The organism is Phyllobacterium calauticae, from assembly GCF_019991125.1.
Taxonomy (GTDB): Bacteria; Pseudomonadota; Alphaproteobacteria; order Rhizobiales; family Rhizobiaceae; genus Phyllobacterium; species Phyllobacterium calauticae.
In genome coordinates this window covers 617,617-720,379 of the sequence record NZ_JAGENB010000003.1, presented here as the reverse complement: position 1 = coordinate 720,379, position 102,763 = coordinate 617,617, and the positions used below count along the sequence as shown (strand labels likewise).

General features: G+C 60.5%; 99 protein-coding genes, 1 tRNA gene and 1 riboswitch (1 of these 101 cut by a window edge). Of the genes, 55 read left to right on the top strand and 45 right to left on the bottom strand.

What is annotated here, in order from left to right; genetic code table 11:
* The 3 genes from J1W56_RS15395 to J1W56_RS15385 all read right to left on the bottom strand — a co-directional run.
* Window positions 1-331: FAD-dependent oxidoreductase (locus tag J1W56_RS15395; RefSeq protein ID WP_223614115.1), on the bottom strand; the 331-nt coding region annotated here is incomplete at its 3' end.
* A gap of 122 nt (window positions 332-453) precedes the next feature.
* Window positions 454-1,218, bottom strand: coding sequence for a DeoR/GlpR family DNA-binding transcription regulator (locus J1W56_RS15390; RefSeq protein WP_223614114.1), 765 nt, complete (start codon window positions 1,216-1,218; stop codon window positions 454-456).
* Between the two features lie 313 nt (window positions 1,219-1,531).
* A complete protein-coding gene (locus tag J1W56_RS15385; protein ID WP_223614113.1) occupies window positions 1,532-2,047 on the bottom strand; it encodes a DUF992 domain-containing protein in 516 nt (171 codons plus the stop codon).
* A 213-nt stretch (window positions 2,048-2,260) separates the two neighbouring features.
* Between J1W56_RS15385 and J1W56_RS15380 the strand changes: the two genes are divergently transcribed.
* Window positions 2,261-2,659 carry a GNAT family N-acetyltransferase gene (locus tag J1W56_RS15380; RefSeq protein WP_223614112.1) on the top strand — a complete coding sequence of 133 codons (399 nt, stop codon included), beginning with the start codon at window positions 2,261-2,263 and terminating at the stop codon, window positions 2,657-2,659.
* 57 nt (window positions 2,660-2,716) lie between these two features.
* On the opposite strand, the gene J1W56_RS15375 is transcribed toward J1W56_RS15380, so the two are convergent.
* The gene (locus tag J1W56_RS15375; protein ID WP_223614111.1) at window positions 2,717-3,790 is read right to left on the bottom strand and encodes an NAD(P)/FAD-dependent oxidoreductase; all 1,074 of its coding nucleotides are present in this window, start codon (window positions 3,788-3,790) and stop codon (window positions 2,717-2,719) included.
* 124 nt (window positions 3,791-3,914) lie between these two features.
* Between J1W56_RS15375 and J1W56_RS15370 the strand changes: the two genes are divergently transcribed.
* Window positions 3,915-4,724, top strand: coding sequence for an AraC family transcriptional regulator (locus tag J1W56_RS15370; RefSeq protein ID WP_223614110.1), 810 nt, complete (start codon window positions 3,915-3,917; stop codon window positions 4,722-4,724).
* 80 nt (window positions 4,725-4,804) lie between these two features.
* Window positions 4,805-5,695, top strand: coding sequence for a DMT family transporter (locus J1W56_RS15365; RefSeq protein ID WP_223614109.1), 891 nt, complete (start codon window positions 4,805-4,807; stop codon window positions 5,693-5,695).
* 30 nt (window positions 5,696-5,725) lie between these two features.
* On the opposite strand, the gene J1W56_RS15360 is transcribed toward J1W56_RS15365, so the two are convergent.
* Complete coding sequence (locus J1W56_RS15360; protein ID WP_223614108.1) at window positions 5,726-6,751, bottom strand: LacI family DNA-binding transcriptional regulator; 1,026 nt, start codon at window positions 6,749-6,751, stop codon at window positions 5,726-5,728.
* A 309-nt stretch (window positions 6,752-7,060) separates the two neighbouring features.
* Between J1W56_RS15360 and denD the strand changes: the two genes are divergently transcribed.
* The 10 genes from denD (at window position 7,061) to J1W56_RS15310 (ending at window position 18,371) form a co-directional block, all read left to right on the top strand.
* A complete protein-coding gene (gene denD / locus J1W56_RS15355; protein WP_223614107.1) occupies window positions 7,061-8,044 on the top strand; it encodes a D-erythronate dehydrogenase in 984 nt (327 codons plus the stop codon).
* Window positions 8,041-8,817 carry an SDR family oxidoreductase gene (locus J1W56_RS15350; RefSeq protein WP_223614106.1) on the top strand — a complete coding sequence of 259 codons (777 nt, stop codon included), beginning with the start codon at window positions 8,041-8,043 and terminating at the stop codon, window positions 8,815-8,817. The genes denD and J1W56_RS15350 overlap by 4 nt, the downstream gene beginning before the upstream one ends.
* A 59-nt stretch (window positions 8,818-8,876) precedes the next feature.
* Window positions 8,877-9,941: an ABC transporter ATP-binding protein gene (locus J1W56_RS15345; protein ID WP_223614105.1), complete on the top strand. Its 1,065-nt coding sequence runs from the start codon at window positions 8,877-8,879 to the stop codon at window positions 9,939-9,941.
* Between the two features lie 121 nt (window positions 9,942-10,062).
* Window positions 10,063-11,376, top strand: coding sequence for an ABC transporter substrate-binding protein (locus tag J1W56_RS15340; RefSeq protein ID WP_223614104.1), 1,314 nt, complete (start codon window positions 10,063-10,065; stop codon window positions 11,374-11,376).
* A 237-nt stretch (window positions 11,377-11,613) separates the two neighbouring features.
* Complete coding sequence (locus tag J1W56_RS15335) at window positions 11,614-12,540, top strand: carbohydrate ABC transporter permease (RefSeq protein ID WP_223614103.1); 927 nt, start codon at window positions 11,614-11,616, stop codon at window positions 12,538-12,540.
* Between the two features lie 16 nt (window positions 12,541-12,556).
* Window positions 12,557-13,456, top strand: a complete 900-nt coding sequence (locus J1W56_RS15330) for a carbohydrate ABC transporter permease (protein ID WP_223614102.1) — start codon at window positions 12,557-12,559, stop codon at window positions 13,454-13,456.
* Window positions 13,457-13,488: 32 nt separating this feature from the next.
* A complete protein-coding gene (locus J1W56_RS15325; protein WP_223614101.1) occupies window positions 13,489-15,291 on the top strand; it encodes an IlvD/Edd family dehydratase in 1,803 nt (600 codons plus the stop codon).
* Between the two features lie 22 nt (window positions 15,292-15,313).
* On the top strand, window positions 15,314-16,066 hold the full coding sequence (locus J1W56_RS15320) for an SDR family NAD(P)-dependent oxidoreductase (protein WP_223614100.1): 753 nt from the start codon (window positions 15,314-15,316) through the stop codon (window positions 16,064-16,066).
* Between the two features lie 27 nt (window positions 16,067-16,093).
* Window positions 16,094-16,933 carry a fumarylacetoacetate hydrolase family protein gene (locus J1W56_RS15315; protein ID WP_223614099.1) on the top strand — a complete coding sequence of 280 codons (840 nt, stop codon included), beginning with the start codon at window positions 16,094-16,096 and terminating at the stop codon, window positions 16,931-16,933.
* Between the two features lie 100 nt (window positions 16,934-17,033).
* Window positions 17,034-18,371, top strand: a complete 1,338-nt coding sequence (locus J1W56_RS15310; protein WP_223614098.1) for an MFS transporter — start codon at window positions 17,034-17,036, stop codon at window positions 18,369-18,371.
* A 39-nt stretch (window positions 18,372-18,410) separates the two neighbouring features.
* Here J1W56_RS15310 and J1W56_RS15305 read toward each other — a convergent pair whose 3' ends face one another.
* Together J1W56_RS15305 and J1W56_RS15300 are read right to left on the bottom strand one after the other, a co-directional pair.
* Complete coding sequence (locus J1W56_RS15305) at window positions 18,411-23,015, bottom strand: translocation/assembly module TamB domain-containing protein (protein WP_223614097.1); 4,605 nt, start codon at window positions 23,013-23,015, stop codon at window positions 18,411-18,413.
* Window positions 23,012-24,940: an autotransporter assembly complex protein TamA gene (locus tag J1W56_RS15300; protein ID WP_223614096.1), complete on the bottom strand. Its 1,929-nt coding sequence runs from the start codon at window positions 24,938-24,940 to the stop codon at window positions 23,012-23,014. Before J1W56_RS15300 ends, J1W56_RS15305 begins: the two co-directional genes overlap by 4 nt.
* 392 nt (window positions 24,941-25,332) lie before the next feature.
* Here J1W56_RS15300 and J1W56_RS15295 point away from each other — a divergent pair, with 392 nt between their 5' ends.
* Window positions 25,333-25,563, top strand: a complete 231-nt coding sequence (locus tag J1W56_RS15295) for a DUF4160 domain-containing protein (RefSeq protein WP_223614095.1) — start codon at window positions 25,333-25,335, stop codon at window positions 25,561-25,563.
* A complete protein-coding gene (locus tag J1W56_RS15290) occupies window positions 25,535-26,008 on the top strand; it encodes a DUF2442 domain-containing protein (protein WP_223614094.1) in 474 nt (157 codons plus the stop codon). The genes J1W56_RS15295 and J1W56_RS15290 overlap by 29 nt, the downstream gene beginning before the upstream one ends.
* A 33-nt stretch (window positions 26,009-26,041) precedes the next feature.
* Here the strand turns inward: J1W56_RS15290 and J1W56_RS15285 are convergent, their stop codons facing one another.
* The gene (locus J1W56_RS15285) at window positions 26,042-27,316 is read right to left on the bottom strand and encodes a D-amino acid dehydrogenase (protein ID WP_223614093.1); all 1,275 of its coding nucleotides are present in this window, start codon (window positions 27,314-27,316) and stop codon (window positions 26,042-26,044) included.
* Window positions 27,317-27,531: 215 nt separating this feature from the next.
* A riboswitch (glycine riboswitch) is annotated at window positions 27,532-27,618 on the bottom strand.
* Window positions 27,619-27,722: 104 nt separating this feature from the next.
* Here J1W56_RS15285 and J1W56_RS15280 point away from each other — a divergent pair.
* Both J1W56_RS15280 and ilvD read left to right on the top strand, forming a co-directional pair.
* The gene (locus J1W56_RS15280; RefSeq protein WP_105733984.1) at window positions 27,723-27,959 is read left to right on the top strand and encodes an Lrp/AsnC ligand binding domain-containing protein; all 237 of its coding nucleotides are present in this window, start codon (window positions 27,723-27,725) and stop codon (window positions 27,957-27,959) included.
* Window positions 27,960-28,134: 175 nt separating this feature from the next.
* The gene (gene ilvD / locus J1W56_RS15275) at window positions 28,135-29,988 is read left to right on the top strand and encodes a dihydroxy-acid dehydratase (protein ID WP_223614092.1); all 1,854 of its coding nucleotides are present in this window, start codon (window positions 28,135-28,137) and stop codon (window positions 29,986-29,988) included.
* Window positions 29,989-30,006: 18 nt separating this feature from the next.
* Here the strand turns inward: ilvD and J1W56_RS15270 are convergent, their stop codons facing one another.
* Window positions 30,007-31,638, bottom strand: coding sequence for a Na+/H+ antiporter (locus tag J1W56_RS15270; RefSeq protein ID WP_223614091.1), 1,632 nt, complete (start codon window positions 31,636-31,638; stop codon window positions 30,007-30,009).
* 592 nt (window positions 31,639-32,230) lie between these two features.
* Here J1W56_RS15270 and J1W56_RS15265 point away from each other — a divergent pair.
* Complete coding sequence (locus tag J1W56_RS15265; protein ID WP_319025554.1) at window positions 32,231-33,919, top strand: long-chain-fatty-acid--CoA ligase; 1,689 nt, start codon at window positions 32,231-32,233, stop codon at window positions 33,917-33,919.
* A 36-nt stretch (window positions 33,920-33,955) separates the two neighbouring features.
* On the opposite strand, the gene J1W56_RS15260 is transcribed toward J1W56_RS15265, so the two are convergent.
* The 6 genes from J1W56_RS15260 to J1W56_RS15235 form a co-directional block, all read right to left on the bottom strand.
* Window positions 33,956-34,591, bottom strand: coding sequence for a LysE family translocator (locus tag J1W56_RS15260; RefSeq protein ID WP_223614090.1), 636 nt, complete (start codon window positions 34,589-34,591; stop codon window positions 33,956-33,958).
* A 120-nt stretch (window positions 34,592-34,711) separates the two neighbouring features.
* The gene (locus J1W56_RS15255) at window positions 34,712-35,089 is read right to left on the bottom strand and encodes a glyoxalase superfamily protein (protein ID WP_223614089.1); all 378 of its coding nucleotides are present in this window, start codon (window positions 35,087-35,089) and stop codon (window positions 34,712-34,714) included.
* A 128-nt stretch (window positions 35,090-35,217) separates the two neighbouring features.
* Window positions 35,218-35,958, bottom strand: coding sequence for an HAD family hydrolase (locus tag J1W56_RS15250; protein ID WP_223614088.1), 741 nt, complete (start codon window positions 35,956-35,958; stop codon window positions 35,218-35,220).
* Complete coding sequence (locus J1W56_RS15245; protein ID WP_223614087.1) at window positions 35,958-37,016, bottom strand: M14 family metallopeptidase; 1,059 nt, start codon at window positions 37,014-37,016, stop codon at window positions 35,958-35,960. The genes J1W56_RS15250 and J1W56_RS15245 overlap by 1 nt, the downstream gene beginning before the upstream one ends.
* Window positions 37,017-37,096: 80 nt before the next feature.
* Window positions 37,097-38,725, bottom strand: coding sequence for a glucose-6-phosphate isomerase (gene pgi / locus J1W56_RS15240; protein ID WP_404928151.1), 1,629 nt, complete (start codon window positions 38,723-38,725; stop codon window positions 37,097-37,099).
* 173 nt (window positions 38,726-38,898) lie between these two features.
* Window positions 38,899-39,168, bottom strand: a complete 270-nt coding sequence (locus tag J1W56_RS15235; RefSeq protein ID WP_223614085.1) for a hypothetical protein — start codon at window positions 39,166-39,168, stop codon at window positions 38,899-38,901.
* A gap of 254 nt (window positions 39,169-39,422) precedes the next feature.
* Between J1W56_RS15235 and J1W56_RS15230 the strand changes: the two genes are divergently transcribed.
* The 4 genes from J1W56_RS15230 (at window position 39,423) to preA (ending at window position 44,610) form a co-directional block, all read left to right on the top strand.
* A complete protein-coding gene (locus J1W56_RS15230; RefSeq protein ID WP_223614084.1) occupies window positions 39,423-39,866 on the top strand; it encodes an SRPBCC family protein in 444 nt (147 codons plus the stop codon).
* A 124-nt stretch (window positions 39,867-39,990) separates the two neighbouring features.
* Window positions 39,991-41,604: a GMC family oxidoreductase gene (locus tag J1W56_RS15225; protein ID WP_223614083.1), complete on the top strand. Its 1,614-nt coding sequence runs from the start codon at window positions 39,991-39,993 to the stop codon at window positions 41,602-41,604.
* A gap of 226 nt (window positions 41,605-41,830) precedes the next feature.
* Complete coding sequence (locus tag J1W56_RS15220; RefSeq protein WP_223614082.1) at window positions 41,831-43,288, top strand: NAD(P)-dependent oxidoreductase; 1,458 nt, start codon at window positions 41,831-41,833, stop codon at window positions 43,286-43,288.
* An 11-nt stretch (window positions 43,289-43,299) separates the two neighbouring features.
* Window positions 43,300-44,610 (top strand): NAD-dependent dihydropyrimidine dehydrogenase subunit PreA, encoded by a 1,311-nt coding sequence (gene preA / locus J1W56_RS15215; protein WP_223614081.1) that lies wholly within the window; start codon window positions 43,300-43,302, stop codon window positions 44,608-44,610.
* Window positions 44,611-44,669: 59 nt separating this feature from the next.
* Here preA and J1W56_RS15210 read toward each other — a convergent pair whose 3' ends face one another.
* A complete protein-coding gene (locus tag J1W56_RS15210; RefSeq protein WP_223614080.1) occupies window positions 44,670-45,407 on the bottom strand; it encodes an acetoacetate decarboxylase in 738 nt (245 codons plus the stop codon).
* A gap of 292 nt (window positions 45,408-45,699) precedes the next feature.
* Window positions 45,700-46,353 carry an HTH-type transcriptional regulator RutR gene (gene rutR / locus J1W56_RS15205; protein ID WP_223614079.1) on the bottom strand — a complete coding sequence of 218 codons (654 nt, stop codon included), beginning with the start codon at window positions 46,351-46,353 and terminating at the stop codon, window positions 45,700-45,702.
* 210 nt (window positions 46,354-46,563) lie between these two features.
* Between rutR and J1W56_RS15200 the strand changes: the two genes are divergently transcribed.
* The 8 genes from J1W56_RS15200 to J1W56_RS15165 all read left to right on the top strand — a co-directional run bounded on the left by J1W56_RS15200 (window position 46,564) and on the right by J1W56_RS15165 (window position 54,969).
* Window positions 46,564-47,895 carry an aspartate aminotransferase family protein gene (locus J1W56_RS15200; RefSeq protein ID WP_223614078.1) on the top strand — a complete coding sequence of 444 codons (1,332 nt, stop codon included), beginning with the start codon at window positions 46,564-46,566 and terminating at the stop codon, window positions 47,893-47,895.
* A gap of 15 nt (window positions 47,896-47,910) precedes the next feature.
* The gene (locus tag J1W56_RS15195; RefSeq protein WP_223614077.1) at window positions 47,911-49,158 is read left to right on the top strand and encodes a Zn-dependent hydrolase; all 1,248 of its coding nucleotides are present in this window, start codon (window positions 47,911-47,913) and stop codon (window positions 49,156-49,158) included.
* A 63-nt stretch (window positions 49,159-49,221) separates the two neighbouring features.
* Window positions 49,222-50,676 (top strand): dihydropyrimidinase, encoded by a 1,455-nt coding sequence (gene hydA / locus J1W56_RS15190; protein ID WP_223614076.1) that lies wholly within the window; start codon window positions 49,222-49,224, stop codon window positions 50,674-50,676.
* A 35-nt stretch (window positions 50,677-50,711) separates the two neighbouring features.
* Entirely contained in the window at window positions 50,712-51,506 is a 795-nt protein-coding gene (locus tag J1W56_RS15185) for an ABC transporter ATP-binding protein (RefSeq protein WP_374042731.1), read from the top strand.
* Window positions 51,507-51,518: 12 nt separating this feature from the next.
* Window positions 51,519-51,977 carry a GNAT family N-acetyltransferase gene (locus J1W56_RS15180; protein WP_223614074.1) on the top strand — a complete coding sequence of 153 codons (459 nt, stop codon included), beginning with the start codon at window positions 51,519-51,521 and terminating at the stop codon, window positions 51,975-51,977.
* Complete coding sequence (locus J1W56_RS15175) at window positions 51,974-52,849, top strand: ABC transporter permease (protein ID WP_223614073.1); 876 nt, start codon at window positions 51,974-51,976, stop codon at window positions 52,847-52,849. The genes J1W56_RS15180 and J1W56_RS15175 overlap by 4 nt, the downstream gene beginning before the upstream one ends.
* Window positions 52,846-53,955, top strand: a complete 1,110-nt coding sequence (locus J1W56_RS15170; RefSeq protein ID WP_223614072.1) for an ABC transporter permease — start codon at window positions 52,846-52,848, stop codon at window positions 53,953-53,955. The genes J1W56_RS15175 and J1W56_RS15170 overlap by 4 nt, the downstream gene beginning before the upstream one ends.
* A gap of 27 nt (window positions 53,956-53,982) precedes the next feature.
* On the top strand, window positions 53,983-54,969 hold the full coding sequence (locus J1W56_RS15165) for an ABC transporter substrate-binding protein (RefSeq protein ID WP_223614071.1): 987 nt from the start codon (window positions 53,983-53,985) through the stop codon (window positions 54,967-54,969).
* A gap of 59 nt (window positions 54,970-55,028) precedes the next feature.
* Here the strand turns inward: J1W56_RS15165 and J1W56_RS15160 are convergent, their stop codons facing one another.
* Both J1W56_RS15160 and J1W56_RS15155 read right to left on the bottom strand, forming a co-directional pair.
* Window positions 55,029-58,166: an efflux RND transporter permease subunit gene (locus J1W56_RS15160; protein WP_223614070.1), complete on the bottom strand. Its 3,138-nt coding sequence runs from the start codon at window positions 58,164-58,166 to the stop codon at window positions 55,029-55,031.
* A gap of 8 nt (window positions 58,167-58,174) precedes the next feature.
* Entirely contained in the window at window positions 58,175-59,344 is a 1,170-nt protein-coding gene (locus tag J1W56_RS15155; protein WP_223614069.1) for an efflux RND transporter periplasmic adaptor subunit, read from the bottom strand.
* Window positions 59,345-59,623: 279 nt separating this feature from the next.
* Between J1W56_RS15155 and pncB the strand changes: the two genes are divergently transcribed.
* Window positions 59,624-60,931 carry a nicotinate phosphoribosyltransferase gene (gene pncB, locus J1W56_RS15150; RefSeq protein ID WP_223614068.1) on the top strand — a complete coding sequence of 436 codons (1,308 nt, stop codon included), beginning with the start codon at window positions 59,624-59,626 and terminating at the stop codon, window positions 60,929-60,931.
* Window positions 60,932-61,058: 127 nt separating this feature from the next.
* Here pncB and J1W56_RS15145 read toward each other — a convergent pair whose 3' ends face one another.
* Window positions 61,059-61,328, bottom strand: coding sequence for a BQ00720 family protein (locus tag J1W56_RS15145; protein WP_105734008.1), 270 nt, complete (start codon window positions 61,326-61,328; stop codon window positions 61,059-61,061).
* A 44-nt stretch (window positions 61,329-61,372) separates the two neighbouring features.
* Window positions 61,373-61,795, bottom strand: coding sequence for an Hsp20 family protein (locus J1W56_RS15140; protein WP_223614066.1), 423 nt, complete (start codon window positions 61,793-61,795; stop codon window positions 61,373-61,375).
* A gap of 112 nt (window positions 61,796-61,907) precedes the next feature.
* Between J1W56_RS15140 and J1W56_RS15135 the strand changes: the two genes are divergently transcribed.
* A complete protein-coding gene (locus J1W56_RS15135) occupies window positions 61,908-62,846 on the top strand; it encodes a nucleoside hydrolase (RefSeq protein WP_223614065.1) in 939 nt (312 codons plus the stop codon).
* Window positions 62,847-63,001: 155 nt separating this feature from the next.
* On the top strand, window positions 63,002-63,562 hold the full coding sequence (locus J1W56_RS15130) for a L,D-transpeptidase (RefSeq protein WP_223614064.1): 561 nt from the start codon (window positions 63,002-63,004) through the stop codon (window positions 63,560-63,562).
* A gap of 3 nt (window positions 63,563-63,565) precedes the next feature.
* On the opposite strand, the gene J1W56_RS15125 is transcribed toward J1W56_RS15130, so the two are convergent.
* The 7 genes from J1W56_RS15125 to J1W56_RS15095 all read right to left on the bottom strand — a co-directional run bounded on the left by J1W56_RS15125 (window position 63,566) and on the right by J1W56_RS15095 (window position 69,842).
* Window positions 63,566-64,099 carry a DUF934 domain-containing protein gene (locus J1W56_RS15125; protein ID WP_223614155.1) on the bottom strand — a complete coding sequence of 178 codons (534 nt, stop codon included), beginning with the start codon at window positions 64,097-64,099 and terminating at the stop codon, window positions 63,566-63,568.
* Window positions 64,100-64,104: 5 nt separating this feature from the next.
* Window positions 64,105-64,857: a phosphoadenylyl-sulfate reductase gene (locus J1W56_RS15120; protein ID WP_404928149.1), complete on the bottom strand. Its 753-nt coding sequence runs from the start codon at window positions 64,855-64,857 to the stop codon at window positions 64,105-64,107.
* Complete coding sequence (locus J1W56_RS15115; RefSeq protein WP_223614063.1) at window positions 64,850-66,520, bottom strand: nitrite/sulfite reductase; 1,671 nt, start codon at window positions 66,518-66,520, stop codon at window positions 64,850-64,852. Before J1W56_RS15115 ends, J1W56_RS15120 begins: the two co-directional genes overlap by 8 nt.
* A gap of 23 nt (window positions 66,521-66,543) precedes the next feature.
* Window positions 66,544-66,858: a DUF2849 domain-containing protein gene (locus J1W56_RS15110; protein ID WP_223614062.1), complete on the bottom strand. Its 315-nt coding sequence runs from the start codon at window positions 66,856-66,858 to the stop codon at window positions 66,544-66,546.
* Window positions 66,859-66,876: 18 nt separating this feature from the next.
* A complete protein-coding gene (gene cysG, locus J1W56_RS15105) occupies window positions 66,877-68,331 on the bottom strand; it encodes a siroheme synthase CysG (protein WP_223614061.1) in 1,455 nt (484 codons plus the stop codon).
* A gap of 294 nt (window positions 68,332-68,625) precedes the next feature.
* Entirely contained in the window at window positions 68,626-69,321 is a 696-nt protein-coding gene (locus J1W56_RS15100; RefSeq protein WP_223614060.1) for a methyltransferase family protein, read from the bottom strand.
* 122 nt (window positions 69,322-69,443) lie between these two features.
* Window positions 69,444-69,842, bottom strand: a complete 399-nt coding sequence (locus J1W56_RS15095; RefSeq protein ID WP_223614059.1) for a chlorophyllide reductase — start codon at window positions 69,840-69,842, stop codon at window positions 69,444-69,446.
* A gap of 105 nt (window positions 69,843-69,947) precedes the next feature.
* Here J1W56_RS15095 and J1W56_RS15090 point away from each other — a divergent pair, with 105 nt between their 5' ends.
* Together J1W56_RS15090 and J1W56_RS15085 are read left to right on the top strand one after the other, a co-directional pair.
* A complete protein-coding gene (locus tag J1W56_RS15090) occupies window positions 69,948-70,529 on the top strand; it encodes a DUF2975 domain-containing protein (protein ID WP_223614058.1) in 582 nt (193 codons plus the stop codon).
* Window positions 70,530-70,539: 10 nt separating this feature from the next.
* Window positions 70,540-70,752 (top strand): helix-turn-helix domain-containing protein, encoded by a 213-nt coding sequence (locus J1W56_RS15085; protein WP_105734015.1) that lies wholly within the window; start codon window positions 70,540-70,542, stop codon window positions 70,750-70,752.
* Here the strand turns inward: J1W56_RS15085 and J1W56_RS15080 are convergent.
* The 6 genes from J1W56_RS15080 to rph are packed head-to-tail and all read right to left on the bottom strand — an operon-like array spanning window position 70,749 to window position 74,969.
* Window positions 70,749-71,114, bottom strand: coding sequence for a YraN family protein (locus J1W56_RS15080; RefSeq protein WP_223614057.1), 366 nt, complete (start codon window positions 71,112-71,114; stop codon window positions 70,749-70,751). The two genes, J1W56_RS15085 and J1W56_RS15080, sit on opposite strands and share 4 nt — an antisense overlap.
* The gene (rsmI, locus tag J1W56_RS15075; protein ID WP_223614056.1) at window positions 71,111-72,010 is read right to left on the bottom strand and encodes a 16S rRNA (cytidine(1402)-2'-O)-methyltransferase; all 900 of its coding nucleotides are present in this window, start codon (window positions 72,008-72,010) and stop codon (window positions 71,111-71,113) included. Before rsmI ends, J1W56_RS15080 begins: the two co-directional genes overlap by 4 nt.
* 9 nt (window positions 72,011-72,019) lie before the next feature.
* Window positions 72,020-73,192 (bottom strand): radical SAM family heme chaperone HemW, encoded by a 1,173-nt coding sequence (gene hemW / locus J1W56_RS15070; RefSeq protein WP_223614055.1) that lies wholly within the window; start codon window positions 73,190-73,192, stop codon window positions 72,020-72,022.
* Complete coding sequence (rdgB, locus tag J1W56_RS15065; RefSeq protein WP_223614054.1) at window positions 73,192-73,836, bottom strand: RdgB/HAM1 family non-canonical purine NTP pyrophosphatase; 645 nt, start codon at window positions 73,834-73,836, stop codon at window positions 73,192-73,194. Before rdgB ends, hemW begins: the two co-directional genes overlap by 1 nt.
* The gene (locus tag J1W56_RS15060) at window positions 73,833-74,240 is read right to left on the bottom strand and encodes a VOC family protein (protein WP_223614053.1); all 408 of its coding nucleotides are present in this window, start codon (window positions 74,238-74,240) and stop codon (window positions 73,833-73,835) included. The genes rdgB and J1W56_RS15060 overlap by 4 nt, the downstream gene beginning before the upstream one ends.
* Before the next feature lie 12 nt (window positions 74,241-74,252).
* On the bottom strand, window positions 74,253-74,969 hold the full coding sequence (gene rph / locus J1W56_RS15055; protein WP_223614052.1) for a ribonuclease PH: 717 nt from the start codon (window positions 74,967-74,969) through the stop codon (window positions 74,253-74,255).
* A 137-nt stretch (window positions 74,970-75,106) separates the two neighbouring features.
* Between rph and hrcA the strand changes: the two genes are divergently transcribed.
* The 3 genes from hrcA (at window position 75,107) to J1W56_RS15040 (ending at window position 77,791) form a co-directional block, all read left to right on the top strand.
* On the top strand, window positions 75,107-76,177 hold the full coding sequence (gene hrcA, locus J1W56_RS15050; protein WP_223614051.1) for a heat-inducible transcriptional repressor HrcA: 1,071 nt from the start codon (window positions 75,107-75,109) through the stop codon (window positions 76,175-76,177).
* 127 nt (window positions 76,178-76,304) lie between these two features.
* On the top strand, window positions 76,305-77,018 hold the full coding sequence (gene grpE, locus J1W56_RS15045; RefSeq protein ID WP_223614050.1) for a nucleotide exchange factor GrpE: 714 nt from the start codon (window positions 76,305-76,307) through the stop codon (window positions 77,016-77,018).
* A 119-nt stretch (window positions 77,019-77,137) separates the two neighbouring features.
* The gene (locus J1W56_RS15040; RefSeq protein WP_223614049.1) at window positions 77,138-77,791 is read left to right on the top strand and encodes a trimeric intracellular cation channel family protein; all 654 of its coding nucleotides are present in this window, start codon (window positions 77,138-77,140) and stop codon (window positions 77,789-77,791) included.
* On the opposite strand, the gene J1W56_RS15035 is transcribed toward J1W56_RS15040, so the two are convergent.
* Window positions 77,783-78,775 (bottom strand): adenosine kinase, encoded by a 993-nt coding sequence (locus tag J1W56_RS15035; protein WP_223614048.1) that lies wholly within the window; start codon window positions 78,773-78,775, stop codon window positions 77,783-77,785. The two genes, J1W56_RS15040 and J1W56_RS15035, sit on opposite strands and share 9 nt — an antisense overlap.
* A gap of 166 nt (window positions 78,776-78,941) precedes the next feature.
* Here J1W56_RS15035 and J1W56_RS15030 point away from each other — a divergent pair, with 166 nt between their 5' ends.
* Complete coding sequence (locus J1W56_RS15030; protein WP_223614047.1) at window positions 78,942-79,658, top strand: sulfate transporter family protein; 717 nt, start codon at window positions 78,942-78,944, stop codon at window positions 79,656-79,658.
* Here the strand turns inward: J1W56_RS15030 and nth are convergent.
* On the bottom strand, window positions 79,655-80,422 hold the full coding sequence (gene nth / locus J1W56_RS15025) for an endonuclease III (protein WP_223614046.1): 768 nt from the start codon (window positions 80,420-80,422) through the stop codon (window positions 79,655-79,657). The genes J1W56_RS15030 and nth overlap by 4 nt on opposite strands.
* Before the next feature lie 34 nt (window positions 80,423-80,456).
* Here nth and J1W56_RS15020 point away from each other — a divergent pair, with 34 nt between their 5' ends.
* Together J1W56_RS15020 and J1W56_RS15015 are read left to right on the top strand one after the other, a co-directional pair.
* Entirely contained in the window at window positions 80,457-80,951 is a 495-nt protein-coding gene (locus J1W56_RS15020) for a DUF2244 domain-containing protein (protein WP_223614045.1), read from the top strand.
* 131 nt (window positions 80,952-81,082) lie between these two features.
* On the top strand, window positions 81,083-81,988 hold the full coding sequence (locus J1W56_RS15015) for a methylated-DNA--[protein]-cysteine S-methyltransferase (protein ID WP_223614044.1): 906 nt from the start codon (window positions 81,083-81,085) through the stop codon (window positions 81,986-81,988).
* Between the two features lie 52 nt (window positions 81,989-82,040).
* Here J1W56_RS15015 and hisC read toward each other — a convergent pair whose 3' ends face one another.
* Entirely contained in the window at window positions 82,041-83,111 is a 1,071-nt protein-coding gene (gene hisC, locus J1W56_RS15010) for a histidinol-phosphate transaminase (RefSeq protein WP_223614043.1), read from the bottom strand.
* Between the two features lie 215 nt (window positions 83,112-83,326).
* Here hisC and J1W56_RS15005 point away from each other — a divergent pair, with 215 nt between their 5' ends.
* Both J1W56_RS15005 and cueR read left to right on the top strand, forming a co-directional pair.
* A complete protein-coding gene (locus J1W56_RS15005; RefSeq protein ID WP_223614042.1) occupies window positions 83,327-85,837 on the top strand; it encodes a heavy metal translocating P-type ATPase in 2,511 nt (836 codons plus the stop codon).
* A 7-nt stretch (window positions 85,838-85,844) separates the two neighbouring features.
* Window positions 85,845-86,240, top strand: a complete 396-nt coding sequence (gene cueR / locus J1W56_RS15000; RefSeq protein ID WP_223614041.1) for a Cu(I)-responsive transcriptional regulator — start codon at window positions 85,845-85,847, stop codon at window positions 86,238-86,240.
* Here cueR and J1W56_RS14995 read toward each other — a convergent pair.
* On the bottom strand, window positions 86,237-86,530 hold the full coding sequence (locus J1W56_RS14995; protein ID WP_223614040.1) for a Dabb family protein: 294 nt from the start codon (window positions 86,528-86,530) through the stop codon (window positions 86,237-86,239). The two genes, cueR and J1W56_RS14995, sit on opposite strands and share 4 nt — an antisense overlap.
* A 237-nt stretch (window positions 86,531-86,767) precedes the next feature.
* Here J1W56_RS14995 and J1W56_RS14990 point away from each other — a divergent pair, with 237 nt between their 5' ends.
* The 6 genes from J1W56_RS14990 (at window position 86,768) to J1W56_RS14965 (ending at window position 91,741) form a co-directional block, all read left to right on the top strand.
* A complete protein-coding gene (locus J1W56_RS14990) occupies window positions 86,768-89,464 on the top strand; it encodes a sensor histidine kinase (protein WP_223614039.1) in 2,697 nt (898 codons plus the stop codon).
* Window positions 89,461-90,147 (top strand): response regulator, encoded by a 687-nt coding sequence (locus tag J1W56_RS14985; RefSeq protein ID WP_223614038.1) that lies wholly within the window; start codon window positions 89,461-89,463, stop codon window positions 90,145-90,147. Before J1W56_RS14990 ends, J1W56_RS14985 begins: the two co-directional genes overlap by 4 nt.
* 89 nt (window positions 90,148-90,236) lie before the next feature.
* A complete protein-coding gene (locus J1W56_RS14980) occupies window positions 90,237-90,698 on the top strand; it encodes an OsmC family protein (RefSeq protein WP_223614037.1) in 462 nt (153 codons plus the stop codon).
* A gap of 12 nt (window positions 90,699-90,710) precedes the next feature.
* Entirely contained in the window at window positions 90,711-90,917 is a 207-nt protein-coding gene (locus J1W56_RS14975; RefSeq protein ID WP_223614036.1) for an eL24 family ribosomal protein, read from the top strand.
* 4 nt (window positions 90,918-90,921) lie between these two features.
* Window positions 90,922-91,254, top strand: coding sequence for an ArsR/SmtB family transcription factor (locus J1W56_RS14970; RefSeq protein ID WP_223614035.1), 333 nt, complete (start codon window positions 90,922-90,924; stop codon window positions 91,252-91,254).
* A 13-nt stretch (window positions 91,255-91,267) separates the two neighbouring features.
* A complete protein-coding gene (locus J1W56_RS14965; protein ID WP_223614034.1) occupies window positions 91,268-91,741 on the top strand; it encodes an SRPBCC family protein in 474 nt (157 codons plus the stop codon).
* Between the two features lie 16 nt (window positions 91,742-91,757).
* On the opposite strand, the gene J1W56_RS14960 is transcribed toward J1W56_RS14965, so the two are convergent.
* Entirely contained in the window at window positions 91,758-92,711 is a 954-nt protein-coding gene (locus J1W56_RS14960; protein WP_223614033.1) for a DMT family transporter, read from the bottom strand.
* Between the two features lie 36 nt (window positions 92,712-92,747).
* Here J1W56_RS14960 and J1W56_RS14955 point away from each other — a divergent pair, with 36 nt between their 5' ends.
* A complete protein-coding gene (locus J1W56_RS14955; protein ID WP_319025551.1) occupies window positions 92,748-93,299 on the top strand; it encodes a heme-copper oxidase family protein in 552 nt (183 codons plus the stop codon).
* 22 nt (window positions 93,300-93,321) lie between these two features.
* Here the strand turns inward: J1W56_RS14955 and J1W56_RS14950 are convergent, their stop codons facing one another.
* Entirely contained in the window at window positions 93,322-93,927 is a 606-nt protein-coding gene (locus J1W56_RS14950; RefSeq protein ID WP_223614032.1) for a TetR/AcrR family transcriptional regulator, read from the bottom strand.
* A 113-nt stretch (window positions 93,928-94,040) separates the two neighbouring features.
* Here J1W56_RS14950 and J1W56_RS14945 point away from each other — a divergent pair, with 113 nt between their 5' ends.
* A complete protein-coding gene (locus J1W56_RS14945; RefSeq protein ID WP_223614031.1) occupies window positions 94,041-94,814 on the top strand; it encodes an NIPSNAP family protein in 774 nt (257 codons plus the stop codon).
* Window positions 94,815-94,861: 47 nt separating this feature from the next.
* On the opposite strand, the gene J1W56_RS14940 is transcribed toward J1W56_RS14945, so the two are convergent.
* Window positions 94,862-94,937 (bottom strand) — tRNA-Ala (locus J1W56_RS14940).
* Between the two features lie 164 nt (window positions 94,938-95,101).
* On the bottom strand, window positions 95,102-95,491 hold the full coding sequence (locus J1W56_RS14935; protein WP_105734052.1) for a TIGR02300 family protein: 390 nt from the start codon (window positions 95,489-95,491) through the stop codon (window positions 95,102-95,104).
* Between the two features lie 252 nt (window positions 95,492-95,743).
* Between J1W56_RS14935 and aroA the strand changes: the two genes are divergently transcribed.
* The 4 genes from aroA (at window position 95,744) to rpsA (ending at window position 100,330) form a co-directional block, all read left to right on the top strand.
* Window positions 95,744-97,099: a 3-phosphoshikimate 1-carboxyvinyltransferase gene (gene aroA / locus J1W56_RS14930; RefSeq protein ID WP_223614030.1), complete on the top strand. Its 1,356-nt coding sequence runs from the start codon at window positions 95,744-95,746 to the stop codon at window positions 97,097-97,099.
* Between the two features lie 5 nt (window positions 97,100-97,104).
* Window positions 97,105-97,461: a hypothetical protein gene (locus J1W56_RS14925; RefSeq protein ID WP_223614029.1), complete on the top strand. Its 357-nt coding sequence runs from the start codon at window positions 97,105-97,107 to the stop codon at window positions 97,459-97,461.
* Window positions 97,462-97,846: 385 nt separating this feature from the next.
* A complete protein-coding gene (gene cmk / locus J1W56_RS14920; protein WP_223614152.1) occupies window positions 97,847-98,503 on the top strand; it encodes a (d)CMP kinase in 657 nt (218 codons plus the stop codon).
* 126 nt (window positions 98,504-98,629) lie between these two features.
* Complete coding sequence (gene rpsA / locus J1W56_RS14915; RefSeq protein WP_091879198.1) at window positions 98,630-100,330, top strand: 30S ribosomal protein S1; 1,701 nt, start codon at window positions 98,630-98,632, stop codon at window positions 100,328-100,330.
* Between the two features lie 70 nt (window positions 100,331-100,400).
* Here the strand turns inward: rpsA and J1W56_RS14910 are convergent, their stop codons facing one another.
* The 3 genes from J1W56_RS14910 to J1W56_RS14900 form a co-directional block, all read right to left on the bottom strand.
* Window positions 100,401-100,988, bottom strand: a complete 588-nt coding sequence (locus J1W56_RS14910) for a hypothetical protein (RefSeq protein ID WP_223614028.1) — start codon at window positions 100,986-100,988, stop codon at window positions 100,401-100,403.
* Window positions 100,989-101,073: 85 nt separating this feature from the next.
* Window positions 101,074-102,072: a zinc-dependent alcohol dehydrogenase family protein gene (locus tag J1W56_RS14905; protein WP_223614027.1), complete on the bottom strand. Its 999-nt coding sequence runs from the start codon at window positions 102,070-102,072 to the stop codon at window positions 101,074-101,076.
* Between the two features lie 80 nt (window positions 102,073-102,152).
* Window positions 102,153-102,763, bottom strand: the end of a protein-coding gene (locus J1W56_RS14900; protein WP_223614151.1) for an ABC transporter substrate-binding protein. Its footprint extends 673 nt past the window's final position; the window shows 611 of its 1,284 coding nt (coding positions 674-1,284); its start codon lies beyond the right edge, outside the window; the stop codon is at window positions 102,153-102,155.

Genomic DNA, 102,763 nt, shown 5'->3' with positions numbered 1-102,763 from the left:
AGAGGAACAGCCCCAGCCGCAGCAGCCAGGCCGGGCGCAGCCCCGCATGGTGCGGCAGCACGAAGCGCAGCGGCCAGATGATGTGCGGCGCCGCCGCCCACAGCACCTCGCGCTCCATCAGCGCCTCGCGCACCAGGCGGAACTCGTAATATTCCAGATAGCGCAGCCCGCCATGGATCAGCTTGGTGGAGGCCGACGAGGTGCCGCTGGCCAGGTCGTTCATCTCGGCCAGACACACGCTGTAGCCGCGCCCCACCGCATCGCGGGCAATGCCGCAGCCATTGATGCCGCCGCCAATCACGAAAATGTCGTAGATCCCGTCCTGTGCCACCGCTCATCTCCCTGTTCGCAACCGTCCTGCCCGCCAGCGCCAGCCAATATAGCACCACTGCGAACCAAATACGAAACCAAAAGAAAATATAACGCGCATCAACGCGCCCGGCAAGCCGGGATTCAACGGGATGTTTCGACCAGCCGCACATCCGCGTCCGCACAAATCGTGCGGATGATCTCGCTGTCGCAGCGGTCGGTAATGAATGTATTGACCTGTGACAGATGACCGATGCGCACCGGTGCCGTCCGCTCGAACTTGGTTGAATCGGACACCAGGATCACGTGCCGGGCATTGGCCATGATGGCCTGCGCCACCTTGACCTCGCGGAAATCGAAGTCGAGCAACGCGCCGTCATGGTCGATTGCCGACGTGCCGATGACGGCGAAATCCACCTTGAACTGACGAATGAAGTCCACGGCGGCCTCGCCGACAATACCGCCATCGGAACCGCGTACCACCCCGCCGGCAATGACCACCTCAATGTCGGGGTAAACCCGCAAATTGTTGGCGACATTGATATTATTTGTGATCACCATCAGGCCTTTCCGGCCCAGCAATGCCTGACCGACCGCTTCCGTGGTCGTGCCGATATTGACGAAGAGCGAGGCATTGTCGGGAATGAGCGCGGCGGCGGCCTGACCGATCGCCTCCTTTTCGGTTGCAGCGATCAAACGTCGTGCTTCATATTCCAGGTTCTGGATACCCGACGGGAACAGCGCTCCGCCATGGATCCGGTTCAGCAGCCGCTGATCGCACAGATCGTTCAAATCCTTGCGGATGGTCTGTGGCGTCACGCTGAAATGCGCAGCGAGATCATCCACAAGCACGCGGCCATGGAGTTTGGCCATTTCGAGAATTTCAGCGTGCCGGGGCGGCAGGAACATGAGGTATACTTTCGTTTTCGTTTTTCTGAATACTATACGAAAATGAAAATGAGCGCATGTCAATTAGCAATAAAGCGAAGTTGGCAGGCGAATGCGCTTTCCAACGGGCCAAACCATGCGGCGGCCATCGTCGCGGTTTGAAGATGCCCGAAGCAAATTTTGTTTATTCGGCGTCTGTCTCGGACTTATGATCCGAGGCGGGCTTTATCTGCGCGATCCGCGCCTGCATACCGTTCCGGGCGGCGGATGGCCAAGTGTGAGCCAACGCACCGATCCGGCCGCCGGCAAACGGCGGCCGGATCGTGGCTTGGTTCTATCGGGTTGCGCGCAGTGTCAGCTGCGTTGCGCCTGCAGCGACATTGAGTCCCTGGGTGGCTTCCGCGCTGAACGGCTGCAGGCCGAAGTTCTTCGATGTGCCGCCAACCAGTGCGTTTGCACCGAGACCGAGGCCAACCGAGGCACCCGCCGTCACGCCGACATAATTGCCGGCAAGGGCGCCTTCGCCTGCCCGGTTTCCGGCGGCGGTATAAACAACCCACTGCAGATAGGATTTCCTGGTCACCCCGATATCGACGCCAAGTTTGCCGATGCGTCCGGCATATCGTTCGACGGAACCATTGGTCCGCATGAACCTGCATTGAACAGCCTTGCTCGACCCGATCAACATGCCAACGCCGCCATCGACCGCGCAGGACAGCGTGCCGAGACGGGTCTTGGGCCCGTTCGCCGCATGGGCCTGGTGTTTGGTCTTCTGATGAAGGGGAGCGGCACCTGCGCCCGAAGCCAGAGCCATGGAAACAGCGGCAGCCATTACGATCATTGTTTTCATCATCTATCCTTATTCCGTTGCGGCCCGGCGGTTTGAATGCGCCGTCGAAACCAGAAAACAAACGTGTGCGGGCCGGTTTGGTTCCGGAAACCGGCTATTGCCGCCTGCAACCGGCCTTGGCGCAACCGGCACAGCGGCATGGGGCGCGAAAACCGGCATTGAAATTTCCGTGCAATCTGCAAGGTTTGCACAACAGGAATGCCTGGGGAGGACATGGATTTGGCTATCACGTTCCGTATTGATCCTTTCCCGTCCAATGACGAGATGAACGCGCTTTGGGAATGGGCCTGGGATGACTTCGTCTGGAAGGATTTCTCCGTCATTCTGGCCCGCAGCCTTGCCCATGTGGGGGCCTATGACGGGCAGCGGCTCATTGGCTTTGTCAACGTGGCATGGGATGGCGGTGTTCATGCTTTTCTTCTTGATACCTGCGTGCACCCCAAATTCCGCCGGCAGGGCATAGCCACGCAATTGGTCAAGGAGGCTGAAAACCTCGCGCGCGATCGCGGAGCTTTCTGGCTGCACGTGGATTTTGAAGCCCGGCTGACTGGGTTCTACCGGGGCTGCGGATTCAGGATGACAGGAGCCGGACTGATCAAGCTGCAACCTTGATCCGGCGCATCGATGTTTTCCCGGACAGGAGGGTTGACGCCCTGAAGCTGCGTGCGCTCACTCGTCAAACCGCGAAAGCCGGAACGGCGACAATCGCTCCTCCGGCCTGTCGGATAAGATTTCCCGGCTCAGCAGCAGGCCGACAGCAGGCGCAAGGGTCACGCCGGAATGCATGACGGCGATGGAAAGGCCATCGAGATGTCCGGCCGGCCCGACAATCGGGAACCCGTCGGCGGGGGTCGGCCGGTAGCCGATGGTGAAAAAATCCAGTGCCAGAGCATCCACATCGTCGAGGTTTGCTTTCAGGCGGGAGAACAGCGCATCCGCGGTTGCCTGCTGATCCTCACCGGGATCGCTGCCGCCAAAATCCGCGCCCGCAATGATCCGCCCTTCCGCCGTCTGGCGCATGTGCAGATCAGGGGTGATCACGATGCCGTTGAGCCGCTTCTCCATTGGCTTTGAATGAACGATCAGACCCGGCGGCGTCTCCATGGGCAGGGTCACCCCCGCAGTCTGCGCCAGGGCAACGGCCCCCGCGCCCGCCGCGAGCACCACATGGTCGGCCTTCACTTCGCCGAACGACGTAACGACGCCGGCAATGCACCCGCCCTCCTGGACGAGCCGTGTAACGTTTGCACCAACCAGCAGCCGCGCGCCGCGCGCCTGCGCCCCGGCCAGCATGCGCTGCGCCGCGGCAACGGGCTCAACGGCGCCCTCTTCTGCAATATGCACGGCCGCATCCGGCAGTCGCGCCAGATAAGGCTCGCGCGCGGCCACGGCTTGCCGGTCGATGCGCCTGATTCCATAGCCCCAGTGCCCATGCTGCGTGACGTAGGCCTCAAGTTCATCCGGCGATAAATCCCAGCTGATGCCGCCGCACCAGTTCACCCCGATGCCGGGCAGCTCATCGTGCAGGCGCTGCCAGCCTTCCATGGCATAGCGGCGGAAGCGGAAATAGAATTCGGGATTGCCCCAGCTGGCATTGATCCATGCAAAGGACGCAGGCGTGGCGACCCCGCCGCTTTGTTCGGCAACCACCGTGACAGCCGCCCCCTGCCGCGCCAGATGCCAGGCAATCGACGCACCGATAATTCCGGCACCGACCACGATCACATGTTTCTGTTTCGCCATGATTCATTCCTCTTGGAAAGGCCGAGACTCTCTGTGCGGGGGATGACAGCATCATTTCCGGGCGAATGCCACCGCAAAGGCCGCAAATTTGTGATGGCGCACGTCCGGTGATAGAAAGGCCGGCATGATGAAGGGCCAGTTCAGGATAATGCGCTGTACAACCGCGGGGGTGGAAGCCGTCGCGGCGGCCACGCGGCACAGCTTTTCCCGGCACACGCACGAACAGTACGGCATAGGCGTCATTCACCAGGGCGCGCAAAAATCCCTGAGCGGACGTGGAATGGTGGAAGCCGGGCCCGGCGACATGATCACCGTCAATCCCGGCGAAGTGCATGACGGCGCGCCCATAGGCGACGCGGGGCGCTCGTGGAAAATGCTCTATTTCGATCCGTCCCTCATTGGCGCGATGACGGCAGATCTGCAGGAGCAGGGCGAAAGACGCGACGAATTTCCCCGGCCCGTTATCCAGGACGTGCGGCTGGCGCACCAGTTCGAGCGGCTCTTCACCGCCATGACGACCACCGGCATTCCCTCGGCTATCCGGCAGGAAGAATCGCTGCTGATGCTGCTTGCCGGCGTGTTTGATGAGCCGGGCGATCCGCAGCGGCTTCCGGCAATACCCCGAGCCATTCGCCGTGCCCGCGACCTGATCGATGATCAGCCGGCACGCGCGGTGACATTGGAGGACCTTTCACGGGAAAGCGGTTTGAGCCGCTTTCAGGTTGTCCGTGCCTTCGCCCGCGCCACCGGCATGACACCGCATGCCTATCTGGTGCAGCGGCGCATCGACCTCGCCCGCCGGATGATCGCCGGGGGATCATCTCTGGCGGAAGCTGCCATTGCCAGCGGCTTTGCCGACCAGAGCCACATGACGCGCACCTTCATCCGCAAATACGGCCTGTCGCCCGGCGCCTATGCCGACGCCATGAACTGAAGCCTCTCCTGCAATTTCGTTCAAGACGAACCCCGCCCGATCCGCTGTTGTGCGCCTTCCCGGGATGAAAAGGATTGCGCATGTCCAAGCAGGTTCAAGGTTATGTTTTTCTCGCACTCGCCATGGTGCTCGTCGGCAGCACCATCATTGCCAGCAAGGTGATTGCAGCGGGCTTGCCGCCCTTTACGGCAACAGCCCTGCGCTTTGCCGTCGCCTTCCCGATATTCCTGTTGCTGATGCGACTGACGCGAACCAAGTGGCCGCGGCTTGACCGCTCTGCCTGGATCCTTCTCGTCCTGCAGGCGGGTGCCGGCAGCGTCGGTTACACGACCCTGCTGATATCCGGCCTCAAACTGACCTCGGCAACGGATGCCGGCGTCATCATCGGGACGCTGCCGGTGGTTGCCGCAGCCATCGCCATTCTCGTCCTCGGCGAACGGCCGCATCGCTTTACCCTCGTCGCCATTCTGCTGGCGACAGCGGGCGTTGTCAGCATCGCCTTCCGCCCCGGCGAAAGCGGCACGCACTCCCTGCCGGGCAATGCGCTGATCTTTGCGGCTGTCATCTGCGAAGGCCTGTTCATCCTGATCAACAAGCGCCTGAGGACGCCCATTCCGCCGCTTGCCCTTTCGACGCTGATGACAGGCCTTGGGCTGGCGGTGGCCATCGTGCCTGCCTTGTTCGAAATGCCATGGACGGGCGGCATGAGCATTGGATCATTCTGGGCTGTCATCTACTACGCCATTGTTCCGACGGTTGGCGGCTTCCTGCTGTGGTATGCCGGTGCCGCGCGGGTCAGTGGCGCCGAAGCCTCGCTCTTTACCGCCGTGGCACCGGTCTCGGCGGTGATATTCGCCGTCATCTTCCTCGGGGAAACCGTCAACCGGAACCAGATCATCGGCATAGCCTGCGTGCTCCTGGCCGTTGGCGGCCTCGGGCTGCAATCCCTGAAACCGGTCAAATCCGCCTGAGCGCGGCGGCCAGTTCGGACAGGACCGCCGTCATGCGGTTGCTCCTTCTATGATGTCATAGCCGGTGTTGATGATGGTCTTTTCAGCCGGGCGTTCGCGGCTTTCCAGGAGTTTTTCGGCGGCGGTCTTGCCGATCAGGAATCGCTTGGAAAGGATCGTCGACAGCGGCAACGGCAAGGCCTGCCCGATATCGAGACCGTTGAAGCCGAAAATACCCAACTGTTCCTTCGGCGTAATCCCCGCATGCATGCAATGGAAGATGCCGCCCATGGCCATGTCGTCATTGGGGAAGACGACCACATCAAGCCCCGGCGCTTTCCGGAGGATCGCCTCAAGCAGATGGCGTCCAGCCATGGTGGAGCTGCCCCCCTGCACGCGCTCTTCGGCAACCAGCAGCAGACCGGCGTCTTTCAAGGCTGCCCGCAAGCCATCATAACGGGCGCGGGCGCGATCATCGCTGGCAATGCTGTGACCGGCGTAACCGAAACGGCGGTAGCCACGCTGCACCAGATGTTTGCCGGTGTCATAGCCGGCTTGCCAATGCGACATGCCCACGGCGATATCAACCGGATCCCCATCGATGTCCATGAGTTCGGCGACGCGAAAACGCCCATGCTCCAGATGCCGCCGCGCGGTGGCCGTATGATGCAATCCGGCCAGAATCACCGCAGCGGGCTGCCATGCGAGAAAAGACAGGAGAATACGTTCTTCGATCACCGGATCGTAGTCGGTGACGCCGATGACCGGCTGAAACGCTGTTTCCGTCAAAGCCGTGTGGATGCCGCGCAGCACATCCGGAAACACAATATTCGACAAAGAGGGCAGCAGCACGCTCATCAGCGTCGAGCCCGAGGAAGCAAGACTGCCTGCCGCCCGATTGGGAATATAGCCAAGTTCGGCGATGGCGGCGAGGACCTTCGCCCGTGTCGCATCGGCGATCGGCCCCTTGTTGCGGACCACGCGAGAGGCGGTGATATCGCTCACACCGGCAAGCCGCGCCACGTCAGCCAAAGTCGGCGTGTCGGCATTCCGGTGCGCGTTGCGTTTGCGTGGCATGGCATGATCCCGGTGGGATTGAGCAGAATAATGATAGCGCTACCATAAATCGCTTGATGAATGCTAGTGAGTGTGCATAACTTTGTGTTAGCGCTGTCATAAGACCCGCCGGGGCTGGCAGGATAAGACGTTCTGGGAGGATCGGTTCTTGAGTTCAGCGGCAGGTATTGCAGGGATTGGCCTTTGCCCAACGGGGCTTGGCATGGCCTTTGCGCCACTGTGTCACTGCGAACCTCGCATGTTCCCCCTCGCGCATAGCGTTTGAACAAAACGGGCGATCTGCCCGCATGACAAAGAGGTTGATTGCATATGCACGTACTGGTCATTGGCGCCGCCGGGATGGTGGGCCGCAAATTGCTGGACAGGATCGCGGCTGAAGAGGGTATCCTGGGCGGCGGCATCGACAAGCTGACGCTGGTCGATGTGATCGAGCCGGTGGCGCCCCGCGCCCTCGCCGGTATTTCCACGACAAAAGCGGCCGACCTTTCCGATGCTGGTGTTGCTGAAGGACTGATCGCCAGCCGCCCCGATCTGATCTTTCATCTTGCGGCCATTGTTTCCGGTGAAGCGGAAGCGGATTTCGAAAAGGGCTACAAGGTCAATCTCGACGGCACGCGGTTCCTGTTCGAAGCGATCCGGCTGGAAAGCGCCAAGGCACCTTATCGTCCACGTGTGGTCTTCGCCTCCTCCATCGCCGTGTTCGGCACGCCCTTTCCCGACAAGATCGGCGACGAGTTCTTCACCACGCCGCTCACCAGCTACGGCACGCAGAAGGCCCTCTCCGAGCTGCTGCTGTCCGACTACAGCCGCCGCGGCTTTTTCGACGGCATCGGCATTCGCCTGCCGACCATCTGCATTCGCCCCGGCAAGCCGAACAAGGCGGCTTCAGGGTTCTTCTCCAATATCCTGCGCGAGCCGCTGGCGGGGCAGGAAGCCATTCTGCCCGTGGACGAGAGCGTCCGGCACTGGTTCGCCAGCCCGCGCTCCGCGGTCGGCTTTTTCGTGCATGCGGCAACACTCGACCTGGAAAAAGTCGGGCCGCGCCGCAACCTTTCAATGCCCGGCCTTTCCGCCCTCGTCGGCGAAGAGATTGCAGCCCTGAAACGCGTGGCGGGTGAAAAGGCGGTCAAGCTGATCCGGCGCGAACCGGACGCGACCATCCAGAAAATCGTGGCAGGCTGGGCGACGGATTTCGACACGCGGCGCGCGGCCGCGCTCGGGTTCAAGGCGGAGACCGTCTTTGACGACATTATCAAGGCGCATATCGAAGACGAACTGGGCGGAACACTATGACCAATTATCAGGAGTCAGGCAGAGGCAAGATCGCACTGGTGACCGGCGGCGGCACGGGCGTCGGCAAGGCGATTTCTGTGGCACTGCTCGGTGTCGGCTGGACCGTCGTCATCACCGGGCGGCGCAAGGACGTGCTCGATGAAGCAGCAAGGACACTGGCCGCCGAGACCAAGGGAACGGTCAATCCCATTGTCTCCGATGTCAGCGATCCCAAATCCGTCGCCGCACTGTTCGAAGCCGTCAAGGCGGCCTATGGACGGCTGGACCTGCTGATCAACAATGCCGGGATCAATGTGCCGAATGTCGCCATGGAAGAGGTGACGTTCGAGCAGTGGAACGCCATTGTCGGCGCCAATCTGACCGGCGCATTCCTGTGCACGCAGCAGGCGCTGAAACTGATGAAGGCGCAGACGCCGCGCGGCGGGCGCATCATCAACAATGGCTCGATTTCCGCAACGACGCCGCGGCCGAATTCAGCGCCCTACACAGCGACGAAACACGCCATCACGGGTCTGACCAAGTCGACCGCGCTGGATGGGCGGCCCTTCGACATTGCCTGCGGCCAGATCGATATCGGCAATGCCACCACCGAAATGACGTCGAAAATGGCGGGCGGCGTGCTGCAGGCCAACGGCGAGACGGCAAGCGAGCCAACCATACCGGCGCACTATATCGGCGATGCCGTCGTCTACATGGCCGGCTTGCCGCTGGAGGCCAATGTGCTGTCGCTGACTGTCATGGCGACGAAAATGCCGCTGGTCGGCCGGGGATAGTATTTTCGCGCGGTGTTTTGGGAGAAGCACCGTTAGGCACATTTCAGGGAGGAACAGGCATGGCATCAGTCGAATTCGCCAATGTCAGAAAATCATTCGGAACGCATCCGGTTATCAAGGGGGTTGATATCGAGATCGCCGATGGCGAGTTCGTCATTCTGGTCGGGCCGTCGGGCTGCGGCAAGTCCACGCTGCTGCGCATGCTGGCGGGGCTGGAGAATATTTCCGCCGGCGAAATCCGCATCGGCGGACAGGTGGTCAATGGTCTCGCGCCGAAGGAGCGCGACATCGCCATGGTGTTCCAGAACTATGCGCTCTATCCGCACATGACCGTTGCCGACAACATGGCCTTTTCGCTGACGCTGAAAGGTGCCGCCAAGGCCGAGATCGACAAGCGCGTCAAACCGGCAGCGGAAATTCTGGGCCTCACCCACCTGCTCGACCGCTTTCCCCGGCAATTGTCCGGCGGCCAGCGCCAGCGCGTGGCGATGGGCCGCGCCATTGTCCGCGATCCGCAGGTATTCCTGTTCGATGAGCCGCTCTCCAATCTCGATGCGAAACTGCGCGTCGCCATGCGCGCGGAAATCAAGGAACTGCACCAGCGGCTGAAGACGACCACCGTCTATGTGACGCACGACCAGATCGAGGCCATGACCATGGCCGACAAGATCGTTGTCATGCATGACGGCATCGTCGAACAGATCGGGGCGCCGCTCGAACTCTATGACCAGCCGGCCAATCTGTTCGTCGCCAGCTTCATCGGCTCGCCCGCCATGAACATGATCAAGGGCAGGCTGGACCCGAATGATGCGCTGAAATTCGTGACGGAGAAGGGTGTTGTCCTGCCGGTGGCCAAGGCACCCGAAAGCGCCAGGGGACGTGCCCTGATCTACGGACTGCGGCCCGAGCACATGACGATTGCCGATGGCGGCATTCCGGCAAACGTCGTGGTGATCGAGCCTACCGGATCGGAAACCCAGATGATCATGCGCATCGGCGGCGACGACATCACCGGCGTGTTCCACCAGCGCATCAATGCCCGTCCGGGCGAGACGGTCGGCCTGTCGATCCACGCCGAGGCGACGTATCTCTTCGACGCGGAGAGCGGCAAGCGCCTCGTCTGAAAACCACCAAGCGGCACCTGCCAGTCGGGGAGCGTGTGCCGGTCATATAAGCCCCCGGAAAGCATGGGCGGAAGCGGGAGACGTTCCGGACATGCTTGTGAAACCCCAAGGAGGAGCATCCATGACCATCAACAGACGACATCTTCTCGGCGCTTCTGCCGGACTTGTGGCCGCTGCCGGGTTGAACCGGCTGGGCCTTACCCCGGCCTTTGCCCAGGCCGCCCCCGCCTACAAGCCGGAAGCGGGTGCAAAACTGCGCCTGTTGCGCTGGGTGCCGTTCGTGCCGGCAGAAGAAGCCGCATGGCTTGCCAATACCAAGAAGTTCAGTGACGCCACCGGCGTTGAAGTGCGCATCGACAAGGAAAGCTGGGAAGACGTGCGCCCGAAGGCCGCCGTCGCCGCCAATGTCGGCTCGGGCCCGGACATGGTGATGAGCTGGTTCGACGACCCGCATCAATATCCCGACAAGCTGGTCGATGTCAGCGAGCTCGGCACCTATCTCGGCGGCGCCCATGGCGGCTGGTATCCGGGTCTCGAAGGCTATGCCAAACGTGACGGCAAGTTCATTGCCCTGCCGCTCTGCGCCATCGGCAACGCCATCGTCTACCGCGACAGCCACATGAAGGCCGCCGGCTTCAGCGAATTCCCCAAGGACACGGCAGGCTTTCTCGAGCTCTGCAAGGCCATGCACGCCAAGGGCACGCCCGCGGGCTTCCCGCACGGCAAGGCCGTGGGCGACGGCAACAATTACGCGCACTGGCTGCTGTGGAGCCATGGCGGCAAGATGGTCGACGAAAGCGGCAAGGTTGTCATCAACAGCCCGGAAACGCTGGCCTCGGTGAAATATGCGCAGGAACTCTACAAGACCTTCATTCCCGGCACGGAAAGCTGGCAGGATGTCAACAACAACCGCGCTTTCCTGGCCGGACAGATCTCCCTGACCGCCAATGGCGTGTCCGTCTATTATGCGGCTAAGAAGGACCCGGCGATGGCGGCCATTGCCGACGACATGCGCTCGGTCAATCTGCCCATCGGCCCGGTCGGCCAGTCGGTCGAGCTGCACCAGGCGTCCACCGTCTCCATCTTCAAGCACACGAAATATCCGGAAGCCGCCAAGGCCTATCTGCAGTTCATGTATCAGGCCGACAACATGAATGCGTGGATCGAAGGCGCCAGTGCCTATTGCTGCCAGCCGCTGAAGGAATATGCCGCCAATCCCGTGTGGACATCCAACCCCATCCATGCGGCCTATGCCAAGGCATCGGGCAGCCTGCGGCCGAACGGCTATGCCGGACCGCTCGGAACGGCATCGGCCGGCGTGATGGCCGACTATGTGCTGGTCGACATGTATGCCACCGCCGTGACGGGACAGATGACGCCGGAAGACGCCATCGCCCAGGCGGAAAAACGCGCCAACCGTTACTACAACGTCTAGCCAAAGGGTGGAGACCGGCAGGATGACAAAGAGCGTGAATACAGGATGCTGTGAAGGGAGTGATGTTCTTCACCCCCCTCTGTCCTGCCGGACATCTCCCCCACAAGGGGGGAGATCACATCGGCATCTGCACTTTTGCTTACCTCGCAGTGGCTCAGAGCTGATTGAAGCAGCGGTGAAGGCTGATCTCCCCCCTTGTGGGGGAGATGGGCGGCAGCCCAGAGGGGGGTATTCCTTATGACAGCAACAACAAAGCCACCTTCAGCCCTCGGCGCGCTGACCCGGAACAATACATTCCTGGGTTTCATGTTTCTGTTGCCGGCGGCGGTGTTCCTGCTGTGCTTCCTGACCTATCCGCTCGGCCTTGGTGTCTGGCTTGGCTTCACTGACGCCAAGATCGGCCGGGATGGGGTGTTCATCGGTCTCGACAATTACATAGCGCTTGCCAACGATTCCGTGTTCTGGATGACGGTCTACAATACGGTTCTCTACACCTTTATCGCATCGGTCCTGAAGTTCGCGCTCGGCCTGTGGCTCGCGCTGATCCTCAATGAAAACCTGCCGTTCAAGTCATTCTTCCGCGCCATCATCCTGTTGCCCTGGGTTGTCCCGACGGTGCTGTCGGCGCTGGCTTTCTGGTGGATTTACGATGCGCAATTCTCGATCATTTCCTGGTCGCTGATCAAGCTCGGCCTGATCGATACGCCCATCAACTTCCTCGGTGACCCCAACAATGCGCGGGCATCGGTCATTGCCGCCAATGTCTGGCGCGGCATTCCCTTCGTTGCCATTTCGCTGCTCGCCGGCCTGCAGACCATTCCGCAATCGCTGCACGAGGCGGCATCGCTCGACGGCGCAACCGGCTGGCAGCGCTTCCGCTTCATCACCCTGCCCATGCTCACCCCCATCATCGCCGTGGTCATGACCTTCTCGGTGCTCTTCACCTTCACCGATTTCCAGCTGATCTACGTGCTGACCAAGGGCGGGCCGGTCAATGCCACCCACCTCATGGCCACGCTTTCATTCCAGCGGGGCATCCCGGGCGGGCAGCTCGGCGAAGGCGCGGCGATTGCCGTCGCCATGATCCCGTTCCTGCTAGCCTCGATCCTGTTCTCATTCTTCGGCCTGCAGCGCCGGAAATGGCAGCAGGGCGGACAGGATTAAGGGGGGGAGAACGACCATGAGCATTTCCGAACAGACCGCCACGGCGCCACTCACCGACGACGCGCAGGGCATGAGCTATCTCAACCGGCTGCCGCGGCGCATCGTCGTGCTCTATCTGCCGCTGGCCGTTTTCATCATCGTGTTGCTGTTCCCGTTCTACTGGATGGCAATCACGGCGGTAAAACCCAACTCGCAGTTGACGGACTACAACAATTACAGCCCGTTCTGGGTGGTTGGCCCGACACTCGACCATATCAAATATCTCCTGTTCGAGACCTCCTATCCCGGCTGGCTGTGGAACACGCTCGTCGTCTCGGTCTGCGCGACCGTGCTGTCGCTTGCAGCCTCGGTCTTTGCCGCCTATGCCATCGAGCGCATCCGCTTCAAGGGCTCGCGTTCCGTCGGGCTCCTGATCTTCCTTGCCTACCTCGTGCCACCTTCCATCCTGTTCATCCCGCTGGCGGTGATCGTCTTCAAGTTCGGCATCTATGACAGCAAGCTGGCGCTGATCTTCACCTACCCCACTTTCCTCATTCCGTTCTGCACCTGGCTGCTCATGGGCTACTTCCGTTCGATCCCGTTCGAGCTCGAAGAAAGCGCGCTGGTGGACGGGGCATCGCGCTGGCAAATCCTCGTCAGGGTCATATTGCCGCTGGCGGTACCAGGACTGATCTCTGCCGGCATTTTCGCCTTCACTTTGTCGTGGAATGAGTTCATCTATGCGCTGACCTTTATCCAATCCTCGGAGAACAAGACTGTCCCGGTCGGTGTCCTGACGGAGCTGGTGCGAGGGGATGTTTTCGAGTGGGGTTCGCTGATGGCAGGGGCGCTGTTTGGCTCGCTGCCCGTCGTCATCCTCTACTCATTCTTTGTCGATTATTACGTGTCCTCGATGACCGGCGCGGTCAAAGAGTAATTGGGGCGTGCCCCCATCCAGGAGTTGCTTTCATGACAACCAACAAAACCCCGAAAAAGCTTCGCTCGCAGGAATGGTTCGACAATCCTGACAACCCGGGGATGACGGCGCTCTATCTCGAGCGCTATCTCAACTACGGCCTGACGCGGGCGGAATTGCAGTCGGGCAAGCCGATCATCGGCATCGCCCAGACCGGCTCGGACCTTTCGCCCTGCAACCGCCATCACATCGAATTGGCCAAGCGGGTGCGCGACGGCATCATCGCGGCGGGCGGTATCCCTTTCGAGTTTCCGGTTCATCCCATTCAGGAAACCGGCAAGCGTCCCGGCGCGGCGCTCGACCGCAACCTTGCCTATCTCGGGCTGGTGGAAGTCCTCTTCGGTTATCCGCTTGACGGCGTCGTGCTGACCATCGGCTGCGACAAGACCACACCGGCCATGCTGATGGGCGCCGCCACGGTGAACATTCCCGCCATCGCCCTCTCCGTCGGGCCCATGCTGAACGGCTGGCACCGCGGCGAGCGCACCGGCTCCGGCACCATCGTCTGGAAATCGCGTGAAAAGCTGACTTCAGGCGAAATCAACTACGACGAGTTCATGGATATCGTGGCGTCGTCGGCACCGTCCGTCGGCTATTGCAACACCATGGGTACCGCCACCACGATGAATTCGCTGGCCGAAGGACTCGGCATGGAACTGCCCGGCGGCGCTGCCATCCCGGCACCGTACCGTGAACGCGGCCAGATCGCCTATGATACCGGCAAGCGCATTGTCGACATGGTGCGCGAAGACCTGAAGCCTTCCGATATCATGACGCGCGAAGCCTTCGAGAATGCGATCGTCATCAACTCGGCCATCGGCGGTTCGACCAATGCGCCCATCCATCTGAACGCGATTGCCCGCCACCTCGATATCGCGCTCGACAATGATGACTGGCAGACCATCGGTCATGACGTGCCGCTGCTGGTCAACCTGCAGCCTGCAGGGGAATATCTAGGCGAGGATTACCACCGCGCAGGCGGCGTGCCTGCTGTCGTGGCGGAACTGCTCAAGGCGAAGCGACTGCCGCATCCATCGGCGCTTACGGTCAACGGCAAGAGCATCGGCACCAATTGCGAGGGCGTGGAAAATCTCAACACCGACGTCATTCGTCCTTATGAGACACCGCTGAAGAAGAAGGCCGGATTCATCAATCTCAAGGGCAACCTCTTCGACAGCGCCATCATGAAAACCAGCGTGATTTCCGACGAATTCCGCGAGCGCTATCTTTCCGATCCGGACGATCCGGAAGCGTTCGAAGGCATCGCGGAAGTGTTCGATGGCCCGGAAGATTACCATGCGCGGATCGACGATCCGAAACTCGGCCTTGACGAGAACAGCATCCTGATCATGCGCGGTACCGGCCCCATCGGCTATCCCGGCGCGGCTGAGGTCGTCAACATGCAGCCTCCAGGCTATCTGCTGAAGAAAGGCATCCATGCGCTGCCATGCCTCGGCGACGGCCGGCAGTCCGGCACGTCGGGTTCGCCGTCCATCCTCAATGCTTCGCCCGAGGCGGCGGTCAATGGCGGCCTGGCACTGGTGCGCTCCGGCGACCACCTGCGCATCGACCTGCGGAAAGGCACCGCCAACATCCTCATCGATGACGAGGAACTGCAGAAGCGCCGGGACGACCTTTTGGCGGCGGGCGGCTACAAATATCCGGCCAGCCAGACGCCATGGCAGGAAATCCAGCGCGGCATGGTCGATCAGCTGGCGCAAGGCATGGTCCTGAAACCGGCGGTCGATTTCCAGCGCATTGCCCAGACCAAGGGACTGCCGCGCGACAACCACTGAGGCCAACCGTTCGGGAGGGAACATGGCGAACACCATCAGGCGCTATGAGGGGCGGCATGCGGTCATTACCGGCGGTGCTTCCGGCATAGGCTACAGGACGGCGGAGCGGATCGTGTCGGAGGGCGGCACGGTCAGCCTCTGGGACGTCGATGCAGCACGAATCGAGGAAGCAAAAGCCAGGCTCGGCGAGGGCGCGCATGGGCTGGCGCTCGATGTTTCCGACCCGGTGCAGGTGGAAAAGGCGGCGCAGGACACCGCCGCCAGCGCCGGCAGGATCGATATCCTCATCTGTTCGGCCGGGATCACCGGGCCGAACGCCAAGGTGGCGGATTATCCGATCGATCAGTGGAAACGGGTGTTCGATATCAACCTCAACGGCCTGTTCTACTGCAACCGCTTCGTCGTGCCGTTCATGCAGAAGAACGGCTATGGCCGCATCGTCAATGTTGCGTCCATTGCCGGCAAGGAAGGCAATCCGAACGCCTCGGCCTACAGCGCGTCGAAGGCGGCGGTGATTGGCCTGACGAAATCGCTCGGCAAGGAGCTGGTGCATGACGGCATTACCGTCAATGCCATTACGCCAGCCACCGTCGATACGCCGATCCTCCAGCAGCTCAAACCCGAATTCATCGACTACATGCTGTCGAAAATACCCATGCAGCGGTTTGGCACCGTCGATGAACTGGCATCCCTGATCAGCTGGATCGCCAGCGAGGAATGCTCGTTCACGACGGGTGCCGTTTTCGACATTTCCGGTGGCCGCGCCACCTATTGATCCCCTCCCAATCAGAAAGGTTACTCCATGAAACTCGTGCGTTACGGTCCTGCCGGTCAGGAAAAGCCGGGGCTTGTCGACAAGGATGGCAAGGTTCGTGATCTCTCCGCACACGTCGGGGATATTGCCGGTGAAGCGATTTCGCCTGCAGGATTGAACAAGCTCGCAGGCATTGATCCGGCGTCGCTGCCCGAGGTCACTGTCGACCGTTATGGTCCCTGCGTTGCGGGAACCGGCAAGTTCATCTGCATCGGCCTCAACTATTCCGACCATGCGGCGGAAACCGGCGCAACCGTGCCGCCGGAGCCGATCATCTTCATGAAGGCGACCTCGGCCATTGTCGGCCCGAATGACGATGTGGAAATTCCGCGCGGCTCGCTGAAGACTGACTGGGAAGTCGAGCTCGGCGTGGTCATCGGCAAGCACGCCAAATATGTCAGCGAAGACGAGGCGCTCGACCATGTGGCGGGTTATTGCCTGATCAACGACGTGTCGGAGCGGGCCTTCCAGGCCGAACGCCAGGGGCAGTGGACCAAGGGCAAAAGCTGCGACACATTCGGTCCCACCGGCCCGTGGCTGGTGACGAAGGATGAAGTGGCTGATCCGCAGAAGCTGAAAATGTGGCTGGAGGTCAATGGTCACCGCTATCAGAACGGCTCGACCGAAACGATGGTCTATGGCGTCAAATATCTCGTTTCCTACCTGTCGCAGTTCATGAGCCTGCATCCCGGCGACATCATCTCGACCGGCACGCCGCCCGGTGTCGGCCTTGGCCAGAAACCCAATATCTTCCTGAAGGCCGGAGATGTCATGACACTGGGCATCGAGGGGCTGGGCGAGCAGAGGCAGACCGTCGTTCAGGGCTGACAAGGAGCCGGATTTCCTTACTATGAGAATCATCGCGCCGGATGACGGCGCGGTTTCATGGGCGTTGCACAGCGTCCGAACGGTACTGGGAGGTCCATTCATGAGTATCGCAACGTCATCCGCCCACCCGCCGCAAAAGGCGCCGGCGGGCGCCAGCAAGGTCCGCTACATCATTCTTGCCATGTGCTTTCTTGGCATAACGATGAATTACCTCGACCGGGCCAATCTGAGCGTGGCACTGCCCTATATCGATGCCGAACTCAATCTTCAGCTGACCAATGCGGAAAAGGGTCTGATCTTCGGCGCCTTCTTCTGGGCCTATGACGGGATGATGCTCATCGCCGGCTGGTTCACCGACAAGGTCGGTTCGCGCCGTTCATTCACCATAGCAGCCGTGTGGTGGTCGATCTTTACGGCGCTGACGCCGCTGGCCACCAGCTTCTGGGGATTTTTTGCCGTGCGTTTTGCCCTGGGCGCCGGGGAAGCCCCTGCCTATCCCAGCGCAACCAAGGCAGCCTCCCGCTGGTTCCCGAAGAGCGAGCGGGCCTTCGCCACGGCAGTGATCGATTCCGGTTCGCGTGTCGGCACCGTGCTTGCCTTGCCGATCGTTACGGGAATTATCGCCCTGACCACCTGGCACTATTCCTTTGCCATCCTCGGCGCACTCGGCCTTGTCTGGGCCTTCTTCTGGTATGTCATGTACCGCGATCCGGCCGAACACACCGGCGCCAATGATCTCGAGCGTCAGTACATCACCGACAATGGCGGTCGCACCGACGCAACCGATGATGCGGAAGCGGTCAAAATTCGCTGGATCGACCTTTTCCGCTACCGCACCATCTGGGGCATGATGATCGGATTTTTCTGCCTGAACTTCGTCATCTATTTCTTCCTCACCTGGTTTCCGGACTATCTGAAGAATGCACGCGGCCTCAACCTGGCGGAGCTTGGTACATTCGGCATGATTCCGGGCCTGACCGCGGTGGTCGCCGCGTGGAGCGCAGGCGCTTGGGCGGACCGGGCGATCCGTGGCGGTGCCGACGTCACGGCCATTCGCAAGCTCATCATGGTTGGAGGCCTGCTGGGCGGCGCGGCCATTCTCCCGGCGGCACTGGTATCATCGCTTTACATGGCACTCATCTTCCTGGCGATTTCCTACAGCAGCCTCGCCGTAGCCGCCACGGCCATCTGGTCCCTGCCCGCCGATGTGGCGCCCAGTTCCCATCACGTCGCATCCATCGGCGGTATCCAGAATTTTGCCTCGAACATTGCCGGCATTATCAGCCCGTTCCTGTTCGGCGCACTGCTTGACCGTTTCCACGGCAACTATACGCCCTCCTTCGCCATGGCAGCCTTCATGGCGGTGGTCGGCGCGTTCACCTATGCCTTTGTGGTCGGCCGTGCAGAACCGTTGCCCGTGCTTCCGCCAAGGACCTGAGACGGAGGAGGATATTCCCCTCCGTCCCCGCAGCACCGCTCAATAATCTCTTTCGAAGAACACACCGGCGCCGGAGTCACCATCGCTGCCGACGGAGCCCTTGGCCTTCAGCTGCGGCGTCACGTCGAGATTGATCGTGCCCTTGGTCTTGCCGCCGGCACCCGCTTCCACGCCAAGATAGACATTGTCGCGGATATAGCGCCCGGCCTTGACGCCGGCATTGCCTTCGCTGTCCGTCGTCACATCGAGATCGTCGAGGCCGGTGCCCTTGCGCAGGCTGTCGAGCAGGGATGAGTTCGATCCGCCGGCCAGTTCGGCCGCGGCGGCAGCCAGCCGCGCAATCTGCAATGGCGACAATTCGCTGATGGAGCGGTTGAAGATCAGGCGGGCAAGGACCTCGTCCTGCGGCAATTCCGGCTGCGACGAGAACGCGATCTGCAGATCGGATACCCGCCCCTTGACCGTGACATTGACCGTAATGTCGCTGCTCTGGGTGCTCGCGACGAAATTGAGTTCCGGGTTGAGATCCCCGACCAGCGTGACCTGCCCTTCGGTGAAGGTGATACGCTGCCCGAGAATCTCAAGGCGCCCGCGTACCAGATCGAACGCACCGACCGGCTGGATATCGGTTGCGGGGCCAGTCAGCCGCACCGAGCCGCCGATTTCCGTATCCAGCCCCCGGCCGCGCACGAAGATCTTGTTGGGCGCTGTCACATTGATATCGAGCCGCACCACACTGGGCCGTGCGGTGGGTGTTGCCGTGGCGGGCTGGTCGGCCTTGGCGCGCTTCAGCGTCGTGGCGACGGCCTTCGGCGTCTTCTTGTGCTTGACGTCGATGACCGCCGACGAACCGCCAAAGCTTTCGGGAACGCTGATTTCCGCACGGTCAACATTGATGTTGCCGGCAATCACGGGATCGCGCGTCAAGGGACCGTTGACGCCGAGCGCACCGGTCAGCGTGGCAACGACAAGATTGCCGTCGGCATAGCGGGCCTTGTCGAGCTTGATCTGGATGTTGGCGGGGAAATTGGCCGCTGCATCGGTGGAGATGGTGCCCGTGGCGCTGACAGTACCGCCGGTGGAAAGCCCGGCATTGAGCGTGCGGATGGTGACGGTCTGTCCCTCCATGCTGCCAAGCAGGGTAATGCGCTGCAGCCGCAGATTGGTTTCCGGATCGACCACTTCGGCACCATTGGCCGAGAACATGCCGCGGATCAGCGGCTGCTGGAAGCTGCCGGAGACGGATGCGGTGACGTCAATATTGCCCTTTGCCTGCGTGCCGCGATCGGCCAGGAAGCGGTTGGCCAGGGACAAGGGGATATTGCCCGTTACATTGATGCCAAGCCCGTTTCCGGAAACCGGCACATTGCCATTGGCCGACACGGTGAAACCCTGCGGCCCGTCAGCCTTGGCCGACGTCAGGGTCAGCGTATCGTTGGCAAAGCGGCCGGCGGCGGTCAGCTGCAACGGCGACAGACCGGCGTCCTGCAAAGGCTTGGCGGACAGGCCCGACCCCTTCAGGTCAAATTCGGCATTGGGCTTCTGCAGCGTGCCGGTGATGCGGCCCCTGCCGGTGATATTGCCTGCCAGGTTCTGATCCTTGACGACGCCATTCAGAACGCGCAACGGCAGGTTGCCGAGCGTCAGATCGACGGCAAGCTGTCCCGGCGTCAGTGGAACCGAGCCTTTGGCCGACGCATCGAGCCCGTTGGCGCCAGTCAGGCGCGCATCGACATTGAGCTGATCGGTGGTCGATGTCCCCTTGGCGTCCAGATTGAGGCCGTCCAGTCCGGCCTTTTTCAGCACGGCGGCGGTGATCGCGCGGGCCTGCATATTGAAGTTCACGTCGGGCTTGTCGCGCGTGCCGCCGATCCTGGCGGTGCCGTTGATTTCACCGCCCAGTCCCAGATCGGGCTTGACCGCATTGGCGACATCGAGCGGCAGCTTTTCGATGGCAACGGCGAGGTCCAGCTTCTCGGCGACATCGCCGCGGATCGTGACCTTGCCCTTGCCGATATCCAGAATGATATCACCGAAGGAAACATTGCTGCCGGCGACATTGATGGCGGCCGGCTGGACCAGCCGGGCGGCAAGCGCGCCACGGGTCAGATCCGCATTGGCGAGCGACAGGAGAAAGCCCTTTTCCGTCGGTTCGAGCGAACCGCCAACGGATGTCTTCGCACCATTTTTCAGCGCGGCGTTCAGCTTGAAATCGGTGGTCTTGCCCTGCTGCGCCGCCTGGGCATCGAGGGTTGAAATATCGACACCACCGGCCGAAACCGTGGTGGCCGTGATCGTGCCGTTGGCGGACGGAACCTTGAAGATGTTCTGGGCGGCCAGTGCAACCGCCGCCTTGCCGACGATGACATTGTTGGCCTTCAACCCGTCAATATCGCCTTTGACGTCGATATTCTGGCTCTCGTCATCATGGCTCAGCGCAATGGCGGCATTCGCCTTGCCGGTCGCCTCCACGAGGAACAAGGCTGCGGCCGTCGACACGTCGCTGGAAGCGAGGATCAGGTTGCCCTGAAGCAGCCCCTTCTTGTCCTGGGTGACATCACCGCGCAGCCGTGTGCCACCGGCAATGAACTGGATATTGCTCAGGCGTTTTTCGTCCTTGCGCAGGGCAAGTTCGGTGGCAAGATCGGCACGAATGCCGTCAAGGAACGCCAGACCGGATACCTTGCCGTCCAGCGCGTCCTTGAGCAGAAGCCCATTGAAGGAGAACGCGCCTTCGCTGAGCTTGCGCCCGGAGAGCTTGCCATCCGGAACCCCGGCATTGAACGCCAGAGCGATGATGCCGTCACTGCCGCGCGCGCTGCCCTTGACCTTGAGCGCCCCGCTGGTCTTTTCCGACAGGAGCGCGAGGTTGGTGAGATCGAGACCGAAATCGAAATTGGCGGCGCCTGTGGCAAAGGTGCCATTGGCCGTGACCAGCGTCTGCGGGTTTTCGACCCGGAAATTCCTGGCGCTGAGGCCCGCTTCACCGCGCGCGAGGCCGCCGGTGATGCGGGTTTCGCCCTCAAGCACGCGATCCGCCGCATCAATGCCAAGCGTCATGCCGGTTGCATGGCCATCCAGCATCAGATTGAAACCACCCGTCAGCGCTTCGACAGCACCATTGGCCTTCAGATCGAGCGCGCCGGCGAGATCGCGTCCGGCAAGTTCGGAAAACGGTGCGATGCTCGACGCCTTGACCAGGATGTCACCGTTATAGATGAACTTGTCGATGGTACCGGCCAGCGCCGTGCTGAAGCCGTTGGCGGCAACCAGCGCCTGTTTGAGATTGACCGGCGTACTGGCCTTCCAGTCGCCGTTGATCTTCAGCTGGATCAGGTCGCCCAGTGCCTTGGCGATATCGGCGCGCTTGGCCGTGATGCCGGAGACATTGCCGTTCACATCATAGCTCAGGGAACGGGCGGTCGGGTTGTCAAGATTTTCCGCCAGGCCTTTGGCAACGAGATTGACCGCTTTGGCGGCAAAATTGTTGGTGGTGAGGTTGGTGACGTCGAGTGTGCTCGACCAGTCATTGCCGGCACTTGCCCCGAAGGCAACGGCCAGTACGGCCTTGTCGACGGTTGTCTGGCCGCCCGCAACCGGCAGAATGACCTTCTTGCCGCTGGGATCGGCAATCGAGGCATCCACCTTCAGGCGGCGCAAAAATCCATCATTGGTTGTATCGGCTGTCGCATCGACCGCAAGAGCAGCGCTCTTGATGTTCAACCGGTCAAGCGAAACACCGCCGGCATCGCGCACCACGCCATTGACCGCGAGCGCTGTATCGTTGCCGAAGAAATCACGGAAGAGCGGCGGAACCAGCATGGCGATCGCGCCATCGACGGTTGTCTTGAACGCAAGTCCCTCGCCCTGACGGTTGATCTGCGTGCTGCCGGTGAGAACGCGCTTGCCGGCGGCATCGAGCGTCAGCTGCAAGGCAATATCGCTGAGCGGGCCCGATCCCTTCAGCGAAAGTGCGACCGGCGGCCTGCCTTCAATATTGAGAAGATTGGCGGCAATACCGTTCTGCGGTTCATTGAGCGACAGATCCAGATCGAGCTTCTGGCTTTCCTTGGCATAGGCCGCCTTGATCGCAAAGGTGCCGCCCGGGCCGTCAAGACGCTGCACCTTGAGGTTCGAATCCAGGGAGCCGCTATCGAGCGTCAGGCTGCCGGCCAGAGAGATTTCCGACTTCAGCCCGAAAATACTGTCGCCGAAGGCAATGCGTCCCACCTGCAAATCCTGCAGGATGACCGCAAGCGGCAACTCCGGCAGGCTGAAACCCTTGGCTTCGGGTGAAGGCAGGCTGCTGGTGTCCGGCAGCGGCTTGCGGATGACATCGATGCGCTCCGCGCCGAGGCTGTTGATATCCAGACGCCCGCGCAGCAACGCCAGACGGCTCCAGACAATTTTCGCATTGGTAACGCGCAGCCAGATTCCTTCACGGTCGGCAATGGTGATGCTGCCGATATTGGCTTCCGACGACAGGACGCCCTGAATGTCGGAAATGGAAATCTGGCGATTGGGCGTCGACAGCTGTTCCTCGACGAAGCTGAGGAAATAGGACTTTTCCGCCTCGGCGCTATCCTGCGCCAAAGCCGGTGCTGCAAAAAGCAGAAGGAATATGACTGCGAAAATCCGGGTCAAAACGCCTGTCCTATACCAACGTAGAATGCAAAACTCGGGTCGTTTGTCCGCCGGTCGAGCGGCATGGCCACATCGAGGCGGATCGGGCCAAGGCCCGTATTGTAACGAATGCCGGCGCCAACGCCCACACGCAACTGCTGGGCAAAATCGGGGAAAGACTCTTCACCCACATAGCCCGCATCGACAAAGCCGACGGCACCGATGGTGTTTGTGATCTTGGCGCGCGCCTCCACGGATCCCTCGACCAGCGACCGCCCGCCGATCACATAGCTTGTGCCGTTGCGCTCGACATTGACGCCGATGTTGCGATAGGCGTAACCGCGCACCGAACCGCCGCCACCGGCAAAGAACAGCTGGTCTGAAGGCAGTTCGGCAATTTCTGCGCCGACAATCGTGCCGAGTTTCAGGCGGCTGGCGAGCACGAACCGGTCGTCCTTACCGAAGCCGAAATAGGTGCGGCCCTCCGCCGTGAACTTGGTGGCGAAGTTGCCATGCTCGATCTCGTAGAACGGCGACAGCAACCCTTCCAGAAAATAGCCGCGCGCCGGATCGACCTTGCTGTTGCGGCTGTCATAGGTGAGGCCGCCCAGCAGACCGACGGTGAGAAAATCGCGCGTGCCGAAGAAATCGTCCTTGAACTGCGATTTGGAAACATTGGCAGTAAGCCTGCCGGAGAGTTCATCGGAGAAAATCTGGGTGAAACCGGCATCGGCCGTAATCGATGTCTGCGTGTAGGCGTCGAGCACCTTGCGCTCGCCAATCAGCGAGGCGATGAAATCGGTATCAGGCGTATAGACGCCGGGCTTGGTGAAACTTGCACCCAGCAGATAGCTATATTCCGAGGGATCGTAGGACTGACTGCCAATGCCGCCGATCTTGGCGTCAATGCGCAGCCGTTCCGCCCGGCCGAAGAGGTTGCGGTGCAGCCAGTATGTCTCGAGACCGAGACCGTCCAGCGTCGAATAGCTGCCGCCAACGCCGAAGCGGCGCAACTTCTGTTCCTGCACCGCCACGGTGATCGGCAGCAGGCCGTCGCTGCCGATGGCATCGCCTTCCTCGATCCGCGCCGAGCGGAAGACTTCGAGGCGCGACAGCCGTTTCTTGGCTCTCTCGATTTCGTCGGGATCGTATTCCTGTCCCGGCTGCAGGCCGGTGATGAACGCCACGAATTCCGGGTCCATGCGCTCGGTGCCCTTGACCTGCACCGGCCCAAAACCGGCCTTGGCGCCGGGATCGGCATCGATGGTCGCGTCAACCCGGTTGGTCTCGTGGTCGGCGATGACTTCCCGGCTGACAATCCTGGCTTTTGGATGCCCCTGCTGGCGCCAGGCATCGACCACCAGCCGCTCAGCTTTGACGATGGCTGTCGAGCGGGCAATCTCGCCAGCGATGTAGCCCTGTTTCTCCGGGCTTTCGACAAAGTCTTTCGGGTCGAGCGTCGGCGGCGCCATGTTCTTGACCCGGGCCGACGCAAACAAGAATTGCGATCCGGGATCGACTGAAATGACCACCTTGGCCGGCTTGGACAGCACGGCATCCGGCGGAACATCGCTCGCCTCCTTGCCGTCGACCTGAATGCTGATGGTGCCGCCGTAGCGGCCGTCCGCGTAGAGCGCGCCAAGTATGCGGCGGTAGTCTCCGCGCGCCTTGGCGAGCAGTCCCGCCGCACCGGACGCAGGCTTGTCCTTGTCGGCAAACAGGCTCGATGCGCCCTCCACGAGCGCCTTGGTTTCATCGCTTGTCGAAGCAGCGGTTTCAACCGTGTATCTCTGCGGGTCGGCGATGACCGAATCCGCATCGTCCTCCTTCTTGGCACCCCAGAGATGAACGCCGAAAAGATCAAAGGCCTGGGCAGGCGAGACAAGGGCCGTAAGGGCCAGCAATGCGGCACCGAAACAACTGGCCTGTGGGCGCTTCAAGTCCATCAACCAGCAAATTCCCTACACATCAATAAACACAAGGATACACTGCAGGGACCGTGCGCACGCTGCCTGCAATTGATAAAATTCGCCCTTCGAGCTTAAGAAAACGATAACATGCCGGGAAAAGCTGGCCAACCCGCAATGGCACCTGATCGGCCATGCAACCCGGCATTAGTGGCCATATCGCCACAAAACCGCGATACAAGCGCATTTAAACGCCAATCACTTTTTATGTGGCGCGTGCAATAGTTTGCCTGAAGCCAAACCCATTTCCACCCGCATCATTGAACGACACATTTACGTTTTCAAGTGCCGCAACCCTTAAAGTGCACACTGCGCACTATTTATTGACAAAGTGCATATAGCGCACTATTTTATCGAAGGCCATTTTAAAAATGCCAACCATTGCCAGAATTGGAAAAATACTCATCCGGATGTTTGCTGACGATCATAACCCGCCGCATTTCCACGTTGTGACCCCGGATTATCAAGCGCTCATCAGGATTTCAGATTTTTCCACCATTGGCGGCTGGGTACCGTCGAGCATTCGTCAAACGGCATTGCAGTGGGCTTCGCAGAACAAGGAAAGGCTCGAACGTGAGTGGGACAGGCTTAGAGAACGATGACATCATCAATGTCGGGTTGCCGCTACCCCGCATCAGAGACGTTGTTCCGCTGGATGGGCGTAAGGTTGCCGTCACATGGCGCTCGGGTGAAACGAAGATCGTGGATCTTGCTCCGGCTTTTGCCAGTCGCCGTGTCTACATACCACTGCGGGAAAATGACGGCCTGTTCAGGACCGTGCGCGTCAGTGAATATGGCGAGGCGATTGAATGGACGGATGAGCTGGATTTTTCAGCGGCGTGGATTGCGCGCCTCCCCCCCGTGACATTCGACAATCAGGAATTCAGAACTGCCATGGATGAGCTTGGCATGAGCCTCGATGGCATGGCGGCGGCGCTTGAAGTCTCACGCCGCCTGATTGCCGATTTCCGTAGGGATAAGCCCATTCCACGGCACATCGCGCTTGCCACCCGCTACCTGGTCGAACACCATAAAAAGGGCGCCTGAGGCAACCGGCGCTCCTTTGCGTGCAAGCCGGTTTTATTCCGCTGCAGCGAGCCAGCCGCCCTGCGGGCTGGCATCGACGGGCATGGCGGCGCTGATGTGCCCGGCGACGATTTCAGCCGTGGCGGCAGACAGTGTCCAGCCGAGATGACCATGGCCGGTGTTGTAGAACACACCGGGCCGCGTGCCTGCACCGACGCGCGGCAGCATGTTCGGCATCATCGGGCGCAGGCCGGCCCACGGCACCACGTTGGACGTGTCCATGCCCGGGAACAGCTCGCGGCTCCAGTCGACCAGCGGCTTGACCCGGTCGTGGCGAATGTCGCGGTTTTCGCCATTGTATTCGGCCGTACCGGCCACGCGCAGGCGCCCCGCCCCAAGACGGCTTGTGACGATCTTTGCATCGTCGTCGAGCAGGCTCACCCATGGGGCCGACTGCTGGCTCCCGGCATCATCCAGATTGACGGTGATCGAGTAGCCCTTGACCGGATAGATGTTGACGCGGTCGCCGAGCTGGGCGGCAAATTTGCGGCTGGCAATGCCGGCGCAGATGACGATGGCGTCAAAACGCTCCGTCTCTATCCCGGCATCGGCAACGGATGCCCTGTTCCATGCAACCACCACGCCGTCGGCGCCGTGCTTCAGTTCGGCAACGTCGGCATCGCCAATGAAGCGCACGCCATGGCGGATGGCGGCAGCGGCAAGGCCGCGGGTGAACTTGTGGATATCGCCGGTCGAATCGGATGGCGTGAAGAACCCGCCATAGAAGGAACCGTTCAATGCCGGTTCGATGCTGCGGATTTCTTCATTGGTGACGGCCCGCCGGTCAAGACCGCCGGCTTCCAGCAGCCTGTTGACCTTGACGGCGTGGTCATAACCGTATTTCGAGCGGTAAATGTGCAGGATCCCGCGCTTTTCCAGGTCGAAATCGATCTTTTCATCCGCAGCGATTTCGAACATGCGCTTGCGCGCTTCAATGGCGAGCCTGGTGGTGGCGATGGTATTTTCTTCGTAGTGCGGGATGTTCATGACGAATTCCGCCATCCAGGAATATTTGTGCCAGGAGGGTTTCGGGTTCATCAGCAGCGGCGCATCCTTGCGCAGCATCCACTTCATGCCTTTGAGCACCGTGGACCAGCTGTTCCACACCTCCGCATTGGACGCGGAAAGCTGACCGCCATTGGCGAAGGATGTTTCCATGGCCGCGTAGCGGTTGCGGTCGAACACGGTGACGGAATAGCCCTGGCGGGCAAGCGCATAGGCAGTCGTCACGCCGGTGATACCGGCGCCGATAATGGCGATATGGGTCATGATAAAACGGTCCTCAGGCAACACATGGTTTCAGTTTCGCCGCTGACAACGGCACGAAACCCCATCTGTCACGGAACCTGAGAGCTTGGCCCTTTGAGCGCCCGCCGGATGTTTGTCATCCGTGTCGTCGGCGCCTTTTTCCGGTCATGCAACCGGGCAGGGCTTTCTCCTTCGGTGGGTGCGGCTTTTCAAGCCATACCTCTCTCCAGATGTTCTAGACTATTCTGGTCCTTTTGCCTGAGAGTTTCCGGGGCGGTTGCTCCATCGGCGCCGGTTTTACCGGTCTCTCCCAGATAGCCTGTGCGAACGCGGGATATATATCGCAGTTGCGAGACGAGAACAACTGGCTAAGAAGCGTCGCAGCAATTATGCTGACTGAAAATCGCCCAGCCTTCCGGAGGAATTTATGAAGCCTGTCTTTCTGCAACTGCAATGCGCGCCCGGCAAGACGTACGAAGTTGCAAAAACCCTGTTCGAGCGTGAAATCGTCTCGGAGCTCTATTCGACCAGCGGCGAGTTCGACCTTCTGGCCAAGATCTACATTCCGGAAGATCAGGATATCGGCAAATTCATCAACACCAACGTGCTCGATATATCAGGCATTGCGCGATCGCTGACAACGCTGACCTTCACCGCGTTCTGACAGGCGCTCGGCGGGGCGAGACATTACGTCCCGTTTCATGCGCCCGGCATCTGCCTTATGTAATCAATGCAATGAAACACGCCCCTTCAAGGCAATAAAATTCCATTCTTTTGCCATGGGAACTCTTTTTCTGTAAGAGATGCTCCCTCGCCCGTCATCAGCAGGATTTTCGACAATGCCTCCTTATCGTTCACGCACAACCACACATGGCCGCAACATGGCAGGAGCTCGCGGGCTCTGGCGCGCGACCGGCATGAAAGACGAGGATTTCGGCAAGCCGATCATCGCCGTGGTGAACTCGTTCACCCAGTTCGTGCCCGGCCACGTCCACCTGAAGGATCTCGGGCAGCTCGTGGCGCGCGAAATCGAAAGCGCCGGCGGCGTCGCCAAGGAATTCAACACGATTGCTGTCGACGACGGCATCGCCATGGGTCACGACGGCATGCTTTATTCCCTGCCGTCGCGTGAAATCATCGCCGACAGCGTCGAATACATGGTCAACGCCCACTGTGCGGATGCCATGGTCTGCATTTCCAACTGCGACAAGATCACGCCCGGCATGCTGATGGCAGCGCTGCGCCTCAACATCCCCGTCGTTTTTGTCTCCGGCGGACCGATGGAAGCGGGCAAAGTCGTCTGGGAAGACAAGGAAAAGAAGCTCGATCTGGTCGATGCCATGGTTGCGGCCGCCGACGACCGCATTTCCGACGAGGAAGTGAAGGCCATCGAGCGTTCGGCCTGCCCGACCTGCGGCTCCTGCTCCGGCATGTTCACCGCCAATTCCATGAACTGCCTGACCGAGGCACTCGGCCTTTCCCTGCCGGGCAATGGCTCGACGCTCGCCACCCATGCGGACCGCCGCCGCCTCTTTGTCGAGGCCGGCCATCTCGTGGTCGATCTCGCCCGCCGCTATTACGAACAGGACGATGAAACGGTTCTGCCGCGCTCCATCGCTTCGTTTGCCGCCTTTGAAAATGCCATGACCCTCGACATCGCCATGGGCGGCTCGACAAACACCGTGCTGCATCTGCTGGCCGCTGCGCATGAAGGCGAAGTCGACTTCACCATGAGCGATATCGACCGCCTGTCCCGCCGCGTTCCCGTCCTGTGCAAGGTGGCGCCTGCCGTTGCCAATGTGCACATGGAAGACGTGCACCACGCCGGCGGTGTCATGGGTATTCTCGGCGAACTCGACCGTGCCGGTTTGCTCGATACATCCGTCTATTCCGTGCATGCCGCCAATCTCGGCGCTGCTCTTGACCGCTGGGATGTGGTGCGCAGCAAAAACCCGTCCGTGCATGATTTCTTCAAGGCGGCACCGGGCGGCGTCCCGACACAGGTAGCCTTCAGCCAGGAGCGCCGTTTTGCCGATGTCGATCTTGACCGCGAAAAGGGTGTCATCCGCAATCTTGAACATGCCTATTCCAGGGATGGCGGTCTGGCCGTGCTTTACGGCAATCTGGCGGAAGACGGCTGCATCGTCAAAACCGCCGGTGTTGATGACTCGATCCTGAAGTTCTCCGGTCCCGCCCGCATTTTCGAAAGCCAGGACAGCGCCGTTCTCGGCATTCTCAATGGCGGCATCAAACCGGGCGATATCGTGCTGATCCGCTACGAAGGTCCGCGCGGCGGACCGGGCATGCAGGAAATGCTCTATCCGACCAGTTACCTGAAATCGAAGGGTCTCGGCAAAGCCTGCGCGCTGATCACCGATGGCCGGTTCTCCGGCGGTTCATCCGGCCTTTCCATCGGCCACGTTTCACCGGAAGCGGCGGAAGGCGGCCTGATCGGCCTGGTTGAGGACGGCGATATCATCGATATCGACATTCCGAACCGCGGGATTCATCTGGCTGTCGACGATGCCGTCCTGGCCGAACGCCGCGCAAAAATGGAAGCCAAGGGCACCGCTGCTTGGAAGCCGGAGGAAAAGCGCAAGCGCAAGATCACCACGGCTCTGCGCGCCTATGGCGCCATGGCAACCAGTGCTGCCCGGGGTGCGGTGCGCCAGATTCCCGACGACTGGAACTGATCAGGGTTCAATGGATACCTACTGGAAGCGGGCTTCCAGTAGGTCGATATCCCGCACCATTTTCGTGGCAATGCTGCTTTCAAGCCGCCTTGCCCGAACCAGGCGGTGAATTTCCTGCCGTTCCGCCCGAAGCGCGGTGATGCGCAGCAGCTTCTCGATCTCCTCGCTCCGCGCAACCTCTTCGCGCTCTTCCCCGAGCTGCATGCGCCCGTCAATACGCTTGCGGTAGAGCTCCATGATGTGGTTGGCGACATCCGTATAGATATCGGCGTCGGCGCGGCCCGATGCCAGGCTGTGCTGGGCCCGCTCGATCGCCATGATTGCGGCTTCTGCGGCAGCGATACGGGCATAATCCTCTTCGCGCTGGTTTGAATCCTCGATGGGCAGGTCGATATTGCGCAGCAGACGCGGCAGGCTGACACTGGCCATGACCAGCGACAGGATGATCACACCGGTGGCGAGGAAAATGACGAGATCGCGGGCCGGAAACAGCGAACCGTCGTAAAGGAACAGCGGCAGCGTCAGGATACCCGCAAGGGTGATGGCACCGCGAACGCCGGCAAACGACATGGCGGCAATCAGCTGCCAGCTTGGCTTGACCACGGCCTCACCCTGCCTGCGGCGCTGCGCCATGGTCACGCGCCACGACACCCAGACCCAGAGAAAGCGCAGGGCAGCCAGAGCGGCATAAATGACCACGACATAGACCAGCAGCCACCAGGGGCTGGTCTCGCCGTGCTGCACATTCTCGACGGCACCGGAGAAAATACCGGGCAGCTGTTCGCCGAGCAGAACGAAGATGGCGCCATTGGCGGCGAACTGCGCCGTATCCCACACCGCCGTGCGGCGCACGCGGGTCAGCGCCATGGACTGGGCCGTGTTCTCGGCGTAGCTCATGGTGATACCGGCGGCAACGGCGGCAAGGATGCCCGAGGCATGCACATGTTCGGCCAGCAGGTACGCGCCGAAGGGGATGAGCAGGCTGATGAGAATCTGCGAGCCGCTCTCCTCACCGAGCTTGCGGGCGAGGAATGCCTTGCCGCGCGTGACGCCAATGGTCACGCCGATACCGATGGCAATCCCCGCAAAAGCGAGCCAGAGGAACGTAAAGAACGCCTCGGTGATCGAGAAGCTACCGGTCAGCATCGCGGCCACGGCAAAACGCATGCAGACGAGGCCGGACGCATCGTTGAGCAGGGATTCCCCTTCAAGAATATGCATCATGCGCGAGGGAATCGGCACGCGCGCCGCAATGGCGGAAACGGCGATCGGATCGGTCGGCGAGACGATGGCCGCCAGCGCGAAGGCCACCGGCAGGGGTACCGAGGGGATCATCCAGTGCACGAAGAAGCCGACACCGATCACCGTGAAGATGACAAGGCCGAGCGCCATCTCCAGAATGATGCCCTTGTCCCGGAAGAGACCCTCCTTGGGGATGCGCCAGCCATCGAGAAACAACAGCGGCGGCAGAAACAGCAGGAAGAAAATGTTGGGATCGAGCTGCACGCGGATGCTGGTGACCGAGGCAATCGCAGCGCCAAGCCCGATCTGCACCAGCGGCAGCGGTACGGCCAGAGGCAGCACGCGCACGATGGAGTCACTGACCACAACGGCCAGAAGCATCAGCAAGACGATGGTGATTGTTTCCACGGCGAATCCATTTTGATTGTCGGTGCAGGATGAAGGAAAGGCCGGTGCTTTGTCGAGGCGAACCTTGGCAACTTTGCGCCCAGATCGTGCCGATTGGGTGAATTGGCGGCAAAGCACGACAATTCCGCGACAATCAATTTTACGTTTACGTCAATGTAATACTTGCAAGCGCACCGCCTATCGCCATAGATAGAATTGTTGAGTAGCATGTTTAGGGTTGGAGGACCGTGGGCCCGCTACAAGGAAACCATCAGGGGAGGTTAATGTGGCAAAACAGACAACGCCGGTAAAAACATCCGTGACAGCCAAGCGCGCCACTGCAAAGGCAGCGCCAGCCAAAACGGCGAAACCCGCCGCCACGACTGCCAAAGCCGCCGCGAACAAACCAGCCGGTGAGGTCAAGACAACGAAAACCGCCAGTGCGGTGAAACCTGCTGCGGTAAGGACGGCTGCCAAGGCTGCAAGGACGGCAACAAAACCTGCCGCGAAAACCGCAGCGCCGGTTGCGAGCGAAGCCAAGACACCCGCGGCAAAGAAGCCCGCAGCCAAAGCCAAAACTGCGGCGCCAGCCGCCGAGGCAGCATCGGCAAAGGTGGCATCCCTCGCCCAAATGCCCGAGCCGAAACTGTGGGTCAAATCCTATCCGGAAGGCGTTCCCGCCGAGATCGGACCGCTGCCCTACGAGAATATCAACGCGCTTTTTGCCACCGCCTACAAGAAATATGCCAACCGGCCGGCCTTTACCTGCATGGGCAAGGTGATGACCTATGCGGAAATGGATCGCAAGTCACAGGCATTCGCGGCCTGGCTCCAGTCACGCGGGCTGGTCAAGGGCGACCGGGTTGCGGTGATGATGCCGAACATCCTGCAATATCCGGTGGCCATCGCTGCGATTCTGCGGGCGGGCCTGACGGTGGTCAATATCAATCCGCTCTACACGCCGCGCGAGCTCGAACATCAGCTCAAGGACAGCGGTGCGAAAGCGATCATCATTCTGGAAAACTTCGCAACGACGCTGCAAAAGGTCCTGACGGCGACGCCGGTCAAACATGTTGTCGTTGCGACCATGGGCGACATGCTGGGTCTCAAGGGCCATATCGTCAATCTGGTCGTGCGCCGCGTCAAGAAAATGGTGCCGGCCTGGTCCCTGCCCGGTCATACACCGTTCAAAACAGCGCTGGCGCAAGGGGCCGCGCTCACGCTGAAGCCGGTCGAGGTCAAGCGGGACGATATCGCCTTCCTGCAGTATACCGGCGGTACGACAGGCGTTTCCAAGGGCGCCGTGCTGATGCACAGCAACATCGTGGCCAATGTCACGCAGATGCGCCTGTGGGTCGAGGTCGGCTTCCGCAAGAAGGGCCGTCCGGACAATCTGACGTTCATCTGCGCCTTGCCGCTCTATCATATTTTCGGCCTCACCGTGAATGCGATGATCAGCATGGAACTCGGCGGCAACAATGTGCTGATCCCCAATCCGCGCGACATCCCCGCCTTCGTCAAGGAATTGCAGAAAGTGCCGATCCACGTCTTCCCGGGTCTCAACACGCTTTTCAACGGACTGCTCAACAACGAGGATTTCCGCAAGCTCGACTTCCGTAACCTGATCCTGACACTGGGTGGCGGCATGGCCGTGCAAAGACCGGTCGCCGATCGCTGGTTCGAGGTGACGCGCGGCCTGATCACCGAAGGGTTCGGCCTCTCCGAGACATCGCCGGTCGCTTCGGCCAACCGCCTGGATGCCACGGAATTCTCCGGCACGATCGGCACGCCGCTGCCATCGACCGACTTCTCCATCCGCGATGATGACGGCAAGGAACTGCCATTGCTGGAAGTCGGCGAAATCTGCATTCGCGGGCCGCAGGTCATGGCCGGATACTGGAACCGTCCGGACGAGACAGCCAAGGTCATGACAGCGGACGGCTTCTTCCGCTCCGGCGACATGGGCTACATGGACGAGCGCGGCTACACCAAGATCGTCGACCGCAAGAAGGACATGATCCTGGTGTCCGGCTTCAATGTCTATCCCAACGAGATCGAAGAAGTCGCCATGGAACACCCCGGTGTGCGCGAGGCGGCGGCAATCGGCGTTCCCAACGAGCACTCCGGCGAAGTGGTAAAGCTCTTCATCGTGCGCAAGAATCCCCTGCTCACGGAAGAGGCGGTCAAGGCATTCTGCGCCGAGCGGCTGACCAATTACAAGCGTCCCCGGACGGTCGAATTCCGCGACGAGCTGCCGAAAAGCAATGTCGGCAAAATCCTGCGGCGCGAATTGCGCGGCTGATATCCGAGAAAGCCGCCTCAGGCGGCTTTCTTCTTTTCAGGCGTTTGCGCGCCGGTAGAGCGCAAGCGAACCGGCAAGCGCCAGCAATGCGCCGCCGCAGATGCGATCGAGCCACAGCGCGCCCGATTTCTTCAGGACACGGACGGCCTGCGAACCGAGCAGGGCATAACCGAACATGATTGCAAAATCGAGCGTGGCGAAAATCACCGCCAGCACCGCATATTGCGGGATTTGCGGCATATCGGGCGCGATGAATTGCGGCAGGAAGGCCGAAAAGAACAGGTAGCCCTTGGGGTTGGTCACGGCAACAAGGAAGCTCTTGAGAAAGATGGCACGGGTGGTTGCCGGCGGTTCGTGCGTGGCGGCGCGCAGCGACAGGTCAAGCGTTCCCTTCGAGCGCAGAAGCATGAGGCCGAGAAAGGCGAGATAACCGGCACCGAGCCATTTGACCACCGAGAACCAGAACTCCGAGGCTGCAAGCAAGGCGCCAAGGCCAAGGGCAACGGAACCGATCAGGACGAAATCGGAAATGACCGCACCCGCCATCCCCGCCAGGGCGCGGCGGACACCGAAGCGCGAGCCATTGGTCAAAGCCAGAAGAACCGTCGGCCCCGGCGTGGCTATGCCGACGAAAGCGACGAGAGCAAAAGCAAGAAGCGTTGTTGCGGTCATGATCATCCCCCTTGGCGCCAGATTGCGGACATCCCTGCCGCTGACATTACCCATGGCACGAAGCCGGTCAAGCGGGCGCGCATCCCTGTCCTTCACGGGGAAGGACAGGGATGCAGGAGATTAAAGCGGCTGGCCGACATCAATGCGGTTGCCGTCGAAATCCTCGAAGACGAAGGCCCTGAGGCCATACTCCTTGTCCTTCAAACCCTTGATGATGCGTAGACCTTGTGCCCGGCAGATCGCATGCAGGGCATCGACATTGTCCACCATCATATGGATGACATTGAAGGGCGCTGCCTTGTGGCCTTTCTGCAATGTCAGGTGCAGTTCGGCATTGTCGCGTTTCAAAATCATGAACCCGACGGGATCACCATTCTGGAAGGTTCTGGAAAAGCCGAGAACGCCCGTGTAGAAATCATGGGCGCGCTGAATATCCGCAACCGGCAGCATGGCTGCGATTCGTCCGAAATGGATGGAGCGGGCGGGACTATCGTTCATGTCATAACCTCATGGCTTGAAAGCTCAGGCAGGCTTTCCCGGACGGTGCCGGTTGGAGCGGCTGCTTTTGTCGATCAGATCATGAGACGGTGCCCACCGGATTTCTATAGCGAGAGGTGTTGTCTCCATCAAGTCCGCAAAGCTTTATCGCGTCCCGCCAGGAAATCCGGCAGATCGGCAATCGAGCCCAGAATGGCGTCGCTCAGCGATGCCAGATCATCCAGCGTGCTGTTGCCCGACAGAACGCCGACAGCCAATCCGGCACCCGCCGCATGGGCCATTTCCAGATCGTGGCCGTTGTCGCCGACCATGGCGATGGCGCTGGCCGGAATGCCGGTCTTGGCCGCAAACAGCTCCAGCTGGTCGGCGTGGGGTTTTGCCCGTGCGACGGAATCATAACCGATGATCACTGAAAACAATGCGGTCAATCCCAAAGCCTCGGCGGTTGCCCGCGCACCAGCTTCCGAATCATTGGTGGCGATACCAAGGATGAACCCCTGCGCGGCCAGCCGCTCCAGCGTTTCGCGCAATCCGTCGATGCCCACGGCCCGGCGCGACCCCTCGCGCACCGTATAATCATCGTAGCTGCGGATGCGCTCGCGCTTTTCCTCCAGTGTCAGTTCCGGATGCCAGAGATCGACAATGTCATTGATCGTTCCGGCGGCGACAACCGAGCCGCCACGGAACCGTTCCATCTCCCAGTCATAGCCGCCCGCTTCGACAAGCGCGCGGGCGCGATCCACATCGCCATCCGCCGCCTTGTGCGCCAGTTCCATGGTGATGCCGAACCACGTCCGGTTGAAATCCACCAGCGTGCCATCCTTGTCAAACAGGATGGCACGGATTTCCGAAGGATGCGTGCGGGGCATCATGCTTCCAGCGAGCCCGGCCGCGCCTGTTCGGAGCGCTTGGAACCCAGGAGCTTGAGAAGGTCGTCGCCCCGGCGGGTGTAACGATGGCTGCGCCGCGTGAGAATACGGCCCGCCTGCGGCGCCGTCAGCGTGATATCGCCGGAGGGATCGCCGGGAACGGTCACCACCGTGACGAGTTTTGCGCCTGCCGCGACCTCGTCGCCAATGTTCACATGGAACAGGATCATGCCGCCCTGCGGCGCACGCACCATTTCGACATTTTCGAGTGGTGTAACCGGGCCCTTGAAATCAACCGTCAGCGTGACGGCGGGATCGGTGATCACACCGCGATGCACCAGGAACCGGTACAGGCCTTCCGCGTCCGCCTTGCCTGTTGCAATATCGACATCGTTCAATCCGCGGAACTCGACTGTCGTAACAGCGCGCCGCTTCACGTCACGCTTGCCTTCTGGCAGCTGCAATACCGGATGGGCACAGGCCTCCTCAAAGGCCGCATCGGCGGTGCTGTTCCAGGACAGGATCGCCGTTGACCCGAGCGCCGCGGCCAGATCGTACATCTCCGGCAGGAATGCCTGATGGATGTAGAGGTAGTTTTCGCTCTCGTCATCGCAGTGCAGATCGAGCACGATGTCGTGCGGCAAAGCGAGACGCAGCAATTGCGCCTTCAGCCGATCAGCCAGGGATTTCGGACCATCGATCGGAACCAGGCCCGACGTATCGAACGTATCGAGCAAAGGGAAAGAGCGGTTGAAATTGCCGCTGGAGAAGAATTCGAAACGGCCGAGATGCTGGTGCGACAACCATTGAGCGGAGCCGACCGGATTGGCCTGCGGCACAACGGTAATGTTACCGGCGATGCGGCCTTCCCTGCCTGCTTTTTCCAGCATGGGGATGAGGAAATGCAGCGCCGCCTGTCCGGGCAGTTCCGAACCATGGAGCGACGATTGCAGATAGGCGCTGGCCGCCTTTTCATCCTTGCCGGCAAAACGCAGCACACGCAGTTCGATATGATTGCCCGGCACATCGCCGGCCAGCTGGATCGTTTCCGTCTTCATCAATGCTTTTCCAGTTCCTCACTTCCGGCCCTGGAGCAGAGGCCGGATACCCATTCTGTTTGTTATCGGGCCACTATAGCCTATTTGCCGCGACGCTTCCTCAAGTGCGCGACAAGACCTTGCGTGGATGCGTCCTTGTCCGTTGGTTTTGCCTCTCCGGAGACGATCGGCAGAAGCTCGGTCGCCAGTTCCTTGCCGAGCTCGACACCCCATTGATCGAAGGCATTGATGCCGAAGAGCTGGGCCTCGACGAAAACGCGATGCTCGTAAAGCGCGATCAGGCGGCCCAAGGAGAAGGGATCGAGTTTGTCATAGACGATGGTGATCGATGGCCGGTTGCCTTTGAAAACACGGTGCGGCGCAATGCGGTTCACCTCGGATTTCGCCAGGTTCTTTGCCGCGAGCTGCGCCTTGGCTTCTTCCAGCGTGCGGCCCTTCATCAGGGCTTCCGACTGGGCCAGACAATTGGCCAGGAGCATCTCATGCTGATTATCGAGATGCGGCTCGTGGCCCTTCGCCGCGACGATGAATTCAAGCGGGATCGTATCGGTTCCCTGATGCAGGAGCTGGAAGAAGGCATGCTGACCATTGGTGCCGGGTTCACCCCAGACCACCGGGCCGGTCGGACCGGAAACCGGCTTGCCGTCGACGGTGACGCCCTTGCCGTTCGATTCCATGTCGAGCTGCTGCAGGTAGGCCGGCAGGCGGGCCAGCCGCTGATCATATGGAATCACGGCGCGGCTGGTGTAACCGGAGATGGCGCGATGCCAGTAGCCGACCAGACCCAGCATCATCGGCAGGTTCTTGGAAAGCGCCGCCTTGCGGAAATGTTCGTCCATCGCATGGGCGCCATCGAGAAACCGGCCAAAGTTCTCGGGCCCGATCGCAATCATCAATGGCAGACCGATGGCCGACCAGATGGAATAGCGGCCGCCTACCCAGTCCCAGAAGCCGAAGATACGATCTTCCGGGATGCCGAAGGCGTCGACCTTGTCGAGCGCCGTGGAAACGGCGGCAAAGTGCTTGCCGACAGCCTTTTCACCCAGCGCATCGGCGATCCATTTGCGCGCGGCGCGGGCATTGGTCATGGTCTCGATGGTGGTGAAGGTTTTCGACGCGATGATGATCAGCGTCGTCGCCGGATCGAGGTCTTTCAAGGTATCGGCGATGTGTGCCCCATCGACGTTGGAGACGAAATGGGTCTTCGGCCCGTCATGATAGGGTGACAGGGCGAGCGTTGCCATGGCCGGTCCGAGATCGGAGCCGCCAATGCCGATATTGACCACATCGGTGATCGGCTTGTTCTTCGAACCCTTGATGGCGCCGGAGCGCAGGCCATCCGCATAGGCGCCCATGCGCTTCAGCACATCGTTGACGCCGGGCATGACATCCACGCCGTCAACCTTGATCGGCTTGTTGGAACGGTTGCGCAGCGCCACGTGGAGCACGGCGCGGCCTTCAGTATTGTTGATTGGTTCGCCGGCAAACATCGCATCGCGCCGGGCTTCCACATGGGCAACTTTTGCCAGATCAGCAAGGAGGGAAAGCGTCTCGTCATTGACCAGGCACTTCGACCAGTCAAGGAGAAGATCGTCGAGACTGAGGGAATAGCGGGAGAAGCGTTTGGGATCTTCCATGAAGGTCGCGCGCATGTTTTTCGGCGCGCCGATTTTGAAGTGTGCTTTCAATGCCTGAACGGAGCCACGCAGGTCGTTCGCTTTCACTGTCGCCATTTCTCTCTCCTGAAGTCACGCCTTGATCCTGACAGAGTGGAACCTGCCACCGGAATCATTTTGTTTCAATCGATTTAAAGCAGAATCTCTTCCGATTTAACATCAGGTAATCTGCGCCGCAAATCCGGGCGGAACTGCGGCGCGAAAGTTTACGAGCCCTTGATGGCTGTCAGAACGTCGTCATACGCCTTGCAGGCGTCTTTCAGATCGGTCTGGCCCTGATATTTGGTAGCCAGTTCCTGCATCTTGGCAACGATTCCCTGCGCCTTGGACGGATCCTTGGTAATGACCTGCTGAACGGCAGCGGTGATTTCACCGGCCTTTTTGGTCAGCTCTTCCTGGGTGCAGGTGGGGGCTTTGGAACAGCCGACGAGAGCGACAGCCAGCAGCGAAATGCCGGCGACCATTTTCAATTTCATGTGCAGTCTCCCTTGATGAGATGAATGAAGTAGAAGAATAGTTGGGTCAGTACTTTGTGGCCGTCATCCCTGCGGAATCACAAAGTCTTAATCCTGTTATTACACCGCTCCTGTCCGGTCCAGCATCTTCATCGCCAGTATCATGATGTTTTGTGACAGGATTTAATACAGTGGCAGGAAGAACGAATTTTTATAAATCGTGGACAGATGAAGTCGTCTATCTTAGCTTTCTTCTTCCAGGGAGGCATTGAAACATGGATATGACCGGCGAAGAACGCATTGCAGCGCCCCGCGAAGCAGTCTGGAAGGCATTGAACGACGCGGAGGTGTTGAAAGCCTGCATCCCCGGCTGCGAAAGCCTCGAGCGGATTTCCGATACGGAACTGGAAGCCACGGTCGGCGTCAAACTCGGCCCCGTCAAGGCGCGCTTCAACGGCAAGGTCGAATTGAGCAATCTCAATCCTCCGCTGTCCTACACGATCACGGGCGAGGGCAAGGGTGGCATTGCCGGTTTTGCCAAGGGTGGCGCCGATGTCACCCTGATCGAGGAAGGCGGCGAAACCGTGCTCACCTACACGGTCAATGCCGATGTCGGCGGCAAGATCGCCCAACTCGGCAGCCGCCTTATATCGTCCTCCGCCAAGAAACTCGCCACCCAGTTTTTCGAGAATCTCAATCAGGCCGCTGCCGGCACCTGACACGCCGGACAATTCGACAGGCCTGTCGCATTTTCCATAAGCCATGGCGGAATGACGTTTGGGTTTGCACCGATGAAGCCGGATATCCTGCCTGGATAAATAGATTGTGTTCAGGCTGGAATTCATGCGCGCGTTTGATTTCATCATTGTCGGATCAGGCTCTGCCGGATCGGTTGTTGCCGAGCGCTTGTCCGCCAGCGGACGCCACACGGTTCTTGTCCTGGAAGCGGGCGGGACGGACCGGCGGTTCTTCGTGCAGATGCCGCTCGGTTACGGCAAGACCTTCTACGACAAATCCGTCAACTGGATGTACAAGGCCGAAGCCGATCCGGGGCTTGGCGGCAATGCGGATTACTGGCCGCGCGGCAAGGTGCTGGGCGGGTCGAGTTCGATCAATGCCATGGTCTATATCCGCGGCGCGAAGGAGGATTTCGACGAATGGCGCGCGCGCGGCAATCCCGGCTGGGGCTATGACGATGTACTGCCGGTGTTTCAGGCACTGGAAGACCATGACGGCCCCGCGAAAAGCCTTGGCCGCGGCGGACCACTGCATGTCACTGATTGTTCGCATCTGTTTCATCCGCTGGCCAATCAGATTCTGAAGGGCGCGCAGGAGGCCGGGCTGCACTACAACCCCGATTTCAATGGCGCCACGCAGGAAGGCACGGGGCCATTTCAGCTAACCACGAAAGGCGGGCGGCGCATGTCCGCCGCCAGGGCTTTTCTGCGCCCGGCGATGAAGCGCCCCAATGTCACGGTTCTGACCGGCGCGATGGTGCAGCGCATTGTCTTTGAGGGCAAACGGGCTACCGGTGTTGCGTTCACCCGCAACGGCCGGACCGAGACGGTCAGGGCCGGGCGCGAAGTGATCCTGTGCGGCGGCTCCATCAATACACCGCAACTGCTCGAACTTTCGGGCATTGGTGACGCGGCGCGCCTGGCGCAATTCGGCATTCCGCTCGTGCACGCCAACAGCCAGGTTGGGGAAAACCTGCAGGACCATCTCGGCATCAATTACACCTACCGGGCCAACGTGGCCTCGCTCAACCAGGTGCTGCGCCCATGGTGGGGAAAATTGCGCGTCGGCATCGAATATCTGCTGCTGCGGACGGGGCCCCTGTCGATCAGCATGAATCAGGGCGGTGGCTTCTTTCGTACCGATCCGTCGCGGCAGCGCCCGAACATGCAGCTGTATTTTCAGGCCTTTTCCACCGTGCGGCCGAGGGAAGGCGAGCGCCCGATTCTGACCCCCGATCCCTGGCCGGGCTTTTCCATCGGCCTGTCCAATTGCCGTCCGACCAGCGTCGGGTCCATCCATATCCGCTCCGGCAATCCGCTCGACGCACCGACCATCGCGCCGAACGCTTTTTCGACCGGGCATGATGTTGCCGAGATGCTGGATGCGGTGAAGTTCCTGCGGAAAATCGCAGCGACGCCAACCCTGTCGAAGCTGATCGTCGAGGAATTGCTGCCCGGTCCGCATTGCCGGAGCGACGAGGATCTCATTGCCGATTTCCGCCAGCGCAGCGGCACGGTCTATCACCCGGTTTCGACCTGCCGCATGGGGCCGGACCCGGCGGTATCGGTGGTCGACCCGCGTTTGCGGGTGCACGGCGTCGAAGGGCTGCGTGTGATCGACTGCTCGATCTTTCCCAATATCATTTCCGGCAATACCAATGCCGCCGCCATGATGGTCGGGGCAAAAGGCGCAAGCCTTGTTCTGGACGATCTGGTTTAGCTTTTCCCCGCTGCCCTTGCCAGATTTGCGTGGATATCCACCCGCGCAAACGAAACGAATATGATTCAATTTCATATTTCTTGACCGTTTGATAAAAAATTTGACCTTTTGTGAAAATCTGGCATTCTTTCCATCAACAGGCGCCGGACAAACCGGCCCATCACCAAATTGCGGCACGCCCAAAGGGAACGGGATGCGGCAGTTTCAGAAATGGAGAGGCGATTTCATGGGATCGATCGATTCTGGAATCCGTGATGTGAGGGCCGGGCGGCTAGAGTCCGATGCCTACACCGATGTTTTTTCCGATCTGCACCCGGCATTGACGCGGCATGAAGCCTTTGTCGAATCCGATCGCTGCTACTTCTGCTACGATGCGCCCTGCATGAATGCCTGCCCGACGGGCATCGATATTCCGCTGTTCATCCGCCAGATCGCCGCCGACAATCCCACCGGTTCTGCCAAGACGATTCTGGCGGAAAACATTCTCGGCGGCATGTGTGCCCGCGTCTGTCCGACCGAAACCCTGTGCGAACAGGCCTGCGTGCGTGAGACCGCCGAGGGCAAGCCGGTGAAAATCGGCCTTCTGCAGCGCTACGCCACTGACCATCTGATGGAAAAGGGCCAGCACCCGTTCAAGCGCGCCGAGCCGACAGGCAAGAGCGTTGCCGTGGTCGGCGCGGGTCCGGCCGGCTTGTCCGCGGCGCACCGTCTGGCCAAGCACGGCCACAACGTGACGATTTTCGAAGCCAGGCCGAAAGCCGGCGGCCTCAATGAATATGGCATTGCCGCCTATAAGAGTGTCGACAATTTTGCCCAGAAGGAACTTGATTTCATTCTGGAAATCGGCGGGATCACCATCGAGAACGACAAGGCGCTTGGCCGGGACATCAGCATCGATGCGCTGAAAGCCGGTTTTGATGCGGTTTTCCTCGGCATGGGATTGCCGGGTGTGAACGAGCTTGGCCTCGAAGGCGAGGATGCCGCCGGTTGCATCGATGCCGTCGACTACATCTCCGTATTGCGCCAGAGCGAGGACCTGTCGCAGATCGCTGTCGGGCGCGACGTTGTCGTCATCGGCGGCGGCATGACCGCCATCGACGTGGCCGTGCAGACCAAGCTGCTGGGCGCCGAGAACGTCATCATCGCTTATCGGCGCGGGCCGGAAAGCATGAACGCCAGCCCCTATGAACAGGAACTGGCGCTGAAAACCGGGGTGATCATCCGCCATTGGTTGCAGCCGCGGGCGCTTACCCGCAACGCATCCGGTGAAGTCTGCGGCATCACGCTGGACTATACCGCCATGGCCGACGGCAGGCTTGCCGTCACCGGCGAAAGCATCACCCTTGCCAGCGACCAGATTTTCAAGGCCATCGGCCAGACGCCGGCAGAGGGCATCCTCACCGAAGCCGGGCTTGCCCTATCGAAGGGACGTATCAGCGTCGATGATGACCGCCGCACCTCGATCCCCGGCATATGGGCTGGCGGCGATTGCATTGCCGGTGGTCAGGACCTGACCGTGGCCGCGGTGCAGGACGGCAAGCTTGCCGCTGAATCCATCCACCGGGCGCTGACGCAGCAGCCGGAGAAAGTCAGCGGCTTCGTCGAAGCCGTCATGGCGGAAAATCCGGACGGCGCGTCGACACCGGCGCAGCACCCCACCCATCCAAGCCACATCGCTGGCTGAAGGAGATCGACATGGCTGATCTTTCATCGAATTTCCTCGGCATCAAATCCCCCAACCCCTTCTGGCTGGCCTCCGCACCGCCGACAGACAAGGCTTATAATGTCGAGCGCGCCTTCAAGGCGGGCTGGGGCGGCGTTGTGTGGAAGACACTGGGCGAAGAAGGCCCGCCCGTCGTCAACGTCAACGGCCCGCGCTATGGCGCGATCCACGGCCCGGACCGGCGCTTGCTCGGCCTGAACAATATCGAGCTCATCACCGACCGTCCGCTGGAAGTGAACCTGCGTGAAATGACCGAGGTGAAGAAGAAGTGGCCGGACCGAGCGCTGATCGCCTCCATCATGGTGCCCTGCGAGGAGAACGCCTGGAAAGCCATTCTGCCGCTGGTGGAAGCGACGGGTTCAGACGGCATCGAGCTCAATTTCGGCTGCCCGCACGGCATGTCCGAACGCGGCATGGGCGCGGCTGTCGGCCAGGTGCCGGAATATATCGAGATGGTGGTGCGCTGGTGCAAGCAATATACGCGCATGCCTGTCATCACCAAACTGACGCCGAATATCACCGATATCCGCAAACCTGCGCGCGCGGCAAAATCCGGCGGTACCGACGCCGTGTCGCTGATCAACACGATCAATTCTATCGTGTCGGTCGATCTCGATACCTTTGCGCCCAATCCTTCGATTGACGGGCGCGGGTCGCACGGCGGCTATTGCGGCCCGGCCGTCAAGCCCATTGCACTCAACATGGTGGCGGAAATTGCCCGCGATGCGGAGACGCGCGGCCTGCCGATCTCTGGCATTGGCGGCATCACGACATGGCGCGATGCGGCGGAATTCATCGCGCTCGGTTGCGGCAATGTGCAGGTGTGCACGGCGGCCATGACCTATGGCTTCAAGGTCGTGCAGGAAATGATCGACGGGCTCTCCGACTGGATGGACTCCCGCGGCTTCGCTTCCATCGAGGACTTCCGCGGCATGGCCGTGCCGAACGTCTCCGACTGGCAGTACCTCAATCTCAACTACATCACCAAGGCGCAGATCGACCAGGACCTGTGCATCAAATGCGGCCGCTGCCACATTGCCTGCGAGGACACGTCGCACCAGGCCATCACGGCGATGGTGGACGGCGCCCGGCATTTCGAGGTGATCGACGAGGAATGCGTCGGCTGCAACCTCTGCGTCAACGTCTGCCCTGTCGACAACTGCATCACCATGGTGCCGATGACCTCGGGGGTCGACCCGCGCACCAAGCTGCCGATCCAGCCGGACTACGCCAACTGGACCACCCATCCCAACAATCCGATGGCCAAGGCCGCTGCCGAATAACATTCAAAACCCGCCGTTGAGGCGGGTTTTTTCTTTGTCAGACTGCCCGCAACCGGCAGCTACCCCTTCATATAATCGTACACGACTTCCCCGAGCCCGAGGGTCAGATCGGCGATGAAATGCGTTCCCGACAAGACTTCCAGAACGGGCAGGCTCGCAACATTGGCCATGACATGCGCATGAAGTTCGAGCGCCGCCGGTGCCGTCCACGCGCCTTTCAGATCGATATCCTGCAGGTGATATTCGACCAGCTCGCAGATGCGTGCGGTACCATCCACATGCGGAATGATCTTGATGAGATAATTCGGCAGCAGCATGGATTTCAGAACGGCGGCATGATCGGCCGGTTTGTGCTTGTAGCCCATGGTGCCCGTCGCGCAGAGCACACTGCCATAATGCAGCGTGCCGAGGATGGTTTCGCCCTCATGGGAGATTTTCGGCTTGGCGAGTTTCTTGGGAAAGCCCCAGATTTCGCGCCCGCCGGCGATCGGCGCATCATCGTCGAGATACATGGAATGAACGTAGACGCCCTCCTTGCCGTTGAAGCGGACCGGAATGACCTGGCCGGATTCGGTGTAATCGCCAAAGCCGGTTGAATCCGGCATGCGGATGAACTCGAATTTGACAATGGGCTCGGCGATCTCAAGCGGTTCGGGCACCACCGCCCGCAGTGCTTCCGGATCGGTGCGATAGGTGATGACCACGAATTCGCGGTTGATGAAGCGGTAGGGACCCGGCGGATAGGAGGGGTTGGTGAGCGGCATGGCATAGGCGGAACGAACATCGGATATTTTCACGGGGCGATCTCCGGATGTCAGGGAAACTGGCTTTGATGCAAGCCAGGCACGGCAACGGATATTGCGGCGCAGCGGGACAATAGTGCAACGCACAATCCGCGTCTGTCAATTTCGCGTGAGGCAGGCGTTTTGCATCAACATCGTGCGTGGTTCGACAAGCTCACCATGAGGGATGGAGGTGGATGGCAGGGAGCTATATCCACTGCATTTTCGATTGGCCTTGCAGTCAACACCCTCCCTCATGGTGAGCTTGTCGAACCACGCACAATCTACCTGCAATGGACCAATCCCCTCATCCGCGCGGGCGGATGCCATTGAGAATGATGCTCAGGACCGCCTGCGCCGTCTGCTCGCGGAAACCGGGGCGGCCAACCTGATTGCCCATGATGGCACGGACCTGCACATCGAAATCCGCATAGTGCTGCGTGGTCGCCCAGATCATGAAAATCAGGTGATAGGGATCGACCGGCGCGAGCTTGCCTTCGCCGACCCAGCGGCGGATCACCGCCGCCTTGTCGTCCACCAGCGGCTTCAGATGCTTGCTCAGGAACTCGCTGATAGCCGGAGCGCCGTGCAATACTTCGTTGGCAAACAAACGCGACGCCTCCGGATGGCTCTCCGACATGCGGATTTTCAAGGTTATGTATTTGCGCAACTGCTCGATCGGGTCGCCCTCGGGATCGATTTCCGCCAGCGGCGCCAGCCATTCCGCCAGCGTCTCTTCCAGCAGCGTCACATAGATGTTCTGCTTGCGCGGAAAATAGTAGAGCAGGTTCGGCTTCGACATCCCCGCCTTGTCGGCAATCTGGTCGATGGTGGTGCCGCGAAAGCCATAGGCGGAGAAAACATCGAGAGCGGCATCGAGGATGAGACGGCGATTGATTTCCTGGATGCGCGTCGTCTTTTCCGGCACATCGCTCGTCTTTTTCTTCGCTGCCCTCGCCATGCCACTCATCCCTTTTTGTTATCCGGCGCGACGGGCCGTTTCGTCGCATCCCGGAACCGCTTTTATTCCCCATAAAGCGCTTGACCGGCTTCCTATGCTCTTCTAGCCTGCATTTTGACCAACTAGTCAAGTTTTTGATTGCACCACAGGTTCAATCATTCGGGAACACAAAACAAGCGGCAATGTCCGCAAACAGGAGGCGTACGTCACATGTCGAAATCGGCATTGGGATTGGGCACCAATAATCTCGAGGCGTTCTGGATGCCGTTTTCGGCAAACAGGCAGTTCAAGCAAAATCCCCGTCTTCTGGTCAGCGCCAAGGACATGCATTTCAAGTCCGCCGACGGCCGCGAAATTCTTGACGGAACCGCCGGTCTGTGGTGCTGCAACGCCGGTCATTCGCGTCCGAAAATCGTCGAGGCGGTACAGAAGCAGGTTGCCGAACTCGACTACGCGCCCGCCTTCCAGATGGGCCATCCCAAGGTCTTTGAGCTGGCGGCGCGGCTTGCGGCCATGCTGCCGTCCCCCATCGATCACGTCTTCTTCACCAATTCCGGTTCGGAATCGGTCGACACGGCGCTCAAGATCGCCCTCGCCTATCACCGCGCCAAGGGCAACGGCACCAAGACCAAGCTGATCGGCCGCGAGCGCGGCTACCACGGCGTCGGTTTCGGCGGCATTTCAGTCGGCGGCATTTCCGGCAACCGCAAGACATTCGGCAACGCGCTCGGCGGTGTCGACCACATCCGCCATACCCACGATCTCGCGCGCAATGCCTTCACGCGCGGCGAGCCCGAATATGGCGTCGAATTTGCCGATGACCTGGAAAAGGTGATCGCCCTGCACGATGCTTCCAACATCGCCGCCGTCATCGTCGAACCGGTGGCCGGATCGACCGGCGTGCTCATCCCGCCGAAGGGGTACCTGCAGCGCCTGCGCGAGATTTGCACGAAGAACGATATCCTGCTGATCTTCGATGAAGTCATCACCGGTTTCGGTCGTCTTGGCACCCCCTTCGCCGTGGATTATTTCGGCGTGGTTCCCGATCTCATCACCACCGCCAAGGGCATCACCAGCGGCGTGATCCCGATGGGCGCGGTGTTTGCATCCAAGCAGATCTACGATGCGTTCATGACCGGCCCGGAAAACATGATCGAGCTCTTTCATGGCTACACTTATTCCGGCCACCCCATTGCCTGCGCGGCAGCGCTTGCGACGCTGGATACTTACGAGGAAGAGGGCCTGCTTACCCGTGCGGCGGAGCTTTCCGATTACTGGGCGGATGCTTTGCATGCCCTGAAGGGCCTGCCGCATGTCATCGACATCCGCAACCTCGGCCTGATCGGCGCCATCGAGCTGGAACCCATATCAGGCGCACCGACCAAGCGCGCCTTCCAGGCATTCCTCGATGCCTATGAAAAGGGTGTCCTTATCCGCACCACGGGCGATATCATTGCGCTGTCGCCACCCCTGATCATCACCAAGGGCCAGATCGAGCATCTCTTCGATACGATGGCCGACGTCCTGAAAAACCTGGCATAGTTGAAAGGCTCTCACATGGCGCTCACTGGAAATCTCAGGATCAACGGCGACCGTCTCTGGGACAGCCTGATGGACATGGCAAAGATCGGACCGGGACTGCGCGGCGGCAACAACCGCCAGACCCTGACCGACGAGGACGCAGAAGGGCGGCGCCTGTTCCAGAGCTGGTGCGAAAAGGCCGGGCTGACCATGGGTGTCGACACCATGGGCAACATGTTCTTCCGCCGCGAAGGCACCGACCCGGATGCGCTGCCCGTCTATGTCGGGAGCCATCTCGACACCCAGCCGACCGGCGGCAAATATGACGGCGTGCTCGGTGTCCTCGGCGGGCTCGAGCTTGTCCGCACCCTCAACGACCTCAATATCAAGACCAAGCACCCGATTGTCGTGGTCAACTGGACCAATGAGGAAGGCACGCGCTTTGCTCCCGCCATGCTGGCATCAGGCGTCTTTGCCGGTATCCACACGCAGGACTGGGCCTATGCGCGGGAAGACGCCAAGGGCAAGACGTTCGGCGACGAGCTGGAACGCATCGGCTGGAAGGGTGACGAGGAGGTGGGCGCGCGCAAGATGCACGCGCTGTTCGAACTGCATATCGAGCAGGGTCCGATCCTCGAAATCGAAGGCAAGGATATCGGCGTCGTCACCCATGGCCAGGGCCTGTGGTGGCTGCAGATCACGCTGACCGGCAAGGACAGCCATACGGGTTCCACACCGATGCCCATGCGCCGGAATGCCGGGCTGGGTATGGCCCGCATCACCGAACTCGTCCACACCATCGCCATGGCCCACCAGCCCAGCGCGGTCGGCGCGATCGGACACTGCGACGTCTATCCGAACTCGCGCAATGTCATCCCCGGCAAGGTGATTTTCACCGTCGATTTCCGCTCGCCCGACCTTGCGACACTCAATGCGATGAAGGCAGAGCTCGAGGAGAAGGCGCCAAAGATTGCCAAAGAGCTCGGGTTGGAAATCGAGATCGAGGAAGCCGGACATTTTGATCCCGTCACTTTCGACGAAGGCTGCGTGACCGCCGTGCGCAATGCGGCCGAGCGGCTGGGTTACAGCCACCGCAACATCATTTCCGGCGCGGGGCACGATGCCTGCTGGGTCAACCGGGTTGCGCCAACGGCCATGGTCATGTGTCCCTGCGTCGGCGGGCTCAGCCACAATGAAGATGAAGAGATTTCCAAGGAATGGGCGGCCGCCGGTGCGGACGTCCTCCTGCATGCTGTTCTGGAGACGGCTATCATTCAGACCTGACGGGATAACCTTTTCCATACAGAGCAACATGTTCGACAAAAGACCAATAAGGGGAACGGACACATGGCTACGAAAGTGATCAAAGGCGGGACCATCATTGCCGCCGACCGCACCTACAAGGCGGATGTGCTGATCGAGGGCGACATCATTGCCCAGATCGGTACGGATCTTTCCGGCGATGAGATTATCGATGCGACGGGCTGTTATCTGATGCCGGGCGGCATCGATCCGCACACCCATCTCGAAATGCCCTTCATGGGCACCCACTCTTCCGATGATTTCGACACAGGCACCGCCGCGGCGCTGGCGGGCGGCACCACCATGGTGGTCGATTTCGTCCTGCCCGGCGCCGATGGCCTGCTGGCTGCCTTGCAGGACTGGTTCCAGAAGGCGGGCAAGGCACGCACCGACTATTCCTTCCACATGGCCATCACCGGCTGGAACAAGCAGATCTTTGACGAGATGCCGAAGGTGGTGGAACGCGGCATCAACACGTTCAAGCACTTCATGGCTTATAAGGGCGCCCTGATGGTGGACGATGACGAGATGTTCGCCTCGTTCACGCGCTGTGCCGAGATCGGCGCCATGCCGCTGGTCCACGCCGAGAATGGCGACGTGGTCGCGCATCTCCAGCAGAAGCTCCTGGCAGAAGGCAACAACGGACCGGAAGCCCATGGCTATTCCCGGCCACCGGAGGTCGAGGGGGAAGCCGCCAACCGCGCCATCATGATCGCCGACCAGGCCGGCGTGCCGCTCTACATCGTGCACGTGTCCTGCGAGCAGGCGCATGAAGCCATCCGCCGCGCCCGCCAGAAGGGCATGCGCGTCTATGGCGAGCCGCTGGTGCAGCATCTGACGCTCGACGAGAGCGAGTACAAGAACAAGGACTGGGACTATGCGGCGCGCCGGGTGATGTCGCCGCCCTTCCGCGACAAGAGCCATCAGGACGGCCTGTGGGCCGGTCTCGCCTCCGGCAGCCTGCAGGTGGTGGCGACCGATCACTGCGCCTTCACCACGGAGCAGAAGCGTTTTGGCGTCGGCGATTTCACCAAGATTCCGAATGGCACCGGCGGGCTTGAGGACCGCATGCCCGTGCTGTGGACCAGGGGCGTTCGTACCGGCCGCCTGACACCGAACGAATTCGTGGCCGTGACCTCCACCAACATCGCCCGCATCCTGAACATCTATCCGCGCAAGGGCGCCATCCTGCCGGGCTCCGATGCGGATATCGTCATCTGGGACCCGGAGGCATCGAAGGTGATTTCCGCCAAGACACAGAAATCCGCCATCGACTACAATGTGTTCGAAGGGATCGAGGTCACCGGCCTGCCGCGCATCACCCTGTCGCGCGGGCAGATCGCCTACAAGGACGGCGAAGTGCTGGCGCCGACCGGCAGCGGCCGCTTTGTCGAACGCGAGGCCAATGCGCCGGCCAATCGTGCACTTTCCACGTGGAAGGAACTCACGGCACCGCGTAAGGTGGAGCGCGATCCGAAAAACATACCGGCGGGTGTCTGATGACAGTCGTCGCGCTCCGACCCAAGGCCCAGTCAATGCCAAACGCGACGCCAAAGAATGTGATCGACGTCAAGGACCTGTCGCTGGTCTTCCAGACCAATGACGGGCCGGTCAATGCCCTGTCGAACATCAACCTTGCGGTCAATGGCGGCGAGTTCGTTTCCTTCATCGGGCCCTCGGGCTGCGGCAAGACCACCCTCCTGCGGGTGATCGCCGATCTGGAGCAGCCGACATCCGGGACCATTTCCGTCAATGGCATGACGCCATCCGAAGCGCGGCAGAATCGCGCTTATGGCTACGTGTTCCAGGCAGCGGCGCTTTATCCATGGCGCACCATCGGCGGCAATATTTCCCTGCCGCTGGAAGTGATGGGCGTGCCAAAAGCCGAACGGGCGAGCCGCATCGCCAAAAACCTTGAGCTGGTCAACCTTGCCGGTTTCGAGAAAAAATTTCCGTGGCAGCTGTCGGGCGGCATGCAGCAGCGCGCCTCCATAGCGCGGGCGCTGTCCTTCGATCCCGACATGCTGCTGATGGACGAACCGTTCGGTGCGCTGGACGAGATCGTCCGCGACCACCTCAACGAAGAGCTGCTGAAGCTGTGGGCCAAGACACAGAAGACGGTGATCTTCGTCACGCACTCCATTCCGGAAGCGGTGTTCCTGTCGACAAAGATCGTGGTGATGAGCCCGCGTCCCGGCCGTATACATGAGATCATCGACTGCAATCTCGGCACGGAACGCACGCTCGATATCCGCGAGACGCCGGAATTTCTCGAGATTGCCCACCGGGTGCGCGAGGGCCTGCGCCATGGCCATTCCTATGATGAGTAGCCGGGGCGCATGATGACCACGATCCGCGCTGCCAAACTGCGTGACATGTCCGACTGCGCGGCTATCGTCAATGCGTGGATCGACGCGACGGAATGGATGCCGTGCATTCATTCGGCGGACGACGTCACGGACTATTATTGCGATACCGTCTTTTCCAGATACGAAGTCTTTGTCGCCGATGACCATGACGCGGTGGCCGGCATGGTTGCGCTCGCGCCTGACAACATGGTCAATGCACTCTACGTGCATGCCGACCGGCGCGGCAGGGGCATCGGCAAGGCGCTGCTGGATCACGCCAAGCGGCAGGCCACGGGACCGGTGGAGCTTTGGACCTTTGTGGCGAACACTGGTGCCCAGTCCTTCTACAGGCGCGAAGGCTTCACCGAAGTGCGCCGCACCGATGGCGACAATGAGGAACATTTGCCGGATATTCTGTACCGCTGGCAGCCTGAAGCGGGGATGCATTCATGAACTTCATCCGCAACAGCGTTGTCCCCGTTGGGACCGTTCTCCTCGCCATTCTGGCGCTGTGGTATGCCTTCGCCATTATCCTCAATGCGCCGTTCGAACGGGATCAGGCTGCACGCGCCAATACAACGATCGCGACCGGCCAACTGATCGCCAACACGATGGCGCAGGAGCGCCCGGTCCTGCCCGCGCCGCATCAGGTGGCCGAGGAAATCCGCAAGACCGTGTTCGATATCAGCCCGACATCGAAGCGCAGTCTCGTTTATCACGGCGGCGTCACCCTGTCCTCGACCTTGCTGGGTTTCGGGCTTGGCACGCTGCTCGGCATCCTGCTTGCCATTGCCATTGTCCATTCGCGCACGCTCGACAAAAGCCTGATGCCATGGATCATCACGTCGCAGACCGTGCCCATCCTTGCCATTGCGCCAATGATCATCGTGGTGCTCAATGCGGTCAATATCACCGGGCTCCTGCCTAAGGCGATGATCTCCACCTATCTGTCGTTCTTTCCTGTTGCCGTCGGCATGGTCAAGGGCCTGCGCTCACCCGAGATCATGCATCTCGACCTGATGCACACCTATAACGCCTCGAAGGCGCAGGTGTTCTGGAAGCTGCGCTGGCCGGCGTCCATGCCCTACCTCTTCACCTCGATGAAGATTGCCGTCGCCATCAGCCTGGTTGGCGCCATTGTCGGTGAACTGCCGACCGGTGCGGTCGCGGGCATCGGTGCGCGGCTCCTGGCCGGCTCCTATTATGGCCAGACGGTGCAGATCTGGGCCGCATTGATCGCGGCGGCGCTGATGGCGGCCATTCTGGTCAGCCTGATCGGGCTGGTGGCCACGCTCGTCAACCGGCGCATGGGAGTACGGCCATGAGACTATCCCGCTCCCCGCTGGCCATTGCCGCCTTCCTGCTCGCCGTCCCCGGATTGCTGATATCGTCCGGCGGCGACGTTCTCGACACCCTCACCTATTCGACCCCGGTCATCCTGTTCGTTGCCGCTGCCGTTGCCATGTTCACGAGCGTATCGATACCATCGCTGATCGTCGTTCTCGCGCTTGTCCATGTGGTCGCCTTCTGCCTCATCGGACTGCTCCACGCGATGCCGCAGCCGCCGGGACCGTCGCTCGGCTACTGGTGCATGGTGATCTCATCCTGGCTGCTTGCCTGGTTCAGCGTGCAGAATCTGGCCGGCCTGAAACTCACTTCGCCGCAGGCCCAGCGGCTGGTCAATCTCGCCCTGCCGGTGCTGTTCGGTGCGTGGCTGCTGCTCCTGTGGGAAATCATTGTCCGCGGCTTTGGCGTACCAAGCATTCTGCTGCCGCCGCCATCCATGATCGCCGAGCGCATTTCCGGTTCCGTGCCGACGCTTTGGGCGGATTTTCAGCAGACCTATCTGAAGGCCGCCATTGCCGGTTACGTCATCGGTTGCGGTTCGGGTTTCCTTGCCGCCATCATTGTCGACCGGGTGCCTTTCCTGCGCCGGGGACTGCTGCCCATCGGTAATCTTGTGGCCGCCCTTCCCGTTGTCGGCATCGCGCCGATCATGGTCATGTGGTTCGGTTCCTACTGGGAATCGAAGGCCGCCGTGGTCGTCATCATGACCTTCTTTCCCATGCTGGTGAATACCGTGGCCGGACTTGCCGCATCCGGCGCGATGGAACGCGACCTGATGCAGACCTATGGCTCCAGCTACGGACAGACTCTTTTGAAGCTGCGCCTGCCCGCCGCCATGCCCTTCATCTTCAACGCGCTGAAGATCAATTCGACGTTGGCCCTCATCGGCGCCATCGTTGCCGAATTCTTCGGCTCGCCCATTGTCGGCATGGGCTTCCGCATATCGGCGGAAGTGGGCCGCATGAATGTCGATATGGTGTGGGCGGAAATTTTTGTCGCGGCGCTTGCGGGCTCGCTGTCTTACGGGCTTATTACCCTCATCGAGCGGGCGGTTACTTTCTGGCACCCTTCCTACAGAACTTAAAAAACAAGAACAGAGGAGAACTGAAACATGAAGAAGACGATAGCATTGACGATGGGTCTGGCGATGACGCTGATGGCGGGCTCGGCGCTGGCGGCCGACAAGCTGACCCTGCAGCTCAAATGGGTCACGCAAGGCCAGTTCGCCGGCTATTATGTCGCCAAGGACAAGGGTTTCTACAAGGAGGCCAATCTCGACGTGGAAATCAAGCCGGGCGGACCTGACGTTGCCCCGCCGCAGGTGATCGCCGGCGGCGGCGCCGACGTGGTCGTCGACTGGATGCCGTCTGCCCTCGCCACGCGCGAAAAGGGCCTGCCGCTCGTTAATATCGCCCAGCCGTTCAAGCGCTCCGGCATGATGCTGACCTGCCGCAAGGAGACCGGCATCACCAAGCCGCAGGATTTCAAGGGCAAGACCCTCGGCGTCTGGTTCGGCGGCAATGAATATCCGTTCCTGTCGTGGATGAACCACCTCGGCCTCAAGACCGATGGCGGCCCGAATGGCGTCACCGTCCTCAAGCAGGGCTTCAATGTCGATCCGCTGATCCAGAAGCAGGCGGACTGCATCTCGACCATGACCTACAATGAATATTGGCAGGTGATCGATGCCGGCATTCCCGCCGATCAGCTGGTCACGTTCAAGTATGAGGACGAGAAGGTCGCCACGCTCGAAGACGGTCTTTACGTGCTGCAGAAGAGCCTCGATGACCCGAAGATGGTGGAAAAGCTTGCCCGCTTCGTCAAGGCGTCAATGAAGGGCTGGGACTATGCCCGGCAGCATCCGGATGAAGCGGCCAACATCGTGCTTGAAAACGATGCGAGCGGCGCGCAGACCGAAAAGCACCAGAAGCGCATGGTGGCAGAAATCAACAAGCTGACAGAAGGCTCCACCGGCGTTCTCGATGTGGCAGCGGCCGAGCGCACCGTGGAGACACTCCTCGGCGGCGGCTCCGATCCGGTCATCACCAAGAAACCGGAAGGCGCTTGGACAACGAAGGTCACGGATGCAGCGAAATAACGATTCGCAGCCGGAATGAACAAGGCGGGGAGCAATCCCCGCCTTTTGTTTGGTGAATCCTATTCGGCAGGCAATGGCGGCTGTGACACCACTTCCAGCAACTCCCGTTCCAGTCGCGCTTCTTCTTCCGCTTTCGGCTTGGAGAATCCGGCGAGCAGCAGATAGGCAACCGGCGTCAGGAACAGCGTCGAAGCCGTGGCAAGCCCAAGACCACCGACGATGACCCAGCCAAGCGCAATACGCGCCTCGGCACCGGCACCACTGGCGAGAACCAGCGGAACACCGCCAAGAATGGCGCAGAGCATGGTCATGACGACAGGGCGCAGACGAATATTGGCTGCTTCCTCGATCGCCTGCCGTACATTCCGACCCTGATCGCGCAGATGATTGGCAAATTCCACGATCAGAATGCCGTTCTTGGCCATGATGCCGACAAGAAGCACCAGTCCGATCTGGCTGTACACATTCATGCTGGTGCCTGTGAGGATCATGGCAAAGACCGCGCAAGCCAAGCCGAGCGGAACCGTAGCCATGACGATAACAGCACTGATGAAACTTTCGAACTGCGCCGCCAGAACAAGCAGGATGATCAGGATGGCGAAACCGAAGGTGACGAACATACTGGCTGAATTCTCGCCAAGGGTTGCAGCCTCGGCGAGTGGAATGAGGCGATAACCCGGAGGAAGCAATGGTGCCGCTACTTCCTGAGCTACTTTGTAGGCATCACCCAATGCAAAGTCAGGGCTAAGGGCGGCCGTGATAGCGACGGACCGCATCTGCTGCTCACGCGTCAATGCGGGCGGCACGGCGACTTCCGTCAGCTTGGCAATGGTCGACATCGGCACGAAGCGTCCATCGCTGGTGCGCATGAAGACGTTTTCGAGATCCGTCGGATCATTGATCGGATTGGTCGTCGAAACCAGCTTCACATCGAAACTGCGATCCTCGATATAGACCGAACCGATCTTGTAGCCATCCAGCACCGATTGCAGCGCCTCGGCGAGACCGGTGATCTCGATGCCGAGATCGGATGCACGCTCGCGATCGATGGACACGGAGAGCTGCGGCTGCGTCGGTTCATTGGTCAGGCGCGGCCGGTCAAAGCGTTTGTCCTTTTCCAGCGCCGACACGATCTTGGCGGCGGCCGTTCCGAGGTCGGCGTAATTGGTCCCGACAATGGCGAACTGCAGGCCGTTGCCCGCGCCGCGAATGCCGAGCGAATTGGGCTGGGCGGCAAAGACCTGGATGCCGGGAATATTGCGCACGCGCTTGGACACGTCGGCGAGAATTTCCTGCTGGCTCCGGTGACGTTCCTTCCATGTGGCAAGGCTGAGCACCATGAAACCGCGATTGGTGTTGCCGTTCTGTCCGGCGATGGAAAACGTGTTCTGGATTTCACCGGAATCGCGCATCGGCTGGATCAGCGTCTCGATCTGGCGCATCTGGTCGTTGAGATATTCAAGGCTGACGCCCTGCGGCGCCGTGATGCGCAGGAAGGCCGAAGCGCGGTCCTCGGTCGGCGTCAATTCCTGTTTAAGCAGCGAAAAGGCGCCGAAGGCTGCCCCGGCAAACAGCAGCGATGCCAGGACCACGAGCCATGGCGCGGCCAGACATCCGTGCAGCATGCGGCGATAGGCTTCGAGGAACCAGCCGCCCACCCGCCGGACAAGGCCCGGCGAATGGTTGATATCCTCGTGCTTGGCTTCGCTTGCCGAGAGCAGGCGCGAGGCCAGCATCGGACAGAGCGTGAGCGCGACGACGGCCGAGAGCAGCACGCAGATTGCCAGCACGAAGCCGAATTCGCGGAAGAGACCACCGGTCTGTCCGGGCAGGAACGAGAGCGGCACGAACACCGCCGCCAGCGTCACCGTCGTTGCGATGACCGCGAAAAACACCTCCTGCGTGCCAAGCACGGCAGCGGCGCGCGGCCCCATGCCCTGGTTGCGGCGCCGGACGATATTTTCGAGCACGACAATGGCATCGTCCACCACGAGACCCGTCGCCAGCACCAGCGCCAGCAGCGTCAGGATGTTGATCGAGAACCCGGCGAGATAGATCGCCGAGATGGTTCCGATCAGGGCGACCGGCATCGACACCGCAGGGATCAGCGTCGCACGCAGATCCCACAGGAAGAGATAGATGATCAGGATGATGATGAAGACCGAGGCGCCCAGCGCGATTTCAACCTCGTGCACGGCACCGTTGATGAAATCGGCATCGTCACTGGTTACGCGGATATCGACGCCTTCCGGCAAGGTTTTTTGCAATTGACCGATAGCCGTCCGGACGCCTTTGGAGATATCGAGTGTGTTGGACTGCGCTTGGCGGATGATGCCAAGACCAATGCCGGTCTTGCCATTGGCGCGCAGCGTCGATGTGCCGATATCGGGACCGAGCGTGACGGTTGCGACATCCCGGATCTTGGTGCGATCCTTGATGATGATGTTTTCGAAATCCTCCGGCGTCGACACCGGCGCGGTGGCGCGGACGACGATGCTCTGTGCACTGCTGTTGATCTGACCGGCGGGCGTATCGAACGCCATCGTATTGAGGGCCGTGCGGACATTGGCAACCGTCAACCCGAGGCTTGCCAGTTTGCCCTGATCGATATCGATACGGAAAATCTTGCTGCGGTTGCCGTTGATTTGCACATCCGCGACACCGGGCACCGATGCAAGCACGTCCTTGATCTGGTCTTCGACCAGAACGGTCATGTCTTCGACGGCCATCGTGGTCGAGGTGACGGCAAGGCGCATTACCGCGTCGGCATTGGCATCCGCCTTGACGATCTGCGGCGGGTCGGCCTGCTCCGGCAAGGTGTTGGTGATGCGGCTGATGGCATCGCGCATATCGGCGGCGGCAACGTTCAGATCGACACCGTCATTGAACTCCACGGTGACACGGCTGGTCCCGAAGGACGAGCTGGAGGAAATGGATTTGACCCCGGAAACGCGGGACACCGCGCCTTCAATCGCCGCGGTCAGCTCGCGGTCAACCGTCTCGGCAGCGGCGGCCTGGAATGTCGTCGTTACCGTCACCACGGGCCGGTCGACATCCGGCAGTTCGCGCACGTCGACGCCATAGAAGGCGGCAAGCCCGGCAACGACGATCAGGGCATTGAGCACCAGCGCCAGCACCGGGCGACGGATGAAAAGAGCGGTGAAATTGGAGTTGGCCTGTCCGTGTGAATTGCTCACGCCGCACCTCAGCCCTTTTCGCCGACGGAAGCCAGCGGTCGTGTGCCGGAATCCGTCTGGTTGGCAGGCTGGCCCTTGATCTGGACGGCACCGCCCTGGCGAACGGCCTGCACACCTTCCGCGACAATGAGGTCACCCGGTTTGATCTCGGCGTTGACGAGAACATAGGCGGCATTGCGCTGCATGATGCGGACGGGAACGCGCTGCGCCTTGTTGTCCGCAATCTTCCAGATATAGGCGCCGTCCGTGCCCCACTGGATCGCCAGCGGATCGACCGTCGGATAGGTCTCTCCGGCAAATCCCATGTTCACCTGAAAGGCCATGCCTTCGCGCAGGGCATCATTCGGATTGGTGATCCTCGCCTGCACCTGCAGGGTGCGGCTGTCGGGATCGATGCGATTGTCGATGGCGTTGATCGTGCCCTTGAACGTCTCGCCCGGCCGGGCAACGGAGGTGGCCGTGACGGCTGCGCCGACCTTGATGGCCGGGGCAAAGCGTTCCGGCACCCAGAAGTCCACCAGCACTTCGCTGCGATCGGCGATCGTCGCGATCTGTGTCGTCGTGGTGATGTAGTTGCCGGCACTCACGGGAAGAATGCCGACGATACCGCCAATCGGCGCCTTGACCGCGCGGCGATCCAGCGCGAGTTCGGCCTCGCGCACATCGAGACCGGCATTGTCGACCGCCAGTCCGGCATCGGACACCTGCACGGCGGAAACGGTATTGGTTGTGCTGAGGTTTTCCGCACGCTTCAGCTTGGTCTGGGCATCCTTCAGCATCGTGCGCGCCTTGTCGGCGGCGATGCTTTCCGCCTCGGAATCAAGCCGGGCAATCACGTCGCCGGCTTCAACCCTGGTACCTGAGGTGACCAGGATTTCCGTCATGCGTCCGGCGGCGAACGGTGTGACGGAAACGGAGCTCTTTGCCTTGCCGGTGCCAATAGCCGACAGCTTGTCATTGATCTTGGCCGCATCGGCGGCCCGCACAACCACGATCGGAACGGCCTGTCCGCTCCGTCCCTGGCCATTGGGTGCCGCTGGTTCCTTTGCTGTGGTCAGAACCTTGTCGACACCGGCTTTTTTCAGGAGATTGGACGCGCCCGGAAAGAAATACAGCCATCCCGCGCCGGCAACGGCGAGGATAGCGACAACCAGTACAAGTTGTTTCCAGACTTTCATACGTCACTCCAAAAAGGCCGGTTCCGCTATCCGCGGAGCCAGCACCACCGTATTTTTGATTGTATCCCAATGCGCATCCCGGCGCGAAAGGTTGTTTACCGACAAGAATAAAGCGCTTTGATGTCGCCGTTAATGACAAAACGGTGAGGTTACAAAGATTTAATGCAAATGCCCGCGTCCGTTTGACTGCAGAATTTAGCCGGTTATGCCCGGTTCTGCTTGATGGGCGGTTGCTGCCGTGCAACATGGCGGGCGGAAATTCCGGAAGGAGAGCATTCAATGGCGACGAAGACCGACATTGCACGCCGCGTGTTCAATCACACGTGGAAACTCGACCCCATTGTCCGCAGCCTGCTGGATACGGATTTTTATAAATTGCTGATGCTGCAGATGATCTGGGGGGTCTATCCCAAGGTCGACGCAACCTTCACGCTGATCAACCGTACCACGCGTGTGCGGCTGGGCGACGAGATCGACGAGAAAGAGCTGCGCGCGCAATTGGACCATGCCCGCACGATCCGTTTTTCCAAGAAGGAAATGATCTGGCTCGGCGGTAACACCTTCTACGGCAAGAAGCAGATCTTTGAACCGGACTTCCTCGAATGGCTGACGCATTTCCAGCTGCCGGAATACGAGCTGACCAAGCGCGACGGCCAGTACGAGCTGAATTTCCATGGCCCGTGGATGTACACGACCATGTGGGAAATCCCGGCGCTCGCCATCATCAATGAACTGCGCTCGCGGGCGGCGATGAAGAAGATGGGGCGTTTCGAGCTCGATGTGCTCTATGCCCGTGCCAAGGCCAAGATGTGGACGAAGGTGGAGCGGCTGCGCTCCCTGCCCGATATCCGGATTTCCGATTTCGGCACGCGCCGCCGCCATTCGTTCCTGTGGCAGCGCTGGTGCGTGGAGGCCCTGAAGGAAGGCATCGGCGAAGCCTTTACCGGCACGAGCAATGTGCTGCTCGCCATGGACAATGATCTGGAAGCACTCGGCACCAATGCGCATGAGCTGCCGATGGTTCTGGCCGCCCTCAGCCGCACGGACGATGAACTGCTGAAATCACCCTACAAGGTGCTGCAGGACTGGAACCGCTACTATGGCGGCAATCTTCTCATCGTGCTGCCGGACGCTTTCGGGACCGCCGCCTTTCTGCGCGACGCACCCGACTGGGTTGCCGACTGGACGGGTTTCCGCCCGGACAGTGCACCCCCGATCGAGGGCGGGGAAAAGATCCTGTCCTGGTGGCGCTCCAGGGGCAAGGACCCGCGCGGCAAACTCCTGGTGTTTTCCGACGGGCTTGACGTCGAGACGATCGAAGAGGCCTATCATCACTTCAAGGGCAAGGTGCGCATGAGCTTTGGCTGGGGGACAAACCTGACCAATGATTTCGAGGATTGCGCGCCGCGTTTCAACGATCAGCTCAATGCCATTTCGCTGGTCTGCAAGGTCAGCGAAGCCAATGGCCGCCCGGCAGTCAAGCTTTCGGACAACCCGAAGAAGGCAACCGGCGACAAGGCCGAAATCAAACGCTATCTGGGCTTGTTCGGAGCGGAAGACCGGGTGGAACAGGCCGTGAAGGTTTAAGCAGAAGAAGCTGCATTGCCATCCTGCGTGGTTCGACAAGCTTGTCTGTTTGAATCTGTTTGAAATGAATAAAACCCCGCCGGCAAGCCAGCGGGGTTTTGGAAATTCAGCGTCGACCGGACGGCTGTTACTGCAGCATGACTGTCTGCAGCTCGTGTTCCTGCGCGCCGACAAGGATATTGTCGCGTTCATCGGAAAGCACGATGGGATCGCCATTGGCGGCAAAGAGCGCCCAGAGTTCAACACCCGGCGTCATCGGCGGCAATGCTGGGAAACTGGTGGCGAGATCGTCGGTCTTCACCTTGCGCATATAGGCGACCTGTCCGGCGCCAAGACGCGAGAATTCCAGTTCACTCAGGAAATTCTTCGAAACAGTGTTTTGCATATCAGCCTCCATATTCGGACAGTCCTTCCAAAGGCCCCGTCCTGTTAGAGCCACGATCAGTCCTGAACTGCAATGTTGATGCGTTTGACCAATCGTTCGGGTTCCGGACGGTCGAGATCGATCGACAGAAGCCCATTCTTCAATGTGGCAGCACTCACGCGCATTCCATCGGCAAGAACGAAGATGCGCTGGAACTGGCGCGCGGCAATGCCACGATGCAGATATTCCCGTTCGCTTTCATCGGCCTGCCTGCCGCGGATGACCAACTGATTGTCTTCAGTCGTCACTTCCAGATCGTCATTGGAAAAGCCGGCGACCGCGAGGGTGATACGAAGCTGTTCCCGGCCGTTATCGCCATGGATGCGTTCGATATTGTAGGGCGGGTAGCCGTCACCGGATTTGGCGATACGCTCCAGCGTCTTTTCCATCGTGTCGAAACCAAGCAGCAAAGGGCTTGAAAACGGTGTCATTCGTGTCATCTGTGCAGTCCTCAGAAAAGCGACCGAAAAGAGAAACCCGGAGATGGCATTTCCCTTCCGTCCTTTGATATGGTCGATCCCGATGCAGACTTCAAGAGAATGAAAGCAAGAGATGACGCGGAAAATCATAGTTGACACGGATCCGGGCCAGGACGATGCGCTGGCAATCCTTCTGGCACTGGCAAGCCCGGAACTGGACGTTCTAGGAATCACGGCGGTTGCCGGCAATGTTCCCCTGGACCTGACCAAAACCAATGCCCGAAAGATCTGCGAACTGGCTGGACGGCCGGATGTGAAGGTCTTTGCCGGCGCAGACCGGCCCCTGATGCGGGCGCTCGTCACCGCTGAAAACGTCCACGGCAAGACCGGCCTCGATGGTCCGGACCTGCCTGAACCTGTCATGCCCCTGCAAGAGCAGCATGCGGTCGATTTCATCATCGAGACCTTGCTGACGCAGGAAAGTGGCACTGTGACGCTGTGCCCGCTCGGCCCCCTCACCAATATTGCGCAGGCCCTGATCCGTGCCCCGCAGATCGCCACGCGCATCCGCGAAATCGTACTGATGGGCGGCGGCTTTTTCGAAGGCGGCAATATCACCCCGACCGCCGAATTCAACATCTATGTCGATCCGCAGGCGGCACACATCGTGCTGAAGTCGGGTGTGCCGATTGTGATGCTGCCGCTGGATGTGACGCACAAGGCGCTGACGAGTGCCCGGCGGATCGAACGCTTCCGGGCCATGGGAACCCGGTCCGGCGCTGCGTCCGCAGAGCTGCTCGAATTCTTCGAGCGGTTCGACGAAGAGAAATATGGCAGCGATGGCGGCCCGCTGCATGATCCGAACGTGATTGCCTATCTCCTGAAGCCGGACCTTTACAAGGGGCGGCATTGCAATGTCGTCGTGGAAACGACGTCGGACCTTACCCTCGGCATGACCGTCGTCGACTGGTGGGGCGTCACCGACAGGCCGAAAAACGCCTTTTATATACGCGATGTGAACGATGAGGGTTTCTTCGACCTGCTGATCGAACGCATCGCTCGTCTTCCCTGAGCCAAAACAGGTCCGGCAGCCCCCTGCCGGACCTATCTCCTTGTTTCATCACAAAAAGTTGAGTCGACGTAAACCTTCAGTCAGCAATTTCCGCGCATAATCGTCCCGTGACCGGAAGGCCCGCAAGGGCTGCGCTCAAGCCTATTGGGATCGATATGCTGACACGACGGACGTTCTTCTGCGGATTGATGGTGACCGTTGCCGCGCCTCAGGTGGCTTCGGCAAAACCCAGGAAACCCTTTGTCCTCAATCCCGAATACATGCCGCAGATTGTTGACTACCCGACCTATGAAGAGGCCGGAACCGTCATCATCGATCCGCGCAACCGCTTTCTCTATCTCGTCGAGGATGAATATTCAGCCATCCGTTACGGCATCGGTGTCGGGCGGGCCGGACGGGCCTTCTCAGGAACGGCGGAAGTCGGCCGCAAAGCCAAATGGCCGCGCTGGCAGCCGACAGACAACATGATCAAACGCCAGCCGGAAAAATATGCCCGTTACGCGGAAGGGGTTGCCGGCGGCGGCGGCAATCCACTCGGTGCCCGCGCGCTCTACCTCTACCGCAATGGCCGTGACACCTATTACCGCATCCATGGCACCACCGAACCCTCGTCGATCGGCAAGGCCGTCTCCAACGGTTGCATCCGCATGATCAATGACCATGTGGTCGATCTGTACGACCGCGTTCCCCTGGGAACGCCCGTGATCGTCCTCTGATGCTCAGGAGCGCGTGTCCGGCACGCGGCGCCAGCTGTAGGTGCCCGCCTTGGTGTGGGAGCCGCGGCCAGGCTGATAATAAACCGGCGTATCGTGCAGGTTGTGGTCGGCGAGGCGTGTCAGCGTCACCGCGTGGGTGACCTTCAGCGTATCGAAGCCGGTGCGCAGCATGTAGGCAACCTGATCGATCAGCACATCGCCGACCGCACGCAGCTCGCCCTGAAACTGATGGCGATCCTTCAGAACCTCGGCCTTCGAATAGGAACGGCCATCATTGAAAGCCGGAAACTGCAGCGCAATCACCGGGATTGAACCGAGCAACGGCAGAAGCGGATCGATGCTTTCGCCGGGCGCGACGGAAACACCGATCCGCCGGTTGGTCGCATTGCGCACCCCCTCGTCAAGTCCGAGCCAGACGGCCAGCGGCAGGATGACCGCCGGGGCATCGCCTGCCTCCTCCAGCGTTTCAGCCGTGATATAGGGGTCCTCGCGGAAACCTTCGCGACCCCACAGCTGGCTCTCGGGCTTTTCAGACATGTCATTCATAGATTCGAATCCGTCAGGGAAATATTGCTCAGCTGGTCGGTGAGGCCAGTCAGGTGGATACCGCATTCGGTTTTATCGGTGCCTGCCCAGCGGCCGGCGCGGTCATCTTCGCCTTCCTTCACCGGCGACGTGCAGGGCATGCAGCCGATGGACCGGTAGCCTTCAGCGACGAGCGGGTGCGGCGGCAATTGGTTGGCGGCCATGTAGGCCTTCAGGTCGGCAGACGTCCAGCGCGCCAGCGGATTGATGCGCACGCGCGCGCCGACGGACTCGAACACCGGCAATGCCGTGCGCGTCGATGCCTGGAACTGCTTGCGTCCGGTCATCCAGGCGCGATACGGCGCGACAGCGCGGGCCATCGGCTCGACCTTGCGGATATAGCAGCAGCGATCCTTGTTGGTCATGGACAGCGCCCCGAAAGGATCCTCGTCTTTCAGGCTCTGCTTGAGCGGGTGAATGTCCTGCACGGCGGTCAGGCCGAGCTCGTGCACGAGCTGGTCGCGGTAGCGCAGCGTTGCCGGAAAATGCTTGCCGGTCTCGAGAAACAGCACCGGCAGGGCGCGATTCACCTGCGCGATCAGGTGCAGAAGCACCGAGGATTCCGCCCCGAACGAGGAAACCACGGCGATGTCCTGTTTGAAGAGCTGGCCGATCGCCAGTTCGATGATCTGCGCCGGGTCGAGATTGCCATAGCGGGCTTCAAGCGCCCGCGCTTCATCCGCCACGGTGATCTCGTTGGTTTCAAGCAGCATTGGCAGCCTCGCCATAGAGCGCCTCCTTGAAGGGAGCAGCGCCCAGACGCCGGTAAGCCGCAAGGAAGGTTTCTTCCTTGTCCGTCCGGACTTCGAGATAGCGGTCGACGATGGTCTCGATCGCGTCGACGATTTCTTCGGAGGAGAAGCCGCGCCCAGTGATATCGCCGATGGTGCAGACCTCGTCGCCGGAGCCGCCGAGGGAAATCTGGTAGAGTTCCTCGCCCTTCTTCTCGACGCCGAGAATGCCGATATGGCCGACATGGTGATGCCCGCAGGCATTGATGCAGCCCGATATCTTCAACTTGAGTTCGCCGATATCGGCCTGGCGCGCCGGATCGGCAAAGCGTTCCGATATGCGCTGGGCAACCGGGATCGAGCGGGCTGTCGCCAGCGCGCAATAATCCAGACCCGGGCAGGAGATGATGTCGGTGATCAGCCCGGCATTGGCCGTGGCGAGACTGTCGGTCAGCAGCAGATCGTAAACGATGCGCAGATCGGCAATCGCCACATGCGGCAGAATGAGGTTCTGCTCGTGGCTGACGCGGATTTCGTCCTGGGAGAACTGTTCGGCAATATCGGCAACCAGATCCATCTGGGCATCGGTGGCATCGCCCGGAATGCCGCCGATCGGCTTCAGGGAAATAGTCACGACGCCGTAATCCGGGTTCTTGTGCGGTGTCACGTTCTGGTCGACCCAGGCGGCAAAGGCATGATCCGCCTTGCGGGCACTGGCCAGTGCCGACCAGCCTTCCGGCCGCTGCGGCAGATGCGGCGGACGGAAGTAACTGTCGATGGCATCGACATCCGTCTGCGGCAGCTTCAGGTCGCTGTTCTTCAACGCCAGCCATTCGGTTTCCACCTGGCGGGTCAGTTCTTCCGTCCCGGTTTCATGCACGAGAATCTTGATGCGCGCCTTGTACTTGTTGTCACGGCGGCCGTTGAGATTGTAGACGCGCATGATCGCGGTCGTATAGGTCAGCAGATCCTCGACGGGCAGGAAGTCGCGGATCTTCTTGGCAACCATGGGCGTGCGGCCCTGACCGCCGCCGACATAAACGGCAAAACCGATCTCGCCCGCTTCGTTCTTTTTCAGGTGCAGGCCGATATCATGTACCTGGATCGCAGCGCGGTCCCGTTCTGCGCCGGTAACGGCGATCTTGAACTTGCGCGGCAGGTAGGAGAACTCAGGATGCATCGACGACCACTGGCGCAGGATTTCCGCGTAGGGGCGCGGGTCGGCAACCTCGTCGGCGGCTGCGCCGGCAAAGTGATCGGCGGTCACATTGCGGATGCAGTTGCCTGACGTCTGCAGCGCATGCATCTCGACTTCGGCAAGTTCGTCGAGAACCTTCGGCATGTCCTTGAGCGCAGGCCAATTGTACTGGAGGTTCTGGCGCGTGGTGAAGTGACCATAGCCGCGGTCATAGGTGCGGGCGATGTGGGCAAGCTTGCGCATCTGGCGCGACGACAATGTGCCGTAGGGGATGGCAACGCGCAGCATATAGGCATGCAGTTGCAGATAGACGCCGTTCATCAGCCGCAGCGGGCGGAACTGGTCCTCAGTCAGTTCGCCAGCCAAACGGCGCTCGACCTGATCCTTGAACTGTTCAACGCGGGCGGAAACAAACGCGTGATCAAACTCATCGTAACGATACATTCTGCTGGGCCTTCGATTATCAGTTAAGCAGCGTTTGCCGCAGGCTTTTCCGCCTGCTTGCCAAGGTCGAGACGGACGGTGGGGCCGAGCTGGCGAATGCGCTCGCGCAGGCGGACCGGATAAAGATGCTCGCCGCGCTCTTCCACGTCGATGACATTGACGTCGATGACAAGGTTGGACTTGATCGCCGCCTTACCCGCTTCCTCCAGTGCCGCCGCCGCTTCCGCGTGGCGGGCCACGAGGGCGCCGTCAATGTGATCGAGCCATTCGCCATTGGCGCCAAGCCATACGGCTTCGCCATCGGTCAGACGGTTTGCAGTGAGAACTTTAACACTCATGATCATCATCCTTCGCAATCAAGCGGCATTGGATTGAAGGTGGCGCGCAGCCACCGGAGAGGTTGGGGTACGGATAGCCAGCGGCTCGGCCTTGTCGATCGCAGCACCGGCCACGGCATCGCCGATGACCACCATGACGGGACCATCAAGGTCGGGGCGCTGTTCCAACGCCGGCAAATCCTGCAGCGTGCCATGGAACATGCGGCGATCCGCACGTCCGGCATTTTCGATCACGGCCACGCCGGTATCGGCATGCAGGCCGGCGCTCATCAGCCGCTCAGCGACGGAGGCTGCAACGCTGCGGCCCATATAAACCGCAATGGTTGCGCCCGAGATGGCGAGGCGCGCCCAATCGGGCAGCACTTCGCCCGCCATGTCATGACCCGTGGTGAACACAAGGGAGGATGCGACACCACGCAGGGTCAGAGGCAATTGCATATCGGCAGCCGCGGCAAACGCCGAGGTGATGCCGGGAACGATCTCGAAAGGGATACCGGCGGACCGCAGCGCGGCCATCTCCTCACCGGCGCGGCCATAGACCAGCGGATCGCCGGATTTGAGGCGCACGACGCGCTTGCCTTCACGGCCGAGCGAAACCAGCAGTTCGTTGATTTCGCTCTGGCTTTTCGAATGGCAGCCCTTGCGCTTGCCGACGGAAAGCCGGGCTGCATCGCGGCGGCCCATGGAGACGACAGCCTCAGGCACCAGCGCGTCATAGACGATGACATCCGCTTCCATGAGAACGCGGTGCGCGCGCAGGGTCAGCAAGTCCTCGGCGCCAGGACCCGCGCCGACCAGCCAGACATAACCTTTCGGCTCGTCCTGATTGTCGAGGAGCAGCCCGGCAGCCTGGCGGGCACCGTCGAGATCGTTGTTGTAGACCTTGCCGGCCACATCGCCCGAGAAGAACGAGCGCCAGAACAGACGGCGCGGCAGGCCTTTCTTCACCAGCTTTTCGACAGCGGGACGATAGGCATTGGCGAGACGGGCAAGATCGCCCAAGCGCGGCGAGAACGCCGCATCGATACGGGCGCGAATGATCTGGCTGAGCACAGGGCCCGTGCCTTCCGAACCAATGGCAATGGCAATCGGCGCACGGTTGACGATGGCGGGGGTGAAGAAATCGCAGAGTTCCGGACGGTCGACCACATTGACCGGGACGTGCTGGCGGCGCGCTTCGGCGGCAATGGCACTGTCGCGCGCTTCATCGCCCGTGGCAACAAAGGCCAGTTTTGCGCCCGAGAGGTGCTTTGGGGAAAAATCTTCCGCGACATGCTGGTGACGGCCCGCGCGGATGAACGCGGCCAGCTCGTGTTCCGGATGGGCAGCAACAATGCGGATCAGCGCATTCGTCTGCGCAAGAAGCCGGGCCTTGTTCAGCGCTTCTTCGCCTTCGCCGATAACCACAACCACTTCATTCCGCACGCGGAAGAAGGCAGGAAAGACAGAAAGCTGATTGGCATGGATAGACATGAGCAAGACAATCCCGGTGAATGCTGGGATTATCGTTGATCGGACCGCTCTTTATAAGGAACAGAAGTGCGCCGAATCGAACAGCGGAGCATAGAATTTCTGAAAATCCCGGAACAAGCGGATTCCCTTTCCAGGCATCGCAAGAAAATGCTGCCCAGCCTTTGCCGGGAACGGCAAGACGGAACAGGCAACAGCAAACGGCGCCGGTTCAAGGAACACCGGCCCAATACACGACTACTTTTATCGTGTTAACGTGAAAATACAAGCCCTTTCTGCATGTCGTGCAAAGGGCCATCACCACAGCGTCGGAACAAGACGGTAACGCACCTGCTGGCAATAGGCGGTGTAACCCGGCAAATTCGCCTTGAGATATTTTTCCTCATCGAGCAGGCGGGCAACGATCACCAGGCTCAGCGCGATGGCAAAGGGCAGAGACCACAGCGACCCGAGCGCGAGGGATGACGCGATGAAGGCCAGCACGCAGCCGGAATACATGGGATGCCGTACGATGCCATAGGGTCCGGTTGCGATGACCCGCTGCCCCGATTTGACCTCGATAATGCTGGAGGCATGACTGTTTTCCCGGAATGCAAGAAAGACAATCCAGGCCCCGGCGAGGAAAGCGGCATTGCCAAGGATAACTACCCAGACGGGCAAGGGCAGCCCGGTAAAGTGACGCTCGATCCCCGGCATGATGTAGGTCAGGAGGCCGACCACGGCCGCTACGGTCTGGATGCGCTTCTGCGCCGGTTCATGCTCGGCGCCCGCCCCGGCCCTCAACCGTCTTGCGACAAGGGCGGGATCGTGTTTGAGAAAGTAATAGGAAATGAAGCTCGTGCTGGCGCTGAAAACCAGCCAGAAAAGCCAGCCCTGCCAGAACGACAATGACCAGGCGGGCAGCATGAGCAGCAACAGAAGGATGACGATGCCCTTCGCCTGCCCCTCCCACGCCTTCCTGTGCAGGTCATGCGGCGAGAGATGCATGGACATGATCAGCTCTCCTTCGGTTGGGACGCGAGACCGGGGATATCGGACACCCCGTCTGTTTCGGCCTTATCCGGTAGAATAGAGCCGAAACCCGATTGCCGGCAACCATCGTGGTGCCTGCCGCTTCAGTCGGCAAGCGCGCACCCCGCACGCTTGATCATATCACGCACGATCAGCGGTGTGGCTGCCATCTGCTGCCATCGGCTCTTTGGCTGCGCCTCCAGCGCGCGCCGCACCGCCTGGTCATCGAGAGCGATGCGGGTTCCGCACGCTGCAAGCGGCGAGCCATCCGTTTTTGCTGCAAAGTCCATGATGACAGCCGCGGTCTCTCCCACACCGGCGAGATAGGCGGTCAGAACCTGGCTCGCAGTGGGATTGGACGATGCCTGGTCGAGCATCGCCATGACCTGCGTGACCGAAATCTGCCCCTTGGCGGTTGACGCCGCCGCCATTGAGGCGGTTGCCAACCCAAGGGCGAAAGCTATGGAAATGAAAAATGCGCTGGCCATTCTAAGAAGGGGCATACCAAAATCTCCTGTGCTGGTTCGAAATTCGTATCTCGAAAATTTATTATTGTAAAACGATAATTTCTTGCTATTATCCAGGAAGAAAACTCACAGAGGTGCCCCATGAGCAATCTTTCTTCGCTTGATATGCCTACAACTGGACACATGCCGGCTCACCGCGCGGAGCGTATCCGGCGTCTCAGTAAAATCATGTCGGGCCTGTATCTCGCCACATCGGTGATCTTGACCGCAGGAACTCTCTACTACTGGTTTGCGACGCCGCCAGCCGATATCCTGACAGCGGCCAAGCTACCGGTTACCGGGGTGGAAAATCTTGGTTTCCCGACCCGTCTTCTTGCTTTTCTCGTCTCGATGCTGCCACTGGCAGCGTTGATCTGGGGATTAAGGCAGGCCCAACGGTGCTTCAACGGCTTTGCCAAACAGCAGTTTTTCACGGCCGAAACTGTCGGCAGCCTACGCGCTTTCGCAATAGCGGTCTTTGTATCGACACTCCTCCAGCCCTTCGCCTATGCAGCCCTCTCGCTCATCCTGAGCTGGAACAACCCGGCCGGGCAACGCGCACTGTCCATCGGCATCAGTTCGGACATGTGGCTCGGATTGCTGTTTGCCGGAACCATCATCGTCATTGCCTGGGTGATGCGGGAAGCCATCGCGATAGCCGATGAAAATGCCCAATTCGTCTGAGGATAAGCCCATGCCCATCAAAGTCAGGCTCAATGTCATGCTGGCCGAACGCAACGTGAAATCCAAGGATCTGGCGGAACATGTCGGGATAACGGAAGCCAATCTGTCCCTGCTGAAACAGGGCAAGGTGAAAGGCATTCGCTTCGAGACCCTGGAGCGCATCTGCGACTATCTCGACTGCCAGCCTGGCGATCTCATGCGGTATGACAAGGAGGAGAGCTAGACCGTGAAAAGGGCCGGCACGTGCACCGGCCAGCGCCAAGGCACAATCGCCACGAGATCATACCGCAATGACAGGTTCGCATAGTCGGGTTGACGGGCGAGCCACAGATCGGCCGCCGATTCGATGCGCTTCATGGCTGTCCAGGTCACCGCATCCATCGCCTGTTCAAGGGTTCGGCGGGCTTTCACTTCAACGATGAGAACAAGATCGCCGCGCCGGGCAATGAGGTCGATCTCGCCAAGTCTGGTCCGGTAGCGCCGCTCGACAATGCGAAAACCTTTCAGCATCAGGGCAAGAGCAGCGAGATACTCGGCGAAGTGACCGCGCCTGTAGGCCCTGTGTCGCTCGCCCGCGCCTGTCATTTCATTGCAAGCAACCGCTGGTAGAGTTCACCCTTCGGCCGGCCCGTCATGCGCGATGCTTCTCCCGCCGCCTTGGCCGGCGACATTTCAAGGACAAGCGCACGCAGCAATGCATCGACATCATCGTCAGTACGGGCAATGTTCTGATCGCCCTCGGGCGGCCCGACAACAAGAACCACCTCGCCGCGGATGCGGTCCTCGCCATCAAATTCCGCCGCCAGTTCCGCCAGCGGCAGGGTAACCACGGTCTCGTAGGTCTTGGTCAGTTCGCGGCACAGCGATGCCTGCCGTTTCGGGCCGAACACCTCGACCATGTCCGCCAACGTGGCGGCGGCACGATTGGGCGATTCAAAGAACACCAGCGCGGCATCCAGCGTCTTCAGCGATTCAAGTTTCGACCGGCGCTGCCCCTGTTTCGACGACAGAAATCCGGCGAAGTAAAAGCTGTCGGTAAACAGACCCGAGGCCGTCAGTGCGGCCAGAACAGAGGATGCACCGGGAATGGGCACCACGCGGATACCGGCTGCCTTGGCTTCCGGCACGAGGCGCCCGCCCGGATCGGAGACCAGCGGGGTCCCAGCATCCGATACAAGCGCTACGCTTTTCCCGGCAAGCAGGGCTTCGATCAGTTTGGGCCCGGCTTCCCCGGCATTGTGTTCATGATAGGCATAGGGACGGCGGGAAATGCCGTATCTGTCCAGAAGAACCCGACTGACGCGGGTATCCTCGCAGGCGATCACATCGGCTGCCGCGAGCGTTTCGATGCCGCGCAGCGTCATATCGCCAAGATTGCCGATGGGTGTGGCGACGATGTAAAGCGCCGGCTCAAGCGGCCGGGCACGAAACGCCGTGTTGCCGATCTGATAGTCCCGTTCCCTGGCTTCCCCGTCAGACACGTCGCACCCTCACGCTGCCAGATCGGCAATGACCGCATTCAGAACTATGGCGCCTTCGGGCGTCGTGCGGATGCGGCTGTTGCCGATATATTCGATCAGGCCCTGTTCGGCCAAGGAAATCACGCGCTTCTCCTTGACGCTATGGCCGGTCAGACGTTCGTAACGGGCAAGATCGATGCCTTCGACGAGCCGCAGGCCCATCAGCAGGAATTCATCGCCTTCCTGCTCCCCGGTCAACAGTTCTTCTTCCACGACACCATGGCCGTCACTCTCGACCTTGCTGACCCATGTCTCCGGATGACGTTCAGTAATGGTGACCGCACGCTTGCCGTTCTCGATAAAGCGGCCGTGGGCGCCGGGCCCGACGCCGACATATTCGCCATAGCGCCAGTAGACGAGATTGTGCTGGGATTCGGCGCCGGGCGCCGCGTGGTTGGAAATCTCATAGGCCGGCAAGCCGCGCCGGCCCGTGACATCCTGCGTTTCCGCATAAAGCGCTGCCGCGTGATCGCCATCGGGCGTTATCAGTTTGCCGGCTTTCCACAACTGGTAGAAGGGCGTGCCTTCCTCGATCGTCAATTGATAGAGCGACAGGTGATCGGCGGCGTAGGAGATGGCGCGGTTGAGCTCTTCCCGCCATGCTACGATGCTCTGGTCAGGCCGGGCATAGATCAGATCGAAGGACAGGCGCGGAAAAATATCGCGCGCCAGACCGATTGCCACCAGGGCTTCCTCGACATTGTGCATGCGTCCAAGCCGCCGCAGGTCAGGATCGTTCAATGCCTGCACGCCCAGCGAGACGCGATTGACGCCTGCCGCCCGGTAGCCGCGAAAACGGTTGGCCTCGACACTGGTCGGATTGGCTTCCAGCGTGATCTCGATATTGTCAGGCACGGACCAGTGCCTGGCGATTTCATTGAGCACCGACCCGACAGTCTCCGGCTCCATCAAAGACGGCGTACCGCCGCCGAGAAAGATACTTGAAATCGTGCGCGGACCGGTGCGCTCGCGCATGGTCGCCATTTCACGGGCGAAGGCCGCGGTAAACCGCGGCTGGTCCACCGGCTGGTGACGGACATGCGAATTGAAATCACAATAGGGGCACTTGGCCATGCAGAAGGGCCAGTGGACGTAAACGCCAAAGCCCCCTTCGTTCTCCTGGCCGCGCAGCAATGGGGTCATCAGGCCCCCAGACAATCGCGGGCAAAATGCTGAAAAGCCCGTGCACGATGCGATAGCGCATCGGCTTCGCCGGGCTTCCAGCCATGTTTCTGCTCGGCGGTCATTTCCCCGAAGGTCGCATCATGGCCTTGCGGCTTGAACACCGGATCAAAACCGAAACCGGCAGTGCCGCGCGGCGGCCAGACGATCTCGCCTTCCACTTCGCCGCGATAATAGTTGGCTTCACCGTCGGGCCAGGCGAGGCAGATCACGGAAACGAAGCGGCCGCCGCGATCCCTGGCGTCCGTGATGCCCCGTTCCTGCAGCGCGGTTTCAACCTTTTGCATCCCATGGGCGAAATCCCGCTTGCCATCCGGCAGTTCCGCCCAGTTGGCGGTGTAAACGCCGGGGTCGCCATCCAGCGCATCGACACAGAGGCCGGAATCATCGGACAGCGCGACAAGGCCGGTCGCCTTGGCCGCCGCGAAAGCCTTGATGTAGGCGTTCTCTTCGAATGTGGTGCCGGTTTCATCCGGTTCCGGCAGACCGAGGTCGCCCGCCGACACCACTTCGAAACCGAAGGGGCCGAGCAGATCGATCATTTCCTGGATCTTGCCCTTGTTGTGACTGGCAACGAGCAGTTTGCCTTTTTCGAGTGTTCTCATGTCAGGTTCCATAAAGCCGGTTCGGCAAATTCAATCGAGTTTCCGGACGGATCGCGGAAATACAGGGAGCGGGCACCATTGGGCCAGTCAAATTCACTTTCAATGGCAATGCCGTTGGCCTCAAGATGGGACTTCCAGCCGGAAATTTCATCCCGCGTTGCGCGAAAACAGACATGGCCCGGCCCCTTGGCACCATGGGCCGGGATGGGAAGACCGCCCTTGGGCCTTTCCCTCAGCTTTTCCGCATCGAACAGGATCAGGACACCGGCGCCGCACCGGAAAAACACCGATTCATTGCCCGCCCGCAGGATGACGTCCAGTCCGAGTATATCGGCATAGAACCGTGCAGCCACGTCGATATCGGTCACATAGAGTGCTGTTTCCAGAATACCCGATGGCTGCATGGTGCTTTCCGCTTACGAGACCGCCATTTTCTGCAGGGAAACCAGCCGGGTGATGCCGTTGCGGGCAAGCCCCATCAAGGCCAGCAGCTCGTCCTGCGAGAATGGCTCGCCTTCCGCCGTTCCCTGCACTTCGACGATACCACCTTTGCCGGTCATGACGAAGTTGGCATCGGTCTGTGCCGTTGAATCCTCGGCATAATCGAGATCAATCACGGGCGTGCCGTCGGAGATGCCGCAGGAAATCGCCGCAACATGGTCCTTCAATACCTTTTCGACCTTGAGCATCTGGCGTGTTTCCATCCAGCGCAGGCATTCGTGCAAGGCGACCCAGCCGCCGGTGATGGCTGCCGTCCGGGTGCCGCCATCCGCCTGAATGACATCGCAGTCCACGGTGATCTGCACTTCGCCCAGCGCCTGCAGGTCCACGACGGCACGCAGCGAACGGGCGATCAGCCGCTGGATTTCCAAAGTGCGGCCGCCCTGCTTGCCGGATGAAGCCTCGCGGCGCATGCGATCGCCGGTCGAACGCGGCAGCATGCCGTATTCCGCCGTTACCCAGCCTTTGCCGGTGTTGCGCATCCAGCCCGGCACCTTTTCCTCAAGGCTGGCGGTGCACAGGACGTGTGTATCGCCAAACTTGACCAGGCACGAGCCTTCAGCATGTTTGGAAACGCCGCGCTCGAAGGAAATGGCGCGCATTTCGTCTGGGGCTCGTTTGGAAGGACGCATGGAATGACCTCTTGAAAAATATGGTTGTCCGGCCTTTTAGAGCAACGGACGCTTAAATGGAACCATGAAGCAAAAGCTTTGATGATTGGACCGACAACGCCTATATTCCCTGGCAGAGAACAAGGGCGTCGCACAGAATGAACAAGGCAGTTACTCCCGAACCATTGCAATCCCTCGACCAGCGGTCACGGGATATTTTCCGGCGCATCGTCGAGAGCTATCTCGGTGACGGCGAACCGGTGGGATCGCGCAATCTGTCGCGCATCCTGCCCGTGACGCTTTCCCCGGCGACCATCCGCAATGTCATGAGCGATCTCGAGCATCTCGGCCTTGTCTACGCGCCGCACGTGTCGGCGGGACGGCTGCCGACACAATTGGGCCTGCGGTTCTTTGTCGATGCCTTCATGGAAGTGGGCGACCTTTCCTCCGACGAGCGCAATTCCATCGAGGCGCAGGTGCGGGCGGGCGGCGACGCCCAGTCGAGCGAGAACATGCTGACGCAGGCCAGCCAGATCCTGTCGGGCATGTCGCGCGGCGCCGGACTTGTGCTTGCAACCAAAGCGGAAGGCGCACTCAAGCACATCGAGTTTGTGCGGCTGGAACCCACCAAGGCGCTGGCGGTGCTGGTGACCCAGAGCGGCGACATTGAAAACCGGGTGATCGACCTGCCGCCCGGCGTGACGCCATCGCAATTGATCGAAGCATCGAATTTCCTCAATGCGCATATTCAGGGCCGCACCATCACCGAAGCACGCGTGGAAATTGCCCGCTTGAAGGACGAAACCCAGCAGGCGCTCGATGTCCTGTCGCAACACCTGGTCGAGCAGGGACTTGCAGTCTGGGGCGGCACGGGTGGCGGCCAACCGCCGCGGCTCATCGTGCGCGGACGCGGGAACCTTCTGGATTCCATCAGCGCCGAAGCGGATCTCGACCGGCTGCGCCATCTGTTCGATGATCTCGAGACCAAGGAAGGCACGATACAACTGCTCGATCTGGCCGAAGCGGGATCGGGCGTGCGCATTTTCATCGGCTCCGAGAACAAGCTGTTTTCGCTTTCCGGCTCATCTCTGGTGATTGCGCCTTACCGCGACTCGGAACAACGGGTCATTGGTGCCCTCGGCGTTATCGGCCCAACCCGGCTGAACTATGCGCGCATTGTTCCGATGGTCGACTATACGGCGCAGCTGGTCTCACGACTGTTGCGATAGAGCGAAGGATACTGCACTGGCGCTGTGCTGCCACGCGAACTTCCTCCGCTTCGGGCATTTGCACTTGATTTTCATGGCCTAAACCTCGATATCCAGCGCACATTCGATTTATGAACGGACAGGATAGATGACTGAAGAAAAGAAACATCATGACGCACCCGATCTCGATCAGCGCGATCTGAAGAATCCGCGCGACCGTGATGCGCTCAAGCGTGCCGCCGATGATTTTCTGAAATCGCGCAAGGCAGAGGAATATGCCATGGCGCAGGAAGAGGAAGAACAGGCGGAAGCAGCCAACAGTGTCGAACTGGATGCCTTGCGCGGCGAAAACGGCGATCTGCGCGATCAACTGCTGCGTCTGGCCGCCGATATGGAAAACCTGCGCAAGCGCACCGCCCGTGATGTTCACGATGCGCGTTCCTATTCCGTCGCCAATTTCGCCCGCGACATGCTTTCGGTTTCCGACAATCTGAAGCGCGCGCTCGAAGCCATTCCGGCCGATGCCCTCGCCAATGGCGATGCAGGTTTCAAGGCACTGGCCGAAGGTGTGGAAATGACCGAGCGCTCGATGATGTCGGCGCTGGAACGCCACGGCGTCAAGAAGATCGAACCGCAGGGCCAGCGTTTCGACCCGAATTTCCATCAGGCCATGTACGAAATTCCCAACGCAGACGTGCCGCACAACACGGTGCTGCAGGTGGCGCAGGCCGGTTTCGTCATCGGCGACCGCATGCTGCGCCCGGCACTCGTCGGCGTTTCCAAGGGCGGCCCGAAGCAGGCTGCGGGCGAAGGCCAGGCAGAGCCGGGTCCGATCAACCCGCAGGCGGAAAAAGACGCATAACCATAGCGTCATCTCAACGACAAAGGCCAGATTCCGGCGACGGGGTCTGGCCTTTTCAATTTAGCTGTTTACGCTCCGTATTGGTCATGTTCTACCTTTTACATGGAGGGGAACAGCCGATGACATCGATCCAGATATTCAATTATGCGGGCGTTTTCGTTTTCGCCGCGACAGGCGGCCTCGCCGCGTCGCGCCGCCAGCTTGATATCATCGCTTTCGTGTTTCTCGCTGCGGTAACGGGTATCGGCGGCGGCACCCTGCGCGACCTCATCCTCGGTGTCCCCGTCTTCTGGGTCCGGGAGCCCGGCTATATCCTCGTCTGTGCCGCGGCGGCAATCATCGTCTATTTCTCCGCCAATCTCCTGGAATCACGCTACCGGCTTCTGCTGTGGCTCGATGCGCTGGGGCTCTCGGCCTACAGCGTCATGGGCGCTGCGAAGGCGCTGGCGCTCGGCTTCAGCCCGACCATTGCCGTTGTGACAGGCATTTTGACGGCCACATTCGGCGGCGTGCTGCGCGATATCGTTTCCGCGGAACCGTCGGTGTTGATGCGGCGCGAAATCTACGTCACCGCGGCGCTTGCCGGTTCGGTCGCCTACACGCTGCTGCTGGGGCTTTCAGCGGGGCCGGAGGTTTCGGCCCTGTTCGCCGCGCTGACCGCCTTTGCGGTTCGCGGCGGCGCGCTTTACTTCGGCTGGACCCTGCCGAACTACCACAAGGTGGGCCGCACGCCTGAAGAGCTCAAGCGTGACGGCATCGTTCGATCAGAGTAACCCGGCTTGCTGGGCTGCAATTTTCAGATTTTGCGCCGGACGCGGGCCGATCTGCTGGATCACGAGCCCGGCGGTCAACGAGCCCAGCCGCGCGCAATCGGTCAACGAGCGGCCATTGGTATAGCCGAACAGGAAGCCCGACGCATAGAGATCACCCGCACCTGTCGTATCGACAAGCTCGGCGATCTCGATCGCCGGAACGGCAACGGTTTCGTCTTTCGAGACAACCACCGAGCCCTTTTCCGAGCGGGTGATGGCGGCGAGCTTGCAATCCTTGCGGATGGCATCGAGCCCCTTCTCGAAATCATCGGTCTGGTACAGCGACTTCAGTTCCGCCTCGTTGGCGAAAACAATATCAACCGTGCCGGAACGCATTAACTCAAGGAATTCGTCGCGATAGCGATCCACGCAGAACGGATCCGACAGGGTCATCGACACTTCGCGCTTGTGCTCATGCGCAATTTTCGCCGACAGGCGGATGGCTTCCTTGGCGCGGGGCGGGTCCCAGAGATAGCCTTCGAAATAGGTGACCTTCGCTTCCGATACCTTGGAGCTTTCCACGTCTTCCGGTCCAAACTCGACACAGGCGCCGAGATAGGTGTTCATCGAACGCTCGCCATCGGGCGTAACGAAAATCATCGAGCGGGCCGTGGGCGGCGGCGCTTTCAACACGCGCGTATCGAAGGCAACGCCCTGCGCGCGGATATCATGGGTAAAGATGTGACCGAGCGGATCGTCGGCAACCTTGCCGAAATAGGCGGCGCGGCCGCCAAGGCTGGCAACGCCGGCCGCGGTATTGCCGGCACTTCCGCCAGAAGCTTCGATGGCCGGTCCCATGCGCTCATACAGAAATTCCGCACGGTCGGCATCGATCAGGTTCATCGCATTCTTGATGATACCGTTCTTGACGATAAAATCGTCATCCGTGCGGGCGATGATATCGACAATGGCATTGCCGATGCAAAGCACGTCATAACTCGACATGAAAACTCCAGGATTGATTCAATTGCAGTTCTTGGCCTCTGGTTCGCCAAGTCCTAGCCGGAACAGCGGGCCTTGACTACCCCTAATGCGCGGGGGCGTCTTGTCTCTGCCGGACGCGCTCCTTATGTCCCAAATATTGGAAAGACCGGAAAGGAAGAACGGCATCATGATTTTTGACAGCGCCCAGGCCGCCGCAAGTCACCTGTTCCGGCCGGAATTCCGTTCTGTCCTGTGGAAGTCTCTCGGAATGACCGTGCTTCTGCTGATCGGTGCCTGGTTCGGGCTGCGGGAACTCTTTGCCTTGCTCGCATTGCCCTTTTTCGATCAATGGATGCCGGATCTGCCATCCTGGGCCGGCTGGCTCGGCTTTATCGCCGGTATATTCGCCAGCATCGCCCTGGCGCTGGGGCTGGCACTGCTGATCGCGCCGGTTTCGGCCATCGTCGCCGGATTGTTTCTCGACGATGTGGCTGAAGTTGTGGAAAAGTCGGATTACCCGCTCGATCCGAAAGGCCGCCCGCTGCCGGTCCTGCGCTCCTTCGTGCTTTCGCTGAAATTCCTCGGCGTCATTATCCTCGGCAATATCATTGCACTGCTGATGCTTCTCATTCCCGGCGTCAACATCATCGCGTTCTTCGTGGTCAATGGTTATCTGCTCGGCCGGGAATTCTTCGAATTCGCCGCCATGCGGTTCCGCCCGGAAATGGAAGCCAAGGCGCTGCGGTCGAAACATGCAACGACGGTTTTCCTGGCCGGTCTCGTCATTGCGGCCTTCATGGCCATTCCGATCCTCAACCTTTTGACCCCGCTGTTTGCCGCGGCCATGATGGTGCACCTGCACAAGGCCGTGGCTCAATCGGAACCACCCGCAGGGCTGCGCTAGAAAACCTGTGGGGGCAATGGCACCAGCGGTGCGGGCAGTTCCGCCGTTTTTTCCGCCGCCTTGCAGATATCGGCAATGACGCAGGCCGTGCATTCGGGCTTGCGGGCCTTGCAGACATAGCGGCCATGCAGGATCAGCCAGTGATGGGCGTGGTAGAGATATTCCGCCGGAATGATCTTCATCAATTTGGCTTCCACCTGATCCGGTGTCTTGCCCGGCGCGAGGCCAAGCCGGTTGCCGATGCGGAATATGTGCGTGTCGACGGCCATCGTCGCCTGCCCGAAAGCCATGCTGAGCACCACATTGGCGGTCTTGCGGCCGACACCGGGAAGCTTGACCAGCTCGTCGCGATCATCCGGCACCTCGCTGCCATAGTCGCGGATCAGGGCTTCCGACAGGGCAATGACGTTTTTGGCCTTGTTGCGCCAAAGGCCGATGGTACGGATGTATTCGCCGACAGTTGCCTCGCCGAGATCGCGCATCTTCTCCGGTGTATCGGCAACCTTGAACAGGGCGCGGGTTGCCTTGTTGACCCCGACATCCGTCGCCTGGGCCGAAAGCGCAACCGCGACCAAAAGGGTAAAAGCATTGACGTGCTCGAGCTCGCCCTTGGGTTCCGGCCGCTGGATCGAGAACCGACGAAAAATCTCGTGGATCTCATCGGCGGTATAGCGTGTACCGGCGACAAGGCGCGGCCGCTTCGCCGGCTTTTCGGCGACCGCACTCACGTCAATCTGATCAAGTTTGCTCTTGGGATTTTCCATGACCCTTCTATACTCAAGCGTCATGAGCCAAACAATGAACCCAATTGACGCTGTCGCGCACAATGAAGAGGAAATTTTCCGCGCCCTTCTGGTGCCGCACCGGTCGCTTGGCCGCCAAGGCTTTCTCATTGTCATGGCCGCGATCGGCGGATGCAGTTTTCTGACCGGCCTTTTCTTCCTGTCGCTGGGAGCATGGCCGGTTTTCGGCTTTTTCGGCCTTGATGTCCTCCTGATCTATCTTGCCTTCCGGATGAACTACACCGCAGCAAAAGCGCATGAGGAGGTCAGCGTTTCAAGAATCACGCTGCAGATCAGGCAGGTGGCGCCGTCAGGCCGGACCAACCTGCACGAATTCAACCCGTTCTGGACCCGGTTCAATGTCGCGCGGCACGCGGAAATCGGCATTACCTCCATGCGGGTGGAGGGACAGGGCAAGGCGGTGACAATCGGCTCGTTTCTCAATCCCGATGACCGGGAAAGCTTTGCCCTGGCATTCACCCGGGCCCTGGCCGCGGCCAAGGGCCGGTAGTTTTCACGGCGTGCAAGAATCGGGTGGCAGATCAGGCCCCTGCATGGTCATATGACACTCAACATGAATTGAAAGCCTGATCTGTCTTTGCGGTGCAACGCATCGGATCATGCCGGAATGAGGTAACGACCATGAAACCGCATGCCATCCTTCAGAACGATATTACGCCTTCGGGCAATGACTATGCCATTGTCAGCCATATCATTGAGCGGATCAGTGAGGATTATCGCGACCAGCCATCGCTCGAGGTCCTGGCCAAGGAGGCAGGGCTTTCACCCACGGCCCTGCAGAAGCTTTTCACCCGCTGGGCGGGCCTGTCGCCCAAGGGCTTTCTGCAGGCCGTGACCATCGACCATGCCCGCCGCCTGCTCGACGAAGGCATGCCACTGCTGGAGACGGCCCTGGAAACCGGCCTGTCCGGGCCAAGTCGCCTGCACGACCTGTTCGTCACCCATGAAGGCATGTCGCCGGGCGATTACAAGACCCGCGGTGCGGGCCTCGTTATCCGTTACGGCTTCCATATCTCGCCCTTCGGGCGGGCGCTGGTGATGGTGACGGATCGCGGGCTGGCGGGTCTTGCCTTTGCCGATCAGGGGCATGAACGCGAAACCATGGAAGACATGACATCCCGCTGGCCCAATGCCACCTATGTCGAAGACCTTGGCGCCACGTCACCCTATGCGGCACGGGTGTTCAACCCGGTTGAATGGCGTTCCGACCGGCCGCTGAAAGTGGTGATGATCGGCACGGACTTCCAGCTGCGCGTCTGGGAAGCCCTGTTGAAGGTGCCGATGGGCAAGGCCTGCGCCTATTCGGACATTGCTCAGGAAATCGGCTCGCCCAAAGCCTCCCGCGCCGTCGGTGCTGCGGTGGGCGCCAACCCGATTTCCTTCGTGGTTCCGTGCCATCGCGCCGTCGGCAAATCCGGCGCCCTCACCGGTTATCACTGGGGTCTGACCCGCAAGCGCGCCATTCTCGGCTGGGAAGCCGGGCAGATGGGCGACGGCACGCAACTCGACATGGCCCGTTCCGGCTGATCGTCGCCTCTTCCCGAGACACCCATCAAGGCCCGGCAGCAATGCCGGGCTTTTATCCTTTCAACGATGCGATCACATCGGCCAAGCCGGACAGAAGCGTCTCGCACTCTTCATCCGTACCGATGCTGATGCGCAGATAGTCGTGTATGCGCGGTTTCGGGAAATGCCTGACCAGAATGGCCCTGCTTCTAAGCTCGGCAGCAATCTCCGCGCCGGGCAGCACGGCATGGCGTGCAAACAGAAAATTGGCCGCCGAGGGAAGAACCTCAAACTGCAGCGCGCGCAAGGCGACGGACAATCTTTCCCGGGTGGCCACGATCCGGCCGCGTTTTTCCTCGAACCACGCCCGGTCCTCCCAGGCGGCAACCGCTCCCGCGATGGCGAGACGGTCGAGGGGATAGGAATTGAAACTGTCCTTCACCCGTTGCAGCGCTTCAATCAGCTGGGGCTGCCCGACGGCAAAGCCAACGCGCAGACCGGCCAGCCCGCGCGACTTTGAAAAGGTCTGGGTCACGAGCAGATTGGGGAAGCGTGCGACCAGGGGGATCGCACTCTGCGCACCAAAGTCCACATAGGCTTCATCGATCACCACGACCTGATCGGGGTGATCGGCAAGCAATGCCGCGATTTCCGCCAGGGGCAAGGCCGTGCCGGTCGGGGCATTCGGATTGGGCAGAATGATTGCGCCGCATGCCTGCCGGTAGTCGGCAATGCGGACCGCCATCGTGTCATCGAGTGGAACAGCCCGAAAGTCTATTGCGTAGAGACGGCAGTAGGTCGGAAAGAAACTGTAGGTGACATCCGGAAACAGCAAGGGCTTGTCGTGTTTCAGCAATGCCTGGAACACATGGGCCAGCACTTCGTCAGATCCGTTGCCGACAAAGACGTGATTGGCGTCAAGGCCATGGCTTTTGGCGATGGCTTCTCTCAGCCTGTGCGCCGTTGGATCGGGATAAAGCCGCAACGCGTCCGTCGTCTCGGCTGCTATGGCCGCCAGTGCGCGCGGTGACGGACCATATGGGTTTTCATTGGTGTTCAACTTGATCAGATCGGGCAGCACCGGTTGCTCTCCCGCGACATACGGGGTCAATGTGTGCACGAGAGAACTCCAAAAACGGCTCATCTAAATGTCCAGTACTGCGTTGGCCGGGGTGATCGCGATTCAAGCGAACAGTGCGCGTCGATTTCCGTACCATGGCAAAAACAGGCTTTTGCAACAATCGAAATCCCCAGCCATTGCGCTGCATTGAAGAAACTTTCGGGCAGGCCTTGACCTTCCAGTTACTGGAAGAATTACCTTTGCATCACTATCTTCCCGTACATGTCGAAAGTTCCATCATGAAACATGACCATCACAACCACGATCACGCCCATGACACCCATGGCCACAGCTGTTGCAGTACGCACGCGGCGCAGGCGGAGGTCGTGCGCGATCCGGTCTGCGGCATGCTGGTTGACCCTACGGCCGGCAAGCCGACGGCGGAGCATGCGGGCCGGGTGTTTCACTTCTGCTCGGCGGGCTGCCACAAGAAATTCACGGCCGACCCGGAGCCCTACCTGACGGCGATCGATCCGGTCTGTGGCATGACCGTCGACCGGGCAATGGCAAAACACTTCCTGCGGCACGACAATGAGAAATATTATTTCTGCTCGGCCAGCTGCATGGCGAAATTCGAAAAGGCGCCGCAGGATTATCTCGGCGACAGGCCGGCACCGAAGCCGATGCCGGCGGGAACCCAATATACCTGTCCGATGCATCCGGAAATCGTCAAGGACGGCCCGGGGTCATGCCCGCTGTGCGGCATGGCGCTCGAACCCATGGGCATTCCCACCGGGGATGAAGGCCCGAACCCTGAACTCGTCGATTTCACCCGCCGGTTCTGGATCAGCGCGCTCTGTTCCATACCGCTGCTCTTCATCACCATGGGCCCCATGCTTGGCCTGCCTTTGCGCGACTGGATCGGGGAAAGCCGCGCAATCTGGCTGGAACTGGTCCTCGCCACCCCGGTTGTCCTCTGGGCGGCCATCCCCTTCTTCGAACGCGCCTGGGCATCCCTCGTCAACCGCAGCCCGAACATGTGGACGCTCATCGCCATCGGCGTCGGTGCGGCCTATGCCTTCAGTGTCGTGGCAACACTCGTGCCTGACATTTTCCCGCATGCCTTCCGCATGCATGGCGGCAGCGTGCCGGTTTACTTCGAGGCGGCGGCCGTTATCGTTACGCTTGTCTTCCTCGGACAGATCCTGGAGCTGAAAGCACGCGAGCGCACCGGGTCCGCCATTCGTGCCCTGCTTGACCTTGCGCCCAAAACCGCGCGCCGCGTGGCAGCGGACGGGACGGAAAACGATATCCCGCTGGACGAGGTCGTGGCCGGTGACCGGTTGCGGGTCCGTCCGGGTGACAGCGTGCCTGTGGATGGCATTGTGCTGGAAGGCCGCTCGTCCATCGACGAATCCATGCTGACAGGCGAACCGTTGCCTGTCGAAAAGACTGAGAATGACACGGTGACCGGCGGCACGCTCAACCGCAACGGCACGCTGCTGATCAAGGCGGAGAAAGTGGGCGCCGATACGGTCCTGTCGCAGATTGTCGGCATGGTCGCGACGGCCCAACGCTCGCGCGCGCCCATTCAGGGTCTGGCGGACCGCGTCGCCAGCTATTTCGTGCCCGCGGTGGTTCTCGTCGCCATCGTCTCGTTCATCGCCTGGGCCTGGTTCGGACCGGAACCCGGCATGATCTACGGCCTTGTCGCGGCCGTCTCGGTGCTGATTATCGCTTGTCCCTGCGCGCTTGGTCTGGCAACGCCCATGTCGATCATGACCGCTACCGGACGCGGCGCGCAAGCGGGTGTGCTGATCAAGGATGCGGAAGCGCTGGAACGTTTTGCCGGCGTCGATACACTGATCGTGGACAAGACCGGCACCCTCACCGAAGGCAGGCCGAAACTCACCGACGTCATTGCAGACGGACCATTTGCCGAGGACCAGTTGCTGATTCTTGCAGCCAGCCTCGAAAAGGGCTCGGAGCATCCGCTTGCCGAAGCCATCGTCGAAGGTGCGAAAGCCCGCACTCTCACCCTGCTCAAGGCCGAAACGTTCGAAGCGGTCACCGGCAAGGGTGTTTCCGGCAGCATCGGCGGGCAATCCGTTGCGCTCGGCAACAAGGCCATGATGCAGGACGTTGGTGCCGACATATCCGCCCTGAGCGGGAAGGCCGATGCACTGCGGACCGGCGGCAAGAGTGTCCTGTTCATGGCGGTCGACGGCAAGGCCGCAGGCATCATCGCGGTGGCCGACCCGATCAAGGCCACGACGGCCGAGGCAATCCGCCTGCTGCACAAGGCTGGCCTCACCATCATCATGGCGACCGGCGACAACAAGATCACTGCCCAGGCGGTCGCCACCCGGCTCGGTATCGATGAAGTGCGCGCCGACATGATGCCCGAGAGCAAGAAGCGGCTGGTCGATGAGCTCCGGGCCAAGGGCGCAAAGATCGCCATGGCCGGTGACGGCGTCAACGATGCCCCGGCGCTTGCCGCGGCCGATGTCGGCATTGCCATGGGCACGGGCGCCGACGTTGCAATGGAAAGCGCGGGCATTACCCTGGTGAAGGGCGACCTCAACGGCATTGTCCGTGCGCGTCATCTCGCCGATGCAACCATCCGCAATATCAAGCAGAACCTGTTCTTCGCTTTTGTCTATAATGTGCTGGGCGTGCCGGTTGCGGCAGGTGTGCTCTACCCCGTCTTCGGCGCCATGCTTTCGCCCATGCTGGCGGCAGCGGCAATGAGCCTTTCCTCCGTATCGGTCATTGCCAATGCATTGCGGCTGCGGACACTGAAACTGTGAGGATCCCATGAATATCGGCCATGCATCGGAAAAATCGGGCCTCCCGGCCAAGACCATCCGCTATTACGAGGATATCGGGCTGTTGAAGCCCGACCGGTCCGACAACGGCTACCGGGATTACTCGATGTCGGATGTGCACAAGCTGCGCTTCCTGCAACGCTCGCGCGGGCTTGGATTTTCCGTGGAGGAATGCCGCCAGCTTCTGGCGCTCTACGAAGACAAGGAGCGCGCGAGCTCCGATGTCAAAAGCATCGCCCGGACGAAACTGAAGGAAATCGAGCGCAAGATCACCGAACTGCGCGAACTGCAGCACACTTTGCAGCACCTGGTCGCCCATTGCCACGGCGACCAGCGGCCGGACTGCCCGATTCTGGAAAGTATTTCCGGTACGGCTGACGCTTAAGCCAACGTGGAAACCACATCGGCCGAAATGCGCAATTCGCGCAAGGGGCGAACCACCGCTGTGGTTTCACTGTAGATCGGGTGTGCCTTGTATGCGGCCAGCGCCTCGGCGCTTGCGAACTCGCCATAAACGACAATATCGATTTCACCCGAGATCGGATCGGTCTTGGTGTTCTTCATGACCTCGAACACGAGGGAGTGCGGAATTTCTCCAAGCCGCTTGAGACGCGTATGGATCGTGTCGACATCATCCGGATTGCGGGCGCTGAAGAATACAATATGGCGGATCACGGTCTTGTTCCTGCTTGATCGAACTGGCGCGGACTTTTAAAGCACCCGCCTTCGACGTCAATAGGTGTGCTGTCGCAGGCGGCCTCCATGACCGGCATTTTTGCCGGTCTGGCACACAGTCTGCCCTGGTGGCTGCGAACACGCGGCATCCTGCCCTTGGCATTTCCACCAAGGGTGGGGTAAAGGTTCTGGCGCTCAACCGGCGCAGGCGACCTGAAAAAGCAAACTGAGGCGTATATGGCCGACCACGGTCAACAGACACGACCCGATCCTGACAAGCTGCTGGAGCTGGCCACACGCGAATCGCGCGGCAAGCTGACCGTTTTCCTCGGCGCTGCCCCCGGCGTGGGTAAAACCTATGCCATGCTGGTGCGGGCACAACGTCTGAAGGAAGACGGCACCGACATCGTCATCGGCCTTGCCGAGACGCATGGGCGCGCGGAAACCGCCGAACTTCTTGACGGGCTGGAAGTGCTGCCGCGCAAGCAGATCGGCTACAGGGGCCGCACGCTGGAAGAATTCGACCTTGATGCGGCCCTGGCACGCAAGCCGAAAGTGCTGGTCCTTGACGAGCTCGCCCACACCAACGCGCCCGGCAGCCGTCATCCCAAACGTCATCAGGACATTGAAGAGCTGATCTGGCAGGGCATCGATGTCTGGACCGCGATGAATGTCCAGCATCTGGAAAGCCTGTCCGACCTGGTGACAAAGATCACGGGAGTGACCGTTCGCGAGACCGTACCGGATGTGGTCCTCAAGCGCGCCGACGAGGTGCTGCTGGTCGATCTGCCGCCGGCGGAACTGATTGCACGGCTGAAGGAGGGCAAGGTCTACCTGCCCGGCAATGCCGAACGGGCAGCGCGGGGTTTCTTCAAACCGGCCAACCTCACCGCCTTGCGCGAGCTTGCCCTGCGCCGTACCGCCGATCGCGTCGACGACCAGATGATCGACCTGTTGCGGCAAAACGCGATCGAGGGTCCGTGGGCCACCGGCGAGCGGCTTCTCGTCTGCGTCGGACCGGACAGCCTGTCCGAAAAGGTTGTCCGCACCGCAAGCCGCCTCGCCTCCGGCCTCAACGCCCGGTGGCTGGTGGTTTCACTGACCAAGACCAGCGATGCGGGCATGGACACGGCGGCAAACCAGCGGCTTGATGAAATCCTTGACCTGGCGGAAAGGCTCGGCGCGGAAACGCGGCGCGTGATCGCCCGGGACTTTGTCGACGAGATTTTCCGCATTGCGCGGCGCGAGAATGTGACACAGGTCGTGCTCGGACGCCCGAAAGGCAAGCGTTTCTCCAATCCGTTCCGGCGGTCGCTTCCCGACGAGATCGTCAAGCGCTTCACCGATGTCGGCGTCCACATTGTCACCGGGGACGAGCAGGACAAGCCCTATGTGCCGCCGGCGCCGCAAAAGCGCTCGGCACGCGAGCTCGCCACATCCATCGCCATTCCGATAGCGGCAACAGCCGTGACGACGCTTCTGGGGCTTGGCGCCAGTGAGATCGTCCACCCGCAAAACCTTTCCATGCTCTATCTCGTTGCCGTCATCCTGTCGGCGATGTCGAGCGGGCGTTTTGCCGCCATCATTGCCGCCGGCCTGTCGTTTGTTCTCTACAACTACTTTTTCATCGAGCCGGTCCACAACTTAAGCATAGCCAAGCCGCATCAGCTGTTTTCGCTGATCATCTTTCTCGGCGTGGCCCTGATGATCGGCGATCTCGCCGGGCGTTTGCGCGACCAGGTGGCGCGATCGCGCAACCAGGCAAAAAACACACAGGCGCTCTACGAATTCTCGCGCAAACTATCGGGCACCGCCCGGCTGGATGATGTGCTTGTGGCTGCGGCCATGCACCTGCATTCGACGCTCGGAACGGGTGTGGTGATCCTGCTGCCGGAAGACGGCGACCTGTCGCTGCAGACCGCATGGCCGCCTGACATGACGCTCGACAATACGGACATGACCGCGGTGCGCTGGGCATTCGAGAAGAATGAACGGTCCGGGCATGACACGGGCACGCTGCCGCAGATCAGCTGGCAGTTCCTGCCGATCATGACATCGCATGGCGTTGCCGGCGTGCTCGGCCTTTCCATGACCGAGCACCCCGCCTCGCTGACGGAAAGCGAAGACCGCATGCTGGTCGCCATTCTCGATCAGACGGCGATCGCCATCGACCGCGCGCAGCTGGTGCGGGAAAATGCCAAGACGGCCGCATTGCAGGAAAGCGAAAAACTGCATGCCGCGCTGTTCTCCTCCCTGTCCCACGACCTGAAGACGCCGCTGGCCTCGATCACGGGCGCCGTCACCACGCTGCGCGAGCTTGGAAGCCGCATCAAGCCGGAAAGCCACGACGATCTGCTGCTTTCCATCGAGGAGGAATCGGGGCGCCTGACCCGTTTTGTCTCCAATCTTTTCGACATGACCCGGATCGAAGCCGGCACATTGAAGGTCAAGCACAGCCCTGTCGATGCGGCGGATATCATCATTTCATCGGTCGAGCGCATGAAGCGGCTCAAACCGGGCGTCGCCATCGAGATCAGCATCGCTCCGGACCTTGCCACCGTCAGCGGGGATTCGTCCCTGCTCGGACAGGTGCTGTTCAATCTGCTCGACAATGCAGCGAAATATGGCGGCGACAGCCCGATCACCATCTACGCAAAGCAGGATGCGACGGAGGTGGCAATCAGCGTCACCGACCAGGGCAAGGGCATTCCGGCAAGGGACATAGACCGCATCTTCGAAAAGTTCTACCGGCGCGTCAAAGGCGATGGCCGGGCGGCGGGAACCGGCCTCGGCCTGTCGATCTGCCGTGGCTTCGTTGAAGCCATGGGCGGGACCATCAAGGCGGAAAGCCCGGCTATCCGCAAGCGCGGCACGCGCTTTATTATCCGGCTTCCTATTTTCGATGCAACCGAGAGCGGAGATGCGACACCATGAACGAGAACCGCATTCTGGTTGTCGACGACGAGCCGCAGATCCAGCGTTTCCTGTATCCGGCACTGACGGCATCGGGCTATGACGTCATCTCCGCCGCCACGGGTGCGGATGCGGAACGGCTGATCGCCACCAGCGCGCCCGACCTCGTCATTCTCGACCTTGGCCTTCCCGACAAGGACGGCAAGGAGGTCATCAAGACCGTGCGCGCCTTTTCCGAGGTGCCCATCATCGTCCTGTCGGCGCGCGACCGGGAAGTCGAAAAGATCGCCGCGCTTGATCTCGGCGCCAATGACTACGTGGAAAAGCCCTTTGGCATCGGCGAACTGCTGGCGCGCGTGCGCACGGCGCTGCGTCAGAAAGTGGCGGGAACCAGCGTTCCCTCGCGCTTTGAAAGCAACGGTCTTGTGGTCGACATGGTCAAGCGGGTGGTGACGCTCAAGGGCGAAGCGGTGCATCTGACCCGCAAGGAGTACCAGCTGCTGGTCCACCTTGTCCTGCATCCCGGACTTGTCGTCACCCATCGCCATCTCCTGGCATCGATCTGGGGAGCGGCCCACGTGGAAGACCTGCATTATCTCAGGGTTTTTGTCGGACAGCTGCGCGCCAAGATCGAGGAAGATCCCAACCATCCGCACTTCATCCGCACCGAGCCGGGGGTCGGTTACCGGTTCATCGCGGAATAGGGTTCGGCCGCGCCCCGAAGTCCCTATCGACAATGGTGCCAAGCTTTGACAAGCTTCGATCAATTCAGCAACAGATTCGGGAAACGCCCATGACCTCCTTCAGCGCGACGGTTCTATGGAACCGTGCTCCAGATGCCGCATTTACCGACAACAAATACAGCCGCGCCCATGTCTGGCAGTTCGACGGCGGCGCTGAGGTGCCGGCATCCTCATCGCCGCACATTGTCCGGCTGCCCTATTCCGCCGCGGAGAATGTCGACCCCGAGGAGGCATTCGTCGCCTCGCTTTCCAGCTGCCACATGCTGTTCTTCCTGGCGGGCGCGGCCAAGGGCGGCTTCGTCGTCGATGAATATCGCGACGCGGCGAGCGGAGAACTCGGCAAGAACGAACAGGGCAAGCTGTTTGTCAGCAAGGTCGTGCTGAAGCCGCAAGTCCGCTATGCCGGCGCGGCACCGGACCGGGCAACGGAAGAACACCTGCACCACGAGGCGCATGAACAATGCTTTATCGCCAATTCCGTACGCACCGATATCAGCGTCGACCTGGGTTAAGGGGAAAACATCATGTCAGACCTGAAAATCAGCGACGCGGTCAACACCACCTGCCCCTGGTCGGGCGATCCGATCAGCGAAGACAGCCTCACGCTTTACAAGGGCGCGGTTGTCGGCTTCTGCAACCCGGGTTGCCGCGACAAATTCGAGAAAGCCGTCAATCACCTCGAGGAAGCCCTGGCGCACAAGTTGACAAATCCGGCCATCGGTATTACTTAAGCATATGCTTAACCAACAAACCTCACTCGATCTTATGTTTCAGGCGCTGGCGGACCCGTCCCGGCGCATCATGGTGGAACGGCTGAGCCGCGGCCCGGCCTCGGTCAGTGAATTGGCGAAACCGCTGACCATGTCCCTGCCCGCCGTGGTGCAGCATCTGCAGGTTCTCGAGAACAGCGGCCTGATCCGCACGGAAAAGGTCGGCCGCGTGCGCACATGCCACATCGAATGGACCGCCATGCGAACGGCCGAGCAATGGATGGATGAACGGCGCAAATCATGGGAGCGCCGGCTCGACCGGCTGGGCGAGTTTCTCGCCGAAGACGGCAATCAATAACCGGAGCGAAAGCATGACGAAGAGATCTGTCAAACACGATACATTCACGATCGAGCGCAGCTATGCGGCCGCCCCGGCACGCGTCTTCTTTGCGCTCAGCGACAAGACCGCCAAGAGCAAATGGTTTGCCGGCCCCGATGACTGGGGCGTCGCCCGGTTCGAGATGGATTTCCGGATCGGCGGCCGCGAGACCAACAGCGGCGGACCGAAAGGCGGGCCGGTGCATAGGTTCGAGGCCATCTATCAGGACATCGTCCCTGACCAGCGCATCATCTACAGCTATGACATGTATCTCGATGACAAGCGTATTTCCGTTTCACTCGCGACGATGGAACTGAAGCCTGAAGGCACCGGCACAAAGCTCGTCTTCACCGAGCAGGGCGCCTTTCTCGACGGATATGACGAGCCGGGACAACGCCAGCGTGGCACGGAAGAACTGCTCGACGCTCTCGGCGCATCGCTGAAAGGCGCGCCTGTCAACGCCTGACGGGGCGTTTTCTGCCTCAGACCGGATCGCCGGAACCGGTAACGATGGCTTCGGCCGGTTCCGCCTTCATCCGCCCCTGCCGCTTCAGCTGCTGTTCACGGAAGAAGATGAACAGGCCCGACGCCACGATAAAGCCTGAACCGATCAGCATGGGCAGGCGCGGCACGTCGCCAAACACCAGCCAGCCGAACACGATGGCCCAGAACAGAAGCGTGTATTGCAGCGGTGCAACGGTTGCCGCATCAGCCATCTTGAGCGCACGGTTGACGAGCATGTGCGCCAGCATGGCGACAACACCGAGCACGGCGAGCAGAACCAGATCCCTTGGGCTGACCGGTTTCCAGTCGAAATAGAGCGAGGCCGCGCCCGCAAGGCCGGCACCGACGATCTGCCAGAACACCAGCGTCGTATCGGGCGTGCCGCGCAGCGAACGGCCGAGCAGCAGCATCAGGGCGAAGGTCATGCTGCCCAGAATGGAAATGATGGCCTGTGGCGTGAGGGCCTGCGACGACGGCTCCAGGGCAATGACGACGCCGATGAAACCGACGATGATGGCGCTCCAGCGGCGCCAGCCGACGGGCTCCTTCAGCACGAGCGGCGAGATCGCGGCGACATAGATCGGGGCGGCCAGCCAATAGGTCATGACATCGGCCAGCGGCAGATAGACGACGGCAAAGTAGAAGGCGAAAATCTCCGCCGTCGACGCGGCAACGCGGGCAAGCTGCAGGACCGGCCGGTCCACCTGCAGGATTTTCTTCGGTCCCGAGTACCAGAGGAATGGCGCAAGAATGATCAGGGCGGCGACACTGCGGACAAAGACGACCTGACCGACGGAATAGGTCGACACCAGCCATTTGCCCATCACATCGTTCAGGGCGAACATCAGCATGCCCAGCAGCATCAACAGGACGCCGGTGCGCGCCAGGGATGATTCGGGCGTTCCGGAAAGGGCAACCGGGCGGGCGGGCATGGGAGATTCCTCGATTCTGATCTTTTTCAGAATGGTTTGATCGATTTTCTCGCGCTAATCCAGTCGAAAACAGCAATCGCCGCCCGCGCCCGCGAAATAGTCTCCGGCGAGGACAACCTACCTATTTTTGCTAGCGGCGGTGCTCTGGCACAAATCCGAATTCGAGACTATAGATTTGCACAGACTGTCATGTCTGTTCAGAGAAAGAATGCGCTCATGCCACAGGTTTCGCAGCTGTTCTTCAAATCCGCGACGATCTTGTTTCTACTGGGTATCATCATGGGGCTGCAAATGGGGTTATCGGGCGATCATACCGCCTTTCCCGCCCATGCCCATCTCAATCTTCTCGGTTGGGTCAGCAGCGCGATATTCGGCACCTACTATGCGCTCAACCCGGCAAAGGCCGCCGGACGCCTGCCAATGCTTCAGTTCATCGTCTACACCGTGGGTATCGTTGTGATGATACCGCCGCTGTATTTCCTGTCGCTTGGCAATGCCGCGATGGAACCGCTGGTTGGCATCGGCTCGATGATCGTGTTTGCGGGCGTGCTTTTGTTCACGGCGGTGGTTTTCTCACGGCAGGCCTGACAAGCAGCCCAGGGTCTGGACCCTAGGGCAAAAGCTTTTCCAGCTGCGCCGCGCAATCGCGCAGCGGCAGCGCGCTCTGGCTGGCTTTTGCCATCGCCATGGCGCCGGAATAGGCGGCGATCACCAGTGTGGCCAGCGCCCCGGCCTGTCGGGGTGCGAGTGCCGGATCGTCATCCTGGAATCTCTGTGCAAGCACCCCAACCCAACGCTCAAAGATGGCGTTGGACGCATGGCGAAAATCAGGATCAGCCAGCGAAAGCTCCATGGCGAGATTGTTGAGCGGGCATCCCGTCACCGCCTGATTACGCTCCAGTTCGCCGGCCACCGCGGAAAAAAACGCCAGGACGCCGGTCTTCAGCCGGTCTGCCCGCAGCACGGGCTCGATCGCGGTTGCGTTGACCTCGCGCGCCACCCGTTCTTCTATGACGGCAAGCCCCAGCGCCTTCTTGGTGGGGAAATGATGATGCAGGGCGCCGCCTGTCGCTCCGGCTGCCTGAACGACATCCTGAACGCTCGTCGAATGATAGCCGCGCCTTTGGAAAAGGTCCGCTGCCACATCGAGGATGCGTGAACGCATTCCCTGCGGATCATTGACCCTCTTCGGCTTTCCGATCGAATCCTGTGCCATGTCAGTTCCTTCACGTTCATGCCGCGGCAGGCTAACAAGTTGACAAAAACAGGACAACCGGTTTTATTAAAAACAGGATGACCGGTCTGTTTAATGGGGAAGGATTGAACGAGATGCCCGAATTGATGCAACCAAAGGCTGTTCAGCGGACCGAGGCGGCGGGCAGGCATTTCAGTTCCATCGTCGAACTCAGGCGCTATACGCTTCATCCCGGCCGCCGTGACGACCTCATCGACCTGTTCGACACCCATTTTCTGGAAAGCCAGGAAGCCTGCGGCATGACCGTCATCGGCCAGTTCCGCGATCCGGATGATCCCGACGCCTTTGTCTGGCTGCGTGGTTTTGAAGATATGGTAACCCGGCACGCGGCGTTGACCGCGTTCTATGACGGCCCGGTCTGGAGCGCGCACCGCGACAGGGCAAACGGCACCATGATCGATTCCGACAATGTATTGCTGCTTCACCCCGCCGAATCATCCAGCGGGTTTGCACTTCCCGCCGCCCGGCCGGCATCCCCGACGGAAGCCGCTTCACCGGCGGTGTTTCAAGTGGTCACCTATCAACTCAAGCGGCCTGCGGACCAGGGCTTCCGCAGCTACTACAGCACGTCCGTCGCGCCGCTCCTGCAAGGACGGGGCGACAATCCGGTTGCCGTCTTCACATCCGAGCACGGCGAGAACACGTTCACCCGGCTCCCCGTGCGGCAAAATGAAAATGTGCTGGCGGTCTTTTCCCGGTTTGACGATGAGTCCGCACACAAAACCCATAGGGCGGCACTGGAGAACGACGCAGCATGGCTGTCGGAGCAGACACGGCTTGCAGCCTATCTCACCGGCAAGCCACTGATGACACGCCTGCTGCCAACTGCGCGCTCGCGGCTGCGCTGAAGCGGCAACCATGTGCCGTGGACAAAATTCTGAAATCATTGAAGATTTGGTGGAGCCAAGCGGGATCGAACCGCTGACCTCTTGCATGCCATGCAAGCGCTCTCCCAGCTGAGCTATGGCCCCATTCCATTAGCCGGTTTCGGCTAAGCCGGATAAATCCGGCTGGACAGTCGAACGGTTGGGAACCGTTCCGAGGCGGGTACATATCGCCCGCCGCAGAGAAGATCAAGGTCTATTCGCCGGATATTTCCGTTATTTTTCGGAAGAGCGAAAGACCTTGTTCAAAATCAGTTTTCGTCGTCTTCGCCGATGCCGCCGCCGAGGATATCGGTAACGTCGTCATCTTCGTCTTCCTCGTCTTCGGCAAGGAACGTGTCATCATCATCGGCATCGTCGACATCCACATCGACGTCATCGCCCAGATCCGGCACGTCGCCATCGACATCGCCATCGGCTTCTTCAAGCGAAACGAATTCCGGCTTTTCCAGAACGACATCGAGTTCTTCGGTCTCGACCTCTTCCTCTTCCTCACGCGCGGAAGGAACAGTCGAATCAAAATAGCTGAGCGGATAGCTCTTGCCCGTATAAGGGGAGACGATCGGATCGCGGTTCAGATCGTAGAATTTCTGACCTGTTTCAGGGTCGACTCGCTTGGTACCAAGTTTTGGATTTACCACGTTATGCCTCGTCTTCTGGCTGCGCCTGCATCCGGTATGCCATCGTCCAACCGTTTATGCCAGCGCTCATCAAATGGATTTCTGGTCCCATAAACGCAATTCAGCGCATTTGTCAAAGCCAAAACGACGCGAGATTGCCGTTCGGCCGAACTATGCATTTGCGAGATGACCGGACGAACAAGCTGTGTTAGGAACGCCGACGCCTACAGGCTCGAGATGAAACACCAATTTTCCTTGTGATTGATCGTACTCATGTCCCATTCCGCATTGCCCAAGCCCGCCACCGCCCGCCGTTCCAAGGCCCTGTCCGGAGATATCCGGATTCCCGGAGACAAATCGATATCGCATCGCTCCTTCATGTTTGGCGGCCTTGCCTCGGGCGAGACCCGCATCACCGGACTGCTGGAAGGCGAGGACGTGATCAACACCGGCCGCGCCATGCAGGCCATGGGTGCGAAAATCGCGAGGGAAGGCGATGTGTGGATCATTCAGGGCACCGGCAATGGCTGCCTGCTGCAGCCGGAAGCGCCGCTCGATTTCGGCAATGCCGGCACGGGTGCCCGCCTGACCATGGGCCTTGTCGGCGTCTACGCGATGGAAACCACCTTTATTGGCGACGCCTCCCTGTCCAAGCGCCCCATGGGCCGCGTGCTCAATCCCCTGCGGGAAATGGGCGTTCAGGTCACGGCTTCGGAGGGTGACCGCATGCCGCTGACACTGCGCGGCCCCAAGGTTGCCGCCCCCATCACCTACCGGGTTCCGATGGCTTCGGCACAGGTCAAATCAGCTGTGTTGCTGGCGGGCCTCAACACACCGGGCATAACGACGGTCATCGAACCGGTCATGACGCGCGACCATACGGAAAAGATGCTGCAGGGGTTTGGCGCCAATCTTTCCGTCGAAACCGACAAGGACAATGTCCGGCACATCCGCATCGAGGGCCAGGGCAAGCTCACCGGCCAGATCATCGACGTGCCCGGCGACCCGTCGTCGACGGCGTTTCCGCTGGTGGCGGCACTGCTCGTGCCCGGCTCCGATATCACCATCCGCAATGTGCTGATGAACCCGACCCGTACGGGCCTCATTCTGACCTTGCAGGACATGGGTGCCAGCATTGAGATCCTCAATGCCCGCCTTGCCGGCGGCGAGGATGTCGCGGACCTGCGCGTGCGCGCCTCCGAGCTGAAAGGCGTGATCGTCCCGGCTGACCGGGCGCCCTCGATGATCGATGAATATCCCGTGCTTGCCGTCGCGGCGGCCTTCGCCACCGGCGAGACCGTGATGAACGGCCTCGAGGAATTGCGGGTCAAGGAATCGGACCGCCTGTCAGCCGTTGCCAACGGCCTCAAGGCCAACGGCGTCGATTGCACGGAAGGCCCGGAAACCCTGAGCGTGCGCGGCCGCCCGGATGGCAAGAACCTCGGCGGCGGCACGGTCGAGACCCATCTCGATCATCGCATTGCCATGAGCTTCCTCGTCATGGGCCTCGTCGCGGAAAAACCCGTTACCGTCGATGACTCCACCATGATTGCCACGAGCTTTCCGGAATTCATGGACATGATGAGCGGCATGGGTGCCGAGATTTCCGTGCAGGAAACACCAGCCTGATACCGATGAGCGCGCTTTTTTCCGCCCTGACGGTTTACGCCCTTTATATGATGTCGAGCGTTCCGTTCGTCGTCTGGGCGGGACGAAGCGCCTATCGCGGCACAATTTCCAGTGGATCATCGCAGCCATGGCCCGGCATTTTGAGTTCGATCATGCGGGTCGTTCTTCCTTTGCTCCTGATCTTCCTCTATGCGTGGAATGTCTCCGATGGTTCCCGGCCGGATGTGTCCGTGCCTGAGGCTGCGGGAACAAGCGATTGGATGCCCTATCAGTTTCTGCTTCTGCCGCCCGCGTTCGGATCAATCGTCGGTTATGGCATAGGCTTCCTCATGGGCGCAAAGGCAAGAAACAGAGAGCGATGATCGAACCTGCTGTCCATTTGCAGACTGCGTTGACAACGGCTCCCCTGCAGGCAGGGAGTGCCTGATGTTTTTCCTGCTCACCTCCCTGGTCATTGTTGGCGTTGCCTACGCCATTGAACGGTTTGCGCTGAAAATTCGCTTCGGGCTCTTCGCCCTGCTGTTCTGGCTGTTCGTCTTCCAGTTTGCCCTGATATTCGCCATCGATGCGCTGCTGCAGAACATGTCTGCCTATCTGCCGGCATGGCTTTCCGCACTGGCGACCACGGTAGGCGGGTTCGCGTTCGTCACGATCGGCATCACGCCGCTGATCACGCTCGTCCTTGCCGCGGCCTATCTGCTGTTCGCCCTTGGCAACTGGTTGTTTGACCGCGATGAAAAGGACGATATCCACACGCCGGCGCCGTCTTTCACCATCGCTATCGACGGACCGGCTGCATCGGGCAAAGGCACGCTGGCCCGGCGGATTGCCGATTATTACGGCTATCATCATCTTGATACCGGGCTGACATACCGCGCGGTTGCCAAGGCGCTGCTCGACCAGAACATGGCGCTCGACGACGAATTTCTGGCGGAAAAGGCGGCACGCGGCATCGATCTGTCCAAACTCGACCGGGCTGCCCTGTCCACGCATGATGTGGGCGAAGCGGCTTCCAAAGTTGCCGTCATGCCCGCGGTCCGGCGGGCGCTGGTTGCGGCTCAGCAGGCGTTTGCCCAGCGCTCCCCCGGCACCGTTCTCGACGGGCGCGATATCGGCACGGTGGTCTGCCCGGACGCGCCAGTTAAACTTTACATCACCGCCTCCCCGCAAGCACGGGCGAAGCGGCGGTTTGACGAAATCAAATCCTCGGGCGCGACCGTCCTGTATGAGGAGATTCTGGCCGATCTTACCCGCCGCGACGCCCGCGATATGGGCCGCACGGACTCGCCATTGAAGCCCGCTGCCGACGCGCACTTGCTAGATACGACGGAAATGGATATAGAGACCGCGTTTCTTGCTGCCAAAAAACTGATTGATCAGGCTTTGGTGGGAAACAGGCATTAAACCAGCATCTGCTACCAGTCCATGCACCGGATTGCCCGCATAGGGCGGATTGGCCCGCAGATGAACCGCAACACGAACCACCGGTGCTGTGTCCGATGACGATGTCCGGGCACACCAGGAGTATTTATGTCTCAAGCCAATCCAACGCGCGAAGATTTCGAAGCTCTTCTCGCCGAGTCCTTTGCCACCAATGACCTTGCTGAAGGTTATGTCGTCAAGGGCCGTATCGTCGCCATCGAAAAAGACATGGCGATCATTGACGCCGGCCTCAAGGTTGAAGGCCGCGTACCGCTCAAGGAATTCGGCGCGAAAGCCAAAGACGGCTCGCTGAAGCCGGGCGATATCGTTGAAGTCTACGTCGAGCGTATCGAAAACGCCCTCGGCGAAGCTGTTCTGTCGCGTGAAAAAGCACGCCGCGAAGAGAGCTGGGTCCGTCTTGAAGAGAAGTTCAACCGCGGCGAGCGCGTCGATGGTGTCATCTTCAATCAGGTCAAGGGTGGTTTCACCGTCGATCTCGACGGCGCCGTCGCCTTCCTGCCGCGTTCGCAGGTCGACATCCGTCCGATCCGCGACGTTACCCCGCTGATGCACAACCCGCAGCCCTTCGAAATCCTCAAGATGGACAAGCGTCGCGGCAACATCGTTGTTTCGCGTCGTACCGTTCTTGAAGAGAGCCGTGCTGAACAGCGCTCTGAAATCGTCCAGAACCTTGAAGAAGGTCAGGTCGTTGAAGGCGTCGTCAAGAACATCACCGATTATGGTGCGTTCGTTGACCTCGGCGGTATCGATGGTCTGCTGCACGTGACCGACATGGCATGGCGCCGCGTCAACCATCCGTCGGAAATCCTGAACATCGGCCAGACGGTCAAGGTTCAGATCATCCGCATCAACCAGGAAACACATCGTATTTCGCTCGGCATGAAGCAGCTCGAAAGCGATCCTTGGGATGGTATCGGTGCAAAGTACCCGATCGGCAAAAAGATCACCGGTACGGTTACGAACATCACCGACTACGGTGCATTCGTCGAAATCGAGCCAGGCATCGAAGGCCTTATCCACGTTTCCGAAATGTCCTGGACAAAGAAGAACGTGCATCCGGGCAAGCTGCTCTCGACCACGCAGGAAGTCGAAGTCGTTGTTCTCGAAGTGGATCCGGTCAAGCGCCGCATCTCGCTGGGCCTCAAGCAGACCCTCGACAACCCATGGACGACCTTCGCAGACAAGTTCCCTGTCGGCACGATCGTCGAAGGCGAAGTCAAGAACAAGACCGAATTCGGCCTGTTCATTGGCCTCGACGGCGATGTGGACGGCATGGTTCACCTCTCCGACCTCGACTGGAACCGTCCGGGCGAACAGGTCATCGAAGAGTACAACAAGGGTGACGTCGTCAAGGCGCAGGTTCTCGATGTTGACGTCGAGAAGGAACGCATCTCGCTCGGCATCAAGCAGCTCACAGGCGACAAGGTCGGTGAAGCAGCAACCTCGGGCGAACTGCGCAAGAACGCCGTTGTAACCGTTGAAGTCACCGGCATCACCGATGGCGGCCTCGAAGTCCGTCTGGTTGACCACGATCTCGACTCGTTCATCCGTCGTGCGGATCTGTCCCGCGATCGTGACGAACAGCGTCCGGAACGCTTCACGGTTGGCCAGAAGGTCGACGCCCGCGTCATCGCCTTCGACAAGAAGACCCGCAAGCTGCAGGTCTCCATCAAGGCGCTGGAAATCGCTGAAGAGAAGGAAGCCGTTGCACAGTACGGTTCGTCCGACTCCGGCGCTTCGCTGGGCGACATCCTCGGTGCCGCTCTGAAGAAGCAGGAAAAGAACTAAGCTTCTCCTGACGTTCTGACTGAAACGAAACCCGCCGGTCCCAGGACCGGCGGGTTTTTCTTTGCCGTTTTCAGATCGTGTCGAACTGGATCAGGATGAAGACGAGCTGACAGACAAGCGCCAGGCTGAGGAACAGCCACTGCATCCTCTGCTCGCGCAGATAGGCAGCGGCACCGCAGACAGCGATCAGGAAAAGATTGCGCAGGGGATAGACCGGCCCGAGCGAATGAAAATGCTCCCGGCCCTTCATCGCCGTGTCGGCGAAATCGACCAGGAAGATCGCCATCAACAGGCCGAAGAACCAGGCACGCCGCGACATGAAGTAGTTTTCGTAGCCGGAATACCCGTCCATGCTGTCGGGAAAAAGCATACCGCAGGCCAGAAAGTGCAGGCTGGCGTAAAAAATGACGAAGAGGTAGGCCTCGAACTTCCACACCAAAGTCTGGTGCAGGTAAAATTCAAACCACCAGAAATGCACCACGGTCAGAAAGGTGAAGAATACCCAGCCAAGATGAATCGGATAAATATTCTTGCGCAGCGGATGCTGAATGATGCGGGCGACACCGGTGAGCAGCCGGGAAATACTCAGGCCCAAAATGATACCGATGATCACACGCACATGGGTAAAGACTTCCGGGCTCGGAATATTGTCGTCCATTGTATGCTCCCCCGTAATTGACCGATTCTGACCGGTCCGGGGTTATGCTACCCAAGTCTTAACCCGAAGCAAACCTCGGGAAGATTTATTCGGTCGAGAATTGTACTTTCATGGTCTGCGGCGTTGCTGCGCCTTTCGCGAGATAGGGAAGAATCTCATCCAGCGGCAGGCGATGGGAGACAAGCCTTGCCATGGTTCCGTTGTCGCGCTGCAATATGGCCAAGGCGTCGGGAATATTGCGGTTGAGCGAATGGGAGCCGACGAGACTGATCTGGCGGCGGAAAATTTCGAACGGGGCGATCTGAATGCGTGCGTCCGGCGCGCTGACCCCGAAAACCAGCGCCGTTCCGCCATCGGCCGTGTAGGCGATCATCTCTTCCACCACCCTGGCGATACCCGTTGCATCGGCGACAAAATCAAACGCCTTCGCCTGTTTCCCAAGCGCAGCCGAGCCGGATACCATCGGCTTGAGGCCAAGCGATTGGGCAAAGCTCAACCGGTCCTCATTGATGTCGGCAACGCTGACATCCTCGACGCCCTCCGCTTGCAGCGACAGGGCCATCAGCAAGCCGATCGGGCCCGCGCCAAAGACAAGGGCGTTTTTGGCACGCACGGCATGAGCATTGCCGAGCCCGTTGAGCACGCAGGCCAGCGGTTCGGCAAGCGCTGCAATGTGAAAAGGCAGATGGCCGATGCCATGCAGGTGCGCGGAGTTGACGGTACTGTACTGCGCGAAGCCGCCGTTGCGCGAGACGCCATAGGCTTCAAGGCTGTCGCACAGATTGGTCAATCCCTTGCGGCAGGACCGGCAGGTGCCGCAGGGAATGTTGGGATCGATGGCGACGCGGTCGCCGGGATGCACATCCGTGACATCGTCCGCGACCATTTCGACGATACCGGCATATTCGTGGCCGGGAACAAGCGGAAAGGCGCCGTTGCCGTATCGTCCATGCAGCACGTCGATATCCGTATGGCACAGACCGGATGCCATCACCCGGACCAGCGCATGGCCGGGCGCAAGTTCCGGCTCATCAAGATCGGCGAGACCGGCAATGCCCAGGCCGGTGAATTGAATGGCTTTCATGGCAAATCCATCCTGTTGCAGGGAGCACTGGCTTGCAGTGTGCCGTGGCCCGCACATCCCATGCGGGCCACGGCAAGAGGCTATTTGATGTAGCCGGCGCGGGTCATGATCTGCTCGACCTGCCGCTGCCCGGAATCCAGCGCCTGGTCGACGGTCTGCGTGCCCGCGAGCGCCGACGATATCAGCTGGCCGACCGTCGTACCGAACGCCTGGAACTCGGGAATGGCCACGAACTGCACGCCGGTATAGGGCACAGGGTCTTTCGTCGGCTTTGTCGGGTCGGCCGCCATGATGGATTTCAGGACCGTTGCGGCAAACGGCGCGGCCTTCTGATAATCCGGATTGTCATAGGTGGATTTGCGTGTTCCCGGCGGAACCGCAACCCAGCCTTCACTGGCGGCAACCCGCTTGACGTACTCCTTCGACGTCGCCCATTTCAGGAAGGATTTCGCCGCGTCGACTTTCTTCGACGTGGCTGGAATGGCCAGGGTCCAGGCCCAGGACCAGCCGGCGCCGTTGGGTGTCACCTGAACGGGTGCCCGCGTGAACGCCACCTTGTCCGCCACCTTGCTTTGCTTGGGATCGAAAACACGGCCAGCCGCCGATGTCGCATCGATCCACATGGCGCAGTGGCCGGTGGCAAACAGCGCCTGGTTTTCATTGAAGCCGTTCGAGGTCGCACCGGGCGGGC

Excerpts from the sequence above, each read along its gene's own strand:
- J1W56_RS15390 (WP_223614114.1), bottom strand. The coding sequence starts at position 1,218 with ATGTTCCTGCCGCCCCGGCACGCTGAAATTCTCGAAATGGCCAAACTC.
- J1W56_RS15385 (WP_223614113.1), bottom strand. The coding sequence starts at position 2,047 with ATGAAAACAATGATCGTAATGGCTGCCGCTGTTTCCATGGCTCTGGCT.
- J1W56_RS15380 (WP_223614112.1), top strand. The coding sequence starts at position 2,261 with ATGGATTTGGCTATCACGTTCCGTATTGATCCTTTCCCGTCCAATGAC.
- J1W56_RS15375 (WP_223614111.1), bottom strand. The coding sequence starts at position 3,790 with ATGGCGAAACAGAAACATGTGATCGTGGTCGGTGCCGGAATTATCGGT.
- J1W56_RS15370 (WP_223614110.1), top strand. The coding sequence starts at position 3,915 with ATGATGAAGGGCCAGTTCAGGATAATGCGCTGTACAACCGCGGGGGTG.
- J1W56_RS15365 (WP_223614109.1), top strand. The coding sequence starts at position 4,805 with ATGTCCAAGCAGGTTCAAGGTTATGTTTTTCTCGCACTCGCCATGGTG.
- J1W56_RS15360 (WP_223614108.1), bottom strand. The coding sequence starts at position 6,751 with ATGCCACGCAAACGCAACGCGCACCGGAATGCCGACACGCCGACTTTG.
- denD (WP_223614107.1), top strand. The coding sequence starts at position 7,061 with ATGCACGTACTGGTCATTGGCGCCGCCGGGATGGTGGGCCGCAAATTG.
- J1W56_RS15350 (WP_223614106.1), top strand. The coding sequence starts at position 8,041 with ATGACCAATTATCAGGAGTCAGGCAGAGGCAAGATCGCACTGGTGACC.
- J1W56_RS15345 (WP_223614105.1), top strand. The coding sequence starts at position 8,877 with ATGGCATCAGTCGAATTCGCCAATGTCAGAAAATCATTCGGAACGCAT.
- J1W56_RS15340 (WP_223614104.1), top strand. The coding sequence starts at position 10,063 with ATGACCATCAACAGACGACATCTTCTCGGCGCTTCTGCCGGACTTGTG.
- J1W56_RS15335 (WP_223614103.1), top strand. The coding sequence starts at position 11,614 with ATGACAGCAACAACAAAGCCACCTTCAGCCCTCGGCGCGCTGACCCGG.
- J1W56_RS15330 (WP_223614102.1), top strand. The coding sequence starts at position 12,557 with ATGAGCATTTCCGAACAGACCGCCACGGCGCCACTCACCGACGACGCG.
- J1W56_RS15325 (WP_223614101.1), top strand. The coding sequence starts at position 13,489 with ATGACAACCAACAAAACCCCGAAAAAGCTTCGCTCGCAGGAATGGTTC.
- J1W56_RS15320 (WP_223614100.1), top strand. The coding sequence starts at position 15,314 with ATGGCGAACACCATCAGGCGCTATGAGGGGCGGCATGCGGTCATTACC.
- J1W56_RS15315 (WP_223614099.1), top strand. The coding sequence starts at position 16,094 with ATGAAACTCGTGCGTTACGGTCCTGCCGGTCAGGAAAAGCCGGGGCTT.
- J1W56_RS15310 (WP_223614098.1), top strand. The coding sequence starts at position 17,034 with ATGAGTATCGCAACGTCATCCGCCCACCCGCCGCAAAAGGCGCCGGCG.
- J1W56_RS15300 (WP_223614096.1), bottom strand. The coding sequence starts at position 24,940 with ATGGACTTGAAGCGCCCACAGGCCAGTTGTTTCGGTGCCGCATTGCTG.
- J1W56_RS15295 (WP_223614095.1), top strand. The coding sequence starts at position 25,333 with ATGCCAACCATTGCCAGAATTGGAAAAATACTCATCCGGATGTTTGCT.
- J1W56_RS15285 (WP_223614093.1), bottom strand. The coding sequence starts at position 27,316 with ATGACCCATATCGCCATTATCGGCGCCGGTATCACCGGCGTGACGACT.
- J1W56_RS15280 (WP_105733984.1), top strand. The coding sequence starts at position 27,723 with ATGAAGCCTGTCTTTCTGCAACTGCAATGCGCGCCCGGCAAGACGTAC.
- ilvD (WP_223614092.1), top strand. The coding sequence starts at position 28,135 with ATGCCTCCTTATCGTTCACGCACAACCACACATGGCCGCAACATGGCA.
- J1W56_RS15260 (WP_223614090.1), bottom strand. The coding sequence starts at position 34,591 with ATGACCGCAACAACGCTTCTTGCTTTTGCTCTCGTCGCTTTCGTCGGC.
- J1W56_RS15255 (WP_223614089.1), bottom strand. The coding sequence starts at position 35,089 with ATGAACGATAGTCCCGCCCGCTCCATCCATTTCGGACGAATCGCAGCC.
- J1W56_RS15250 (WP_223614088.1), bottom strand. The coding sequence starts at position 35,958 with ATGCCCCGCACGCATCCTTCGGAAATCCGTGCCATCCTGTTTGACAAG.
- J1W56_RS15245 (WP_223614087.1), bottom strand. The coding sequence starts at position 37,016 with ATGAAGACGGAAACGATCCAGCTGGCCGGCGATGTGCCGGGCAATCAT.
- J1W56_RS15235 (WP_223614085.1), bottom strand. The coding sequence starts at position 39,168 with ATGAAATTGAAAATGGTCGCCGGCATTTCGCTGCTGGCTGTCGCTCTC.
- J1W56_RS15230 (WP_223614084.1), top strand. The coding sequence starts at position 39,423 with ATGGATATGACCGGCGAAGAACGCATTGCAGCGCCCCGCGAAGCAGTC.
- J1W56_RS15225 (WP_223614083.1), top strand. The coding sequence starts at position 39,991 with ATGCGCGCGTTTGATTTCATCATTGTCGGATCAGGCTCTGCCGGATCG.
- J1W56_RS15220 (WP_223614082.1), top strand. The coding sequence starts at position 41,831 with ATGGGATCGATCGATTCTGGAATCCGTGATGTGAGGGCCGGGCGGCTA.
- preA (WP_223614081.1), top strand. The coding sequence starts at position 43,300 with ATGGCTGATCTTTCATCGAATTTCCTCGGCATCAAATCCCCCAACCCC.
- rutR (WP_223614079.1), bottom strand. The coding sequence starts at position 46,353 with ATGGCGAGGGCAGCGAAGAAAAAGACGAGCGATGTGCCGGAAAAGACG.
- J1W56_RS15200 (WP_223614078.1), top strand. The coding sequence starts at position 46,564 with ATGTCGAAATCGGCATTGGGATTGGGCACCAATAATCTCGAGGCGTTC.
- J1W56_RS15195 (WP_223614077.1), top strand. The coding sequence starts at position 47,911 with ATGGCGCTCACTGGAAATCTCAGGATCAACGGCGACCGTCTCTGGGAC.
- hydA (WP_223614076.1), top strand. The coding sequence starts at position 49,222 with ATGGCTACGAAAGTGATCAAAGGCGGGACCATCATTGCCGCCGACCGC.
- J1W56_RS15185 (WP_374042731.1), top strand. The coding sequence starts at position 50,712 with ATGCCAAACGCGACGCCAAAGAATGTGATCGACGTCAAGGACCTGTCG.
- J1W56_RS15180 (WP_223614074.1), top strand. The coding sequence starts at position 51,519 with ATGACCACGATCCGCGCTGCCAAACTGCGTGACATGTCCGACTGCGCG.
- J1W56_RS15175 (WP_223614073.1), top strand. The coding sequence starts at position 51,974 with ATGAACTTCATCCGCAACAGCGTTGTCCCCGTTGGGACCGTTCTCCTC.
- J1W56_RS15170 (WP_223614072.1), top strand. The coding sequence starts at position 52,846 with ATGAGACTATCCCGCTCCCCGCTGGCCATTGCCGCCTTCCTGCTCGCC.
- J1W56_RS15165 (WP_223614071.1), top strand. The coding sequence starts at position 53,983 with ATGAAGAAGACGATAGCATTGACGATGGGTCTGGCGATGACGCTGATG.
- J1W56_RS15155 (WP_223614069.1), bottom strand. The coding sequence starts at position 59,344 with ATGAAAGTCTGGAAACAACTTGTACTGGTTGTCGCTATCCTCGCCGTT.
- pncB (WP_223614068.1), top strand. The coding sequence starts at position 59,624 with ATGGCGACGAAGACCGACATTGCACGCCGCGTGTTCAATCACACGTGG.
- J1W56_RS15145 (WP_105734008.1), bottom strand. The coding sequence starts at position 61,328 with ATGGAGGCTGATATGCAAAACACTGTTTCGAAGAATTTCCTGAGTGAA.
- J1W56_RS15140 (WP_223614066.1), bottom strand. The coding sequence starts at position 61,795 with ATGACACGAATGACACCGTTTTCAAGCCCTTTGCTGCTTGGTTTCGAC.
- J1W56_RS15135 (WP_223614065.1), top strand. The coding sequence starts at position 61,908 with ATGACGCGGAAAATCATAGTTGACACGGATCCGGGCCAGGACGATGCG.
- J1W56_RS15130 (WP_223614064.1), top strand. The coding sequence starts at position 63,002 with ATGCTGACACGACGGACGTTCTTCTGCGGATTGATGGTGACCGTTGCC.
- J1W56_RS15125 (WP_223614155.1), bottom strand. The coding sequence starts at position 64,099 with ATGTCTGAAAAGCCCGAGAGCCAGCTGTGGGGTCGCGAAGGTTTCCGC.
- J1W56_RS15115 (WP_223614063.1), bottom strand. The coding sequence starts at position 66,520 with ATGTATCGTTACGATGAGTTTGATCACGCGTTTGTTTCCGCCCGCGTT.
- J1W56_RS15110 (WP_223614062.1), bottom strand. The coding sequence starts at position 66,858 with ATGAGTGTTAAAGTTCTCACTGCAAACCGTCTGACCGATGGCGAAGCC.
- cysG (WP_223614061.1), bottom strand. The coding sequence starts at position 68,331 with ATGTCTATCCATGCCAATCAGCTTTCTGTCTTTCCTGCCTTCTTCCGC.
- J1W56_RS15100 (WP_223614060.1), bottom strand. The coding sequence starts at position 69,321 with ATGTCCATGCATCTCTCGCCGCATGACCTGCACAGGAAGGCGTGGGAG.
- J1W56_RS15095 (WP_223614059.1), bottom strand. The coding sequence starts at position 69,842 with ATGCCCCTTCTTAGAATGGCCAGCGCATTTTTCATTTCCATAGCTTTC.
- J1W56_RS15090 (WP_223614058.1), top strand. The coding sequence starts at position 69,948 with ATGAGCAATCTTTCTTCGCTTGATATGCCTACAACTGGACACATGCCG.
- J1W56_RS15085 (WP_105734015.1), top strand. The coding sequence starts at position 70,540 with ATGCCCATCAAAGTCAGGCTCAATGTCATGCTGGCCGAACGCAACGTG.
- J1W56_RS15080 (WP_223614057.1), bottom strand. The coding sequence starts at position 71,114 with ATGACAGGCGCGGGCGAGCGACACAGGGCCTACAGGCGCGGTCACTTC.
- hemW (WP_223614055.1), bottom strand. The coding sequence starts at position 73,192 with ATGACCCCATTGCTGCGCGGCCAGGAGAACGAAGGGGGCTTTGGCGTT.
- rdgB (WP_223614054.1), bottom strand. The coding sequence starts at position 73,836 with ATGAGAACACTCGAAAAAGGCAAACTGCTCGTTGCCAGTCACAACAAG.
- J1W56_RS15060 (WP_223614053.1), bottom strand. The coding sequence starts at position 74,240 with ATGCAGCCATCGGGTATTCTGGAAACAGCACTCTATGTGACCGATATC.
- rph (WP_223614052.1), bottom strand. The coding sequence starts at position 74,969 with ATGCGTCCTTCCAAACGAGCCCCAGACGAAATGCGCGCCATTTCCTTC.
- hrcA (WP_223614051.1), top strand. The coding sequence starts at position 75,107 with ATGAACAAGGCAGTTACTCCCGAACCATTGCAATCCCTCGACCAGCGG.
- grpE (WP_223614050.1), top strand. The coding sequence starts at position 76,305 with ATGACTGAAGAAAAGAAACATCATGACGCACCCGATCTCGATCAGCGC.
- J1W56_RS15040 (WP_223614049.1), top strand. The coding sequence starts at position 77,138 with ATGACATCGATCCAGATATTCAATTATGCGGGCGTTTTCGTTTTCGCC.
- J1W56_RS15035 (WP_223614048.1), bottom strand. The coding sequence starts at position 78,775 with ATGTCGAGTTATGACGTGCTTTGCATCGGCAATGCCATTGTCGATATC.
- J1W56_RS15030 (WP_223614047.1), top strand. The coding sequence starts at position 78,942 with ATGATTTTTGACAGCGCCCAGGCCGCCGCAAGTCACCTGTTCCGGCCG.
- nth (WP_223614046.1), bottom strand. The coding sequence starts at position 80,422 with ATGGAAAATCCCAAGAGCAAACTTGATCAGATTGACGTGAGTGCGGTC.
- J1W56_RS15020 (WP_223614045.1), top strand. The coding sequence starts at position 80,457 with ATGAACCCAATTGACGCTGTCGCGCACAATGAAGAGGAAATTTTCCGC.
- J1W56_RS15015 (WP_223614044.1), top strand. The coding sequence starts at position 81,083 with ATGAAACCGCATGCCATCCTTCAGAACGATATTACGCCTTCGGGCAAT.
- hisC (WP_223614043.1), bottom strand. The coding sequence starts at position 83,111 with ATGAGCCGTTTTTGGAGTTCTCTCGTGCACACATTGACCCCGTATGTC.
- J1W56_RS15005 (WP_223614042.1), top strand. The coding sequence starts at position 83,327 with ATGAAACATGACCATCACAACCACGATCACGCCCATGACACCCATGGC.
- cueR (WP_223614041.1), top strand. The coding sequence starts at position 85,845 with ATGAATATCGGCCATGCATCGGAAAAATCGGGCCTCCCGGCCAAGACC.
- J1W56_RS14990 (WP_223614039.1), top strand. The coding sequence starts at position 86,768 with ATGGCCGACCACGGTCAACAGACACGACCCGATCCTGACAAGCTGCTG.
- J1W56_RS14985 (WP_223614038.1), top strand. The coding sequence starts at position 89,461 with ATGAACGAGAACCGCATTCTGGTTGTCGACGACGAGCCGCAGATCCAG.
- J1W56_RS14980 (WP_223614037.1), top strand. The coding sequence starts at position 90,237 with ATGACCTCCTTCAGCGCGACGGTTCTATGGAACCGTGCTCCAGATGCC.
- J1W56_RS14975 (WP_223614036.1), top strand. The coding sequence starts at position 90,711 with ATGTCAGACCTGAAAATCAGCGACGCGGTCAACACCACCTGCCCCTGG.
- J1W56_RS14970 (WP_223614035.1), top strand. The coding sequence starts at position 90,922 with ATGCTTAACCAACAAACCTCACTCGATCTTATGTTTCAGGCGCTGGCG.
- J1W56_RS14965 (WP_223614034.1), top strand. The coding sequence starts at position 91,268 with ATGACGAAGAGATCTGTCAAACACGATACATTCACGATCGAGCGCAGC.
- J1W56_RS14960 (WP_223614033.1), bottom strand. The coding sequence starts at position 92,711 with ATGCCCGCCCGCCCGGTTGCCCTTTCCGGAACGCCCGAATCATCCCTG.
- J1W56_RS14950 (WP_223614032.1), bottom strand. The coding sequence starts at position 93,927 with ATGGCACAGGATTCGATCGGAAAGCCGAAGAGGGTCAATGATCCGCAG.
- J1W56_RS14945 (WP_223614031.1), top strand. The coding sequence starts at position 94,041 with ATGCCCGAATTGATGCAACCAAAGGCTGTTCAGCGGACCGAGGCGGCG.
- aroA (WP_223614030.1), top strand. The coding sequence starts at position 95,744 with ATGTCCCATTCCGCATTGCCCAAGCCCGCCACCGCCCGCCGTTCCAAG.
- J1W56_RS14925 (WP_223614029.1), top strand. The coding sequence starts at position 97,105 with ATGAGCGCGCTTTTTTCCGCCCTGACGGTTTACGCCCTTTATATGATG.
- rpsA (WP_091879198.1), top strand. The coding sequence starts at position 98,630 with ATGTCTCAAGCCAATCCAACGCGCGAAGATTTCGAAGCTCTTCTCGCC.
- J1W56_RS14910 (WP_223614028.1), bottom strand. The coding sequence starts at position 100,988 with ATGGACGACAATATTCCGAGCCCGGAAGTCTTTACCCATGTGCGTGTG.
- J1W56_RS14905 (WP_223614027.1), bottom strand. The coding sequence starts at position 102,072 with ATGAAAGCCATTCAATTCACCGGCCTGGGCATTGCCGGTCTCGCCGAT.